The 115343-nt window shown below is 29.5% G+C and carries 102 protein-coding genes, 10 tRNA genes and 2 riboswitches (1 of these 114 running past the window's edge); of the genes, 91 read left to right on the top strand and 21 right to left on the bottom strand.

Annotation, left to right across the window (positions count from 1 at the left end):
* Together B2P65_RS17785 and B2P65_RS17780 are read right to left on the bottom strand one after the other, a co-directional pair.
* A protein-coding gene (locus tag B2P65_RS17785; RefSeq protein ID WP_150844052.1) for a DUF4363 family protein crosses the window boundary here: on the bottom strand, nt 1-143 show its 5' portion. It extends 238 nt beyond the left edge of the window; only the first 143 of its 381 coding nucleotides appear in the window; it begins with the start codon at nt 141-143; its stop codon lies off the left edge, out of view.
* Nucleotides 144-160: 17 nt separating this feature from the next.
* Entirely contained in the window at nt 161-871 is a 711-nt protein-coding gene (locus B2P65_RS17780) for a DUF421 domain-containing protein (protein WP_346848960.1), read from the bottom strand.
* A gap of 226 nt (nt 872-1097) precedes the next feature.
* Here B2P65_RS17780 and B2P65_RS17775 point away from each other — a divergent pair, with 226 nt between their 5' ends.
* The 4 genes from B2P65_RS17775 to cax all read left to right on the top strand — a co-directional run bounded on the left by B2P65_RS17775 (nt 1098) and on the right by cax (nt 5810).
* Nucleotides 1098-2753, top strand: a complete 1656-nt coding sequence (locus tag B2P65_RS17775; protein ID WP_346880646.1) for a nucleoside kinase — start codon at nt 1098-1100, stop codon at nt 2751-2753.
* A 288-nt stretch (nt 2754-3041) separates the two neighbouring features.
* Nucleotides 3042-3722 carry an L-serine ammonia-lyase, iron-sulfur-dependent subunit beta gene (gene sdaAB / locus B2P65_RS17770; RefSeq protein ID WP_346848962.1) on the top strand — a complete coding sequence of 227 codons (681 nt, stop codon included), beginning with the start codon at nt 3042-3044 and terminating at the stop codon, nt 3720-3722.
* Nucleotides 3723-3727: 5 nt separating this feature from the next.
* Nucleotides 3728-4606, top strand: coding sequence for an L-serine ammonia-lyase, iron-sulfur-dependent, subunit alpha (gene sdaAA / locus B2P65_RS17765; protein ID WP_346848963.1), 879 nt, complete (start codon nt 3728-3730; stop codon nt 4604-4606).
* 118 nt (nt 4607-4724) lie between these two features.
* Complete coding sequence (gene cax / locus B2P65_RS17760; RefSeq protein WP_346848964.1) at nt 4725-5810, top strand: calcium/proton exchanger; 1086 nt, start codon at nt 4725-4727, stop codon at nt 5808-5810.
* 59 nt (nt 5811-5869) lie between these two features.
* Here the strand turns inward: cax and pssA are convergent, their stop codons facing one another.
* Entirely contained in the window at nt 5870-6382 is a 513-nt protein-coding gene (gene pssA / locus B2P65_RS17755; RefSeq protein ID WP_035132430.1) for a CDP-diacylglycerol--serine O-phosphatidyltransferase, read from the bottom strand.
* A gap of 238 nt (nt 6383-6620) precedes the next feature.
* Between pssA and B2P65_RS17750 the strand changes: the two genes are divergently transcribed.
* Nucleotides 6621-7508 carry a YegS/Rv2252/BmrU family lipid kinase gene (locus B2P65_RS17750; protein ID WP_346848965.1) on the top strand — a complete coding sequence of 296 codons (888 nt, stop codon included), beginning with the start codon at nt 6621-6623 and terminating at the stop codon, nt 7506-7508.
* Between the two features lie 374 nt (nt 7509-7882).
* Complete coding sequence (locus B2P65_RS17745) at nt 7883-8236, top strand: hypothetical protein (protein ID WP_346878387.1); 354 nt, start codon at nt 7883-7885, stop codon at nt 8234-8236.
* A gap of 81 nt (nt 8237-8317) precedes the next feature.
* Here B2P65_RS17745 and B2P65_RS17740 read toward each other — a convergent pair whose 3' ends face one another.
* Nucleotides 8318-10249, bottom strand: coding sequence for a YgiQ family radical SAM protein (locus B2P65_RS17740; protein WP_346880645.1), 1932 nt, complete (start codon nt 10247-10249; stop codon nt 8318-8320).
* Between the two features lie 475 nt (nt 10250-10724).
* Between B2P65_RS17740 and B2P65_RS17735 the strand changes: the two genes are divergently transcribed.
* From B2P65_RS17735 to ligA, 30 genes are all read left to right on the top strand, one after another.
* Nucleotides 10725-11987, top strand: coding sequence for a magnesium transporter MgtE N-terminal domain-containing protein (locus B2P65_RS17735; protein ID WP_346848968.1), 1263 nt, complete (start codon nt 10725-10727; stop codon nt 11985-11987).
* Nucleotides 11988-12127: 140 nt separating this feature from the next.
* Nucleotides 12128-13477 (top strand): VanW family protein, encoded by a 1350-nt coding sequence (locus B2P65_RS17730; RefSeq protein WP_346877838.1) that lies wholly within the window; start codon nt 12128-12130, stop codon nt 13475-13477.
* Nucleotides 13478-13614: 137 nt separating this feature from the next.
* Complete coding sequence (locus tag B2P65_RS17725) at nt 13615-14571, top strand: AAA family ATPase (protein WP_035132421.1); 957 nt, start codon at nt 13615-13617, stop codon at nt 14569-14571.
* Nucleotides 14558-15727, top strand: a complete 1170-nt coding sequence (locus tag B2P65_RS17720) for a DUF58 domain-containing protein (protein ID WP_346880644.1) — start codon at nt 14558-14560, stop codon at nt 15725-15727. Before B2P65_RS17725 ends, B2P65_RS17720 begins: the two co-directional genes overlap by 14 nt.
* Before the next feature lie 4 nt (nt 15728-15731).
* Nucleotides 15732-18137, top strand: a complete 2406-nt coding sequence (locus B2P65_RS17715) for a transglutaminase-like domain-containing protein (protein WP_346880643.1) — start codon at nt 15732-15734, stop codon at nt 18135-18137.
* Nucleotides 18137-18958, top strand: a complete 822-nt coding sequence (locus B2P65_RS17710; protein WP_346848972.1) for a Cof-type HAD-IIB family hydrolase — start codon at nt 18137-18139, stop codon at nt 18956-18958. The genes B2P65_RS17715 and B2P65_RS17710 overlap by 1 nt, the downstream gene beginning before the upstream one ends.
* A gap of 105 nt (nt 18959-19063) precedes the next feature.
* The gene (locus B2P65_RS17705; protein ID WP_035132416.1) at nt 19064-19531 is read left to right on the top strand and encodes a tRNA (cytidine(34)-2'-O)-methyltransferase; all 468 of its coding nucleotides are present in this window, start codon (nt 19064-19066) and stop codon (nt 19529-19531) included.
* A 513-nt stretch (nt 19532-20044) separates the two neighbouring features.
* Nucleotides 20045-20150: riboswitch (glycine riboswitch) on the top strand.
* Between the two features lie 3 nt (nt 20151-20153).
* A riboswitch (glycine riboswitch) is annotated at nt 20154-20208 on the top strand.
* 68 nt (nt 20209-20276) lie between these two features.
* Nucleotides 20277-20654 carry a GrdX family protein gene (locus B2P65_RS17700; protein ID WP_035132414.1) on the top strand — a complete coding sequence of 126 codons (378 nt, stop codon included), beginning with the start codon at nt 20277-20279 and terminating at the stop codon, nt 20652-20654.
* A gap of 15 nt (nt 20655-20669) precedes the next feature.
* Nucleotides 20670-21593 (top strand): thioredoxin-disulfide reductase, encoded by a 924-nt coding sequence (trxB, locus tag B2P65_RS17695; protein ID WP_346848973.1) that lies wholly within the window; start codon nt 20670-20672, stop codon nt 21591-21593.
* Between the two features lie 72 nt (nt 21594-21665).
* Nucleotides 21666-21995, top strand: a complete 330-nt coding sequence (locus B2P65_RS17690; RefSeq protein WP_035132410.1) for a thioredoxin family protein — start codon at nt 21666-21668, stop codon at nt 21993-21995.
* A gap of 100 nt (nt 21996-22095) precedes the next feature.
* Entirely contained in the window at nt 22096-23382 is a 1287-nt protein-coding gene (locus tag B2P65_RS17685; RefSeq protein ID WP_346848974.1) for a glycine/sarcosine/betaine reductase component B subunit, read from the top strand.
* A 65-nt stretch (nt 23383-23447) separates the two neighbouring features.
* A complete protein-coding gene (grdA, locus tag B2P65_RS17680; RefSeq protein WP_343826952.1) occupies nt 23448-23915 on the top strand; it encodes a glycine/sarcosine/betaine reductase complex selenoprotein A in 468 nt (155 codons plus the stop codon).
* Between the two features lie 86 nt (nt 23916-24001).
* Nucleotides 24002-25306 carry a glycine reductase complex selenoprotein B gene (grdB, locus tag B2P65_RS17675; RefSeq protein WP_346880642.1) on the top strand — a complete coding sequence of 435 codons (1305 nt, stop codon included), beginning with the start codon at nt 24002-24004 and terminating at the stop codon, nt 25304-25306.
* A 175-nt stretch (nt 25307-25481) separates the two neighbouring features.
* Nucleotides 25482-27020 (top strand): glycine/sarcosine/betaine reductase complex component C subunit beta, encoded by a 1539-nt coding sequence (gene grdC / locus B2P65_RS17670; RefSeq protein WP_346877836.1) that lies wholly within the window; start codon nt 25482-25484, stop codon nt 27018-27020.
* 100 nt (nt 27021-27120) lie between these two features.
* Nucleotides 27121-28284: a glycine/sarcosine/betaine reductase complex component C subunit alpha gene (gene grdD / locus B2P65_RS17665; protein ID WP_346848977.1), complete on the top strand. Its 1164-nt coding sequence runs from the start codon at nt 27121-27123 to the stop codon at nt 28282-28284.
* Nucleotides 28285-28501: 217 nt separating this feature from the next.
* Nucleotides 28502-29602 carry a BMP family ABC transporter substrate-binding protein gene (locus B2P65_RS17660; protein ID WP_346848978.1) on the top strand — a complete coding sequence of 367 codons (1101 nt, stop codon included), beginning with the start codon at nt 28502-28504 and terminating at the stop codon, nt 29600-29602.
* A 231-nt stretch (nt 29603-29833) separates the two neighbouring features.
* Nucleotides 29834-31363: an ABC transporter ATP-binding protein gene (locus tag B2P65_RS17655; RefSeq protein ID WP_346848979.1), complete on the top strand. Its 1530-nt coding sequence runs from the start codon at nt 29834-29836 to the stop codon at nt 31361-31363.
* Nucleotide 31364: 1 nt separating this feature from the next.
* Complete coding sequence (locus tag B2P65_RS17650; protein WP_346848980.1) at nt 31365-32441, top strand: ABC transporter permease; 1077 nt, start codon at nt 31365-31367, stop codon at nt 32439-32441.
* Nucleotides 32434-33375 carry an ABC transporter permease gene (locus tag B2P65_RS17645; protein WP_346848981.1) on the top strand — a complete coding sequence of 314 codons (942 nt, stop codon included), beginning with the start codon at nt 32434-32436 and terminating at the stop codon, nt 33373-33375. The genes B2P65_RS17650 and B2P65_RS17645 overlap by 8 nt, the downstream gene beginning before the upstream one ends.
* A 164-nt stretch (nt 33376-33539) precedes the next feature.
* The gene (gene rpoN / locus B2P65_RS17640) at nt 33540-34925 is read left to right on the top strand and encodes an RNA polymerase factor sigma-54 (protein WP_346848982.1); all 1386 of its coding nucleotides are present in this window, start codon (nt 33540-33542) and stop codon (nt 34923-34925) included.
* Between the two features lie 223 nt (nt 34926-35148).
* Nucleotides 35149-36189: a sugar-binding transcriptional regulator gene (locus tag B2P65_RS17635; protein WP_346848983.1), complete on the top strand. Its 1041-nt coding sequence runs from the start codon at nt 35149-35151 to the stop codon at nt 36187-36189.
* Between the two features lie 219 nt (nt 36190-36408).
* The gene (gene gap, locus B2P65_RS17630; RefSeq protein WP_035132381.1) at nt 36409-37416 is read left to right on the top strand and encodes a type I glyceraldehyde-3-phosphate dehydrogenase; all 1008 of its coding nucleotides are present in this window, start codon (nt 36409-36411) and stop codon (nt 37414-37416) included.
* A gap of 103 nt (nt 37417-37519) precedes the next feature.
* Complete coding sequence (locus tag B2P65_RS17625; protein WP_346880641.1) at nt 37520-38716, top strand: phosphoglycerate kinase; 1197 nt, start codon at nt 37520-37522, stop codon at nt 38714-38716.
* Between the two features lie 182 nt (nt 38717-38898).
* A complete protein-coding gene (gene tpiA, locus B2P65_RS17620) occupies nt 38899-39645 on the top strand; it encodes a triose-phosphate isomerase (RefSeq protein WP_346880640.1) in 747 nt (248 codons plus the stop codon).
* Between the two features lie 20 nt (nt 39646-39665).
* A complete protein-coding gene (gpmI, locus tag B2P65_RS17615; protein ID WP_346880639.1) occupies nt 39666-41192 on the top strand; it encodes a 2,3-bisphosphoglycerate-independent phosphoglycerate mutase in 1527 nt (508 codons plus the stop codon).
* A 65-nt stretch (nt 41193-41257) separates the two neighbouring features.
* A complete protein-coding gene (gene eno / locus B2P65_RS17610; RefSeq protein WP_035132373.1) occupies nt 41258-42553 on the top strand; it encodes a phosphopyruvate hydratase in 1296 nt (431 codons plus the stop codon).
* A gap of 162 nt (nt 42554-42715) precedes the next feature.
* On the top strand, nt 42716-42949 hold the full coding sequence (gene secG, locus B2P65_RS17605) for a preprotein translocase subunit SecG (protein WP_035135246.1): 234 nt from the start codon (nt 42716-42718) through the stop codon (nt 42947-42949).
* 134 nt (nt 42950-43083) lie between these two features.
* A complete protein-coding gene (locus tag B2P65_RS17600; protein ID WP_346848987.1) occupies nt 43084-43398 on the top strand; it encodes a YerC/YecD family TrpR-related protein in 315 nt (104 codons plus the stop codon).
* 276 nt (nt 43399-43674) lie between these two features.
* Nucleotides 43675-45936 (top strand): DNA helicase PcrA, encoded by a 2262-nt coding sequence (gene pcrA / locus B2P65_RS17595; protein ID WP_346880638.1) that lies wholly within the window; start codon nt 43675-43677, stop codon nt 45934-45936.
* 136 nt (nt 45937-46072) lie between these two features.
* Nucleotides 46073-48070 carry an NAD-dependent DNA ligase LigA gene (gene ligA, locus B2P65_RS17590; protein WP_346880637.1) on the top strand — a complete coding sequence of 666 codons (1998 nt, stop codon included), beginning with the start codon at nt 46073-46075 and terminating at the stop codon, nt 48068-48070.
* A 140-nt stretch (nt 48071-48210) separates the two neighbouring features.
* Here the strand turns inward: ligA and B2P65_RS17585 are convergent, their stop codons facing one another.
* On the bottom strand, nt 48211-48480 hold the full coding sequence (locus B2P65_RS17585) for a hypothetical protein (RefSeq protein WP_346848990.1): 270 nt from the start codon (nt 48478-48480) through the stop codon (nt 48211-48213).
* Between the two features lie 145 nt (nt 48481-48625).
* On the opposite strand from B2P65_RS17585, the gene B2P65_RS17580 reads away from it, so the two are divergent.
* The gene (locus B2P65_RS17580; protein ID WP_346848991.1) at nt 48626-50215 is read left to right on the top strand and encodes an ABC transporter substrate-binding protein; all 1590 of its coding nucleotides are present in this window, start codon (nt 48626-48628) and stop codon (nt 50213-50215) included.
* Nucleotides 50216-50233: 18 nt separating this feature from the next.
* Here B2P65_RS17580 and B2P65_RS17575 read toward each other — a convergent pair whose 3' ends face one another.
* A complete protein-coding gene (locus tag B2P65_RS17575; protein WP_346848992.1) occupies nt 50234-51628 on the bottom strand; it encodes a hypothetical protein in 1395 nt (464 codons plus the stop codon).
* A 98-nt stretch (nt 51629-51726) separates the two neighbouring features.
* On the opposite strand from B2P65_RS17575, the gene B2P65_RS17570 reads away from it, so the two are divergent.
* The 12 genes from B2P65_RS17570 to B2P65_RS17515 all read left to right on the top strand — a co-directional run bounded on the left by B2P65_RS17570 (nt 51727) and on the right by B2P65_RS17515 (nt 54576).
* Complete coding sequence (locus B2P65_RS17570; RefSeq protein ID WP_346848993.1) at nt 51727-52701, top strand: AIR synthase family protein; 975 nt, start codon at nt 51727-51729, stop codon at nt 52699-52701.
* 26 nt (nt 52702-52727) lie between these two features.
* Nucleotides 52728-53324, top strand: a complete 597-nt coding sequence (locus tag B2P65_RS17565) for an XTP/dITP diphosphatase (protein ID WP_346848994.1) — start codon at nt 52728-52730, stop codon at nt 53322-53324.
* Between the two features lie 364 nt (nt 53325-53688).
* Nucleotides 53689-53764: transfer RNA gene (locus B2P65_RS17560), tRNA-Pro, on the top strand.
* 17 nt (nt 53765-53781) lie between these two features.
* Nucleotides 53782-53855, top strand: a tRNA-Gly gene (locus tag B2P65_RS17555).
* Nucleotides 53856-53861: 6 nt separating this feature from the next.
* Nucleotides 53862-53938, top strand: a tRNA-Arg gene (locus B2P65_RS17550).
* Between the two features lie 6 nt (nt 53939-53944).
* Nucleotides 53945-54020 (top strand) — tRNA-His (locus B2P65_RS17545).
* An 8-nt stretch (nt 54021-54028) separates the two neighbouring features.
* Nucleotides 54029-54103 (top strand) — tRNA-Gln (locus B2P65_RS17540).
* A 3-nt stretch (nt 54104-54106) separates the two neighbouring features.
* A tRNA-Lys gene (locus B2P65_RS17535) sits at nt 54107-54182 on the top strand.
* A gap of 12 nt (nt 54183-54194) precedes the next feature.
* Nucleotides 54195-54278 (top strand) — tRNA-Leu (locus B2P65_RS17530).
* A gap of 19 nt (nt 54279-54297) precedes the next feature.
* Nucleotides 54298-54372, top strand: a tRNA-Gly gene (locus B2P65_RS17525).
* 3 nt (nt 54373-54375) lie between these two features.
* Nucleotides 54376-54449, top strand: a tRNA-Gly gene (locus B2P65_RS17520).
* 50 nt (nt 54450-54499) lie between these two features.
* A tRNA-Arg gene (locus B2P65_RS17515) sits at nt 54500-54576 on the top strand.
* A gap of 184 nt (nt 54577-54760) precedes the next feature.
* Here B2P65_RS17515 and B2P65_RS17510 read toward each other — a convergent pair.
* The 4 genes from B2P65_RS17510 to pflB all read right to left on the bottom strand — a co-directional run bounded on the left by B2P65_RS17510 (nt 54761) and on the right by pflB (nt 59808).
* Complete coding sequence (locus B2P65_RS17510; protein ID WP_346849254.1) at nt 54761-55852, bottom strand: AI-2E family transporter; 1092 nt, start codon at nt 55850-55852, stop codon at nt 54761-54763.
* Nucleotides 55853-56003: 151 nt separating this feature from the next.
* A complete protein-coding gene (locus B2P65_RS17505) occupies nt 56004-56453 on the bottom strand; it encodes a YbjN domain-containing protein (RefSeq protein WP_035135659.1) in 450 nt (149 codons plus the stop codon).
* A gap of 205 nt (nt 56454-56658) precedes the next feature.
* Entirely contained in the window at nt 56659-57402 is a 744-nt protein-coding gene (pflA, locus tag B2P65_RS17500) for a pyruvate formate-lyase-activating protein (protein ID WP_346849253.1), read from the bottom strand.
* A gap of 174 nt (nt 57403-57576) precedes the next feature.
* Nucleotides 57577-59808 (bottom strand): formate C-acetyltransferase, encoded by a 2232-nt coding sequence (gene pflB / locus B2P65_RS17495; protein WP_346849252.1) that lies wholly within the window; start codon nt 59806-59808, stop codon nt 57577-57579.
* A 561-nt stretch (nt 59809-60369) separates the two neighbouring features.
* On the opposite strand from pflB, the gene B2P65_RS17490 reads away from it, so the two are divergent.
* From B2P65_RS17490 to B2P65_RS17435, 12 genes are all read left to right on the top strand, one after another.
* Nucleotides 60370-61161 (top strand): hypothetical protein, encoded by a 792-nt coding sequence (locus tag B2P65_RS17490; RefSeq protein WP_346849251.1) that lies wholly within the window; start codon nt 60370-60372, stop codon nt 61159-61161.
* A 201-nt stretch (nt 61162-61362) separates the two neighbouring features.
* Nucleotides 61363-62652, top strand: a complete 1290-nt coding sequence (gene tig, locus B2P65_RS17485; RefSeq protein WP_346849250.1) for a trigger factor — start codon at nt 61363-61365, stop codon at nt 62650-62652.
* A gap of 122 nt (nt 62653-62774) precedes the next feature.
* On the top strand, nt 62775-63359 hold the full coding sequence (clpP, locus tag B2P65_RS17480; RefSeq protein WP_035135664.1) for an ATP-dependent Clp endopeptidase proteolytic subunit ClpP: 585 nt from the start codon (nt 62775-62777) through the stop codon (nt 63357-63359).
* Between the two features lie 18 nt (nt 63360-63377).
* Complete coding sequence (gene clpX, locus B2P65_RS17475) at nt 63378-64670, top strand: ATP-dependent Clp protease ATP-binding subunit ClpX (protein ID WP_346849249.1); 1293 nt, start codon at nt 63378-63380, stop codon at nt 64668-64670.
* 139 nt (nt 64671-64809) lie between these two features.
* Nucleotides 64810-66501, top strand: a complete 1692-nt coding sequence (gene lonB, locus B2P65_RS17470) for an ATP-dependent protease LonB (protein WP_346877824.1) — start codon at nt 64810-64812, stop codon at nt 66499-66501.
* Between the two features lie 317 nt (nt 66502-66818).
* Nucleotides 66819-69152, top strand: a complete 2334-nt coding sequence (gene lon, locus B2P65_RS17465; protein ID WP_346880636.1) for an endopeptidase La — start codon at nt 66819-66821, stop codon at nt 69150-69152.
* Nucleotides 69142-69732 carry a ribosome biogenesis GTP-binding protein YihA/YsxC gene (gene yihA, locus B2P65_RS17460; protein WP_150844424.1) on the top strand — a complete coding sequence of 197 codons (591 nt, stop codon included), beginning with the start codon at nt 69142-69144 and terminating at the stop codon, nt 69730-69732. Before lon ends, yihA begins: the two co-directional genes overlap by 11 nt.
* Nucleotides 69733-69841: 109 nt before the next feature.
* Nucleotides 69842-70573, top strand: coding sequence for a CPBP family intramembrane glutamic endopeptidase (locus B2P65_RS17455; RefSeq protein WP_346849246.1), 732 nt, complete (start codon nt 69842-69844; stop codon nt 70571-70573).
* A 248-nt stretch (nt 70574-70821) separates the two neighbouring features.
* Nucleotides 70822-71373, top strand: a complete 552-nt coding sequence (locus B2P65_RS17450; protein WP_346880635.1) for a hypothetical protein — start codon at nt 70822-70824, stop codon at nt 71371-71373.
* A 64-nt stretch (nt 71374-71437) separates the two neighbouring features.
* Nucleotides 71438-71755, top strand: coding sequence for a hypothetical protein (locus tag B2P65_RS17445; protein ID WP_346849244.1), 318 nt, complete (start codon nt 71438-71440; stop codon nt 71753-71755).
* A 129-nt stretch (nt 71756-71884) separates the two neighbouring features.
* Entirely contained in the window at nt 71885-72160 is a 276-nt protein-coding gene (locus B2P65_RS17440) for a hypothetical protein (RefSeq protein ID WP_242844149.1), read from the top strand.
* Nucleotides 72161-72340: 180 nt separating this feature from the next.
* A complete protein-coding gene (locus tag B2P65_RS17435; protein WP_346849243.1) occupies nt 72341-73309 on the top strand; it encodes a hypothetical protein in 969 nt (322 codons plus the stop codon).
* Nucleotides 73310-73502: 193 nt separating this feature from the next.
* On the opposite strand, the gene B2P65_RS17430 is transcribed toward B2P65_RS17435, so the two are convergent.
* Both B2P65_RS17430 and B2P65_RS17425 read right to left on the bottom strand, forming a co-directional pair.
* Nucleotides 73503-74438 carry a hypothetical protein gene (locus B2P65_RS17430; protein WP_346849242.1) on the bottom strand — a complete coding sequence of 312 codons (936 nt, stop codon included), beginning with the start codon at nt 74436-74438 and terminating at the stop codon, nt 73503-73505.
* Nucleotides 74439-74530: 92 nt separating this feature from the next.
* Complete coding sequence (locus B2P65_RS17425; protein WP_035135687.1) at nt 74531-74950, bottom strand: Fur family transcriptional regulator; 420 nt, start codon at nt 74948-74950, stop codon at nt 74531-74533.
* Between the two features lie 213 nt (nt 74951-75163).
* Between B2P65_RS17425 and B2P65_RS17420 the strand changes: the two genes are divergently transcribed.
* From B2P65_RS17420 to B2P65_RS17400, 5 genes are all read left to right on the top strand, one after another.
* Nucleotides 75164-76540 carry a PhoH family protein gene (locus B2P65_RS17420; RefSeq protein WP_035135555.1) on the top strand — a complete coding sequence of 459 codons (1377 nt, stop codon included), beginning with the start codon at nt 75164-75166 and terminating at the stop codon, nt 76538-76540.
* A 443-nt stretch (nt 76541-76983) separates the two neighbouring features.
* Nucleotides 76984-77637 (top strand): site-2 protease family protein, encoded by a 654-nt coding sequence (locus B2P65_RS17415; protein ID WP_346849241.1) that lies wholly within the window; start codon nt 76984-76986, stop codon nt 77635-77637.
* 64 nt (nt 77638-77701) lie between these two features.
* Complete coding sequence (gene trmB, locus B2P65_RS17410) at nt 77702-78358, top strand: tRNA (guanosine(46)-N7)-methyltransferase TrmB (RefSeq protein ID WP_346849240.1); 657 nt, start codon at nt 77702-77704, stop codon at nt 78356-78358.
* 195 nt (nt 78359-78553) lie between these two features.
* Nucleotides 78554-79510 (top strand): sulfurtransferase, encoded by a 957-nt coding sequence (locus B2P65_RS17405; protein ID WP_346849239.1) that lies wholly within the window; start codon nt 78554-78556, stop codon nt 79508-79510.
* 199 nt (nt 79511-79709) lie between these two features.
* Nucleotides 79710-80423 (top strand): TVP38/TMEM64 family protein, encoded by a 714-nt coding sequence (locus tag B2P65_RS17400; protein WP_346849238.1) that lies wholly within the window; start codon nt 79710-79712, stop codon nt 80421-80423.
* Nucleotides 80424-80463: 40 nt separating this feature from the next.
* Here B2P65_RS17400 and B2P65_RS17395 read toward each other — a convergent pair whose 3' ends face one another.
* Entirely contained in the window at nt 80464-80919 is a 456-nt protein-coding gene (locus B2P65_RS17395; RefSeq protein WP_346849237.1) for a rhodanese-like domain-containing protein, read from the bottom strand.
* A gap of 252 nt (nt 80920-81171) precedes the next feature.
* Between B2P65_RS17395 and B2P65_RS17390 the strand changes: the two genes are divergently transcribed.
* The 6 genes from B2P65_RS17390 to B2P65_RS17365 all read left to right on the top strand — a co-directional run bounded on the left by B2P65_RS17390 (nt 81172) and on the right by B2P65_RS17365 (nt 86350).
* On the top strand, nt 81172-81948 hold the full coding sequence (locus B2P65_RS17390; RefSeq protein WP_346849236.1) for a (Fe-S)-binding protein: 777 nt from the start codon (nt 81172-81174) through the stop codon (nt 81946-81948).
* Nucleotides 81949-81956: 8 nt separating this feature from the next.
* A complete protein-coding gene (locus tag B2P65_RS17385; protein ID WP_346849235.1) occupies nt 81957-82556 on the top strand; it encodes a CDP-alcohol phosphatidyltransferase family protein in 600 nt (199 codons plus the stop codon).
* Nucleotides 82546-83754 (top strand): ABC transporter substrate-binding protein, encoded by a 1209-nt coding sequence (locus B2P65_RS17380; RefSeq protein WP_346849234.1) that lies wholly within the window; start codon nt 82546-82548, stop codon nt 83752-83754. Before B2P65_RS17385 ends, B2P65_RS17380 begins: the two co-directional genes overlap by 11 nt.
* Nucleotides 83744-84613: an ABC transporter permease subunit gene (locus B2P65_RS17375; protein ID WP_346849233.1), complete on the top strand. Its 870-nt coding sequence runs from the start codon at nt 83744-83746 to the stop codon at nt 84611-84613. The genes B2P65_RS17380 and B2P65_RS17375 overlap by 11 nt, the downstream gene beginning before the upstream one ends.
* Nucleotides 84610-85395 carry an ABC transporter permease gene (locus B2P65_RS17370; RefSeq protein ID WP_346849232.1) on the top strand — a complete coding sequence of 262 codons (786 nt, stop codon included), beginning with the start codon at nt 84610-84612 and terminating at the stop codon, nt 85393-85395. Before B2P65_RS17375 ends, B2P65_RS17370 begins: the two co-directional genes overlap by 4 nt.
* Before the next feature lie 169 nt (nt 85396-85564).
* Complete coding sequence (locus B2P65_RS17365) at nt 85565-86350, top strand: ABC transporter ATP-binding protein (protein WP_346849231.1); 786 nt, start codon at nt 85565-85567, stop codon at nt 86348-86350.
* Nucleotides 86351-86414: 64 nt separating this feature from the next.
* On the opposite strand, the gene B2P65_RS17360 is transcribed toward B2P65_RS17365, so the two are convergent.
* On the bottom strand, nt 86415-87068 hold the full coding sequence (locus B2P65_RS17360; protein ID WP_346849230.1) for a TVP38/TMEM64 family protein: 654 nt from the start codon (nt 87066-87068) through the stop codon (nt 86415-86417).
* A 220-nt stretch (nt 87069-87288) separates the two neighbouring features.
* Here B2P65_RS17360 and add point away from each other — a divergent pair, with 220 nt between their 5' ends.
* Nucleotides 87289-88281 carry an adenosine deaminase gene (gene add, locus B2P65_RS17355; RefSeq protein WP_346849229.1) on the top strand — a complete coding sequence of 331 codons (993 nt, stop codon included), beginning with the start codon at nt 87289-87291 and terminating at the stop codon, nt 88279-88281.
* 204 nt (nt 88282-88485) lie between these two features.
* On the opposite strand, the gene B2P65_RS17350 is transcribed toward add, so the two are convergent.
* Together B2P65_RS17350 and B2P65_RS17345 are read right to left on the bottom strand one after the other, a co-directional pair.
* Nucleotides 88486-89286: a metal ABC transporter permease gene (locus B2P65_RS17350; RefSeq protein ID WP_035135574.1), complete on the bottom strand. Its 801-nt coding sequence runs from the start codon at nt 89284-89286 to the stop codon at nt 88486-88488.
* Nucleotides 89273-89932: a metal ABC transporter ATP-binding protein gene (locus B2P65_RS17345; protein ID WP_346849228.1), complete on the bottom strand. Its 660-nt coding sequence runs from the start codon at nt 89930-89932 to the stop codon at nt 89273-89275. Before B2P65_RS17345 ends, B2P65_RS17350 begins: the two co-directional genes overlap by 14 nt.
* Nucleotides 89933-90188: 256 nt before the next feature.
* Here B2P65_RS17345 and B2P65_RS17340 point away from each other — a divergent pair, with 256 nt between their 5' ends.
* From B2P65_RS17340 to B2P65_RS17315, 6 genes are all read left to right on the top strand, one after another.
* Nucleotides 90189-91121 carry a metal ABC transporter solute-binding protein, Zn/Mn family gene (locus tag B2P65_RS17340; RefSeq protein WP_346880634.1) on the top strand — a complete coding sequence of 311 codons (933 nt, stop codon included), beginning with the start codon at nt 90189-90191 and terminating at the stop codon, nt 91119-91121.
* Between the two features lie 146 nt (nt 91122-91267).
* The gene (locus tag B2P65_RS17335) at nt 91268-91495 is read left to right on the top strand and encodes a DUF1450 domain-containing protein (RefSeq protein ID WP_346849226.1); all 228 of its coding nucleotides are present in this window, start codon (nt 91268-91270) and stop codon (nt 91493-91495) included.
* 140 nt (nt 91496-91635) lie between these two features.
* Nucleotides 91636-92484 (top strand): DegV family protein, encoded by an 849-nt coding sequence (locus tag B2P65_RS17330; RefSeq protein ID WP_346849225.1) that lies wholly within the window; start codon nt 91636-91638, stop codon nt 92482-92484.
* Nucleotides 92485-92490: 6 nt separating this feature from the next.
* A complete protein-coding gene (locus tag B2P65_RS17325; protein WP_346849224.1) occupies nt 92491-92946 on the top strand; it encodes a PadR family transcriptional regulator in 456 nt (151 codons plus the stop codon).
* Between the two features lie 193 nt (nt 92947-93139).
* The gene (locus B2P65_RS17320; protein WP_346849223.1) at nt 93140-94891 is read left to right on the top strand and encodes an ABC transporter ATP-binding protein; all 1752 of its coding nucleotides are present in this window, start codon (nt 93140-93142) and stop codon (nt 94889-94891) included.
* 2 nt (nt 94892-94893) lie between these two features.
* Complete coding sequence (locus tag B2P65_RS17315; RefSeq protein WP_346849222.1) at nt 94894-96924, top strand: ABC transporter ATP-binding protein; 2031 nt, start codon at nt 94894-94896, stop codon at nt 96922-96924.
* 110 nt (nt 96925-97034) lie between these two features.
* Here B2P65_RS17315 and B2P65_RS17310 read toward each other — a convergent pair whose 3' ends face one another.
* Both B2P65_RS17310 and B2P65_RS17305 read right to left on the bottom strand, forming a co-directional pair.
* On the bottom strand, nt 97035-97709 hold the full coding sequence (locus B2P65_RS17310; RefSeq protein WP_346849221.1) for a DUF4397 domain-containing protein: 675 nt from the start codon (nt 97707-97709) through the stop codon (nt 97035-97037).
* Between the two features lie 149 nt (nt 97710-97858).
* Nucleotides 97859-98797, bottom strand: a complete 939-nt coding sequence (locus tag B2P65_RS17305; RefSeq protein ID WP_035135590.1) for a magnesium transporter CorA family protein — start codon at nt 98795-98797, stop codon at nt 97859-97861.
* Nucleotides 98798-99013: 216 nt separating this feature from the next.
* Here B2P65_RS17305 and B2P65_RS17300 point away from each other — a divergent pair, with 216 nt between their 5' ends.
* Nucleotides 99014-99565, top strand: a complete 552-nt coding sequence (locus B2P65_RS17300) for a manganese efflux pump MntP family protein (protein ID WP_035135592.1) — start codon at nt 99014-99016, stop codon at nt 99563-99565.
* A gap of 19 nt (nt 99566-99584) precedes the next feature.
* Nucleotides 99585-101039 (top strand): aminoacyl-histidine dipeptidase, encoded by a 1455-nt coding sequence (locus B2P65_RS17295; protein ID WP_414632270.1) that lies wholly within the window; start codon nt 99585-99587, stop codon nt 101037-101039.
* Nucleotides 101040-101154: 115 nt separating this feature from the next.
* Here B2P65_RS17295 and B2P65_RS17290 read toward each other — a convergent pair whose 3' ends face one another.
* Nucleotides 101155-101496 (bottom strand): hypothetical protein, encoded by a 342-nt coding sequence (locus tag B2P65_RS17290; RefSeq protein ID WP_346849219.1) that lies wholly within the window; start codon nt 101494-101496, stop codon nt 101155-101157.
* An 87-nt stretch (nt 101497-101583) separates the two neighbouring features.
* Between B2P65_RS17290 and B2P65_RS17285 the strand changes: the two genes are divergently transcribed.
* The 7 genes from B2P65_RS17285 (at nt 101584) to B2P65_RS17255 (ending at nt 108388) form a co-directional block, all read left to right on the top strand.
* Complete coding sequence (locus tag B2P65_RS17285) at nt 101584-101982, top strand: DUF6762 family protein (protein WP_346849218.1); 399 nt, start codon at nt 101584-101586, stop codon at nt 101980-101982.
* A 20-nt stretch (nt 101983-102002) separates the two neighbouring features.
* Nucleotides 102003-103061, top strand: coding sequence for an HD-GYP domain-containing protein (locus tag B2P65_RS17280; protein WP_346849217.1), 1059 nt, complete (start codon nt 102003-102005; stop codon nt 103059-103061).
* 262 nt (nt 103062-103323) lie between these two features.
* Nucleotides 103324-104325 (top strand): YkvA family protein, encoded by a 1002-nt coding sequence (locus tag B2P65_RS17275; RefSeq protein WP_346849216.1) that lies wholly within the window; start codon nt 103324-103326, stop codon nt 104323-104325.
* 25 nt (nt 104326-104350) lie between these two features.
* Nucleotides 104351-105262 carry a viroplasmin family protein gene (locus B2P65_RS17270; RefSeq protein WP_346849215.1) on the top strand — a complete coding sequence of 304 codons (912 nt, stop codon included), beginning with the start codon at nt 104351-104353 and terminating at the stop codon, nt 105260-105262.
* Nucleotides 105263-105429: 167 nt separating this feature from the next.
* Entirely contained in the window at nt 105430-105600 is a 171-nt protein-coding gene (locus B2P65_RS17265; RefSeq protein WP_156964390.1) for a hypothetical protein, read from the top strand.
* A 199-nt stretch (nt 105601-105799) separates the two neighbouring features.
* Nucleotides 105800-107113, top strand: a complete 1314-nt coding sequence (locus tag B2P65_RS17260; protein ID WP_346849214.1) for a helix-turn-helix transcriptional regulator — start codon at nt 105800-105802, stop codon at nt 107111-107113.
* Between the two features lie 15 nt (nt 107114-107128).
* Entirely contained in the window at nt 107129-108388 is a 1260-nt protein-coding gene (locus B2P65_RS17255) for an XRE family transcriptional regulator (protein ID WP_346849213.1), read from the top strand.
* An 81-nt stretch (nt 108389-108469) separates the two neighbouring features.
* On the opposite strand, the gene B2P65_RS17250 is transcribed toward B2P65_RS17255, so the two are convergent.
* Together B2P65_RS17250 and B2P65_RS17245 are read right to left on the bottom strand one after the other, a co-directional pair.
* Nucleotides 108470-109192, bottom strand: a complete 723-nt coding sequence (locus B2P65_RS17250; protein ID WP_346849212.1) for a type 1 glutamine amidotransferase — start codon at nt 109190-109192, stop codon at nt 108470-108472.
* 15 nt (nt 109193-109207) lie between these two features.
* Nucleotides 109208-110557, bottom strand: coding sequence for a Mur ligase family protein (locus tag B2P65_RS17245; RefSeq protein WP_346849255.1), 1350 nt, complete (start codon nt 110555-110557; stop codon nt 109208-109210).
* A gap of 387 nt (nt 110558-110944) precedes the next feature.
* Here B2P65_RS17245 and pckA point away from each other — a divergent pair, with 387 nt between their 5' ends.
* The 3 genes from pckA (at nt 110945) to B2P65_RS17230 (ending at nt 114986) form a co-directional block, all read left to right on the top strand.
* Entirely contained in the window at nt 110945-112519 is a 1575-nt protein-coding gene (gene pckA / locus B2P65_RS17240; RefSeq protein ID WP_346849211.1) for a phosphoenolpyruvate carboxykinase (ATP), read from the top strand.
* A gap of 175 nt (nt 112520-112694) precedes the next feature.
* The gene (locus B2P65_RS17235; protein ID WP_346880633.1) at nt 112695-113792 is read left to right on the top strand and encodes a hypothetical protein; all 1098 of its coding nucleotides are present in this window, start codon (nt 112695-112697) and stop codon (nt 113790-113792) included.
* Between the two features lie 414 nt (nt 113793-114206).
* Nucleotides 114207-114986 (top strand): serine hydrolase, encoded by a 780-nt coding sequence (locus B2P65_RS17230; RefSeq protein WP_346849209.1) that lies wholly within the window; start codon nt 114207-114209, stop codon nt 114984-114986.
* Nucleotides 114987-115343 lie beyond the last annotated feature (357 nt).

The following is a 115343-nucleotide window of genomic DNA, read 5'->3' as shown; positions in this document are numbered from 1 at the left end:
CAATTATCATTTACTATGTTTTCTTCTATTTCTGATGAAACATCTAAAAGCTTATCACAAGTTAATACTATATATTTGCTGGCAAAAAAAAGAATGAATATCATTAGAAAGAAGATGATGCATGTTGCTATCATGTTTTTCATTGTATAGGAACTCCTCCTTAACTCTCTTTTTCATTAGCACTAGCATTAGTAGTTTGATTTTTAAGTTGAAAGTAGAACTTTTGGTTATTTGAATAAACTATTGCAATGAGCACATCTTTATAGCTTTTAATATTATTTTTAGCTAGTTTTTCTTCTAACCAATAATTATCTTTTTTAATAGACTTAAGATTGGCCTTGTTTATAACACCATCTAATATTACGGGAATGGGAAGAGGCTCATCTTCTATTTTTATATTAAAATCTTCCCTTGTAGGTGGTTCATAGTCTTTGTAAGGAACAATAGATAGAGAACCATCAGTTTCTAAAATTGCATAATGTATTTCTTGTAAATTAAAATAACCATTTTGTCTAAGCTCACCTAAAAGGTCATCAAGATTATATCTAACTTGCTTTAATTCCTTCACATTTACTAGTCCGTCTTTTATAAGTATACTAGGTTGACCGTTTAGAATAGAGCGAATGTGTTCACTTTTAAGTTCTAAAAAGGAAGTCATTACTTGAAGAAAAACTAAAGTAGTTATAGGAACTATAGCATATATTAGCGGAATTCGGTTATCACCCATAGGGAGAGTTGCAAGTTCAGAAATCATTAGTGCAACTACAAAATCTACAGGTTCTAACTGTCCAAGCTGTCTTTTACCCATAACTCGCATAATGAAAATTAAATAAACATATAGTATAACTGTTCTAATTATAAGTATAAACATAAATATCACCTATATTTCTAATATAATGCTAAATATAGTATGCACAGAATATAATAAATTATTTGTGGTTTGTTGGTTTCATATTTACAATTATGTAATATAATAAGTAATACAAATATATAATATAATTTAAGTTTAAATTTTATTAGGATTATGATTTTATTAGTTAATTAAGGGATTAGGAAATAATATATGATAACTAAATAATTATAATAGAGGTGAGGGTATGGATAAAATCAAGATAAGAATAGAAGAAAGAATCATAGAAGTTCATAGAGGAATAACGTGTTATAATTTGATAAAAAGATATGGCCATGACAATAAAGTACCTATAGTTTTGGTTAAAGTGGACGGTAAACTTAGGGAGTTATCAACTGTTCTTGAGAAGGATTGTGATATAGAGTTTGTTGATATTACAGATAAACAAGGAATTATGTGCTATATAAGAAGTTTACAATTTGTTTTAATAAAAGCTACCAAGGATTTATTTCCAGATAGTAAAATAACCATAGAACATTCTTTAAGTAAAGGATTATTTGGTGAAATATATAAAGACATACATCTAAGCATAGATGATGTATATGCCATAAAAAAGAGAATGCTTGAGATAGTAGATGCTAACATGGAAATTGAAAAGAAAAATTATAGTAAGGAAGATGCTATAGATTTATTTAGAGAAGCTGGCATGGATGATAAGGTTAGTGTTTTTAAAAATGTAAATGAGAGCAGTATAATAATTTATAAGTTGGGTGAAGAAATTGGTTATTTTTATGGACCAATGATACCTAATACAGATATACTAAAATGTTTTGATTTAATTTACTATGATCCAGGGTTTATTCTAAGATTTCCAACTCAAGAAGAGCCAACCCAAATTCCACGATTTGAAAAACATAGGAAGTTAGCAAAGATATTCTATGAAGCTGAGAAATGGGGAGATATACTAAATATAGCCCATGTAGGTGCTTTAAATGATGAGATAGAACATGGTGATATTGTGACTTTAGTACGAGTTGCAGAAGCTTTGCACGAAAAGAAAATAGCTAATATTGCTGATAAAATAAAGAAAAATCGTGATATAAAGTTAATATTAATAGCTGGGCCATCATCTTCAGGAAAAACCACATTTTGTAAGAGGTTGGGAATTCAAATGAGAGTTAATGGATTAATTCCAGTACCAATATCACTAGATGACTATTTTATAGATAGAGAGCTTACTCCAAAGGATGAATTTGGAGAATATGATTTTGAAAGTATAACTGCATTGGATTTAGAGTTATTTAATGAACAACTAAAAATGCTTTTAAATGGAGAAGAAGTTGAGCTTCCAACCTTTAATTTTATAACAGGTAAAAGAGAGTGGTTAGGAAATAAAGTGAAGCTTCCAGATAGGGGAGTAATAGTAATTGAGGGAATACATGGCTTAAATGAAGTCCTAACAGCTTCAATTCCTCATAATTATAAATTTAAAGTATATATTAGTCCATTAACTCAAATAAATATGGATGCTCACAATAGAATAGCAACAACGGATGTAAGGATGATTAGAAGAATAGTTAGAGATTATTTGTCAAGAGGATATGATGTAGAATATACACTGAAAATGTGGTCTTCTATAAGACGAGGAGAAGATAAGAATATATTTCCGTATCAAGAAGATGCAGATGTAATGTTTAATTCAGCACTTATATATGAGTTAGCAGTTTTAAAGAAATATGCATTAGAAGAGCTATATAAAGTGAAACCAGAAAGTTCAGTCTACAATGAAGCAAGAAGACTTATAGAATTTTTACATTTTTTTAAAGAAGTAGATAAGGATGTTGTTCCAACAAATTCTTTAATTACAGAATTTATAGGGGGAAGTTGTTTTTATCAATATTAAATTTAAAATGAATATTAATTAAATAGAGCTAGGTAATAATGGTGTACAAAAAAACACTATTACCGAGCTCTATTTATATCGAAAAAATATATATATTGTCAATAAGTTTTATGGTATAAATATTATAGATATATTTTTACATAATTCTTATTTAAAAGTTACATATTTTTAATCTTTAACTAATGGTATTATATAAAATGGATATACTAAGTAATAACTATTAATTCAGGAGTCAATGAAATAATAAATTTTAGTATATTCTATAGTGGTATTTTATAGGAGGAAATTATGAAAAGTTATAGCGTGTTTGACATTCTTGGTCCTATAATGATTGGACCTTCAAGCTCACATACAGCAGGAGCTGCAAGACTTGCAAAATTAGCTGCAAAGATTGCAGAAGATGATGTTAGGGAAGTTAAATTTTTACTTCATGGCTCCTTTGGAAAAACTTATAAAGGACATGGTACAGATAGGGCACTAGTAGCTGGAATTTTAGGAATGGATCCCTGGGATTATAGATTAAAAGAGTCTTTTACTATAGCAGAAGAAAGAGGAGTAAAATTTACCTTTGAAGAAACGGATCTAGGTGATGTACATCCTAATACAGTTAAATTTGTAATGAAGGATTCCAAAGGAATAGAAACCACTGTTACAGGTTCATCCATAGGCGGAGGAAATATTGTTATATTCGAATTAGATGGACAAAGCATCCATTTTACAGGAGAATATCCAACTATTATAATTACTCATCTCGATGTACCAGGAATGATATATAATGTTAGCAATCTTTTATTTAATGAAAATATAAATATAGCTTCAATGAATGTATATAGAAAAGCTAAGGGATTAGAAGCTTCAACGGTGGTTGAAACTGATGGGATAGTGAATCATCAAGTGGTAGATAAAATAAGAAAGATAGAAAATGTGAAAAATGTAGAGGAAATATTACCACCAATGAAAGGAGAGTAGCTTTAATGTTTTTATCAAAGGCAACAGAAATAATTGAATTATGTAATAAAGAGAACATAACCATTGCAGAATATACTATAAGAGAGGAACTGGAATCTTCAGAAACTTCTAGGGAAAAATTAATTGAAATGATGAGAGAAAATCTAAAAGTTATGAAGTCTGCAACTCAAGAAGCTATGGATAAAGAGATTATATCTATAAGCGGTCTTATAGGTGGTGATGCAACTAAGATTAGAAAGTACTTCCAAGAAAAAGAAACCTTATGTGGTGATTTTATAGTCAAAGCTATGGCAAGAGCATTATCTTGTTCTGAGGTTAATGCAGCCATGGGAAGAATAGTAGCAGCACCTACTGCAGGGAGCTGTGGTATTATACCTGCAGCTATTATTACAGCAGGGGAGAAATTAAATAAAACTGATGATGAAATGATAACTGCTTTATTTACAGCTTCGGGGGTTGGGATTTTAATTGCTAAAAATGCAACTCTAGCAGGTGCTGAAGGTGGATGTCAAGCAGAATGTGGTAGTGCAGCTGCTATGGCTGCAGCTGCCATTGTAGAAATGATGGGAGGAACTCCTAAAATGGCATTTGATGCAGGGGCTATGGTAATAAAAAATGTGGAAGGCTTAGTTTGTGATCCAATAGCGGGATTAGTTGAGATACCATGCGCTAAAAGAAATGTAGCAGGAGCGGTAAGTGCCCTTACCATGGCAGACGTGGCAATGGCAGGTGTTGAGAGTAAGATTCCTTTTGATGATACAGTCATATCTATGTACAAAATAGGAAGAGCCTTGCCTAGTGAATTAAGAGAAACTGCCTTAGGTGGTCTTGCAGTAACTCCATGTGGTCAAAAGTTAAAAGAAAAAGTATTTTCTAATAAATAAAAAACTAAAATAAAGTATTTCATTACAGTTACACCTTTAGTAAAAAATATAGGTGTAACTGTTTCTTTATGAAATGAATAGAGTAAATATATATCTATGTTATATTGTGGAGGAAAATATGAAAGACTTTAAGAAAAAAGATTTTATTGGAAAAGAAGAAGTAGTAACATTAACCATAGTATTAATCTCTATTGTACTGCTTTTTATAAATATAAATTCTAACATAATTAATGTTATAATGTATTCATTAGTAATGATCCCTTTAGCCATTTTATTAGGAAGAGGAACTTCAAAAATATCAGATTATATAGGTGAAAAAAGAGGCGGCCTTATTTCAGCTACAGCAGGTAATGTGCCAGAACTTATGATGGGACTTTGGTCTATAAAGTATGGTATGATTTCCATGGCAAAGGCAGGGCTCTTAGGTGCTGTTATTACAAATATGCTACTGGGGTTAGGAATTGCAGTGTTTTGTGGTGGTATAAAATATAGGGAACAAAAATTTAATAAAATAATTGCACGTACAAATTTAAATATGTTATTTTTAGTTATGTTTACTATAATAATTGTATCCGCTTTAAATAGATACTCTATTGTTGATAATGGTAGTTTTCAAAAAATAAGTTTAATCATAGGTGTTGTATTGATATGCGTATATATATTAGGGCTAATATTTTCCTTATATACCCATAGTAATTTATTTATATTAGATGAAAAAAAAATGTTACCTAAGAATGGTGATAAGAACGACACTAGAAAAGTATTTGGGTTAATTATTATTGTAACTATACTTTTATATTTTATAAGTGAAAGATTAGTTGGTGGTGTAAATGCCATTGTTGAAGAATATAAAGTTTCACAAGAATTTTTAGGAATAATATTGATTCCACTTTTAGGCTCCTTTGGTGAAAATGCATCAAGCATAGTATGTGCTTTAGAAAATAAAATAGATGCTAGTCTAGAAACTGCCATAGGTTCTAGTATACAAATTACTATGTTTGTGATTCCTATATTAGTTATTTGCTCTTCCTTTATGGGGTTCCAAGTAAACCTACTGTTTTCAACTTTTCAAATAGTAACCATGTCTATAGCTATGGGAATGTCTTATTTTGTGTTTCAAGATGGTAAGACCTATTGGTTTGAAGGGGCGTTACTTATAGCAGTATATTTAGTGGTTACTCTTTCATACTATTATGTGGTTTAGAATATATTCATGAGTAATATTAAAAGCGACTATNNATAGTCGCTTTTAATATTACTATTTTATTTTTTCTTAATTTGAAAATGACTAACCATAAGGTATGAAAGCAATGTCATAAATACCATTGGAATGATTGATGGGATGGGTCTTACCGTAGAAAAAATCTCAAGTACAGCTAGTAAACTACCAGCTATAGTTATAGGTATGCCAGTAAAAACATTATTAAAATCTGTACAATTATATCTAGCTAAACGAAAAGCTCCTGCCACAGGGAATAATACTAATAAAATTTTACCTAAAAGTCCAAAATTACTAAATCCATATAGGGAAAAGGCTAAAATTGATGGAGCTACGCCAAAGGAAACTAAGTCCGCTAGAGAATCAAGTTCTTTTCCCAGTTCACTATGAGTGTTTAAAAAACGTGCTACAGTACCATCGTATCTATCAAGGATTCCTCCTAATAAGATTAAAATTCCAGCTGTAGTAAAATCATTATTTATAGTAAATTGTATTGATAAAACTCCACAAATTAAGTTACCCAAAGTCATAGAATTTGGGATAATAGATTTATTCACACTATCACCTCTATTTTATTATATACATTTTGGTTACCATTGTAAAATATATATGCAGTGAAAGTAAAAATTAATTGTTAAATATAAAAAAGCATGAATAAATTTTAAAATTTGAAAAAAGGTTTTTAAAATGGTAATATGATATAGATTAAGGTAAATAAAGTATTATATATAATTATAAATAATATTCATGGGCATAATTAAGTTATATTGTTTATAAATAATATAGGAGGAAATTATGAAAAGAGTTAAATTTATTTATAATCCTTACTCGGGAGAAAATTCAATAATAAACAACATAGATAAGGTAATCAAAATTCATCAACAGTATGGATATACTATAGAACCTTTTAGAATTAGTCATGATTCTGATATTAGAGATGCGCTCATTGAAATAGATGAAAGCTATAAGTATATACTAATAGCAGGTGGAGATGGGACTATTGATTCAGTAATAAATAAGATGAAGCAAAATAACGTAGATATTCCTGTAGGCTTTTTACCAGTAGGTACAGCTAATGATTTTGCTAAATACTTAGGAGTGCCTAATGATATATCTGCTTCTTGTAAGCAAATTTTAGATGGGAAGGTCAAGCGTTTTGATCTTGGTAGAATAAATGATAAATACTTTGTAAATGTAGCTAGTGCAGGACTGTTTACAGATATATCTCAAAAAACTGATAATAGTCTTAAAAACACAATGGGAAAGCTGGCTTATTATGTAAAAGCTGCAGAAGAGGTTAAAAATCTAAAAAAAATAGATGTTAAGATTACTTCTCCAGTAGTAAATTTTGAAGGTAAAATATATACTATACTAGTATTTAATGGTCAAACAGCAGGAAATATTAAATTTGCAGATTACTCAGAAGCAGATGATGGATTATTAGATGTGGTTGTTATAAAAAAGGAAATTTTGAAAAATGCTTTTAATAATTTAATTATTATGATGAAAAAGGGTCAAGTTGCTGATATGGATGGAATACTTTATTTCAAATGTAAAGAGCTAACCATAGATTGTGATGAGAATATAGCTACAGATATTGATGGAGAAAAAGGCCCTGATTTTCCACTTAAAATCACCTGCGAACGTAGGTCTATTAAAATAATAGGATGCAAAGAGGAGTAATGTTTTCATAAAACATATAAAAAAGTAATATATATAAATATAATTATTATTTTGGAGTGTGGATATTGAATATTTATATATATTTGTTTTTAATTTTAGCCATGATATTTTTGAGTTATGAGTCTATAACCTCAAGCATAAGGTATTGCCCTGTTAAAATAAAAGAAGTACTTACCATATCTTTTATCCTAATTATATTAAGAATAGTTAGCTTACTAGTGCTTCTTCTAGCAGATAACATGAAAAGTGTATACTTAATGAAGAATTTAGTGTTTTTAAACATTATATATATTCCTATAATTATATATACTTGTTTATATGTTTTTTATAGAAATACAAGGATGGATATAAAATGGTTTTATGGAATTTTTATTATGGGCATAGTTATTTATTTGATATGTATGTTTAAAGTTCCTATGGAGTATTATATATCATTATCCTATGGATATAATGTTATTCTAAGTAATCTGTTACCATATAAAATATTATTGTGTATTAATGGATTATCGTTTTTTATGGGGATAAAAAGCTTTAGGTATAAGCATAGTGTAAAGTGGGGGGCAGCATTAATTGGTATAGCTTCTCTAGTATTTGTAGGAACCACTGCAGTAACATTACAAAGCAGTGAGAATATAGGTTATTTGTTGTTAGGTGATTTATCATGGATGATAGTACTTTATGGAAGCATTAGAACTTTTAAACAGAGAATAGTAAAAGGCATAAGATAGATATAAAATAAAAGGCTATTTGAGATTTATGTTTAATTAAAATCTTAAATAGCCTTTATCAGTTAGATGAATGATAATAAGTTATTTTCTATAAGAAGTTTTCTTAGCTCTTTTATTTGGGGTAGTATTTTTAGATGATTTTTTTAAATTAGTGTTCTTTACATTACTTTTTTCCTTATTATTAGGAGTTTGAGAAGACTTTCTTTTTATAATAGGATTAGTTGGAATTAGACAATTCTTACCGTTACCTATTAAATCTTCTCTATGACAACTAGTTAAAGCTGATTTAACTAGATTGTGATTTTCAGGGTTCCCAAATTGTAAAAGAGCTCTTTGCATATTTTTTTCCTTTTGACTTTTGGTTACATAAACTTTTTTATTAGTAAATGGATTTATACCAGTATAATATATGGTAGTTGATAAACTACCTGGTGTAGGATAAAAGTCTTGAACTTGTTCTGGCATATGTCCCATGGATTTTATATATTGTCCTAGCTCTATGGCAGCATTTAAATCACTACCAGGATGACTAGACATAAGATAGGGTACCACAAACTGTTTCTTTCCTAATTTTTTATTAATGGCATGATATTTTGTTATAAACCTTTCGTAAACATCTTTAGAAGGTTTACCCATTTCACAAAGTACCTTATCACTTATATGTTCAGGAGCTACTTTTAGCTGACCACTTATATGGTGTTCACATAGTTCATTAAAAAATTTTGGATTTTTATCGTATATTAGATAATCATATCTGATACCAGAACGAATAAAAACTTTTTTTACATTAGGTAAGGTTCTAACTTTTTTTAGAAGACTTAAATATTCAGTATGATCTACTATTAAGTTTTTACAAGGTGTAGGAAACATACACTGCCTATCCTTACAAACTCCATGTTCAATTTGTTTTTTACAAGCCCTCTGTCTAAAATTAGCTGTTGGACCACCAATATCATGTATATATCCTTTAAAATCTTTATCTTCAGTTAAAAGTTTAGCTTCCGATACTATAGAATCTTGACTCCTATTTTGAATAACTCTACCTTGATGGTAAGTTAGAGCACAAAAGGAACAACTTCCATAACAACCTCTATGACTAGTTATAGAAAACTTAACTTCTTTAAGAGCAGGTATACCACCAGCTTCTTCATAAATAGGATGATAAGTTCTAGTATAAGGTAAATTATAAACCCTATCCATTTCCCTAGTACTTAAAGGTTTTTGAGGTGGATTCTGAACTACAAATCTATCACCATAAGGCTCTACTAAGGGCTTACCCCATACGGAGTCTTGTTCTCTAGAAGAAAGAAAATAGCTGTTAGCATAAGCTTTTTTATCAGAAGTAATTTCGTCAAATGAAGGCAACAATATATAGTCTTTAATGTCATCTAATTTATTGGTCACGTAAGAAGTTCCTCTAACTGAAGTAATATGATTAATTGGTTTTCCATATCTTAATAAATTGGCAATTTCAACTATAGGTTTTTCACCCATACCATATATTAAAAGATCGGCCTTGGAATCAAGAATTATACTTTTTCTAATTTTATCATCCCAATAGTCATAGTGGGCAAATCTTCTAAGACTAGCTTCTATACCACCAATAATTATAGGTGTATTTTTATATGCTTCTCTAGCTCTGTTTGAATACACTATAACAGCTCTATTTGGTCTATAACGACCCTTACCACCAGGAGAATAAAGATCATCATGTCTTTTCTTTTTAGCAACAGTATAGTGGTTTACCATAGAATCTATATTTCCGGAGTTTATAAGAAATCCATATTTAGGTTCACCAAGTTTTTTAAAGTCTTCACAAGAGTCCCAACTAGGTTGAGCTATAATTCCCACAGAAAAACCTTCGCTTTCTAAAAGCCTTCCAATTATCGCAGTTCCAAAGGATGGATGATCTATATATGCATCTCCAGTTATTATTATAAAATCAAGTTGAGAAATATGATTTTTTTTCATATCTTCTCTAGAAATAGGTAAAAATTGTGTATTACTTTTCATAGGTTTTCTTATATAAACTTACTTCGAGTAATTAAATTCTTAAAGAGAATACTAATGACAATAATATCAGCAAGTTTATAATAAGATACCTCCTTTCTCGCACTAATTTGTACATTAAACTATATTATCATAATAAGAGACAAATATGAATAGGACTATCATAGGAAAATTTTATATAAAAGTTAGATTGACTTAGAATAAGATAGTAAATTGAATAAAAATAGAGAAAAGTCATGATATTAAATAAATATGAAGAAATTCAACCAAATTTGAATAATATAGTTACAAAATTAAAGATGTAGACTATAATAAGTAATATAAATATATTTAATTAGGTGGTGAGAAATTAATGGACGGTGGGCCTTTGTTGTGTAAGGACTGTGATGACATTTATAAATCGAATAGAAATAGAGGAGTACTGTTTATTAAGTTATAGACACTTATATACATATTCCTCTATTGAAGGAGGAATAACATGGATAGACTATCAGAATTTTATCTAAGTAGTATTTTAAACAGATGGGTTTATGATGAATTAAATTATTGTATAGGAAAGTTAGAAGATATTTATGTAACTACAGATTATGGATATCCAAGGGCTATTGGATACAAGATTAAAAATGGAAGAGAAATTGAAAACTTTGAATTTAGAAATATTGATGTGTATAAAGAAAATGGTAAATTCATTATAAAGGTTGTACAAGTTAAAGATATAATTCCAAGGAAATATTCATATCTTTTATCTCAACATTTATTAGATAAAGATATAGTAGATGTAAATGGTAAAAAAATAGTTAGAGTTGTTGATTTGAAAATGGTTAAAAGAAATGGCTATTTAACTGTGATTGGAGTAGAGTCGGGTACTTTAGCAATTGCTAGAAAAATGAAAATTGAGAATCCAATAAAGCATGTATATGCTCTATTTAATAAAGAGCCAAAAGAAAATTTAATAAGTTGGGAGAGCGTTCAATCTTTAGAGATGGTAGATTCTTCTTTAAAGCTAACAACTCCATACAATAAGTTAAGTAAGTTACATCCAGCAGATATTGCTAAAATTCTTGAAGATTTATCATTAGAAGACAGAGTTAAAGTAATAGATGGACTAGATATAGATTTAGCTTCAGATACCTTAGAAGAAGTTGACCATGATATGGTAAAGGATATTTTAAAAAATTTGAGTGAAGATAAGGCAAGGGAAATATTGGATATTATGCCCAATGATGAAATTGCTAATATGCTAGATGATATGGACGAAGAAACTACCAATCGTGTATTAGTGAATTTAGATGATGATGATGAAACTGAAATTAGAGATCTTATGAAATATGAGGATGAAGTAGTTGGTAATATAATGAATACTGATTTTATATCCTTTAATATAGATATAACTGTAAAAGAAACCATTAATATACTAAAAGAGCTTAGACCAGATGAAGAAATAGCTCATTATATATATATTGTTGACAAAGAAGAAAGGCTACAAGGAGCTGTTCCTCTAATTGATTTAGTGATATCTGATTCAGATGCTAAACTAAAGTCAATGATGAATACACAACCATTTAAAGTGGTGGACACAGATGAAATCGATGTTGCTATAGCTATAGCTGTAAAGTATGATTTATACTCTGTACCCGTTGTGGATGAAGAAGATAGGTTATGCGGGATTGCGGTTATGGGAGATATTATAGATGAAATTTTATCTCCAAGCTGGAAGCGAAGAATAAAAAGAATGTCATAGTACAATATAATATATCTTAAATAATTTTAATAGGCACTTGGATTAAGGATTTAATCTAAGTGCCTATTTTTGAAAATTTATAACTACATATTATAATGACTTACTTAGACTCATATATTTTATATATGGAGGTGAATGGTTTGAAAAAAAAGTTTATGGGAATAACTTTTCTATTACTAACAATATTGTTTATTGTTTGTTCTTTCATATTAATAAAGGTACAAATTATTATTAGAAATCATGAAAATTTTATATGTAAAGGAATTAGTATTAACAAAATAGATGTTTCATTATTAAGTAAAGAAGAAGCTATTTTTAAAGTAGATAAAGATATAACAGATATAAATTTAAATAGAAATGTAAAAGTTCAAATTGATGAAAAGAGTTATGAAATATCTTTTAGTGAACTAGGTGTTAGTGAGAATATAGAAGAGATTGTTGATATGGCATTACTTTGGGGAAAGGAAGGCAGTTTTATAGGTAAATATAAAAATATTAAGAAAGGTATAGACAGGGAGTTTTATACGGAAACAAGTCTAAAGGCTGATAGTTTTAACAAGTTTTTAAAGGTTATAGAAAAAGAACAAAATAAGTCACCGGTAAATGCAACAGTAGATCATGAATGGAGTGGATTTCTTATAACGCCTCACGAAATAGGTAGAAAGATAAATGGAGAAGCATTAAATAAAAGTATTATAGAAGCTATAAATAATAGTGTAGATGATGGTGATATTATCATAAATGCGGATTTTAATAAGGTGTTTCCTAAGATTATGGAAGATGACTTAAAAAGTATAAATACTAAGATAGCATCCTATACAACTAGTTTTATAAATTCTAGTTTTGGAAGGTGTAGGAATATTGAAATGGCAGCTAAGTATATAGATAATACTATAATTATGCCAGGAGATGAATTTAGTTTCAATAAGGTTGTAGGTGCAACCACCCCAGGAAAAGGTTTTGAATATGCAAAGGTAATTAAAAACGGAGCCTTTATAGATGAAATTGGAGGAGGGGTATGTCAAGTTTCTTCAACTTTATATAATGCCGTACTAAAAAGTAATTTATATATAACGGAAAGGAAAAATCATAGTAAGATAATATCATATGTGCCCATGGGACAGGATGCCATGATAGCTTATGGAGCTTCAGATTTTAAGTTTAAAAATAATTATAGCTATCCTATTTTACTTGAAGTTATTGTCAAAAACAAAGAAATAACTTTTAATATATTTTCTAATGAAGAAGAACGTGACCCCCATTATGAAATAAGAAGTGAAATTGCAAAGGAAATAAAGCCTAAAAAAGAAATTATTTATGATTATAGCTTAGAAGAGGGCAAAATAGTGATAGAAAAAAATGGTGTAAATGGATATATAGTAAATACCTATAGAATTAGATATGAAAATGGTGAAATAGTAGAAAAGATTTTAGTTGGTGAAAGTATATATGCTAGTAAAAATACTGTTGTTAGAATAGGAAAAGATTAAAATTATTACCCAGATATAGGCATAGAATGTCTATATCTGGGTAAAATTTTTAAAAAATTCAAAAAATTAAAAGGTTTTTTTGGTGATGTTACCGAAATAGTAAGAATAAAATAAGGGACAAAATTGGGAGGATTAAAATGAAAAACAATGTAGAACTTATTGAAAATATTGTTACTAATATAGAAAAAGTTATAGTTGGAAAACAAAAGGAGATTTATGATATCATGAAAGGTATGATTTCAGGAGGTCATATTTTAATAGAAGATGTACCAGGAGTTGGAAAGACAACTTTGATAAAAGCCATAAAAGAAAGTTTGAGCTTAACATATAGTAGAATTCAATTTACACCTGACTTACTTCCATCAGATATTACTGGTATCTCAATTTACAATGCTGGTACAGGGAAGTTTACTTTTAATAAGGGACCTATATTTTCAAATATAGTGTTAGCAGATGAGATTAATAGAACATCACCAAAAACACAGTCTGCACTATTAGAAGTCATGGAAGAAATGCAAGTTTCAGAAGGAGGCATAACCTATGAGGTAGAGAAGCCATTTTTTATAATGGCTACAGAAAATCCTATCGAATATGAGGGAACTTTTTCTTTACCTGAGGCTCAACTGGATAGATTTATGATAAAAGTACATCTTGGTTATCCAAGCAAAATGGATGAAGCTTATATTTTAAATTTGTATAGACAAGAAAATCCATTAGATAAATTAATGCCAGTGGCTTCAAAAGAAGATATAATAAATATTCAAAAACAGGTTAAGGAGATAAAGGTTAATGATGAGATTAACAAGTATATAGTAAATATTATTGATGCCACAAGAAACCATAAAGAGATAGTATTAGGTGGAAGTACAAGAGCTTCATTAGCATTACTTAGGGTTGCACAGGCTACAGCCTTAATAAAGAATAGAAATTATGTAATACCAGAAGATGTTAAAGAAAATGTTAAGTTAGTTCTTTCTCATAGGATAATATTAACCAATGGCTCCATTGCAAGGGGAATAAAGGCTGAAAATGTTTTAGAAGAAATTTTAAATGTGGTAATAGCTCCAAAGGTGAGAGTATATGTTGAAGATTAAAAAGTCCTATTTTATATTAACTATTCTGTCTTATATATTTGCTCTGTTTTCAGGAGGGAATTTACCCTATTCTATTTTTTATTGCCTTCTCTTAGTGTTGATCATTACAAGTATATATATTTATTTTGTAAGTAAAAATTTAAATATTGATGTAGTTAGTGATAAAAAGGAAATAATTGCAGGTGAAAATAATAATATAATTATAAAGGTATACAATGATTCAATATTTCCAATATCATATATGGAAATTGAAAATTCTCTTTTAAAAAGAATTATGAATAAATATAGAGGAGATATTATTTCTATAAAAATAAATGGTAATAAATTTATAAAGAAAGATATAAAAATACCAATTAGAGGTGACTATAGGTTAGGTAGCACAACGAGTATAGTTAGTGATATATTTGGAGTTTTTACTTGGAAATGTTCCTATAGCCATAAAGAAACTATAAAGGTATATCCTAGCATATACACTTTGAAGAGCATTAAAATTAAAGGAGCTAATTTAAGAGAGTTTAATACTAAAACAATAATGCAGGAGCTAAACAAAGGACCAGAAAGCTTAGAAACTATCAAAAATATTAGAGAATATAGAATTGGAGATAGTTATAGAAGGGTAAACTGGAAGGTTACTGCAAAACATGGAAAATTATTTGTAAAGGAATATGAAAGTAGTGAAAGTCCTCGTATACATGTGTTTTTAGACTTAAGAAAAGATCCTCTTAGTATGGATAAAGATGGAGTAAGAGAGGAAGAACTTGTAGAGTTTTTCTTATCTCTAATAAAATATATGCAGGAGAAAAGCGCTAATTCACAAGCTATAATTATAGGAGAAAATACTGAAGTTTTTAATATTAGCAATAAAGAGCATTTAGAAGGATTAAAAACTCATATGGTAAGTAAGTACAGTGAGGGAAGAGGTAAGTTGCCTCTTTTTATGAAGAAGTTTATGTATAATGTGAATAAGAAAAGTGCTGTTGTCATAGTAACCTATGATATGAGTAAAGAAAATATAGATTACTTTATAAATTTATCTACAGAGGGATATGAGGTTACATTATTTTATTTAGATAAAATACCGAAGGTTAGTGATGATGCTATTTCACATATGTTAAATAAAGGTATAAATTGTTATAGCATAGAAGAAATAAGGTGATGCCATGAGAGTGATTGAAGAAAAAATATTAAAATCTTTTTTAGTTATTATAAATTTTACATTAGTAATAAAGCTTATAGTAGATTGTTTTAAGATAGAGGAACTAAATTTTGTATTTTTACTTCTACTATTTGCCATGGGTATACTAATTTACCTGTTTTTTTCTAAAGTACTTAATAGTATAAGGAAAAAAATAATCTTTTTTATTATTGTTTTTATTTTAATAGGGATAATTAGCTATAAAACTTCTGGAATATTTGTATTGAAGGAAATTGAAGTAATATCACTTAATTTAAAAAATATAAATAATGCAGCCCTCAAGGCTAAAAATATTAACTTTGAGGAGTTTATTCATATATTTTCAATAGGAATTCCTTTACTTATAGCTGTGCTTATATCTATAACTCAGAAATTCATATATACTCCTTTGTTTTTTTCAATAGGTGTTTTTGTGATTTTCTGGTACCAAATATTCTATAAAAATGTTATTCCTAACATTCCTTATTTTTTAGCAGCTGTTATTATAACATTAGGAACAGGAGAATATATTAAAAAATGCAGAGAATATAGAGGAAGAGAAGTTAAAATAGATATTAATATAACATATATGATTACGTTAATACTAATACTTGCTTTACTAATTCCTGGATTAGTATTTATGTTACCACAGGAATACAAAGGGAAAACTGTAGACAGTGTTACTACTTTTTTTAGAAATGAATTTGCAAGAAAAAAAGAAAAGGAAAAAAATCCTTCTTTAGAAGCTTTGAAGGGAAGCTTTTCAATGAAGCAAAGTGGGTATAGTGATTCATCTACAATTTTAGGAGGATCAATAGCATTAAATCATAGAGAGGTGTTTAAAGTAATATCAGATAAGCCTTTTTATTTAAGAGGAAAGGCTATGGATTATTATACAGGAAGATCATGGATAAAATCTGAAGATAAAGTAATGAGAAAGGTTGAGATTAATGAAGCTTCCAATATGCCCATGCATAAACTTATGCAACCAACAAAAGATGAAAGTTTTCAGACTGAAGAAAAAACATTAACTATAATTCCAGGAAAAAACTTTAAAACTACTTCTTATTTTACTCCTAATAATAGTAATAATATTATTAATGATAGTAAGGATTTGTTTGTAGATTTAATTCCTATATTTATGAGTGATGTAGAGATAAAAGAACCTTACAAGGTTAGTTATATATCTTATGGTGATTTTGATAATTATCTTGAAGGAATTCAAAATTCTATGTATAAAAAAACTCCATTGAATGAAATTTATATAATGCCTCAAAGGGAGTTTGGAGTTGATGATTATTCTTATAGAGAAAATTTAATGTCATCAATAGATACATCTAAAGGTATGGAGTATGTAAACAAAGAAAGTTCCTTTTTAAATAACTTTATGCTACATTACATGAATTATCTTCAGCTTGATGCTCCGATTAATGATGAAGTATATAAAATAGTTGATGATATATTAATTGGTGAAGCACAAGCAAAAGAAAAGACTGTGGAGGAACTAACCACTCACGAAAAAGCCTTAGCTATAAGAAGTTATTTGATGAAAAATTATAAGTATGTTACTAATGTTGGAGATAATGATGAATATAACGATTTTGTAAGTAATTTTATACTGTTAGATAAGAAAGGATATTGTACTTATTTTGCGTCTGCAACAGTAATGATGTGTAGAATTGCAGGTGTTCCAGCTAGATATGTAGAAGGATTTAAGATGTCAGATGATAAAGGAGAGGATGGTAGCTATAAGGTAACTAATGCTGACGCTCATGCATGGGCAGAAATACTTATAAACCCTTATAGAAATCAATGGGCCATAGTAGATTCGGCACCAACTCCCACAGAATACGAAGAATCTCAAGAAGAAATTGAATTAGAAAATACAGCAACAGAAAGTAATTCCAATAATGAATCTAATAATAATAAAATTAATAAAAATAAGCCAGGATTTAATGAAGAGGAAAGTGAAATAGGAGAAGATGATAAATTAAATAGATATATAGGAATATATGTAACTACAGGAGCATTAGCTGTAATGATAGCTATATTTGCTGGACTGTATGAGATTAATAAGATGAGAATAGTTAATAATAAAAGCATGATACCTTTATATAATTATTATTTAAAAAGACTAAGAACTCAAGGTATAGTAAAAAGTAAAAGTAGTGGAGATTTAGAATTTGTAGAGTCTATAAGGGATAGAGAACTACAAAATAGATTAAGAGATATTGTAAATTTGGTCTATGATGAATTTTATGGAGAAATATTATCAAGTACATTTGAAAAAAAAGAATATTTCATGTATATTGAGAATTATATTAAGGAAAGAGAAAAATGGTATAAATACATTATTAATAAGTATTTTGTATTTAATCTATGGAGGGACTAATGAAATATAAATTAATTTGTGTTGATATGGATGGCACATTATTAAATAGTAAAAAGAAAATATCTGAAAGAAATTTAAATGCAATCAATGAAGCTCATAATAAAGGAGTTAAATTTGTAGTTGCCACAGGAAGAATATTTGTGTCAGCCAATTATTATGGGGATATAATAGGGGTGAAAACTCCTATTATAGCTTCAAATGGAGCTTATATTAGAGAAAAAGATTTAGATAAAGCTATATATGAAGAGTATCTAAATAAAGAAGAATGTAGAGTCATTTTAAAATTATTAAAAAAGTATGATATTATGCCTCAATTTTATAGTACTGACACAATATATACAGAAGAGATAAAGCATTCAGCATTAATATATAGTAAAGCAAATGCAACCTTACCTAAAAATAGACAGGTAGCCATAAGAATTATAAATGAATGGGAAAAGTTATTTGAAGAAAATGGAAATCTGATTAAGGTTATGGTAGTACATGAGGATAAAGAGAGAGTTATAGCTGCAAAGGAAGAATTTTTAAATCTAAAAAGCTTTGAAGTAGTAAGTTCTATGGAGAGTAGCTTTGAGATTATGAAAAAGGGGACATCCAAGGGAGAAGCAGTAAAGAAAATATGCGAGTATTATGGAATTCATAGAGAGGAAGTAATTTGTATGGGAGACAACGAAAACGACATTTCTATGATTAAATTTGCTGGGGTAGGTGTAGCTATGGGAAATGCTGAAGAATTTGTAAAAAAACAAGCAGATTATGTGGCTCTTAGTAATGAAGATGATGGAGTTGCTCATGTCATTGAAGAGTTTATATTAAAATAGAATGTTAAACAAAGTTTTTAAAGTTATAAACTTTACATAGAAATAGAAATGAAGTATTATATCTTTATCAAGCCTGAATAGGCTTATTTTTAGGAGGACGTAATAGTGAACTTAAACATAGTATTATTTCAACCAGAAATTCCTCAAAATACTGGGAATATAGGTAGAACTTGTGTACTTACTAACTGTAAGCTGCATTTAATAAAACCTTTAGGATTTAGCTTGGATGAAAAAGCAGTAAGAAGGGCTGGACTTGACTATTGGCCACAGTTAGAGTTAGAAATTCATGAAAGTTATGAAGCTTTAAGGGAAAAATATAAGAATGGAACATTTTATTTTTGTACTACTAAAGGAACTAAATATTATAATGAACCCAATTTTAAAGAAGGTGATTTTTTAGTATTTGGTAGAGAATCTAAAGGATTACCTGATTATATAAGAGAAGAAAATAAAGATAATCTTATAAAGGTGCCTATGGTAGATACTACAACTAGATCTCTTAACCTTTCCAACACAGTTGCTATAATTGCTTATGAGGGATTGAGACAAATCGGATTTAAAAATATGAAGTAGTGTATTAAAAAGGATATGATTTAAGGTTATATCCTTCCATATTATTATAAACAGAATAAAAATTTATAATTTAAATTATAATATACAAATAAATTTATTGTACATTGGGCGGTTCAAATATATTTTAATAACAATAAAGTACAGAAATTGATTTATAGAAAAAATAATAACCATATTTAAAAAGTTAAAAAAATATCAATGTATTTTTATGTTTATACGCATAGGCATTTGAATATATCATAAGTAAATTTATTTTAAAATTTTTTTGAAAATGAAAAAAATAGGTATATGAGTATGCTCTAGGGGTTGGTATGCAACGAATTTCTCCATATTAGTAGGGGATATATATGTAGGATATAATGATATATACAATTGACAGAATATTTTCATTAAAAAAACTTTATAGAAACTATAGAAAAATCAAATAACAAAACAATAAAAATATGTAGAATATTAGACAAATATATTATATACTGGTATTAAAGATAGCAAGTAAAGAAAATAATAATTTGGATGATATTTTCGGGAGAGGATCTATTAAATTAGGTAGCCGAAGAAGCAAGTATTTATTTTGCCAAATAAATATGAAACTCTCAGGCAAAAGGACCGAAAATGGACAAAACTCTGGAAAGCGTATATGCACCGAAGGAGCAAAACTCTCAGGTTAAAATACAGAGGCATAGGGCAAAATATATTAATATTTTGCGCTATGCTTTTTTATATGCACCTAATAGGAGGAATTTAAATGATAGAACCATTATTTATTGTAACTAACAATCCTATGTCAAAAGAAAAATTTGAAGAAAAGTTTAAAGTTGAGTTTATAGATGTGCCCCAGTTGGATATACTAAAAAAAGTAAGAAATTATATTCATAAAGGCAATAGAATACTTACTCATCCATTGATGGGAAGTGTAAAGCCCAATGAAACTCCTTACAGAACTGTTTGTGTTTCAACGGAGGTTGTCAATGGAGTTGATTTGCAGTCTTTAGAAATTATAGAAAATGCTATAGGTACAACAGAAAAATTTTTAAGAGATTTTAACACTCCAAAATGGAGTGAAAAAATATTAACAGATTTTCAAGTAATAGATTCAGACTTAATAGATCATGCTATTAACTAAGGGAGGTATATTGATATGTCACAAATTTATGACACTATAATAATTGGAGGAGGACCTGCAGGATTATCAGCAGGACTATATGCTTCAAGATCACGAATGAAAACGTTAATCATTGAGAGGGCGAAATATGGTGGTCAGGCAACAACAACTGACGAACTAGAGAATTATCCAGGTTCAATTGAAGAGTGTACTGGAACAACATTAAGTCAAAGAATGAGACAACAAGCAGAAGATTTTGGTACTGAGTTTGTTAAAGACGAAGTAGTTGAAACTGTTTTAGAAGGTGATATTAAAGTTATTAAATGTAGAAAAGGTGAATATCAAGCTAAAACAATAATAATTGCAACTGGAGCGACTCCAAGACTTGGTGGATTTAAAAATGAGATAGAGTTAAGAGGTAGAGGAGTTTCTTATTGTGCTACATGTGATGCAGATTTCTTTACTGATCTTGATATTGCTGTAATTGGCGGTGGTGACTCAGCTATTACTGAAGCTATATATCTTGCTAAATTTGGTGAAACTGTTACTGTAATTCATAGAAGAGATTCATTAAGAGCAGCTAAATCACTACAAGAAAAAGCTTTTGCAAATCCTAAAATCAAATTTATTTGGGACTCTGTTGTAGAAGAAGCTAACGGAGATGAAATTCTAGAAAGCTTAACTATAAAAAATAGAAAAACTGGTGAAGTTAGTACTTTAGAAGTTAATGGTTGCTTTGTATTTGTTGGATATTTACCAATTTCAGAACTGTTTAAAGGTAAAGTAAACATGACTGAAAGAGGAGATATAATAACTGATGAAGAAATGAGAACTAACATACCAGGAGTATTTGCAGCTGGAGATGTTAGAGAAAAATCATTAAGACAAGTTATTACAGCGGCAGCAGATGGAGCTATTGCGGCTACTAATGCAGAGCATTATATAGAAAATTTACATTAGAATATAATTTATTTACTTTAGGTAAATTATATATTAATAAATATTTATAATATGAAAGGTAGGTAAAATAAAATGATAGAATTAAACAAAGATAATTTTGAGTCAGAAGTTTTAAACAGTGATAAACCAGTTTTCGTAGATTTTTGGGGAGATAAATGTGAAATATGTATAGCTTTAATGCCAGGTGTTCACGATTTAGAACCTAAGTATGAAGATAAAATAAAATTTGCTAGCTTAAACATAGGTGGAGCAAGAAGAGTTGCTATAGGACAAAAAGTTCTAGGACTTCCAACTATGAAAATTTACAATGGTGGAGCTTGTGTAGCTACAATAACTCCAGATAAAATTGCTACACTAGATGATATCGAAGGATTCATTAAAGAATACTACGAAACATTATAATTTCAATTTTCAAGGTTTAAAAGGTTATTAGATGAGGAGGATTACCTCCCATCTTCTAATAAATAAAAAGTGACCTATATATTTTTAGGAGGTGAAGGTTTTGCGTCTAGAGATTGGAAAGATATTTATTAAGGATCTTCAATTTGGACCAGAAACAAAAGTTGAGAACGGAGTTCTTTATGTAAACAAAGAGGAGTTATTAAACGAGGTATCTGGTGACGAAAGAATTGCAAGTATCGATTTTGATATTGCAAGACCAGGTGAGGAAGTTAGAATAATACCTGTAAAAGACGTAGTTGAACCAAGAGTTAAAGTAGAAGGAAATGGTGGAATATTTCCAGGTTTTATTAGTAAGGTAGATACAGTAGGTTCTGGAAGAACACATGTTTTAAAAGGAGCTGCAGTTGTAACTACTGGTAAAATAGTTGGGTTCCAAGAAGGTATAGTTGATATGAGTGGAGAAGGTGCTAAATATACACCGTTCTCAAAAACAAATAACCTTGTGATTATATGTGAACCAAAAGAAGGAATTTTACAACATGATCATGAAGAAGCAGTAAGAACTATAGGATTTAAAGCAGCTACATACCTTGGAAAAGCAGGTAAGAATGTGGAACCTGATGAAGTGAAAACTTATGAGACACTACCACTTCTACAACAAGTTCAACAATATCCAGAGTTACCTAAGGTAGTATATGTATATATGCTTCAAACACAAGGATTATTACATGATACTTATGTATATGGTGTAGATGCTAAGAAAATAATTCCTACATTTATTTATCCAACAGAAGTATTTGACGGAGCTATCGTAAGTGGAAACTGTGTATCTGCTTGTGATAAGAACCCTTCTTATGTTCATATGAATCATCCAATAATAGAAGATTTATATGAGAGACATGGCAAGGACTTTAACTTCTTAGGTTGCGTTATAACAAATGAAAACGTATATCTAGCTGATAAAGAGAGATCATCAAATATGGTTGCTAAGTTAGTAGAATTCTTAGGAGCAGATGCTGCTATAATTTCTGAAGAAGGATTTGGAAATCCAGATGCGGACTTAGTTATGAACTGTAATAAGGTTACAGCTAAAGGCGTTAAAACTGTTCTAGTTACAGATGAGTATGCTGGTCAAGATGGTATGTCTCAATCATTAGCAGACTCAACTCCAAAGGGTGATGCTGTAGTAACTGGAGGTAATGCTAACGAAGTTGTTATTTTACCACCTATGAAAAGAGTAATTGGTCATGTAGATGCTGCAAATACTATTGCTGGTGGACACATGGGAAGCTTAAGAGAAGATGGATCAATTGAAGCTGAAATCCAAGTTATTACTGGAGCAACTAGCGAAGTAGGATTTAACTACTTAACAGCAAAAGGATATTAATTTTAAAATATAACTAAAAAGTTTAGTTTAATGATTATGAGTACATTGAAAAGGAGATAGATACTATGTTACAAGGAAAAAAAGCTATCTGTATAGGAGATAGAGACGGAATACCAGGACCAGCTATAGAGGCTTGTGTTAAATCAGCAGGAGCAGAAGTTGTTTTTGCATCAACAGAGTGCTTTGTCTGAACAGCTGCAGGTGCAATGGATCTGGAGATCCAACAAAGAGTTAAAGATTTAACTGAAAAATATGGTGCAGAGAACATGGTGGTAGTAATCGGAGGAGCAGAAGCGGAAGCATCTGGATTATCTGCTGAAACAGTTGCTGCTGGAGACCCAACATTTGCAGGTCCTTTAGCAGGAGTTGATCTTGGATTATCTGTTTTCCACGTTGTAGAGCCAGAAATGAAAGCAGAATGTGATGAAGCTATTTATGACGAACAATGCGGAATGATGGAAATGGTTCTTGATGTTGATGCTATTATAGAAGAAGTTAAAAATGTAAGAGACCAATTCTGTAAATATCTTTAATAAATAATTTTAATAGAAAATGTTAAATTAATTGACCTAAGAAATAGAATTTCTAGAGGGCAAGTCCCATGAAAGGGGGAACACCTATGTTAAAAGTTGTTCATTATATAAACCAATTCTACGCAGGAATAGGCGGAGAAGAAAAAGCTGATATTAAACCTGAGGTTCGTGAAGGGTTTGTAGGACCTGGACTTGGATTAAATGGGTTATTAAAGAAAGAAGACGTTGAGATAGTTGCTACAGTTATTTGTGGAGATTCTTATTATGCTGAGAATACAAAAGAAGCACAAGCTGAAATTATCGAAATGGTAAAAAAATATAATCCAGATTTATTTATAGCTGGACCTGCATTTAACGCTGGAAGATATGGTGTTGCATGTGGAGATGTATGTAAGGCAGTTAAAGAAGAGTTGAATATACCTGTATTATCTGGAATGTACATTGAAAATCCAGGTGCAGACATGTATAAAAAAGATTTATATCTTATCTCTACAAGAAATAGTGCTGTAGGTATGAGAGATGCATTACCTAAAATGGCTAAATTAGCTATTAAATTAGCTAAGGGAGAAGAAGTAGGTTCTCCAGTAGAAGAGAACTACATTGAAAGAGGAATAAGAAAGAACTATTTTGCAACTGAAAGAGGATCTAAGAGAGCAGTTGACATGCTTGTTAAAAAATTAAAAGGTGAAGAATTCATTACAGAATTTAAAATGCCTGACTTTGATAGAGTTGATCCAATGCCAGCAATAAAAGATATAACTAAAGCTAAAATTGCTATAGTTACATCTGGTGGTATAGTTCCAAAAGGAAACCCAGATCACATAGAGTCATCTTCAGCTTCTAAAATTGGTAAATATGATATAGAAGGAATTAATGATTTAACTGGAGAAACTTTTGAAACAGCACACGGTGGTCATGATCCAGTGTATGCTAATGAAGATCCAGATAGAGTTATCCCAGTAGATGTTCTAAGAGATCTTGAAAAAGAAGGGAAAATAGGAGCATTACACAGATACTTCTATTCTACAGTTGGAAATGGTACAGCTGTTGCATCTTCTAAAAAATATGGTGAGTTTGCAGCTAAAGAATTAATAGCTGACGGCGTAGATGCAGTTGTATTAACTTCTACGTGAGGAACTTGTACACGTTGCGGTGCAACGCTTGTTAAAGAAATAGAAAGAGCTGGACTTCCAGTAGTTCACATGTGTACTATTACTCCAGTATCTTTAACTGTTGGAGCTAATAGAATAATTCCTACAGTAGCTATTCCTCATCCACTTGGAAATCCAAACTTAACAAAAGAGGATGAATATACATTAAGAAGAAAACTTGTTGAAAAGGCTTTAAAAGCTCTTGAAACAGAAGTTGATGGACAAAAAATATTTGAATAATTAAAATTAATGATTTAGTAATTAGGGGATTACCCCTAATTACTAAATATATTAATAAGAAGATGTCTAGTTTGCACAATGTACAATGAATAGTTTGTACCTATTTATTATAGATTGTGCAAATTACAAAATAAATTATTATAAACGCACATTATTAAGGGAGGTTGAATTAAAAATGAATTTTCCAGTTATAAAGAAAGCATCTTATATTTTAGTGAATACTCCAGATATGGTAATACATAATGGAACTACACAAACATTAGAAAAACAAACAAATCCAGATTCAGAATATTTAAAGGCTATAAAAAATAATTTAAGAAGTTTTGAGGATGTTGTAGCTTATGCACCAAATCAAACTTATATAGGAAACATTACACCAGAAGAGTTAGGCGAAATGCCAAGACCATGGGTTGGAAAGAATGTAGAAAATGCTAATAGATTTGGTAAATACGGCGAAATAATGCCACAAGATGAATTCTATGGATTAATGAAGATATCTGATGTATTTGACTTAGTTTTATTAGAAGAGTCTTTTGTTGAGACTATAAAAGAAAAATTAGCTAATCATCCATTACTAAAAGAAAAAGCAGGAAAAATTACTGGGGATGAAATGGCTAAAATTGAAGAGTTAGTTAATAATGCTGGAGCAGAAGGATTATATGTAGATGGAAACCTTGTTGGTTGTGTAAGAAGAGCACATGAGTTTGATCCAAACCTTTCAGCTCACTATATGCTTGAAAATTTAGCAGTTAAATCATCAGGAGTACTTGCTGGAATGCATCTAGTTGACAATTTAGATATTCCTGTAGAAGAAATAGGTTATATAATAGAATGTTCAGAAGAAGCAATAGGAGATATGAACCAAAGAGGCGGCGGAAACGTAGCTAAATCTATAGGTGAAGTTGTAGGTCTTTCTGGAGCTACTGGTTCAGATATGAGAGGATTCTGTGCAGGACCTACTCATGCATTAATAAATGCAGCGTCACTTGTTAAGAGTGGAATATTTAAAAATGTATTAGTAATTGCAGGTGGAGCTACTGCGAAGCTTGGAATGAATGGTAAGGATCACATAAAAAAAGAATTACCAGTACTTGAAGATTGTTTAGGAGGATTTGCTATTCTTGTTTCAGAAAATGATGGAGTAAGTCCAATTTTAAGAACTGACATAATTGGAAAACATACAATTGGCCATGGTGCTTCTCCACAAGCTGTACTTGAAGCATTAGTACTTGATCCATTAACAGCAGCTGGATTAAAAGTAACAGATGTAGATAAGTATGCACCAGAAATGCAAACTCCAGATATAACTGAACCTGCAGGAGCTGGAGATGTTCCAACTCAAAACTATAAAATGATTGGTGCTTTAGCTGTTAAGAAGGGTCAATTAGATAGAAAAGAATTACCAGGATTTATAAAAGAACATGGATATCAAGGTTACGCTCCAACTCAAGGACATATACCATCTGGAGTGCCAATAGTGGGACATGGAATAGATCACATAAAAGATGGCATTTTAAATAACTTTATGATCGTAGGAAAAGGAAGTTTATTCTTAGGAAGAATGACTAACTTATTTGATGGAGTTTCTATACTAGTTGAAAAGAATACTGGAAAACTAGACAATGAGTCAGGTGTTAGTAAAGAAGAAGTTAAATCAATGGTAGCAGATGCCATGAAGGATTTTGCAAGCTTTTTAATGAACTCTGATAAATAGAGCCTTAAAACTCAGAAGGATAATTGCTCCTACTGAAGCTTAACAATTACTAATTTATCTCTTTAAATATAAGAGGTTATTAAAGAAACGGGGTGTAGAAATGAGTCAAAATGCTACTAAAGCAATGATTGCTGAAGTATTTAATGATATAGCAACAGGAATAAAAAGCGGACAATTCAAGAAAAAAGTTAGAATAGGTTTAACTATACTAGGTTCTGAACATGGAGTCGAAGAGATGGTTAAAGCTGCTGAACTTGCAAAAGTAAAATATGGCGATTTTGATATAGTTTTAATTGGACCTAAAGTAGATGCTGATTTTGAAGTAATAGAAGTAGAATCAGCTGAGGAAGGTCATAAAAAAATGACATCTATGTTAGAGTGTGGAGAATTAGATGGTTGTGTTACACAACACTTTGATTTTCCAATAGGAGTTTCTACAGTAGGTAAAGTAATGACTCCTGGAAAAGGAAAAGAAATGATAATTGCTACAACTACAGGAACTACTTCTACAAATAGAGTTGAGGGTATGGTTAAAAATGCTATATCTGGGATATCTGTAGCTAAAGCTAGTGGTATTAAAAATCCAAAAGTTGGAATACTAAATCTTGATGGTGCTAGACAAGTAGAAAGAATTCTAAGAGAAACTCAAGAAGGAGGATATGACATATCCTTTACTGAATCATTAAGAGCTGATGGTGGAGCTGTAATGAGAGGAAATGACCTTTTAGCAGGAACACCGGACGTTATGGTTTGTGATTCATTAACAGGAAATCTTTTAATTAAGATATTCTCTTCATTTACTACAGGTGGGAATTATGAAACTGTAGGAGCTGGATATGGTCCTGGAATTGGAGAAAACTATGATAAGTTAGTTAATATAGTTTCTAGAGCTTCAGGAGCACCGCTTATTGCAGAAGCATTAAGATTCTGCGCAACTTGTGCAGAAAACAAGGTTTTGGATATAGCTAGGGATGAGTTTAAGTCAGCTAATGTAGCTGGATTAAAAGAATTTATAGATAAGACTACAAAAAAAGCTAACAAATCTCAAGAAGAGGAAGAGGTAAAAATGCCACCTAAAAAGGTAGTAACTTTCTCTATAGCAGGTATAGATATACTAGAGCTTGAAAATGCATGTAAAGCGCTTTGGAAAGAGGGTATATACTCAGAGAGTGGAATGGGTTGTACTGGGCCAATAGTACTTGTAGCTGATGAAGACGGTGAAAAAGCTCAACAGGTATTAAAGAATGCAGAGTTTGTATCTTAAAATATAGATAATAAAAATAAAATTGACTGTAGTCTTACAGTCAATTTTATTTGATTTTTACGGATAATTATGGTATATTCAGCATATAAATATATGAAATTAAATAATACTGAATATATTTATTTACATGATAAAAATTTTTTATTAGGTTATAATACATACTATAATAAAAATTTTTATATATTTATATTACTTATTTATTTCAGGAGGGTTTAAGATGAAAATGAAAAAAATAGTTGCTCTTATGGCAACGGTTGCTATGACTGCATCCCTACTTGTAGGTTGCGCTGGTAACGGAAACGATGACAAAGGCACAGCAAGTGAAGGCAAAGATACTCCTAAATCAGAAGTATCAGTAGGTCTTTCAACAGATGAAGGTGGATTAAATGACAAATCATTTAACCAATCAGCTGATGAAGGAGTTAAAAAAGCAGTAGAAGAGTTTGGAGTTAAATACACTTCAGTTGAAGCTCAAAAGAAAGAAGATTATGAACCAAACCTACAAGCATTAATAGATGGTGGTTCTGATCTAACTTTTGCAATTGGATATCAATTATATGATGCAGTTGCTAATGTAGCTAAAAACAACCAAGATTCAAAACTTTGTATCATAGACTCTGTAGTTGAAGCTGATAACGTAATGTCAGTAACATTTAAAGAAGAAGAGGGTTCTTTTTTAATGGGAGTTATAGCTGGTTTAACTACTAAAACTAACAAAGTTGGATTTATAGGTGGAAAAGATACTGAAACAATACAAAAGTTTGAAACAGGATTTGCAGCTGGAGTTAAAGCTGTTAATCCAGAAGCGGCTGCTGGACTTATAAGTGCAGATGGCAAGAACCCAGGAATAACAGTTAAATACGCAGATTCTTTTGCTGATGGAAACAAAGGTAAAGAGTTAGCTATATCACTATACGGAGCTGGATGTGATGTAATATATCATGCAGCTGGAGGAGCTGGTACAGGGATGTTCCAAGCTGCTAAAGAATTAAGAGATTCGGGTAAAGAAGTTTGGGCTATTGGTGTTGATAAAGATCAAGCAGTTTCTCTTCCAGAATTTAAAGATGTTATTCTTTCTTCGATGATGAAAAGAGTTGATAATGCTACTTATGATGTAACAAAATCAATTGTTGAAGGAACATTCAAAGCCAAGCATATTGAATTAGGAATTGCTGAAGGTGGAGTAGGAATGTCTGCAACAACTAAAGACAATACTGCTGCTGATGTAATTAAGAAAGCAGAAGAGTTTGAAACTCAAATTAAAGAAGGTAAAATTAAAGTGCCTGCTACAAGACAAGATGTTATTGATTTTAAATAATCAATGAAAAAGAGATAAAAAGCTAGATTTTACATCTAGCTTTTTTTTATACCTTTTGATAGTATATTTTTATGAAAGTAAAATAGTATGAAAAATAAAAATAATATTCAATGAAATATTTTTATGGTATAATGGGAGATGGATTCTATAAAGTGCATATCGTATTTTAACTAATGTTAAGTATTTTAATGTAATATGTAAACGTAGGTAATATTATAAGGAGGAAGGGAAATGGAAAAAGTAATTGAAATGAAAGGTATAACTAAAGTTTTCCCTGGTACCATTGCAAACGACAGTGTAGACTTTGATTTATTACAAGGAGAAACTCACGTATTGCTAGGTGAAAATGGTGCAGGAAAAACTACCTTAATGAATATACTTTATGGCTTGTATCAGCAAGAAAAAGGTGATATTTATGTTAATGGAAATTTGGTTAAAATTAACAATCCTAGTGAAGCGATAAAGCTTGGAATAGGGATGGTTCACCAACACTTTATGTTAGTTCACAACTTTACAGTAGCTGAAAATATTGTACTTGGATGTGAACCCAATAAAGGATTATGTATGGATAGAAAAAAATCATATAAAGATGTAAAGGAATTATCAGATAAATATGGATTTTCTATAGATCCTAATGCTATTATTGAAGATATATCTGTAGGACAACAGCAAAAGGTGGAAATTCTTAAGGCTCTTTATAGAGGAGCAAAGATTCTAATTCTTGATGAACCAACAGCGGTTCTAACACCACAAGAAATTAAGGAACTAGGCAAAATATTAGATAATTTAAAAAATGAAGGAAAATCTGTCATTCTTATAACTCATAAATTAAAAGAAGTTATGAGTATGAGTGATAGAGTTACTATAATTAGAAGAGGTAAGGTTACCGGTATTGTTAATACTACTGATACTAGTATTGATGAATTAGCAGAGTTAATGGTTGGAAGAAAGGTAAACTTAGTGGTAGAAAAAAGAGAATCTGAATTAACAGGAGAAATTCTTAAGGTTGAAAATCTATATGCCAATGATCAAAGAGGTATTCCTGCTGTGAAAAATGTTTCCTTTACTGTTAATGGGGGCGAAATTTTAGGAATTGCAGGAGTAGATGGGAATGGACAAACAGAACTATTAGAAGTACTTACAGGTCTTAGAAAAGGTCACAATGGAAAAGTATTATTAAATGGAAAAGATTTATATGGAAAATCTCCTAGAGAAATTATTGACTCAGGTATTGGACATATTCCTGAAGATAGACATAAAAGAGGACTTATACTAAAATATTCATTATTTGAAAACTCTATTCTTGGAATTCATAAAAACAAAGAATTTAATAAAGGTATTATGATGGACTATAAGGCTATCAAAAAACATTGTGACACACTTATAGAAGAGTTTGATGTAAGAACACCTAGTAATGAAGTAAATGCATCTGCTTTATCTGGAGGTAACCAACAAAAGTTAATTGCAGCTAGAGAAATTTCTAAAGACCCAACATTATTAATTGCTGCTCAGCCTACAAGAGGTATAGATGTAGGTGCTATTGAATATATTCATAGTAGACTTGTAGATGAGAGAGATAAAGGGAAAGCGGTACTTTTGGTATCTTTAGAATTAGACGAAATTTTAGCTCTTTCAGATAGAATTGCTGTTATGTATGACGGTGAAATAGTAGATATTTTAGATAGAAAAGATGCAGATGAGCAAAAGCTAGGAATATTAATGGCTGGTGGAAGCTTAGATAAGAAAGGGGAAGAGAAATAAAATGAGTAGTAAAGTTAAGGATACAATTAAAGCTATACTCTTTCCTGTAGTAGCAGTTATACTTTCTTTGTTTATATCAGTATTTTTTGTTATGTGGGCAAAAGGATATTCAATAACTCAGTACTTTACAGCATTAACTGATTTAGTTTCGGTTATATGGAAGGGGAGCTTTGGAACATCAAGAAATGCAATGACTACATTAGCAGAAGTGACACCTTTGATTTTTACAGGTGTAGCTAATGCTGTAGCTTTTAGATGTGGACTATTTAATATTGGTGTAGGTGGGCAATTTGTATTAGGTATGGTTGCAGCTGCTATAGTAGGAACCATACCAGGATTAAGTCCTATAGTACACATTCCATTAATAATTGTAAGTGGTATAGTTGCAGGAGGAATTTGGGGAGGAATACCGGGATTTCTTAAGGCTAAGTTTGGAACTAATGAAGTTATAAATACAATTATGATGAACTATATTTCTATAGCTTTAGCTAACTATATTATACTTAGAACCTCTTTCGGAGTTTATGGAAAATCAGCAACTCCAATGATAGAAGACAGTGCAAAACTTGCAAGATTTGTTCAAGGAAGTTCAGCTAATATAAGTTTATTTATAGGTATTATAACAGCTATTATTATGGCGTTTATATTATGGAAAACTACCATTGGATATGAGATAAGAGCCGTTGGTATAAATCCTCATGGTGCAGAATATGGTGGAGTAAATGTTGCTAAGAATGCAGTTTTAGCTATGGTTTTATCAGGAGCTATAGCTGGACTTGGTGGAGCTACACATGTAGCTGGTGTGAAACATTTAATTCAAGATTTTATGGTGGTTCCTAGCTATGGGTTTGATGGTATAGCAGTAGCACTGTTAGCTAAGAAAAATCCAGTAGCATGTATTTTATCAGCCATATTGTTCGGAGCTTTAAATAGTAGTTCAAGAGCTCTTCAAATTAGTGGAATACCAAAAGAAATAGTATTTTTAATTCAATCAGTAATTATTATATTTGTAGCAACAGATTACATTGTGACTTACTTTGGAAATAAGAAAAAGAAAGGGGAGATAATGAATGGATAATATAATTGTTGTTAGTATCATTTCATTAATAACAGCTACTTTAAGAATAGCTACACCTCTTATTTTCACATCCTTAGGAGGAGTGTTTTCTGAGCGTTCAGGAGTAGTAAATATAGGTCTTGAAGGTATGATGACCATAGGAGCATTTTTTGCTGTATATGGAACATATATAACAGGTAGTCCTGTAGTAGGAATAGTGTTTGCTTTAGTATCGGGTGGATTACTTGCATTAATTCATGCAGTTCTTAGTATCCACTTAAAATCAGACCAGGTTATTTCTGGTACAGCTATTAACTTGTTTGCTACAGCTCTAGCTAGTTTCTTGATATATATATTATTCAATGGAAAGGGAGGTCAAACAGACTTGGTAACCCTTCTTCCTTACAACTTACCAGAATTCATTGTGAATATTCCTATTATTGGTGATATTTTATCTGGGTTAAACTGGTTTGTAATAATGGCAATAGTATTGGTATTTGTAGCCCATTTTGTACTTTACAAAACTTCTATTGGACTTAGAATTAGATCTGTAGGAGAACATCCAAAAGCTGCAGATACACTAGGAATAAATGTATACCTAGTAAGATACATTTGTGTAATATTATCAGGAATGTTAGCTGGTCTTGGTGGAGCTGCTTTATCAATTGGTGTTACACCGATATATAGAGAAGGAATGATAGCAGGTAGAGGATTCATTGCTTTAGCAGCTGTAATCTTTGGTAACTGGACACCTATCGGTTCCTTTGGAGCATGTTTGTTGTTTGCCTTTGGTGAATCATTCCAGATATTTGCCCAAGGGCTTGGATGGTCATTACCATCTGAAGTGTTTACAATTATACCATATCTATTAACTATGTTAGCACTTGCTGGCTTTGTAGGAAAAACAAATGCTCCAGCTGCTTCAGGAGAAGCATATGAAAAGAATGGTAGATAATATTTAAATTAATTTAAATTGTAATATAGTTTAGAGAGTTAGTTTGTTATAGGCTAACTCTCTTTTTATAAATTATTGTCGGGGAAATATGGATTGTCTCTATTTAGTTAGAAATATCATATAATTTATGATATGATTAGTTAATATGAGTAGGAGGGATATTTATGAATTTAGGCTTTGATTTAAGGCTATCACAGGAACAAAAATTGATTATGACAATGGAGATGCAACAATCAATAAAGTTATTACAAATGTCATCCTATGAACTTTTACAACATATTGATAAGGAATTACAAGAAAATGTAGTTTTGGAAGTAGAAAACAATTTAGAAACAACTAAAGAAGAAATAGTTGATAATGAGTTGAGAGAGTATAGAGAATTAATTAGAGACATGGCCATGGATAATTATAATGATAGATCATACTACAAACATGAAGAAGATGATTTGGTATCACCTTTTAATTTTATAAGTAGCAAGCCTACTATTAAGGATTATTTAAGAGAACAAGTTATGCATAGTAATTTAGATAGACAAGATGAGTGTATTTGTAGATATATTGTAGATAATATTGATCATAGAGGATATTTAGATGAAAAGATTATAGATAATTTAATGGAAGAACTGAGTATTTCAAAGGATTCTGCGATGAGATGTGTAGATATAGTTCAGGGACTTGAACCGCCTGGAATATGTGCTAGGTCACTGAGTGAATGTTTAATACTTCAACTGCATAGGAAAAATATAATGAATAATTATGTTGAGGAAGTAATAAATAATTATTTATATGAGTTATCAAAAGGAAAATATCAATTAATAGGTAAAAAACTTGGAGTTTCGGCTAAAATAGTTCAAGAATGTGAAGATATAATAAAAAAATTGGAACCTAAACCTACCAGGGGGTTTTTTACTGGTGAAGAGATTGGATATTTGATTCCAGATGTTTATGTAAAAAAAATAAGTGATGAATATGTAGTTTTGATGAATGATAATTTATTACCTAAATTAATAATTAATAATACATATAAAGATGTAATTAATAGCAGTAATGATTCGGAAGCTATAGATTATGTAAAAGACAAAATAAGTAGTGCTATGTTTTTGATTAAAAGTATACAAAATAGAAAAAATACTTTGTGTAAAGTCATGGAGGAAATAGTTAAAAATCAAGAGGAGTATCTAGATAAGGGGAATAATTATATAAAACCTATGACTATTAAATATATAGCTAATAGTCTAAATATGCATGAATCTACGGTTGGTAGAGCTATTAGAGATAAATATGTAGCTCTTCATACAGGGGAAATTAAGAGAATAAAGGATTTATTTACTAATAGTGTAAACATTTTAAGTCAAGATATATCATCTGTTAGTGTAAAAGATATGATAAAGAATATAATAGAATCTGAAGACAAGTCAAAACCACTATCTGATTCAGTTATATGTAAACTAGTTAATGAAAAAGGCATAGATATATCTAGACGTACTATAGCCAAATATCGAGAGGAGTTAGGAATAAAATCCTCATCTCAACGAAAAAGATTAATATAGATTTTGATATTCCATATGAAACATTAATTTATTATTATGATTTATATGGAATTATTTTTTTGTATAAATTGTAGATGAATGTAGAAATATAACTTATATAAAACTAAAATTAACATAAGTACTTCACAAACAATGAATATTGGCATATAATATAAATAGAGGTTTAGAATGTTGATGGGACAAATAGTGTCCATAGGGACATATTTTGTCAATGAGGTGAAAGATGGAGAAGTTATTGAAATTACAACAGAAAGTAGTGCCGGAATTGCTAGAAGTTTTAGATATGCGATATACCATATTAAAAAATATAAAGTATAGAGAACCCATAGGCAGAAGGCTGCTGTCAACCATAGTGAATTTAAGTGAAAGGGTTGTAAGAAGCGAAACAAATCTATTGAAAACTCAAGGATTAATTGATATTAAGTCCTCTGGTATGTATATTACTGAAGAAGGTGATGAAGTTTTTATTGGACTTAAGGCTTTTATGAAGGAATTAAGTGGGTTAAATCACTTAGAAGAGGAATTGAAGAAAATTCTTAAAGTTAGAGAAGTAATAGTTATTAACGGAAATGTAACAGAAGATAATTCATTATATACTGAACTTGGTAGGGTAGCGGGTAATTATTTAAAAAGTATTATTAAAGATGATATTACAATATCCCTTACAGGAGGACGAACAATTAAGGAGGTAGTTTACAATTTCCTTCCAATGACTAAATATAAAAATATAAAAGTTTTACCTGGAAGAGGTGGTATAGGAAAGGAAACAGAAATACAATCTAATACCTTAGTAGAGATTTTAGCAAATAAGTTAGATGCTACTTATGAATTGTTACATATTCCAGATAACATAAGTAGTGATTCTTTTAAAGCGTTGATTAAGGAATCAGATATTAAGGAAACTTTTGAACATATAGAGAAATCAAATATTCTTATCCATGGTATAGGACTGGCTAAAGATATGTGTGATAAGAGAAGTCTAGGTAAGGACATAAAGGAAAGAATATTAGAATTAGGAGCTATAGGAGAAGCTTATGGACATTATTTTAATAGCAAAGGTGAGGTTGTATATTCTATGCCTTCAATTGGAATAACTAAAGATAGAATTAAAAATATCCCTAATGTAATAGCTGTAGCAGCTGGTGTTGAAAAGGCAGAAGCTATCATGGTTATACAAATGGATAAATTAAATTCAACATTAGTTACTGATGAAGCTACGGCAAAAGAAATTTTAAAACTATTTTTAAATAAAGTTGGTTGTTAATACTTAATGATTTTATCCTAGAGTTACTTATTAAAGTACTTATATGTTTTTAAAATTAATATATTATGATTTTTAGGATTCTATGTTTTAAAATCAATATGTATATAAGGAAATGTATCTCTAGATAAGGATTTTTAGGATTAAATCTCCTAAAAATCTGTTTATATCAATTAAGTTTAATATAAAAATTATTAAATTAAATGTTGGAGGTATTTTATAATGGTTAAAGTTGGAATTAATGGATTCGGTAGAATTGGAAGAAATGTATTTAAGGTTTTGGTAGATAAATATGGAAATGACATAGAAGTTGTAGCAATTAATGATTTAACAGATCCTGAGACACTAGCACATCTTTTGAAGTATGATACCCTTTATGGAAAATTCAATGGAACAGTTGAAGCTACTGAGAATTCAATTATAGTTAATGAAAAGGAAATAAGAATATTTGCAGAAAGAGATCCTAAAAATATACCATGGGGACTTCAAGGTGCAGATATTGTAATAGAATCTACAGGATTATTTACAGATGCTACAAAAGCAAAGACTCATATAGAAGCTGGAGCTAAAAAGGTGTTAATTTCCGCACCAGCAAAAAATGAAGATATAACAATTGTACTGGGAGTAAATGAAGATAAATATGATGCTAAAAATCATAATATTATTTCAAATGCTTCATGTACAACTAACTGTTTAGCTCCTTTTGCAAAAGTTTTAGATGAAAAGTTTGGTATAGTACAAGGGCTTATGACTACAATACACTCATATACTAATGATCAAAAAATATTGGATGCTCCACATAAAGATTTAAGAAGAGCTAGAGCTGCAGGAGAATCAATGATTCCAACAACTACAGGAGCGGCAAAAGCGGTCGCATTAGTTTTACCACAGCTTAAAGGAAAATTAAATGGTATGGCAGTAAGGGTTCCAACACCAACAGTTTCAATGACTGATTTAGTATGTGAACTTGGTAAGTCTGTGAGCGTAGAGGAGGTTAACGGGGCTTTAAGAGAAGCGGCAGAAGGAAAACTTAATGGGATTTTAGGCTTCTCTGAGGAACCATTAATTTCAATGGACTTTAGAGGTGATGAGAGATCTTCAATTGTAGATGCATTATCAACTATGGTTATGGGAGATAATCTAGTTAAAGTAGTAGCTTGGTATGATAATGAGTGGGGTTACTCAAATAGGCTAGCAGATTTAACAAAATATGTTGCAGATAGATTATAATCTTCAAAATGTGTTAAAATAGGTATGTAATAAAAATCTAGTTCTATGATTTATGATTGAACTAGATTTTTATTACAATAAGTTTAAAAAAGGAGATTTTAATATGTCATTTAACAAGAAATCATTAGAAGACATCAATGTGAAAGGTAAAAAGGTTTTAGTAAGGTGTGATTTTAATGTACCTATAGTAGAGGGTAAAATTACTGATGAAAATAGACTTCTAGGAGCAATACCTACTATAGAGTACTTAGTTAACAATAATGCAAAGGTTATATTATGTTCACATTTAGGAAAACCAAAGGGGGAGCCTAAACCAGAGCTTTCGCTATCACCAGTAGCAGCAAGATTAAGTGAACTATTAAATAAGAAGATAATTTTTGCAGCGGATTATAATGTAGTGGGAGATAAAGCAAAGTCAGCTATTTTAGATATGAATGATGGAGATATAGTACTATTACAAAATACTAGATTTAGAAAAGAAGAAACTAAAAATGAAGAAAATTATTCTAAGGAATTAGCTTCTCTTTGTGATTTATTCGTAAATGATGCTTTTGGAACAGCACATAGAGCACATTGTTCTACAGTAGGAGTAACTGGATTTGTAAAAGAGTCAGTTTGCGGATATTTAATTCAGAAAGAGCTTAAGTTTTTAGGAGAAGCTATAGAAAATGCTGAGAAACCATTTACTGCTATTTTAGGAGGCTCTAAAGTATCAGATAAAATTAATGTAATAAATAATCTTTTAGAGAAAGTAGACAATCTTCTTATAGGAGGAGCCATGGCATATACTTTCCTGAAAGCTAAAGATTATAAAATGGGTATATCAAGGGTAGAAGAAGATAAAATTGATTATGCACTAGAGATGATGGATAAGGCTAAAGAAAAAGGAGTAAAATTATATTTACCGATAGACCACGTAGTAGCTACGGAATTCGATAAAAATGCAAATCCAGTAATAACAGAAGATGAAAATATTCAAGATGGATATATGGCTTTAGATATAGGACCCAAAACAAGAGAATTATATGCAGAAGTGATAGCAAAATCTAAAACTATTATTTGGAATGGTCCAATGGGAGTTTTTGAATTTGAAAACTTTAATAAGGGAACAATAGCAGTAGGAGAAGCTATGGCTAATTGTGATGGAATCACAATAATTGGTGGAGGGGATAGTGCTGCGGCTGTTAATATATTTGGTCTAGGAGATAAAATGACACATATTTCAACAGGTGGCGGAGCTTCCTTAGAATTTTTAGAAGGAAAAGAACTTCCAGGAATTGTTGCTTTAAATGATAAATAAATGTAAAATCTATAAAGAAAGTAATAAACAAGATAAAATCTTGTTTATTTACTTTCCTTTTCGAGAGTAATATATTATATTTGATTTAGAGAAAAAAATGTAATATGTCTCTTAAGGAAAAAACTTGGATATATTAGCATCATTAAAGATGTGTTGCAAAGTTATTAATAGGAGGATTAATCATGAGAAAAGCAATAATAGCAGGAAACTGGAAGATGAATAATACAATAGAAGAAGCAGTAAATTTAGTTAAGGAATTAAAGCCTTTAGTAAATGATGCTAGCTGTGATGTAGTAGTTTGTCCCACTTTTTTAAGTTTACCAGCAATAGTTGAGGAATGTAAGGGAAGCAATATTATGGTTGGGGCTCAAAACATGCATTTTGAAGAGTCAGGTGCTTTTACAGGAGAAGTTTCTCCATTAATGCTTAAAGAACTAGGAGTAAAATTTGTTATAATTGGACATAGTGAAAGAAGACAGTATTTTAATGAAACTGATGAAGCTATTAATAAAAAATTAAAGACTGCTTTTCATCACAAGATTACACCTATATTATGTATAGGTGAAAGTTTACAGCAAAGAGAATTAGGAATAACTGAAGAAGTATTAGGTGCTCAAATAAAGCAAGATTTAATAGGAATAAAAAAAGAGCAAGTTGAAAATATGGTTATAGCCTATGAACCTATTTGGGCAATAGGGACAGGGAAAACTGCAACTGCAGATGATGCTAATAATACAATAGGATTTATTAGAGGAGTTATATGCAAGTTATACGGAGAAGAAGTTGCATATAAAATTAGAATTCAATATGGCGGATCAGTTAAGCCATCAACTATAAAAGAGCAAATGTCAAAGGAACACATAGATGGAGGATTAATAGGTGGAGCTAGTCTTAAAGCTTCAGATTTCGCAGCTATTGTAAATTACTAATAAAAGGATGGTCAAATATTATGAATAAAAAACCAGTAATGCTAATGATATTGGATGGTTTTGGAATAAGCGATAATGTGGATGGAAATGCAGTTAGAGAGTCTAATAAGCCTAACTACGATGGATTAAAGGCTAAATATCCTCACACCGCATTATCAGCTTCTGGTCTAGATGTAGGGCTTCCTGAGGGGCAGATGGGTAACTCAGAAGTTGGACACTTAAATATAGGTGCGGGAAGAATAATATATCAAGAATTGACTAGAATAACAAAATCAATTAAAGATGGCGATTTCTTTGAAAATAAAGCTTTTAATACTGCTATTGATGATGCGTTAAAAAATAACTCAGCTGTTCACTTAATAGGATTATTATCAGATGGAGGAGTTCATTCTCATATAAATCATGTAAAAGCTCTTATAACTCTTTGTAAGAGAAGGGCTGTAAAAAAAGTTTTTGTTCATTGCTTTTTAGATGGAAGAGATGTATCACCAACATCTTCAAAAATATTTATAGAAGAGTTACAAAACCATATGGATAGTGAGGGAATAGGAGAAATTGCAACTATTTCTGGTAGATATTATGCTATGGATAGAGATAATAGATGGGAAAGAGTACAATTGGCCTATAATGCAATGGTAAAAGGTGAAGGAAATACTAGTACTTCTCCATTTGCAGTTATAGACGATGCTTATCATGATAATAAAACAGATGAGTTTGTAATTCCTAGTGTAATTGTGAAGGATGGTAAACCGGTAGCTACTATAAAAAATAAAGATTCCATAATATTTTTTAACTTTAGACCAGATAGGGCAAGAGAGATAACTAGAGCTTTAAAAGATAAGGATTTTAAAGGTTTTGAAAGAGAAAGTTTAGATGTAACCTATGTATGTATGACTCAATATGATAAAACTATTGAGGATGTACAAATAGCTTATAAACCTGAGAGTTATGAGAATACATTAGGTGAATATGTTAGTAGCAAAGGATTAAAGCAGCTTAGAATTGCGGAAACAGAAAAATATGCTCATGTAACTTTCTTCTTTAATGGTGGAGTAGAGGAACCTAATAAGGGTGAAGATAGGGTATTGATTCCATCACCTAAAGTAGCAACCTATGACTTAAAACCAGAAATGAGTGCCTATGAAGTTACTGATGCAGTATTAAAAAGTATTGAAAAGGATGAATATGATTTAATTATATTAAATTATGCTAACCCAGACATGGTTGGACACACTGGAGTTATTGAAGCAGCAGTAAAGGCTATTGAAGTTGTAGATTATTGCTTAGGCAAGGTTGTAAATAAAGTACTAGACCATAATGGTACAGTGTTTATTACAGCAGACCATGGTAATGCTGAGTCTATGATTGATTACTCTACAGGCAAACCAATGACTGCACATACTACTAATCTGGTTCCATTTACATACGTAAGTAAAGAAATAGGAACACTTAGAAGTGGAGGAATACTTGCAGATATTGCTCCAACTATCTTAACAAAGATGGAATTAGATATTCCAAGTGAAATGAGTGGAAAATCATTAATTTAAGTTGTTAAGTTAAAATATTTAGCCATGCTAAATTTATTATAAACATAATATGAAGGAGGAAAAAAATGAAACAATATGTTGAAATTATTGATGTCTATGCAAGACAAATATTAGATTCAAGAGCGTTCCCAACAGTAGAGGTTGAAGTTGTTCTAGAAGATGGTACAGTAGGGGTAGCGGCAGTACCTTCAGGAGCATCAACAGGTCAATTTGAAGCTGTTGAATTAAGAGATGGAGATAAATCTCTATACAATGGAAAAGGTGTATTAAAAGCTGTTGATAATGTAAACAACATAATAGCAGAAGAATTAATTGGAATGAATATATTCGATCAAGTTGCTATAGATAAGACTATGATAGAATTAGATGGAACTCATAATAAAGAAAAATTAGGTGCTAATGCTACTTTAGGAGTGTCCCTTGCTTGTGCAAAAGCTGCAGCTAATTACTTAGGACTTGGTTTATACCAATATATTGGTGGAGTTAATGCTAAAGTTTTACCAGTACCTATGATGAATATCTTAAATGGTGGAAAACATGCTGATAATAATGTGGACTTACAAGAGTTTATGGTTATGCCAGCAGGAGCTACATCTTTTAGCGAAGCTTTACGAATGGGAGCAGAAGTTTATCATGCATTAAAAGGAATCTTAAAAGCTAAAGGACTTGGAACAGGTGTAGGTGATGAAGGTGGATTTGCTCCAGATTTATCATCAAATGAAGAAGCAATAAAAGTTATAATCGAAGCAATAGAAAAAGCTGGATATGTTCCAGGAAAAGATGCTTTCATAGCACTTGACCCAGCATCTTCTGAATTCTTTGAAGATGGAAAATATAATCTTGCTGGAGAAGGAAGAATGTTAACTCCTCATGAGATGGCAGATTACTATGTAGAATTATGTGAAAAATATCCAATAATATCTATTGAAGATGGTATGGCTGAAGAAGATTGGGAAGGATGGAAGTACTTAACTGATAAAATAGGTAAAAAAATTCAATTAGTTGGAGATGACTTATTTGTAACTAATACTTCTAGACTTGGAATGGGAATTGAAAGAGAAACTGCAAACTCAATTCTTATAAAATTAAACCAAATAGGAACTTTAACTGAAACTTTAAATGCTATAGAAATGGCTGCAAGAGCTGGTTATACTGCAGTGGTTTCTCACAGATCTGGAGAAACAGAAGATACTACAATAGCTGACTTAGTAGTAGCTACAAATGCAGGTCAAATTAAAACTGGAGCTCCTGCAAGAAGTGAGAGAGTTGCTAAATACAACCAGTTATTAAGAATCGAAGAAGAACTTGGTGACATGGCTGAATTTAGAGGATTAAAATCTTTCTTTAACATAAAAAGATAACTAATTTCTATAATAAAAACANNTGTTTTTATTATAGAAATTAGAAGTATATATTAATTTAATATATATATTTACATTTATTACTCTTTCCATTGTAAAAATATTTTTACTGTGATAAAATATATTACATGTATAAGGATAAAGAATTAAGGGGGCATAATAATGATAACAGCATTAAAGGTTGTAATAATTATTTCCGCATTAACAGTTATATTGGCAATATCTCTTCAAGAAAGTAAATCATCAGGCTTAGGTGGATTAGTAGCTGGAAGTTCAGAAACTTTTTATAGCAAAAATAAAACTAAAACAAAGGAATCATTCTTAACTAAACTTACTATAGTATCAGCAGTTGTTTTTGCAGGGTCAATTATAGGAATAAACATATTTATACTTTAACTAAAAGCTATCCAGGGGGATAGCTTTTGTATTTAATGTCTGATAAAATTATATTAAAGATTAAATGTTTACACTTTAATATGATAACTTTATAATGTATATAGATGAATTTTTTAGTGATAGGGGAGAAAATAATGAGTGGATATGTTTCAAAACTTGAAACTTCAGAAATGGATTATCTTGTTGATGCAATTAGATCTCTTAAAACCAGAGAGGAAGTATATAGGTTCCTTGAAGATGTTTGTACAATAAATGAAATAAAAGCTATGGAGCAAAGACTTCAAGTTGCAAGAATGCTTAAAGAAAGAAGAACTTATTTAGATATCGCTAGTAGTACTGGAGCTAGCACTGCTACCATAAGTAGAGTTAATCGTTCTTTAAATTATGGAAATAATGGATATAAGGTAGTATTTGAAAGAGTTGATTGGAATGAATATGAAGATAAATAGAAAGTTGTAAGTAATCATAGATTAATTATAAGAAAAAGCTTTACTTTGAAGAGAGTAAGGCTTTTTCTATTTAATCAATTTATTAGAAATTAAAATAATTACAATATAAGGTTATGGTGTATTAACCATATTGAGTAATTATTTATATGTCGTTTATAAATTCATAGTATATGGTATAATAAAGAATAGGTTAAATATTCATAGTATAGTATTATATTATAGGATAAATAAGATTAATAAATTACATTAGATAACTATAAATTTAGGAGTGATTAGATGGATTTAAAAAAGCTATTAAACAAGGAGCAATACGAAGCAGCTGTTACCGTAGAAGGCCCCTTGTTAATTTTAGCAGGTGCAGGATCAGGAAAGACTAGGGTTCTTACTTATAGAATGGCACATATGATAAATGATTTAAATATATATCCCTCACAGATTTTAGCTTTGACTTTTACAAATAAAGCAGCAGGAGAGATGAAGGAAAGAGTTAAATCATTAGTAGGAGATATAGTTGATACAATGTGGGTTTCAACTTTTCACTCTAGCTGTGTAAGAATTTTAAGAAGAGAAATTGATAAGTTAGGATACAATAAAAATTTTACTATATATGATAGTTACGATGCTAAATCACTAGTAAAGCAGTGCATGAAAGAACTTAATATCAATGATAAAGACATAACTGATGGAGAAATTATCTCAAAAATTTCCGATGCTAAAAATAAATTAATATCTGCTAAGAAGTTTAAAAAAGAAAATGAAGGAAACTTTCGAATGAATAAGATAGCAGATGTTTATCTAACCTATGAAAAGAAATTAAAGACTACAAATTCTTTGGATTTTGATGATCTAATTTATTTAGTTGTTAAACTGCTTAAAGAAAATGATGAGGTTAGAGAGTTTTATAGAAGAAAATTTAAATATATTCTTGTAGATGAGTATCAAGATACTAATAAATGTCAATATGAATTGATAAAGCTTTTAGTTAATGAAAATGAAAATATATGTGTAGTTGGAGATGACGATCAATGTATTTATGCATGGAGAGGTGCAGATATAAATAATATATTGGACTTTGAAAAGGATTTTCCAAGAGCAAAGGTTATTAAGTTGGAGCAAAACTATAGGTCGAAATCAAACATATTAGAGGCTGCTAATAAGGTTATAAGAAATAATGCACAAAGAAAAGATAAAGTGTTAAGAACTGAAAGTGAATCTGGAGAAAAGCTAAAAGTATACAGAGCCTATAGCGACATAGATGAAGGAAACTTTGTAGCAACTCAAATTAAAAGGATGATAAGAGAAGAAAATAGAAGCTTAAAGGATTTTGCTATACTTTATAGAATGAACTCCCAATCGCGTATATTTGAGGAAGCCTTTAGAAGGAATGAGATAACCTATAAAATAGTAGGGGGACTCAGATTCTATGAAAGAAAAGAAATTAAGGATGTCATGGCTTACTTGAAAGTGATAAATAATCCTCTTGATGATATAAGTTTAAAAAGAATTATAAATGAGCCTAAAAGAAGTATTGGAGACACAACCATAGCTAAGGTACAGGAATTTGCAGCAGAAAATAATATATGCATGTATGATGCACTTTTAGATGCAGAATTTATACCAAATCTTTCTGCAAGAGCTATAACATCTATAAATAAATTTGTGAGCTTAATGAATACTCTTATAGTGGATGCAGAGAATATAAGTGTACCTGAACTAATTGAGGATATTTTAGATAGAAGTGGATACATGAAAATGCTTAAGGGGTCTAGTAGTGCCGAGGATGAAAGTAGAATAGAAAACTTAAAGGAACTTGTATCTGATGCTGTAGTCTTTGAAAATTCTTCAGAAGATAAATCCTTAAGTGCCTTTTTAGAAAAGGTAACTTTAGTTTCTGATATAGATAATTTAGATGAAGAGAATAATGCAGTAGTAATGATGACTGTTCATAGTTCAAAAGGACTTGAATTTCCAGTAGTTTTCTTAGTTGGAATGGAAAATGGAATATTTCCAGGAATGGCTTCTTTGAATAATTTTAATGAGATGGAAGAATCAAGAAGACTTTGCTATGTTGCTATTACAAGAGCTGAAGAGATGCTATATATATCATCGGCAGAACAGAGAATGGTATTTGGTAGAACTGTGGGATATCCTATATCAGACTTCATAAGTGAAATACCTAAGGAATTAAAATATGATTTGAATGATGATGGAGGAACTCAATCCAAAGGAAGTTTTGATAATATTAACAATAAGGTAAATAATAAGGTTAATAATAATCCTCACTCCTTTAGAAGTGGTTTTTATAATTCAAAGAAACCTATGGCTTCAAGTGAAATTAGTGGCATTGAATGTGGAGTTGACAAATGTGCAGTTAAAGAAGAACTTACTATAGGGGTAAAAGTAAGACATGGTAAATTTGGAGTGGGAACTGTAGTATCTATATCCTCAGACAATGGAGAAACTATAGTTACTATAGCTTTTAACAATATGGGAATCAAAAAGCTTATGCTTAATAAGGCAGGTCTGGAACTAGCTTAATATAGTGTAAGAAAGTCACGAAGACAGCAGAATAAGTTTATTATAGGCTATGTTTTAGATGTTAATAAAACATAGCCTATAATTAAATTTTAAATATATAAGAGCTATTTTTAAGTTAATAGGAGGAAGCGTTATAATGAGTGATGATAAGCGTAGTAAAATGCTGAAGTTAGTAGAGGAGTTAAATAAATACTCCTATGAATACTATGTACTAGATAATCCTATCATATCTGATAAGGAATATGATAAAAAATATGATGAACTTAAAGTATTAGAAAGTGAACTTGAAGAGGTTTTACCTTATTCACCAACGTTAAGAGTAGGAGATATAGTTTTAGATGAATTTAGAAAATATAAACATAGAGCTCCTCTTTGGAGTTTAGATAAGGCTCAATCCATAGAACAAATTAAGAATTGGCATAATAGAAATATTAAAGCTATAAACGAGTATAATAATAATAATGAAGAAAAACTGCCAAGTGTTAAATATATTGTTACTAAAAAGTTTGATGGACTTTCTATAAATTTGACCTATAACCAGGAGGGGATTTTAATAGTTGGATCCTCTAGAGGGACTGGAGAAATTGGAGAAGACATTACTAGTCAAGTAAAGACTATAAAATCTATTCCACTCATAATAGATAATCACAGTATAATCGAAGTTCATGGTGAAGCTATTATGACAAAGGAAGCTTTTGAAAACTATAATAAAAATGCTTCTATCCCATTAAAGAACTTAAGGAATGGAGCAGCTGGAGCTCTTAGAAATTTAAATGTAAAGGAGACTGCCAGAAGAAATTTATCTGCTTTTTTCTATGATGTTGGATATAATGAAGGAAATCCATTTAATACATATACTGAAATGATGAATTTTATAAAAAAAATGGGACTCCCTATGGATAATTATATGGAAACATGCACTAATATTGATGAGATAGAAAAACAAGTTGAATATATTAATAGTATTAGAAACAACTTGAATTATGACATAGATGGGGTAGTTATAGCAATTGATGATATAAAAACTAGAGAGGTATTAGGATATACAATTAAGTTTCCTAAGTGGGCAATAGCTTATAAGTTTGAAGCAGAAGAAACAACTACTAAGCTTTTGGATGTAGAATGGAATGTAGGTAGAAGTGGAAGAGTTAGTCCTACTGCAATTCTTGAGCCAGTAGAGTTAGGTGGTGTAACAGTTAAAAGAGCTACTTTGAATAACTTAGATGATATTCAGCGTAAGGGAGTGAAAATTGGAGCTACAGTATTTGTTAGAAGATCTAATGATGTAATTCCAGAAATAATGGGAGTAGTAGAGGAGTCATTAGAAAGAAGTATTTCTATTGAAGAGCCTAAGGTATGTCCTAGTTGTGGGGAAGAATTATTTAGAGATGGAGTGCATTTGTTTTGTGAAAACACCTTGGCATGTAAGCCTCAAATGGTAAAAACTATAGTTCACTACGCTGGCAGAGAAGCTATGAATATAGCTGGATTTAGTGAAAAAACTGCTGAACAGTTATTTGAAAAACTTGGAATAAAGTCCATAGCAGATTTATATAGAATAAAAAAAGATGAATTAGTTGGATTAGAAAAGTTTGGAGATAAGAAAGCTATAAATCTTTTAACAGCATTAGAGAATAGTAAAGAATGTGAATTATCTTCATTTATATATGGACTAGGTATTCCTAATGTGGGTAAAAAGACAGCTAAGGATCTATCAAAGAAATTTAAAACTTTAAAAAATATTGAGAAAGCATCCTTTGAAGAATTAATATCAGTTCCTGATATAGGAGATATAGTTGCAAAAACTATAGTTGAATTCTTCTCATTAGATAAATCTAGAGAAACCATAAATGAGCTATTAAATTTGGGTGTAACTCCAAGGGAGGAACAAGTTCAGCAAATAGATGAAAATCCTTTTAAAGATAAAACTATTGTAGTTACAGGAAGTTTAAAAGAATTTTCAAGAAATGAAATTAAAGATAAATTAGAAAGTTTCGGTGCAAAGGTAGCAGGTTCTGTAAGTAAAAAAACAGACTTTGTTATAGTTGGAGAAGACCCAGGTTCTAAGTATAATAAAGCTATAGAATTAGGAATTAGAGTAATTTCTGAAGAAGAGTTTAAGGGAATGATTTAAAGTAGAAAGCATTAGCCCCATGGAGTTTTTATCCATGGGGCTAATTGCTATAGTAAATAATCTGTATTGTACTATACATCTAATCAATATAAATTTTTCTGTTGATTAGGAGTATCATCCATAACTAAATAATTATTATTCTAGATAGTAGAGTCAGAAGTGCTATCTAAAAGCTCTGAATTAGAGTTTTCATCAATTATTTCAGATTTTTTTTGTTGTTCCTTTTCCTTAGCTTGCATATCTATACATGAAATATTTAATATATGTGAGATTTTTTCAAGTATATAATTACTATATCTCAGCTGGCTATATATAGAATTGAAAACAACAAATCCCCAAATGATTATTATCATAAAAGTTATTAAAGATAAGATTCCTAATATTTTCAATATAATATCTAAGTAAACCATAAGATACCTCCAATTTATTTACACATTATTATAAATATTATATCACATGTTTACAATTGGAAAAGAAGAATTTTGTGTTAACTTGCTCAGAATTGTTTATTTTGAAATAAATGAGTAAATAATTTTAAATATAGGAGGTGTTGTGGTGAAGAAAATAATATTTACAGTACTTTGCATTATAATAATTTTAGCAGGAATATCTATTGAGAAAGATAAATTAAATTCTGTAAAATATAGTAAAGTGAATTATATAACTTACAATATGAATGTAAATCCTGAAGATTTACAGTTAACAAGAGAAAATACTGTAAGAGATAAAGATTTGCTAATAACACTTTTTGAAGGTTTAGTAAAAGAAGATAACAATGGAGAAATAGTACCAGCACTTGCAAAGGAGATAATAACTTCAGAAGATGGCTTAGAATACACTTTTATATTAAGAGAGGATATATATTATAGTACAGGAGAAAAAATTACTGCAGAGGCAATTAAGAGTTTTTTTAAAGGATTTTTAAGTGATAGAAATAATGTATATGCTAGTAGTTTAGATTGTATATATGGAGCTAAGGAGTTTAGAGAAGGAATTGGTGATTTTTCAAATGTGGCAATAAACGTAAAAGATGATAGTACCATAGCTATTAGACTAAATTATAAAAATCCTTATTTTATTAATATCATAGCTAACCCAGTATTTAACATTAGAGATTACGGAACCCTGGATAAGTATAAGGAAAATTTTACTTCAATAAGGTATACAGGTCCCTTTGTAATTAAAGATGTAAAGAATGATGGGATCTACATAGAAAAAAATCAAAAGCATTATGAAAGAATTAAAATTACTGATGAAACTATTAGAATTACATTTTTAAACAGCGAAGAAAATACTTTAGCTATTTTTGAAAAGTCGACGGATACCAATACAGATTATTTTTCAGGTGGTATTGATATAATGATGGATGCTCCAATAAATGAACTTTTAAGATTATCTCAAAATTCAATGGTGAAAAGTTTTAATGGTTCAGCTGTATATTATTTAAGTTTTAACCCGGATAAAGAAACTGTTGGTGGAGATGTAAATTTTAGAATAGCTATAAACTCACTTTTATCAAAGGAATACTACTCTCAACTTATATGCAAAGAATTACTTACTCCAGCTACATCCTATGTGATGGAAACAGATGAAACAGAACAAGTATTCTCGATTTTTGGAGATACTGAAAAAGCTAAAGAATTCTTTAACAAGGTCAATATCAATGAAAATCCTGAAATAAGAGTAATTTTTGAAAAAAATAACTTGAATAGGAGAATTGTTGAAGATTTAAGTATTGATATTAAAGAGTGTACTGATTCAGAAATAGTTTTAAAAGAATATTCTAAAGAAGAGTTGAAAAATGCTGTTGATAAAGGAGATTATGATATAGTATTGCAGAGGTTTGATTTCAGCTATAGAAATCCTGGAGAGTATTTTGAGAGTTTCCATAAGATTTCTAATAATAATCTTATTTCATATGAAAATGAAGAATATTACAATCTTATTAATTCTGCAAAATATGAAATGAATGACGAAAAAAGAAAAATTATTTATGAGGAATGTGAAAAAATACTAAGAAATCAGTTAATATCTATACCTATATATAATATTAACAATGTTATTTGCGTTAAAGAAGGTATAAACCAAGTGTATGTAACTACCACTGGAAATATAAGATTAGAAAAAGTTAAAGAAGTACCTTAAATTTAAGGTACTTCTTTATTAGAAATCTAAAATTGTATTTAAATAAATAATTGTAAAAAAGTTAAACATGTTTTTACAAGAATCAAAACTATGTTTATAATGTTTATAACTTTCTTTCTTTCTATTTAAAGAAATATTTTTAACAAAAATAGGTGCTAAATCATTAGTATCATTATTTACATAAGAAGAAAATCTAAAATAATTATCATCTAATAGGTCTTCTGCCTTACATGAAAAATTCCTATATCTTTCAGGGTTATCAAGACTAGGAGCTTCCGGCCACCTAAGTATAATTCCAGAGCTTACTACCTGTTTTTTATAAAGACCATGAATTTTAGAAGCTAGCTCGGTTTTTTCATTGTCACTTAATAAAGACTCTTGAATCATAAATACATAAAGATATAGAATTATTTCATCTGAAGAAAATTTGTTTTCTTTTTCAGAAATGTCTTTTATAAAAATACCATCATCATTATTATATAATTTTTCTAGGTTATTAAAGATTTTAAAGGCTGCATCTTTAAAATGAGATAAATTGGTATTTTTATAAGTTAATATAGAGTTTATATAGCATAAACAAGAAATATCTATATTATCTCTAATTACAGAAGGTGGCATATGATTGATGTTTTCAATCATTAATTCAGAAAAATCTACTAGTAATTCCTTAGCTTTCTCCAGTTTTGAACATTCATAAAGAATATTGAAGGCTAAACATATTTTAACTAACTCATCGTGAGAAGTATTATATATTTCTTGTTTTAGACTTGAGAATAGATTCATTATATCTAGAGCAAAGGATTGAAAGTTTTCATTATTGTCTTCTGAAAGTGTAGCACATTTATAATATGCTGCCATAAGAAGAGCTTGTGTTGAAAATTTAAACTTCATATTCTTGTCTGTAAGAAAATATTCTTTTTGAAGAGGATCAGTAGAATCATATTTATCAACAAATACCCCCTCACTATTACGGCAATAAAGAGCAAAAAATTCTAATTGCTCAATGGATAGGTCAACATAGTATTTGCTAAGTTTATATTTATCCTCATCAATATCTTTAAATTTTCTATAATAGTCAGATAAGTACAGCAAACCAAGGGTCATATACCCATTAGCACATATGTTTATTTCTCTTTTAAACTTGCGATGATTCCAAAGTAATTTATCTTTTTCTTTCAAAAGTTTTCCGTCAGCTTTTCTATATACACATAATAGTGGAGAAATAACGCTATTTGTGATATCATCATCATTAGGTAAAGGTTTAATTTTTAAGTTTGCATTTCTAGATATAATTCCACATCCAGAGTGTAGAACTATATGTCTAAGGGACTCTTTAGAAAAATGAAACAATTGACTTTTTATATTGTCATTGTTTAGTATGTTAATTCTTAAAAAAGGTCCTATATATCTCAAAATAACACCACCAGAATATTAGTTATATTTAATAATATGATATGAGAAGTGAAAATGTGCTAAAAACACAATAGTTTTTTTAGGTTAGGAGAATTTATATGAGGGTAGGAAAATTAAATTGGAATGAACTAAAGTACATAATAGATAACCATAAAGGGAAAGAGCGGAAGGAAGTAGAAGTATCTAACGGCATAGGAGAAGATTGTGCCATTATAAATTTTGGCAGTAATCAATGCGTAATTTCTACAGACCCTGTAACTGGTGCAGAGGAAAATATAGGTAAAATTGCAGTTAACATTAACTGTAATGATATAGCTTCCTGTGGAGTCGAGCCATTAGGAATCTTGGTTACCATATTAGCACCACCAAAGACTACTATACAAGAATTACATGATCTTATGAAAGAAATTCATGAAGAAGCATGTAAAGTAAATGTTCAAATTATAGGTGGCCATACTGAAATAACAGAAGCTGTTAATAAGATAGTGGTTTCGTGTACGGCTATTGGAAAAAGTAATGTTAATAGTGCTATTAGCACATCAGGAGCAAAAGTAGGGGATAGCATAATAGTTACTAAACAACTATGCCTTGAAGGAACTTCAATATTGGTTAATGATTATGAAGAGAGATGCAGGAGTATATTAACAGATGAAGAGATTGAAGAAGCAAGAGGCTATGTGGAGAGCATAAGTGTAGTGAAAGAAGGAAAAATAGGTGGAATAGCTAAAGCAACATCTATGCATGATATAACAGAGGGTGGAGTTTTAGGAGCATTATGGGAAGTTGCTAATGCAAGTAATGTAGGATTTAAGGTTAATAAATCTAAAATGCCAATTACAGAAATTACAAGGAAAGTATGTAAAGAATTTAATATAGATCCATTAAGACTAATATCATCAGGTAGTATGCTTATAACTACTGATAATCCAGAAAAGTTGTTAAAATCTTTTGATGATAATGGAATTAAGGCTACTGAAATAGGAGAAATAACTAAGAGTAAAGGTATAGTAATAGATGATAAAGAAATCAATGAAGTGACTCCGCCAGAAGCAGATGAGTTATTTAACATATAGTAGACATTTAAGAAGGAGAATTTGTAATGAAAAGAGTAATAGTTGCTAGTAATAATCATCATAAAATTGTAGAAATAAAGGAGATTCTTAAAGAGTTTGATTTAGAGGTAGTATCTTTAAAAGAAGCTGATATAGATATAGATGTAGAAGAAACAGGCACTACATTTATGGAAAATGCATACATAAAGGCTAAGGCAATTCATGAAATTTGTAAAGATGTACTTGTTTTATCTGATGATTCAGGATTATCAGTAGAAGTATTAAATGGAGCTCCGGGAATATATTCTGCTAGATATAGTGGTGAACATGGAAATTCAGTGGAAAATAATAAAAAGTTAATAAGAGAGTTAGAAGGTGTGCCTTTTAATGAACGAAAAGCAAAATTTATATGTGCTATGGTTTTAATAGTTAATGATAAAGATATTATCAAAGTTCAAGGTGAAGTAGAAGGTTTAATATTAGAGAAATACAAAGAGTGTGAAGGATTTGGATATGATCCTTTATTCTACGTGCCAGAACTAAAGGCTACATTTAATGATGTACCTTCTAAAGTGAAAAATGCTATAAGTCATAGAGGAAATGCATTATCTAAGTTAACAGAAGAGATGAAAAAATATTTATAGTCTACATGTAATAATTTTACTTGTTATATATTTAAATAGTTCCATGTATAAATATATTTATTTTTACATAGTGAACTATTTAAATTTATTCCGTGTGTTGAGTATTAAATTACATAATTTGTTAATTGCATTTAAGTTTATTTTGATATAGACAGAGAATTTAGTAGTAACAATATAAGTCATTAGTATTTATAAGGTATATAAGAGAAAAGAAGGTAAAATAAGGACTTGAAGAGAATTTACAATAAAAACTGTCAAAATTTAATTAAAAACTTCAAAAAAGGTGTTGACTAATTAAAGGGAAGTCTGTATAATAAATTTTGTCGTTAAGGTTATTAATCAAACGGCACTGATTAAGATATATCGGGGTGTGGCGCAGATGGGAGCGCGCGTGGTTTGGGACCATGAGGTCGCAGGTTCAATCCCTGTCACCCCGACCATTTTAAATTAAATATATGCGGGTGTAACTCAATGGTAGAGTGCTAGCCTTCCAAGCTAGTTACGAGGGTTCGATTCCCTTCACCCGCTCCAAAATATGCGTTTTTAGCTCAGCTGGATAGAGCAACGCCCTTCTAAGGCGTGGGCCAGGGGTTCGAATCCCTTAAGACGCACCATATATGGTGAACGTAGTTCAGTTGGTAGAGCGCCAGATTGTGGTTCTGGTTGTCGTGGGTTCGAGTCCCATCGTTCACCCCATTAAATTTTGGGATATCGCCAAGCGGTAAGGCACCAGACTTTGACTCTGGCATTCGTAGGTTCAAATCCTGCTATCCCAGCCAGATGGTTCACTAGCTCAGTCGGTAGAGCACATGACTTTTAATCATGGTGTCCGGGGTTCGATCCCCCGGTGAGCCACCAAAAATGAAACATGCAGGTGTGGCGGAATTGGCAGACGCACTAGACTTAGGATCTAGCGCCTTAGGCGTGGGGGTTCGACTCCCTTCACCTGCACCAATCATAAAAATAAAAAAATGCGGGAGTGGCTCAGTGGTAGAGCGTCACCTTGCCAAGGTGAACGTCGCGAGTTCGAATCTCGTCTTCCGCTCCAAATGCGGGTGTAACTCAATGGTAGAGTGCTAGCCTTCCAAGCTAGTTACGAGGGTTCGATTCCCTTCACCCGCTCCATTTTTTATTTTTTGAGAAGGTGTTTTATAAGGAATTCATATTTTATTTTTGCACCCATAGCTCAGCTGGATAGAGCGCTGGACTTCGAATCCATCGGTGGCAGGTTCAAATCCTGTTGGGTGTACCATGAATGTAGTGATATCGACGATTTCAGTAGATGAAATCGTTGGTATTTTTTTATTTTATTATTAATTTATGATTAATGATGAAATTTACTCAGGAACAACAATATTATAGGAAATGATAGAGTAAAAAAGTAAAAAATAAGCACTAATGAGTTAAATCAATAGTGCTTATTTTAATATTGAAAGTTATTTTTCAACTGTAATTTCCGTATTATGTTTATTTATCAAATAACAATATAAATTCTTAACAAGAATTTTAACAATGTTATATATAGGAACTGCAAGGAAGGCTGCGAAGAAACCTCCAAAGTATACACTTATGGTAACTACTAAAATAGTTGTCAGTGGATGCATATTCAGTTGGTTACCAGTGATATTAGGGGTTATAACATTGCCTTCTAACTGCTGAACAATAACTGTAAGAATTATTATTTTAAGTACCATACCAAAGCCCATACTTAAGGATATAAGGATAGCTGGAATAATTCCCAGTATTACACCTAAGAAAGGAATAAAGGCAGTTATAAGAGAAAATAGAGATAGAACAAGAGCATTAGGCATTCCGATGATTACATAACCTATAAACATAAGAACTCCGATGACACAAGCAACCATAATCTGTGAAGTAATGTATTGTTTTAATACTGTATCAATTTCATGGAGTATTTTCAATATAATACTTTTAAATTTTCTTGGAAGAAAGGAAGTGAAAGTATTATATATTTTTTTGTCATCTTTAAGTATATAAAACATTATTATTGGTATTAAAATCATCTGAGCTACAAAATTACCTATAGAACTAGCAAATACATATATGTTTTTACTTATGTCTGTAAAAGAATTTACTAAATAGTTAGCGGCTTTTTGAAGTAATTCACCAATATTTAAAAATTCATTAATTTGTGGAAATAAGTAGCTATATTTATCTGCTAAGTTCTGTACGGATTCAATAATAGCTATGGTTAAACTTTCACCTTGAGTAGCTATTATCGATGAAGAATATATAAGCATATATACAATTAATACAATTATCAATAGTATTGAAAGGGCTGTAGCTATTCCACTTGATAATTTCCTGTTTTGAAGAAACCTTTTCACGGGTCTCACTAGATAGTAAAGAAAAATTGCTAAAACTATAGGTATAAACATAGCATTAAGAATTGTAGTTATAGGAGATAGTACAAAATTCATTTTACTGAAGAGTCCTATAGCCAATAGAATTAAATTTATTATTAAAAGAATTTGTATTATTTTAGTAAAATTTTTATTTTTATTCATTTTTTCCTCCTCTAATTTAAAATTTAGAATAATGAAGACTTTGAGATTTATTTAACTATAATTAAGCTAATGTCATTATATACCATAACATAAATGATTAAAAAAATACATGCTAGAAAATTAAAACTAGCATGTTAGTTTTCTAGATTATTTAGTTGTGCAAGGTAGAAAGAATTTTAGGGTATTCTTCATCTACAGCTCTAAATATTATAGAAAGCATTTGGAAAACTAAATCTGCATCAAAGTTATCATTAAATGGTAGGGATACTTTTGCACTTATAATTTCATTATCCTCATAAAAGGATACATATTTATATGTAGAGTTTAATTCATTGAATAAAGCATATAACTTATATTTATCTTGAGCTTTAGATATAGAGGCTATATTAAAGCAGAAGATGTCAGCTAATGTATCATCATCTCTTAATGATATAACAGCTCTTCTATCTTGGCCACCTCCCAGAACTGGTTTAGTAACTCCGTTTATAGTGATCTTTTCAGGAAATGAAAAGATGGTAAATTCATCTACATTGAGTCCTTTGTTTAATGGAAGTCTATGTTCTTCTATATATTTTTCAAATTCTATAGCATTATTTCTCATACTATTTCCCCCTTGAATAAAATTTATATAAATATATTTTTTGAATATTATACATATTATAATGTATTAGTAATTATCTCATAAAAGAGATGGTTAGTAAATAGAATTGTATAACTTATAAGTATATGATTTAAATTATAATTTATTACTAACCTGTGGATAAACTTGGGGATTATGTGGAAAAAAATGTAAAAGCATTAACAGGTTAAGAAATTTTACTCCTTTTAATCTGTTGAACTTTAGATATTAAATAATCTTGAAGTTGACTACAAGTTTCTTTATCCATTTGATTTACACCATCTAGCCTATAGTCTATACTTAAACTCTCATACTTATTTACACCTAAAAGATGATAAGGTAATAATTCTATTTTATCTACATTAGGAATTTCTTCATTTATTATACTAGCTATTTTATCCATATGCTCTAAAGTATCTGTATAACCAGGAACTACCACATGCCTAACCCATACACGAGCTTTAGATTTTCTAAGAGCTGACAAGAATAAGTTAACATCTCGTGTATCCCTACCAGTAAGAGTTACATATCCATCACTATTAATATGTTTTACATCTAATAAAACTAGATCAGTATACTTTAATATTTCATCATAGTCACCATGTCCATAGCCAGCGGTATCAATAGCTGTATGAATACCTAATTCTTTGCATTTTTTTAATAATTCTAATAAAAATTCAGGTTGAACAAGAGGGTCTCCACCAGAGAATGTTATACCACCTCCAGAAGGTTGAAAATATGGTTTAAATCTTATGATTTTATTTATAATTTCTTCAGAAGTGACTTCCTTACCATCTTTTAAGTTCCAAGTATCTGGATTGTGGCAATAAGCACACCTTAATTTGCATCCTTGAAAAAATACTACAGTTCTTATACCAGGACCATCAACTAGGCCCATGCTTTCTATTGAGTGAATTCTACCAGTTTTCATTATAAAGCCTCCTTGCAATTTAAACTAAATAACATAATTAACTTTATACAAAAAATAAATTCTATAATTTCTCTATAAAATTAATTTAAGTTTCTTTAAAAATACTAAATATAGTAGAGATATCTAACTAAGACATCTCTACTATGTTGTTATAATCAATTCTTTTTATTCAGATTACATTGATGCGTGGAAAGTTCTGTTAACAACATCTAATTGTTGTTCTCTTGTTAGTTTAATAAAGTTAACAGCATATCCAGAAACTCTTACAGTCAACTGAGGATATTTTTCTGGATGATCCATAGCATCTAATAAAGTTTCTCTATTAAATACATTTACATTTAAGTGATGAGCATTTTGTCCGAAGTATCCATCTAATAAGTTACTTAAGTTTGATATTCTGTTTTCAGAGCATTTTCCTAAAGCATCTGGAATAATTGAGAAAGTATTAGAAATACCATCTTGAGAATATTCATATGGTAATTTAGCTACAGAGTTTAGAGATGCTAAAGAACCGCTACTATCTCTTCCGTGCATAGGATTAGCACCAGGAGCAAATGGCTCACCAGCTTTTCGTCCGCAAGGTGTTGAACCAGTTTTTTTACCATAAACTACGTTTGAAGTTATAGTAAGCACTGATTGAGTGTGATATGCATTTCTGTATGTTTTGTTCTTTTTAACCTTATTCATCATAGTTTCAACTAAGTATACTGCGATATCATCAACTCTATCATCATCATTTCCGTATTTAGGGAAGTCACCTTGGATTTCGAAGTCTACTGCTATTCCTTGTTCATTTCTAATAGGCTTAACTTTAGCATATTTAATTGCAGATAAAGAGTCTGCACATACTGAAAGTCCAGCTATACCACATGCCATTGTTCTAAATACATCTCTATCATGTAAAGCCATTTGTAAAGATTCATAAGAGTATTTATCATGCATATAGTGAATAACATTCAATGTGTTAACATAAAGTTTAGCTAACCATTCTACCATAACATCGAATTTTTCTATAACTTCATCATAGCTTAAGTATTCAGAAGTGATTTTTTCCATCTTAGGAGCAACTTGTACTCCAGATTTTTCATCTACACCACCATTTATAGTGTATAATAAAGTCTTAGCTAAGTTTACTCTAGCTCCAAAGAATTGCATTTGTTTACCAACTTTCATAGCTGATACACAACAAGCTATAGCGTAGTCATCACCCCAATAAGTTGTCATTAAATCGTCATTTTCATACTGAACAGAGCTTGTATCAATAGATACTTTTGAACAGAAATCTTTAAATCCTTGAGGTAATCTTGTTGACCATAGTACAGTTAAGTTTGGCTCAGGTGATGCTCCTAATGTATATAATGTATTAAGCATTCTGAAAGAGTTTTTAGTTACTAATGTTCTTCCATCTAATCCCATACCACCTATTACTTCAGTAACCCAAGTTGGATCTCCGGAGAATAGGTTGTTATAATCAGAAGTTCTTAAAAACTTTACTAATCTTAACTTCATTACAAAGTGATCTACCATTTCTTGAGCATCTTCTTCAGTAAGAATGCCATTATCGATATCTCTTTGAATATATATATCAATGAAAGTAGAAGTTCTACCAAGAGACATAGCAGCACCATTTTGTTGTTTTATTGCACCAAGATACCCAAAATATAACCATTGAATAGCTTCTTGAGCATTTTTAGCAGGAACTGATATATCAAATCCATAACTAGCTGCCATTGCTTTTAACTCGTTAAGAGCCACTATCTGATCAGATAATTCTTCTCTTAATTGAATAACATCAGCATCTATAGTGCTAACTTCTAAACTTTTCTTTTGTTGAATTTTATCTTCTATTAATCTATCTATACCATATAAAGCAACTCTTCTATAGTCACCTATGATTCTACCTCTTCCATAAGCATCTGGTAAACCTGTTACTATACCATACTTTCTAGCTAATTTCATTTCATCTGTATAAGCATCAAAAACTCCTTGATTATGAGTTTTACGATGTTTTGAGAATATTTCAGAAATCAAAGGGTCAATTTCGTATCCATAAGATTTAGCTGCGGTTTCAGCCATTCTTATTCCACCTTGAGGCATAACAGCTCTTTTAAGTGGAGCGTCAGTTTGAACACCAACAATTTTTTCAAGATTCTTATCTATATACCCTGGGTTATATGCATCTATCTTAGATATGGTTTTAGTATCAACATCTAAAACGCCACCGTTTTCTATTTCTTTTTTAAATAATTCGCTTACTTCATTCCACAATTTGTTTGTAGCTTCTGTAGCATCTGTTAAAAATGATGCATCACCTTCATATGGAGTATAGTTAGTTTGAATGAAGTCTCTTACATTAACTTCCTTTTTCCAAGTTTTGCCCTTAAAGCCATTCCATTGAGTAAACATATATAATCCTCCTAAAAAATAATTTTTAATAAAATTAAAGTATAAAACATTTGTTTTATGTACTAAAATTATTAAATAATAATTTAAATTTAAATTTAATTTTATCTCCATCTGTTATAATTGTACAACTATAACAGATGAAAAACAACAGTTTTTTTAATAGGGATAAAAGATTAAAAATTCAGAAAATTCAAACAAGTAAAGGATTAAATTTGCGAAATTTAGTGAAAAAAATAATTGCAAGAAGACATTTAACAATTTTCATTAAAGGTTAATTTGAAGATGAATATAACAGTTTAAATGAAATTTTGAAACAGAGAGAAGTTAATTTGTTGTAAAATGCAATTTCATATATTAAAGTAATAAAGCAATAATAAATGGAAACATAAAACAAAAAATAAAGTTGGTTAATATAATTAAATAAATTAATTGTAAATTTAAATTGATTTGGTATAAAAAAATGTTAATTTATAATAAGTTGAGTTATAATAAGTTATGAGAATATAATTATTAATCAAAATGTATAGTGAAATAATAAAGTTAACTATGGAGGTAAAAGCTGTGAGGAAAAAGCCAAGTATGTTTAGTAAGGATTATCGCAGACAGTTAAAGCTGAGGCGTATAAAATATATGATTATATTTTTAATTATAATAATGGTTATTGGGATAACTGGATTAGTTTTTACTAATAGAGAAGGAATAGTGGCTATAAAAAATTTTTTTATTAAAGAAAGTACAGAGGAAAATAACTATAAATCAGAAGAAAATAAGAATAAAACTGAAGAAAATTCTGAAGAGGAAAGTGTTGTAGAGGAAAAGTCTACTAAAACCTATTCAGATGTAGTTCTTAAATCAGGAAAAAAAGTTACTATTAATTATGAAGAAAAAGATCAAGTTAAGAAAATCAACACAATTGATTCAGATTCACAAGTTAAATGTAGTATAGCCCCATCACAAGAAATGATTTTAATTTTAGACAAAGAAGCTCAAGATATGTATATTTTAAATAGTAACGAGAAACTAATAAATATTACCAATGAACAGTACGTATCAACTACTAATGAAGTATTTAACAAGGAAAACGTATTAAAATATAATCCTTCTTATAAATGGGTTGAAAGTGCACAATTTATTGACAATACACATATTGCATATTCTAGTAGCTTGCCTTGGATAAATAACAGTGATGATAAGTATTTGTGGATATATAATATGGAGAGTAATACCCATAGAGGATTTTATAATGTAAAAGGAAAAACTTTTGAAGTGGGACAAATAACAGATAAGGGTCTTACTATATCTTTAGACAATAAGGAAATAGTTGTGGATAAAGATGGTAAAATAGTTGAATAAATATATCATGGGAAAAAGTATTGTACATAATAATAGTATTATTGTATAATTTATTAGGTAATATTTAATTTATTATCATAAATTTAGAGAATGATGATGTATCTGACTAACAGTTAAATAATTAAATGTACTATTTACTTTACTAAATTTATGTTATAATTTTAAGAAATACAGAGTTGGGAATATTAGGAGGAAGAAATAATGAACGTTAAAATGGAGAAGCTAGAAAAAAACGTTGTTAAATTTGAAGTAACAATAGGAGCAGATAAATTTGCAGAAGCTGTTAAAAAATCTTATGCAAAAAATGCGAAAAAATTCAATGTGCCTGGATTTAGAAAAGGTAAGGCTCCAATGAATATAATTAAACAATACTATGGTGAAGGTGCATTATATGAGGATGCTATAAACTACATATATGAAACTACTTATCCAGAAGTATTAGCAGAAAATAATATAAATCCAGTAGATTATCCATCAATTGATATTGTTCAAATTGGTGAAGGTAAGGAATTTATATATACTGCGTCAGTACCAGTAGTACCAGAAGTTGAATTAGGTGCTTATAAAGGAATAGAAGCAAAGAAAGAAGTAGTAGAAGTTACAGATGAGGATGTAGAAAATAAATTAAAAGAATTACAAGCTCAAAATACAAGAGTAGAAGTTAAAGAGGGAGCTGTTGAAAAAGGTGATATAGCTGTTATAGACTTCAAAGGTTATGTAGATGAAGTTGCTTTTGAAGGCGGAGAAGCTAAAGATTACGAATTAGAAATTGGTTCAGGTAGCTTTATTGATAACTTTGAAGATCAATTAATTGGATTAACAGCTGGAGAGTCTAAAGACGTAAAGGTTAATTTCCCAGAACAATATGGAAAAGAAGATTTAAATGGAAAACCAGCTAAATTTGAGGTAACAGTTAAATCAGTTAAGAAAAAAGAATTACCAGAAATAACTGATGAATTTGCTAGTGAGGTTTCAGAATTTGAAACTTTAGAGGAACTTAGAAACAATATAAGAGAAGAATTAGTAAAAGCTAACGAGTTGAAAGCAATAAATGAATATGAAATGGCTGTTATAGAAACTGTAGTAGCTAATGCTAATGTGGAAATTCCAGATGCTATGGTAAATAGAGAATTAGATGGAATGCTACAAGATTTAGAAAATAGATTAAAGTATCAAGGTTTAGATATAGAAAGTTACTTCAAGTTTACAAATACTTCAGAAGCTGACTTTAGAGAACAAATGAAAGATATAGCAACTAAAAATGTTAAAAATGAATTAGTATTAGGTGAAATTGCTAAAGCTGAGAAAATTGAAGCATCAGAAGATGAGATAAGAGAAAAAGCTACAGAGATTGCTAGTAAGTATGGTGAAGCTGAGAAAATGGAAGAAACTGTTGATAGATTAGTTCAAGTTCAAAGAGAATACCTTGGAACTCAAATAGTAAATGAAAAAATTAAGAACATGATAATGGAAAATAGCAAAACTATTTAAGTTAATTAATAATTGCCAGTATATACTGGCAATTATTTTAAATAAAATAGGTTAAAATAATTTTAATGAGGATATAATAGTAAATATTCTAATATATTTACAATAGTAAGGAGGTTGTAATTATGAGTTATATACCAATGGTTGTAGAGCAAACTGGTAAGGGCGAGCGATCTTATGATATATATTCTAGATTATTAAAAGAAAGAATTATTTTTTTATCTGATGAAGTAAATGATGTTACTGCTAGTTTAATTGTAGCACAACTTTTATTTTTAGAGTCAGAGGATCCAGATAAGGATATATATCTATATATAAATAGCCCTGGTGGTTCAATAACTTCTGGAATGGCAATTTATGATACGATGAACTATATAAAGCCAGAGGTTTCTACAATTTGTGTAGGAATGGCTGCATCTATGGGAGCTTTTCTACTTGCAGCAGGACAAAAGGGAAAAAGATATGCGCTTCCTAACAGTGAGATAATGATACATCAGCCGTTAGGTGGATTTAAAGGTCAAGCAACTGACATTGATATTCATGCTAAAAGAATATTAAAGATAAAAGAAACTCTTAATGAAATATTAAGTGAAAGAACAGGCAAGCCTTTAGATAAAATAAAACAAGATGTTGAAAGAGATTATTTTATGTCCGCGGATGAAGCTAAGGAATATGGATTAGTAGATGAAGTAATTGTTAAAAAGAAATAGCTTTAAAGGGGTGTCAACATGCCAAGAAATGAAGAAAAGAAAAAATTTAAATGTTCTTTTTGTGGAAAAAGTGAAGAGCAAGTAAGAAGACTTATTGCAGGTCCAGGTGTATATATTTGTGATGAATGCATCGAGCTTTGTTCTGAAATCATAGTAGACGAAAGAGAAGAGGATGTCCAAATTGACATGGGCACATTACCTAAACCTAAAGAAATTAGAAAGTATTTAGATCAATATGTGGTAGGGCAAGATGATGCTAAAAAGGCTTTGTCTGTAGCAGTGTATAATCATTATAAAAGAATAAATTCTAATGTTATGGATAATGATATAGAACTACAAAAAAGTAATATACTTATTTTAGGACCAACTGGTTCAGGTAAAACTTTATTAGCTCAAACACTAGCAAAAATGTTAAATGTACCTTTTGCAATAGCAGATGCTACAACACTTACAGAAGCTGGATATGTAGGTGAGGACGTAGAAAATATATTATTAAAATTAATTCAAAACTCTGATTATGATATAGAAAGAGCTGAAAGAGGCATTATATATATCGACGAAATTGATAAGATTGCACGTAAGTCCGAAAATCCATCTATAACTAGAGATGTTTCTGGTGAAGGGGTTCAGCAAGCTTTACTTAAAATTCTTGAGGGAACTGTATCTTCAGTACCACCACAAGGAGGAAGAAAACATCCACATCAAGAGTTTATCCAAATAAATACATCTAATATATTATTTATTTGTGGTGGAGCTTTTGATGGGTTAGAAAAAATTATAACAAAGAGAACTCAAAAATCAGCCATGGGATTTGGTGCAGAAGTGGTTTCTAAGGAAAAACAAGACTTAGGAGAATTATTTAAGCAAATAATGCCTGGTGATTTACTGAAGTTTGGATTAATTCCAGAGTTTGTAGGAAGAATTCCTGTAATAGTAACTTTAGATAATTTAGATGAAGATGCTCTTGTAAAAATATTAAGTGAACCTAAAAATGCATTAGTGAAGCAGTATCAAAAGTTATTAGAAATTGATGATGTTAGACTTGAATTCGATGAAAATGCTCTTATAGCTATAGCTAAAGAAGCAATAAAGAGAAGCACAGGAGCAAGGGGATTAAGAGCAATAATAGAAGATATAATGCAGGAAATAATGTATGAGATTCCTTCACGTGAAGAAATAGAAAAAGTTATAATTCATGAAGAAACTTTAAATACAAAGATTCCTGAATATATCATTGCAGACAATGGAAAGAGAGAACCTTTAAAAATAGATAGTAAAAAGGGTGTAAAGAGAACACCTGAACTTGCATAATATAAAAACTGCTGAAATTCAGCAGTTTTTTCTTGTTATAGAATATTAATCCAATATATTGTGAATAATACTATTGTGACTTAAATAATTAGTAAAGGGAGGGAAGATTAGTTTGCTTATAAAGTAGGCTAATATTGATATGGAACCAGTAGCGATTTTGATTATGCTAATACAACTATTAGTTACAATAGTAATGGGAATTTACTTCTTTAATGCATTAAAGGGACAAAAATCATCTAAGATTACAATTAATAAAGAGAACACTAAAGAAATTGAAAAGCTGAGAAAGTTAAAAAGTATATGTTTGACTGAGCCTTTAACAGAAAAGAGTAGACCTAGAAATTTTGAAAATATAATTGGTCAAGAAAAGGGTATTAAGGCTTTAAAAGCAGCCATATGTGGTCCAAATCCTCAACATGTTATAATATATGGACCTCCAGGAATAGGAAAAACAGCAGCAGCAAGACTTGTATTAGAAGAGGCAAAACTAATTCCAGCTTCACCATTTAAGGCAGCTTCTTCTTTTGTAGAAATTGATGCTACAACTATAAGATTTGATGAAAGAGGAATAGCGGATCCATTAATAGGATCAGTTCATGATCCAATATATCAGGGGGCGGGTCCATTAGGTGTTATAGGAGTACCACAACCAAAACCTGGAGCAGTTACAAAAGCACATGGAGGAGTCCTATTTATTGATGAGATAGGTGAATTACATCCTATAGAAATGAATAAGTTATTGAAAGTTTTAGAAGATAGAAAAGTATTTTTAGATAGTGCATATTATAATAGTGAAGATCCTAATATGCCATCTTATATTAAAGAGATATTTGAAGAAGGATTGCCTGCTGACTTTAGATTAATAGGTGCAACAACTAGAAGTCCAGAAGAAATTGTTCCAGCTATTAGGTCTAGATGTGTAGAAATATTTTTTAGAGCTCTAGATGGAGATGAAATAGAAATAATTGCAAAGAATGCAGCAGAAAAAATTGGAATATCAATAGACGAAGAAGCAGCAAAACTGGTTGGGATATTTGCTAATAATGGCCGTGATGCTGTAAATTTGGTTCAATTAGCTTGTGGAATTGTAATTAATGAAAATAGAAATACTGTTAGTATAAATGAAATACAATGGGTTATTGAGAACGGACAATACTCACCAAAGCCTAATAAAAAGATATGTGCGAAACCAAAGGTTGGTTATGTAAATGGCCTTGCGGTATATGGTTCAAATGTTGGATCTGTAATGGAAATAGAGGCGACAGCAACAAAGGCAAGAGATAGAGAAGGAATAGTAAAAATAACAGGTATTGTTGAGGAAGAGGAATTAGGAGATAAGGGTAGAAAATTAAAACGAAAAAGCACAGCAAGAAATTCTATTGATAATGTAATTACAGTGTTGGAGAGAATGTACAACATAGATACAAAAAAATACGATATACATGTTAATTTTCCTGGGGGAATACCTGTAGATGGTCCTTCTGCTGGAATAAGTATGACTACTGCAATTTATAGTGCAATAACAGGTAGGAGTGTAGATAATAATATAGCTATGACAGGAGAAATATCTATTCATGGTGAAGTAAAGCCAGTTGGTGGTGTTACAGCTAAGATTACTGGTGCTATAAAAGCTGGTGCAAAAAAGGTTTTAATTCCAAAAGAAAATTGGCAAGAGGTATATAAAGATTATAAAGATATAAAAGTAATACCGGTAAATACTATAAAGGAAGTAATAGATGAAGCAATAATAAAAGAACAAATTCTTCATATAAGCGTAGAAAAAAAAGATCAAGGGTTTGAATTGAATATGTTACCACAATTAGATGCTTAAAGCTAATCCCTATAGAAGTTCAATGGATAAAACTTTTATAGGGATTATTTAATTGAAAAATTATATTTTTATAGGTATAATATACTAGTCTAATTATAATTAATACAATAAACACATATCATTTAGATGTTTTATTAAAGTAGGATTTTCTTTTAAACGTTATACTTTACAATAAAAAAGAAAATACTGCTCTGCCCTGAAAGATTCCTGTATAAATACTTTAGGTTGAATTATTAGTTTGAGTAAACTAGATAAGATTTTATAATATGAAATTAAGTAAGATTAAATAATAGATTAGATAGAAATGAGGAGATGTTATGGAGAATCAAATAATGAAACTTCCATTAATTCCCCTTAGGGGATTAAGTATCTTTCCACATATGGCTTTAAACTTTGATATAGGTAGAAAGAAATCTATAGAAGCAATTAATAGAGCCATGGATGAAGATCAGAAGATATTTATAATAAGTCAAAGAGAAGCAACTACTGAAAATCCAACTGAAAAAGATATATATAATGTTGGATGTGTATGTACAATAAAGCAATTTATGAAGTTGCCGGGGAATCACTTGCGAGTATTAGTAGAGGGAGAATATAGGGCTAAGCTTGTAAAATATTTAGATGAAGATGATTGTATAAGTGCAGAGGTTGAAGCTGTTGAAGAGTTGGATATAGAAGATAAAACAGAATCTGAAGGATATAAAAACTCACTAAATGATATGTTTATTAATTACTTAGAATTAGCAGGTGAAGAATTTAAAGATTTAATAGTGGAATTAGAAGCAGAAGAAGATAATAGTGTATACTGCGATGTAATAAGTGCATTTCTACCGGTAAAGGCTGATGTAAAGCAGGAGTTATTAGAAATTATTTCAATAAAAGAAAGAATGGAAAAATTATTAGTTATTCTTAAAAAAGAGATTGAAGTTGTAAAAGTAGAGAAGCTTATAAGTAATAAGGTTAAAGCTAGAGTAAGTGCATCTCAAAAGGAGTATTATCTTAGAGAACAACTTAAGGTAATTCAAGAAGAGCTAGGAGAAGAAGATGAGTTTGGAAGAGAAATAGCTAATTATGAAAAAAAATTAGGGCAAATTAAATTACCTAAAGATGTTAAAACTAAGATAGAATTTGAAATTAATAGACTTAAAAATATTGGGCCTTCATCCCAAGAGGGATCAGTTATAAAAACTTATTTAGACACTATTTTAGGTATGCCATGGAATAAGCTAACAAAAGATAATTTAGACTTAACTAATGCTAGAAAAGTTTTAGATGAGGAACATTACGGACTAGAAGACGTAAAAGAAAGAATTATAGAATATTTAGCAGTTAGAAAAATGAGTAAATCATTAAAGTCACCTATAGTATGCTTAGTTGGACCTCCAGGGGTTGGTAAAACATCTATTGCAAAATCAGTGGCTAATTCACTAGGACGAAAATTTGTAAGAATGAGTTTAGGTGGAGTAAAAGATGAGGCTGAAATTCGAGGCCACAGAAAAACGTATGTAGGAGCAATTCCAGGACGAATTGTATCTGCATTAAAGGAAGTTGGTTACAAAAATCCAGTATGCCTTTTAGATGAAATAGATAAAGTATCAAAGGATTATAAAGGAAATGTAGAAGATGCTCTTCTTGAGGTGCTAGATTCAGAACAGAATAAGACCTTTAGGGATCATTATATAGATGTAGAGTTTGATTTGTCAAAGGTATTATTTATAACTACAGCAAATACTTTAGATACTATATCTAGACCACTATTAGATAGAATGGAAGTAATAGAGGTTTCAGGCTATACTACAGAGGAAAAATATGAAATAGCAAAGAAATATTTAGTACCTAAAGTTATGAAGGAATATTCTGTGGAAGATGATCAGATTATAGTTAATGAAAGTGCTTTAAGAACTATAATAGATAGATATACAAGAGAATCAGGAGTTAGAAATCTAGAAAGAAAGATAGCTTCAGTAATAAGAAAATCTATAACAGAAATAATGGAAAGTAATAAGAAAAAAATAACTATAAATTCTTTAACTGTTAAGAAGTATCTAGGTTCTGAATTATATAGCTATGATGATTTAGATAAAGAAGATAAAATTGGAGTAGTCACAGGTCTTGCATGGACTGGATATGGTGGTGATACGCTTCCCGTTGAAGTAGCAGTAATGGATGGTGATGGTAAGCTTCAACTTACAGGTCAACTAGGAGATGTAATGAAGGAATCAGCTAAGGCAGGGTACAGTTATGTAAGGGCTCATTGTGACATGCATGTTATAGATAAAGAATTTTATAAAAATAAAGATATACACATTCATATACCAGAAGGAGCTATTCCAAAGGATGGTCCATCCGCTGGAGTTACTATGGTTACAGCTATGGTTTCTGCTTTAAGTAACAGAAAAATAAAATATTCAGTAGCTATGACAGGAGAAGTTACTTTAACTGGTAGAGTATTACCTATAGGGGGACTAAAAGAAAAAAGTCTAGCTGCTTACAGAATGGGAATAAAAACTATAATTATTCCTAAAGCTAATGAAAAAGACTTAAAGGATATACCAAAAGTTATAAAAAATAAAATAAAGTTTATACCAGTAGAAAAAATTGAAGATGTATTGAAGAATGCACTAGTTGGAGAAGATAAAAATGGAAATTAAACAAGCGGAATTTAAAACTTCGGCTGTAAAGCCCACCCAATATCCAGAAGATGGAATGTGTGAAATTGCCTTTGTTGGTAGATCTAATGTAGGAAAGTCTTCACTTATTAATACTTTAACAAACAGAAGAAAGTTAGTAAAGGTAAGTGGTACACCTGGCAAAACAAGACTTATAAATTTCTTTACTATAAATAATAAGCTATACTTTGTGGATTTACCTGGATATGGATATGCTAAAGTGTCAAAAAGCGAGAAGGCTACTTGGGGAAAAATGATGGAACAATATTTAATAAATAGGCCAGAATTGAAAAAAGTAGTTATTTTAGTGGACTGTAGGCATAAACCAACTGGTGATGATATAATGATGTATGAGTGGATTAAGCATTATGGTTATGAAGTTATAGTTGTAGCAACTAAAAAAGATAAGTTAACTAAAAGTGAATTACAGAGGAGTGCTAAGGTAATAAAAGAAACCTTAAAGCTTGGAAAAGAAGATAAATTATTGTTCTTCTCTTCTTTAAAAAAGGAAGGAAAAGAAGAATTACTTGAGGAAATATTTAAAGACTTAGGACTTGAATAAAATAAAGGGTTATTGATTAGAGAAATCAATGACCCTTTATTTATGATATAATAATATTGATTTACTTTTAAACATATAAGTATATATGTGATTAAAGAGGGGTGTTTATTTGAAGATATTAGGAAATTTATTTATTATATTTATGCTTTATATTTTACCACTAGTATTTTATCTAAGAACAGTGAAAATAAAAAGAAATTCTAAGTTAATTAAAACTATGGTGAGTATAGGATATATATCATTGTATTTCTTATTACCAGAACTTTATAATAATATATTACCTTTTGTTTTAATAATTTTTATTTTAGTTAATTGGGTTAGTTCAAAATGTAAGAATGATGATTATATAAAATACAGGTTTTCTTTAGGGGATTTTAAAATAGGTAAAGCATTGATATATGTGTTATTAGTTTATGGATTTATAATAATGTGTGGTTTATTTTGGCTTTTATTACTTTTTTTGTTCAAAATACCTATTGAACAACAACAAGTTATAACTATGTTAAGTAATTATGATTTAGTTTCTTTTATAATAACTATTCCTTTTACAGTTATTTTTGCACCAGTGGTTGAAGAATTCGTTTTTAGGTACTTATTTTATGGTAAGTTTTTAAGAAGTAGACTTAAGGGTGAGTTTGGATTTATAATATCTGCATCTATTGTTAGTATATTATTTGCATCTATTCATTTTAGTATTAGTGCTTTTGCTTCGTTATTTGTAGTAAGTTTTTTCAACTGCTATCTAATTGAAAAGGAAGGATTTTGGTATTCAGTATTTACCCACTTATTTGTTAATGGAGTTTCTACTGTTATATTACTTCTAAGCAAGATAATTTTATAGTAATAACATAATAAAAAGTCATCTCATAATTTTNNAAAATTATGAGATGACTTTTTTATCACCGATTTTATGGAAAAACATATATTGTAGTAAAGAGGCTTAGGAAAAACACACTAAAAATACTATAGATTAAATATATAAAAAAACTTCAAAAATATAATTATCAGTGTCAAAACTTAAGCAAAATCATATAGTGTATTATACAAATGATGATATAAAAATGTAAATATAATAGGAGGATAAAAACTATGAGTGACTATTCAAATCTATATCAGATGTTTGGCGGAGCATGTACAGATGGAAACCCTTCTCAAAACTTTGGATTTGGAAGTGGAAAAATACTAATTTGGATAATAATAATACTAATTTTCTGTAGAGGTGGATTCGGCGGAAACCGTGGATGCGGAGGATTCGGAGAAAACTGTGGATGTGGTGGATTCGGAGGAAACTGTGGATGCGGTGGAAATAATTGCTGTTGCGATCCATGTGATTGCTCATGCTGTTGCTGTGAGCCGTGCTGTTGCAAATGCAAAGAATATTGCTGCTGCTGTGGTGGAGTAAGAAAAGATCGTAAAAAACAAAAGCATTATATTATAGAAACTGCTTCATGCAACCCATGCCAATGTTGTAACCCATGTTGTGACCCATGTTGCAATCAAAATCAATGTAGTGGCAATACTGGTTGTTTTGGAAATAGTGGTTTTGGTGGCTTTGGCGGATGTAATATATGCCAAATAATTCTTATAATAGCAATTTTTCTTATAAGAAGAACACCTCAACAAGTATGTAAACCATGCTAAAGAATAAAGAGTAGATAAGCCTATAGATAAGAAAACGATAAATAAAGATTGGAGGAATGAATAAATGTGTGGAAATTCAAATAATAGATGTAACTCACAAGCATGTACAATTCTTTTAATAATAGTTATTCTTGCAAATCAAGGATTACTAGATGGCTCATCAAAGTCTAAAAATGCATTAACATTACTTTTCTTATATTGGTTATGTGGATTCAATGGTGGATGTGGAAGTAATAATATGTTAGGAAACTGCAACTTTGGATCAATGTGTGGAAACCAATGTTCATGTAGATGTGGATGTCAATGCAAGTGTAAATGCTGTAAATGTAAATGCAAAGAAAGAAAATGTAAATGTAAAAGAATAAAAGTTTGTTGTGCATAATACAATAAATATCAAACTAACTAATGGATTATTAATTATCAAGAGAAAAAGTTAATAAGTATCAACAAATGGTTTTAAGTGATTAATCTATGATAATTAGAAAGTACACTTCACAAGAAGGAGGAATTTATGATGTGTGGATGCGGAAATATAGGAAATTCAGGTTGTGGCTTTCAACCATGTACAATTCTACTATTAATCGTAATTCTAAAAAATCAGTGCTTGCTAGACACAGAATGTAATTCAAGTGCTAGAAATGCATTAACTTTAATATTCTTATATTGGTTATGTTGCTCTGGTGGATTTGGTGGATTTGGATTTAATAGAGGAAATGCTGGATTTGGTCATAATAATTTTAATAATGGATGTTGCTGCAGAAAACAATGCTGCTGTAAATGTTGCTAAACTATAAGATGTTTAAACAAAAGTAAGGACTGCTTATAAAAGTAGAAATAACAATGGATAAAGAATGATGTAAACCATGGCCCAGTATAGGGGGGTTTCTAGAAAAGTAAGAAAATTAGCAGTCCATGTTATTCATGGATTGCTTTTTTAAAATTTTATAATAAGTAAAGAGGTGAGTAGATGGGAAAGCATAAGCATAGAAAAAGAGATAGAGAAGAAAACTATGTGCAAGAGCAAAATAATAATGGATACTTTGGAGGATATAATGGTAATAATCCAATGAATAATAATATGGGCATGAATGCAATGAATATGGCTGCTAACTTAGGTGCAATGGGAATGAATAATCCAGCTGGAATGAACAATCCAATGGGAATGAATAATCCTATGGAAATGAATCCTATGGGCATGATGAATCCAATGGGAATGAATAATCCTATGAATAATATGGGAGGAAATAATCCGTTGGCTAGCATGTTAGGAGGTATGGGCGGAAACTTTAACGGTATTCTGGACTTGCTTAGCAATTTAGGCATAGGCGGGGGAGGTAACACAGGAGATAGTGGTGATTTAATTAGCATGATATCTTCTTTATTAGGGGGAGGAAATACACAAGCACCTTCTAATAATGTAAACAATGGTAATAATTCAGTAAATAATCATAGTTCTATAGAACAAATTTTATCTCAGATTAAACCAGAGGATATAGAACAATTAAAAACATTGCTACAGAATATGAATTCTAATAATTATAGTGATGGTAATAATGTCAATAATGAAAATGTTGAAGAGTATACAGAGATAAAAAAAAAAGATAAAGAATCAGTAGATGAAATATTAGCTAATCTTGACTTTAATGCCATATTGAATAACATGAATAACTTGGAGTTTTCACGAATAGATTTTTCCAATGTAGATTTAAATAATTTAGACATAAATGACATTATAAAAAGTGATGAGTTTTCAGAAGAAAATATTACTACAGTAGATGAAGCAGATATAATTGAAGAGAACATATTTAGAGATGAAAAAGGGTTAACGGAGGAAGAGTATAATAAGATTATAAATATATTGATTAGACTCATTGATCCAAATAAGATTAAATTATTACAAAAAATTTTTGAATATAATAATTTAGAAAAAGATTAAAATATTTAAAAAAGATGTATATAAAATATAATTTAGTCAATAATAAAAATGTAATGGAAGTTAAAATCTCCATAAACCTCTAGAAGTAATTTTAGAGGCCCCCCCATCCCCCTGGGACCATTAGGTCCCATTTTTATTTTTTGAATATAATAATTCTAATAATGGGAGGCGAAGATTAAAAAGGTAAAATAACTTAATATATATTAACAGAGGTAATTTTAAATGGAAAATCATTATCATTATATTTATTTATCATTAAATTTATAGTTAAATTACTTACTTTTTTACTATCAGATGTGCTTATTACTCTAAAGTTTAATATCCAATTTTCACAGGTTATATTTCCTGTATTATCCCAAGCTAAATCTGTAAAATAACCATCTTGAAATTTATAATAATTTGATCCATTAGCAAGTCTAAAAATACTCTCTAAATCTGAACCGCTTATTTGAGAGTAAAAATAGTTGGGAACAGACAAGTAAGGGTCAGGCAAACTTTCTATTAGGCATATAAAGTTAGTTATAGTATCCTTGCCTGGTAAAGATGTAGTCAGATTATCATTAAATTCTTTAAGGGAGCCTTTATTATATAAATATCCCTTTAAATTAATATTATTATCTTGAAAATTACCTGATATAATTTTAGGAGTTCTACTATTAGCACTATCTATAAATCCTAATAAATTATTAGTAGAACAAAATATGTCATCATAGCCATTTCCATTCCAAGAAAAAATATGTTGAACAGCTTTATTATGAAAAGAGCTTTGAATAAATATTTCTTTAGAATTATCTCTAGAAATATCTAAGGTAGAAACCCTTACAGGCCAATATGTGCAATATTCTCCAAGGGTCTGCAAGTTTTTATCATAGTTTAAACTATAGGTTTCATTACTATTTAAATTTACCTGAGCTAATAAGTCAGAGTCAGATTTTTTAATAAATATGGAGTCTTTTTTATTATCATTATTTAAATCTTCATTAATTACAATGTTTTCTTCAGATAAGTTGAAAACATTTTTTCCTTTTAAGTTATCTTCTTCAAAAAATAGTTTAAAAAAACATAAAGTAGCTAATACAAATAAGAATATATTAAATAATTTAGTATGCAAATTATTTTTCTTATACACTATAATCACCCCTCCATAAATTATATGTGTAAAGAGAGATAATAATTATTAAAAATTAGACAAATAAAAAAGAGATTAGATGATCTAATCTCTTATTTTGATTTCTTGCACATAGGGCATAGTCCATAAAAATATACTTTATTAGAAATAATCTCATAATCTGTATTATCTTTTACACTAGAATTTAGAAAATCAAAGTTAACACCTTCTAAATCATCTACCCTAGAGCATTTTATACAATGTATATGAGGATGTGGATCAGCAAAACCATCATATCTAAAGTTGCCTTCTCCAACATTAATCTCTTGAATTAAATTAACGTCTACTAAAACCTTTAGCGTTTTATAAACTGTTGCTAAACTCATAGTTGGGTACGCTTCTTTTAAAGCTTTATGAATTGTTTCAGCTGATGGATGTTCTTTTGTTGATTTCAAGTAATTGTATACGGCTATACGCTGAGGTGTAAGTTTCAGTTTTTTTTCTTTGAAAACTTGGGTAAAATTAATATCCATTGAATCACCTCTATAGTTATTTATTATAGATATTATATAATAAATATTATCCATTGTCAAAGGGAAAGAATGGATAATGATTATTATATAATATAGCTATATTATATAATATATTATAGCAATTACAATAAAATATTTATATAAATTTAAAAAATTAATTCAATTAATAAGAAGTCACTCATATATTATAGTATAAGAGAGGAGGAGAATGACTTGAAAAAAACATATGTGTTAGATACTAACGTTATATTATATTCATCAGGAGCATTATTATCTTTTGGTAATAATGATGTAGTAATACCAGAGGTGGTATTAGAGGAGCTGGATGATTTTAAAAAAAATAAAACTGACCTTGGATTAAATGCTAGACAGGCATCGAGAATTATAGATGGATTAAGAAAGTTAGGAAATTTGAATGAAGGAGTACCTCTTCCTGGTGGTGGTAAATTAAGAATAGAGACTAATTGCTTAAATGCAGAAGTTCCAAAGTTTTGGGATAGAAATAAAGCTGATAACAGGATACTCCAAGTATGTAAAGCGTTAAAAGATGCTGGGGAAGATGTTATATTAATTACAAAGGATACCTTTGAAAGAATAAAAGCAGATATTGTCAATGTAAAAAGTGAAGATTTTTATGAGAAGGTAGTTCCAGCTGGAGATGAGCAGTATACTGGTAGAATGGAAGTCTATGTTTCACAAGATAAGCTTTCAGAATTCTATTCTAAAAAGGTTATATCTAAAAATGACGTAGTATGTTATCAAGAAGAAAATGATGAGTATTATACTCCTACCCTTTATACAAATCAATTTTTAGTTATGCATTCCTTAGAAAATAAAAAACAAAGTGCATTAGGCAGATTTGATGGAGAAAATATAGTACATTTGCATTATAAGGATAGCAAACCCCTTGGATTAAGTGCTAGAAATGTAGGACAAAGATTCATGTTAGAGTGTCTATTTACGTCATCTAATATGGCTCCTTTAAGTATAGTAAAAGGTCCAGCAGGAACAGCCAAAACATTATTTTCTTTAGCAGTAGGATTACAGAAAATTATAGAAGAAGAAACTGGTGAATATAGAAAGATATTAGTATGTAGACCTAATGTAACTATGGATGAAGAAATAGGTTTTTTACCAGGTACTGAAGAACAAAAAATATCTCCATTTATGAGACCTATTTTTGATAATTTAGAAGTTCTAGTAGATTCAGATGAAAAAGAAAGATATAAAAATGAAAAAGAGTTACAAGATAAGGTAAATGAATTATTTGATAGAAGGATTATAACCACTGAAGCCATAGCATATTTAAGAGGTAGATCAATAATAAGACAGTGGGTAATTATTGATGAGGCTCAAAATCTCTCTCCAAAGCAAGTAAAGGCAATTACCACTAGGGTAGGTATTGGAACAAAACTTATACTTATTGGAGATCCAGACCAAATAGATCACCCATTTATGGATTCTAGGTCTAATGGGTTATGTTATGCATCTGAAAGAATGAAAGGTAGTAAATTGTGTTACCAAGTAACTTTGAAATATGATGAATGTGAAAGATCACCACTATCCTTTGAAGCTGCTCAACGTTTGTAGTATAAATCATAAATTTATTAGGATATAATAATTTTTATAGTATTTATATAATAGTAAAGAATCGATAAATATTTTATAATATTTATCGGTTCTTTTTTGGCTCTGTAGTTAATTAAAGTGATAAATGTTACAAATACTCCAATATTATATTTAAGAAAAGTTATTAATACATGGAGTGAGTATAGCTAAAATTGCACCTATTTAAAATGTTACATATGGAACCAGTTAAATATATAAATAGTTAACTAGTTGTTTTATCCGTGCGGGTTTCAGTTGCTTTTGTATTTTAATAGTGTAATTAACTCTATAGTAAAGACATAATATAAGTACTATTTATTAAATTAAGTAGTTGAAAAAATAATAAAAATTTTATATTAATAAAAGAATTAAAAAGAGTGATAAAAATATGATATACTAGGAGTATTGCAGAAGGAGTGAAAAGGATGAACAATAATTATTTATTGGGAAGAATCTTAGTGATACCAGCAATTTTAGTTGCATTTACATTTAAGGGATATATTCAATCTAAAATTGCTATAAAACTTGGTGATGATACCCCAAAAGAGTATGGAAGAAATACTTTAAATCCTTTGAAGCACATCAGTGTATTTGGGTTTATATTTATGCTTATAATAGGTTTTGGATGGATAAAACCTGTAGAAATTAATAAATCAAATTTTAAAAATCTTTATAAAGATGATTTTAAAATAAGACTTGGAGGACTTCTAACTACTTTGACTATAGGATTTATAGCTACAATAGCTCTAGCTTTATATGTCAAGTTTATACCAGGAAATAGTGATATTAAATATATAATATATTTAATTATCCAACAAACAGCTATCGTAAATTGTTCTTGGTTTATATTAAATTTATTACCTATACCAGGTTTTGATGGATTTAGCATAATAGTAGATATATTAGGAGATAAATCTGAAAGATTTCAAACTATAATGTATAAAAATAATATGTTAATATTTATTATATTAGTTCTACCTATTATAGGTGGATTTTCAATTTTAGATTTTGTAGTTGGAGTACCAGGACAGTATATATATAATATTTTTGCAGCTATGGCTACATATTTATTTTTATAAAATTTATATAGACAAAATAAATATATGATATAATTTAACAAACTAATATCGAGGAGAGTAATATATGAGACTTAGAAAAAAGCATTGGGCAAGACCAGAATTAGAAGCTAGTGATATTGTAATATATGATAAATATGGTCATTGCGGAAAATGGAGAGAAGAATTTGAAAATAATAATCCTATTCATTTAGAGTTAGGTTGTGGTATGGGAGGACATATTAGTCAACGTGCAATTAAAGATAGAAATGTAAACTTTATAGGAATAGATTTAAAAGATGAAGTTGTAGTATATGCATTAAGGAAAGTTATGGCATCATTTGAAGTAATAGAAAGAGCAAAGGATATAAATGCAAGACTTATAGTCCTTAATATAATGCTTATAGACAATGTATTTGGGAAAGATGAGATAGATAGAATATATATAAACTTCTGTAATCCTTGGCCGAAAAAAAGTCATAACAAGAGAAGACTTACATATACGAAATTTTTACAATCATATAAAAAGTTTTTAAAATCAAATGGAGAGATATGGTTTAAAACCGATGATGTAGATTTATTCAATGATTCTCAAGAATACTTTAAAGAAGCAGGATTTTCTTTAGAATTTATAACCTATGATTTACATAATAGTGGATTTGAAGATAATGTAGTTACAGAGTATGAAAGCAAGTTTACAGCTATGGGAATGAAAACTATGTTCTTGGTGGCAAGAATAAAATAAAAGTAAGGACAAGATTTAGCTTTATATTGATGTTGAATCTTGTTTTTTTATTTTTATAATGTATTTAATCTATAGATATTTCAAATAGAAAATAAGAAAACTATAAGTATATTTAATAAGTTTTGACTATAAATAGTGCCTTTGCTATATTTATGTAGGTATATAAAATAGTAAAACCATATGGGGGGAATTAATATGAGAAAAAAGGCATTATTATTAGCTATGAGCTTAATGTTAACTACTACTATTTCCTTGGTCGGTTGTGGTAAAAAAGAAGAAGTAAAACCAGAAGCAAATTCTTCAAAAGGAGCTCAAGTTGAAGAAAAGGTTAGTTTTAAAGGTAAGTACATAGTAGATGTTTCATATGTAAAAGAAAGTTTAGAAAAAGAAAATCTACTTCTCATTGATGCAAGGGGTGAAGAAACTGCAAAAAAAGGAACTATTCAAGGAGCAATGGCTATGGCATGGCAGTCTATTGCTAAAGTTGAAGATAGCAAAGCTGGAGATGAGATGTGGGGTACTATTCTAGAACCAGAAGAGTTAAGTAAAAAGCTAAGTAACCTTGGTATTGATAAAGATAAAGAGATTATTATTTTTGCAGCGGCTAAAAATGGATGGGGCGATGACGGAAGAATTTTATGGGAGCTTGTAGCAGCAGGCTATGATAATGTTAAAATGGTTGATGGTGGATACGATGCTATGGTATCAGCAGGGTTACCAGTAGTAAAGGAGATTGCTACACCAGAGCTAGCAGATGTAAAAATTGAGGCTATTGATGATACTCATTTAATTAACACTGATGCTTTAAAAAAAGAATATGAAAATGTAAAGGTAGTAGATGTTCGTGCTGATGAAGAGTATGAAGGAAAGACCTTGTATGGTGAGGCAAAAGGTGGTCATTTACCAGGGGCAATACACATTAAATACACAGATTTATTTAATGAAGAAGGAAATTTAAAGTCAAATGATGATTTAACAAAAATATTTGAAACATCAGGATTATCAAAAAGTGATAAGATAGTAACCTATTGCACAGCAGGTATTCGTTCTGCATATATGCAGTTAATTCTTGAAATGTGTGGATTTGAAAATTCTCTAAATTATGATGAATCATACTATAGATGGTGTGCGGTAGAGGAAGTTGAAAAATAATATCATAAAGTTAATATTATAAAATAAAGTATTCTTTGATATCAAAGAATACTTTATTACAATAGAAAAACATTATATCTAATACAAGAAATAATACAAATTACTGAATAGCTTGGATATTATATATGATACAAAAAAGATAATAAGTAAATATGATTTTCTATGGATAAATATACATAGTTAAAGTAAGGAGTATGTTATGGAAAAGAAATTGACACACAAAAAAAGAAATTTAGGAAAAATCTTAATATTAATTATTATAGTATCACTAAGTTTAGCATATTTTTTCATACCAACTTTCAATTCAAAAGTAAATGGCATCTTTATGTTATTCAGCTCTATGAGTATTGAGTCTGTGGCTGGATATATAAGATCCTTTGGAATATATGCAGTATTAGTTTCATTTTTACTAATGGTGTTTCAATCAGTGGCAGCACCCTTGCCAGCATTTCTAATAACCTTTGCCAATGCTGCTATTTTTGGATGGTGGAAGGGTGCTCTATTATCATGGATTAGTTCTATGACAGGAGCAGCTTTGTGTTTTTATATTGGAAGAATTCTTGGACGAGATGCTGTTGAAAAACTTACTAGTAAATATGCAATGGCAAGTGTGGATGGGTTCTTTGAAAAGTATGGTAAACATACAATTTTAGTATGTAGATTATTGCCTTTTGTATCCTTTGACTTTATATCCTATGCAGCAGGATTAACATCTATGGGATTTTTAGAATTTATAGTGGCTACAGGGATTGGACAATTACCAGCAACTGTTGTTTATTCCTATATAGGTGGTATGTTAACTGGTGGAGCTCAAATGATTGTTACGGCGTTATTAATACTTTTTGCAATAACTGTATTAGTATTTATGTTTAAACAGATATATAATGAGAGACAAAAGAAAAGTAAAAAATAAAATGCAGAGTTAAAATTCACTCTGCATTTTATAATAAAAATTATTTTTCTAATAATTCATCATATGGCCAACCTTTTTGGCCTTTTTCTAATATAAACATTCTCTTTGCATCCACACCTTTAGTTGTTAAGTAATCAATAGTGTTTTTAGCACCACCGCCACCACCTGGGCAAACAACTATTATTGGTTTATCTGTTTTATTAATTTCATCTAAGGTAACATCTATTTTAGATCTTAAATCATCAGTATCTGCTGGATAAGCATAAGTTGGAACAGTACCAACAATATGATGTGCATCGTAATCTTCTTTTGGCTGTATATCTATTAAATAAGTATCATCTTTATTTTCAATAGCAGTTTTTAATTGTTCAGCTGTATAATATTGATATTGTTTTTCTTCGCCTTCTTTTGAAGTATCCTTTGATTTACTACATCCCATAAGCATAGTTGAGATAATTAAGCAAAGAGCAAGTAGAAGAGTAAGTTTCTTTTTCATTTTATATCCCTCCGTAAGTAAATTAATATATTTATTATATTGGTTTCTATTACCAAAGTTATTATATATAAAGGATACATTAAAATCAAATAGAGAAATTAAATTGAAAGTAATAGGTGTATTAGAGATAGCTATACTTATTGACAATAATTATTATTAAAGCTATACTTTTTTTGTTGAAATAAAAGGATATGAAATAGGGGTCAATAGTACCTCTTATTTTTATGCATAGAAAGGTAGTGTTATAAGAGGATGGTTAAGGGGAAAATAAGCATAAAAACTCATCAACTTCTTAGTTTTAGTTCACTATTTATTGAGCTTTCACCAGGAGAAAATGTATTTTGGCCAGGGTGTGCTATTTTATCTATGGGAGAAGAAATAGTGATGAAAACCTATGAACTTTTAAAAACACAGCTACCTGATTTAAAATTAAGTACTATGTGCTGTGGAAAACCATCACTTCATATAGATGGGGGACAACCTTATGAGAAAAGAAAACAGTTTTTAAATAAGGCTTTTGAGAAAAATGGAGTAAAGAAAATTTATACTTTATGTCCTAATTGCCAAAATACTTTGGTTGAAAATAGCAATTGTGAAATAATATCAGCATGGACAGTTTTAGATGAGATAATCCCAAAAAATAAATATAATATATATAAAGGAAGAAAATTATCCTTACATGATCCTTGTCCAATAAGAGGTTATTTGGAGAATGCTGTTGCTGCAAGAAATATATTAAATAAACTAGGAGTAGATATATTAGAGTTCCCTAATAATAGGGATAGAACAATTTGTTGTGGGAAAAAAGATATGATTATGACTTTATATCCAGAAAAGGGTCAAAAGCTATTTGAAATTCGTGCAAAACAAGCACCATCCAAAGAAATAGTGACATACTGCAGTTCTTGTGTAGATACTTTTAGAAAAAATAGTTTTGAAGCATATCATATTTTAGAATTATTATGGGAAACAAAGGCTAATGGGTCTTGGAAGAATAGGTATAATTCTGTAAGGAAGAGTAAGAGGTAAGATTGATAATGTTAGATACAAGGGGAAGAAAATATTTTGATAGAATATTTGATAAAATCGGAAGAAGTTTTCTTAAAATCGGTTTCATGCCAACACATATAACTATTATTGCTGCTATTGTTGGAATTGTAGGAGCTGTTTCATTTTCCTTTGGTAAGTTTATTTTATCAATAATTTTATTATGGATTTCTGGATTTTTAGATGCTGTAGATGGTTCTATGGCAAGACAAAGCGGTAAGGTTTCAGAGATAGGTACATTATTAGATATATGGCTTGATAGATTAGTTGAAATTTCATATATAATATCCTTTGCTATAGTATGTAATGAGGCAACCTTTACCTTAATGATATTAGCTTGCACTATAATTTTATCTATGACGGTATTTTTGACTAGTGGAATGCTCTTAGAAAATACAGGTATTAAAAGTTTTCATTATCAAGCTGGATTAATGGAAAGAACTGAAGGGTTTATAATGTTTACCTTTATGATAATCTTTTATTCTTATATGAAAATATTAGCATTTATTTATGCCGTGTTAATTTTATATACAGCAGTACAAAGACTATATATGGCAATTAAAGTATTAGGAGGTAACAATGAAAAATAAGAAATTAAAATCAAAACTTTTGATAATTCTTTCCATAATACTTGTTTTTGGACTTGTAGCCTGTGGTAAGAAAAATGATAAAGCTGAAGTGGTAAACTTATATGGATGGGGTGGAGATGAAAGAGTTAACACTTGGATTGATAAGGAATTGGCAGTTTATGTAAAAGAGAACTACAATATTATTTTAAATCGTATTCCTATGAATATTGATGAAATTTTACTGAAACTTACTAATGAAAAAAGTTCTACAGAAAAAGGGGTTATTGATATTATATGGATAAATGGTGAAAATTTTCATTATGCTAAGGAAAATGAGCTTTTGTATGGACCTTTTTTAGATAAATTAGAAAATACACAAAGGTATATAGACTTAGAAGGTGATGCTGCAAATAAGGATTTTGGGTATCCTACAGAAGGATATGAAGTGCCTTGGGGAACAGCTCAATTTGTATTAAATTATGATAGCGATAAGATAAATATACCACCAACTAATATAGAAAAGTTAAAAGAGTATGTAACAAAGAATCCTGGTAGATTTACATATCCTCAGGCTAGTGATTTTACTGGCTCAGCCTTTGTTAGAACAGTACTTTATGATATTATTGGATATGATAAATTAAAGGACTTACCAGCAGATTATGATGAAGTTAAAGAAGCTATGGCACCTGCATTAGAATACCTTAAAGGGATTGAGCCTTATCTATGGAAAAAAGGGGAGGTTTACCCTACAGATTCTGCTCAACTAGATGGTTTATATCAAGATGGTGAAGTTGATATTGCCATGGATTACAATGCTAATAAAGCTTTAAGTAAAGTAATGGATAAAAGTTGGCCTGTGTCTACTAAATCCTTTGTATGGGATAAGGGAACTCCATTTAATACACATTATTTAGCCATTGCAGCTAATGCATCTAATGTAGATGGAGCATTAAAGGTAATTAATGCTGCCCTATCAGCTGAAATGCAGATGTCTAAAGCAGACTTAAGAGGATGGGCGGATTTACCATCTATTGAATACAATAAGTTAAGTGAGGAACAACAGAAGGAACTTGATGAGAAGCTTACTCCAGATAAAGAGTATGAGCATACAATTCTAAGCTATGAAGAACTTTCAAAGCATCAACAAGCAGAATTAAGATCAGACTTAGTAGTAATTATAGAAAAGGTATGGGAGGATGTGATTCTTTTTGATAAATAATAAGCAGAGACAAAAGGTTATTGGTGGATTAATGATTATTCCATCTTTATCTGTGATAGTTGTAATTACTATGTTTGTTATTATCAATACCTTTATGGAAAGCTTAGGATATATTCCTGAGCTTTCCTTTAATAATTTTACATTTAAATATTATAAAGAGTTATTTTCAGATCCTGTTTTTTTAAATAGTTTATACTATAGTTTTAAAATATCCTTAGTATCTTCAGTAATTGCTACAGTTTTAGGTAGTTATCTAGGATATTACATATCAAAATCAAGGAATAAATTTATAAATGTTTTATATAGATTGCCAATTCTACTCTCCTATGTGGCAGCGGCAGTTCTTATATATACAACTTATAGTGATAAGGGCTTACTATTTCACATAATATCATTATTAGGATTTTCTAATATAAATATAAATTTAATTTTTAACTCCAAGGGAATAGCAGTAATACTTTTAAATATTTTTAAAGGTATGCCTTTCATAGCATTTAGTGTTGCTCCTATTTTTATGAAAGCAAATAAAAATTATAGGTTTATAGCACAGAACTTAGGATGTACAAGATTTCAGTATATAATAAAAATTCTTTTACCTTTAGCTAAGAGAGCTATATTTACTTCATTTTTAGTAATATTTAATTTTAATATGTTTACTTATGAAGGTTTTTACTATCTAGGACCATCAAACCCAATTTCTATAGGGGTTTATGCTTATAAAACCTACCTAAATGCAGATTTATCCAATAGAATATATGGAATGGCTATAAATATGATAATGATCATAATATCTTTAATATTATGTGTGCTTTATTATAAAATGATAAAGGATAATGGACAAGAGGAGGTAAGAGAGTGAGAAGGTGGATTAAAAGTGTATTGATATTTTCTATACTTATATTTTTAGTACTTCCTATAATATCTATGATGGTTTGGGCCTTTTTTAAAAATTGGAAAGCAACGGATATTTTACCTAATACTTTTACACTAGATGGTTTTAAATACTTTTTTACATCAGGAGATTGGTTTATTGGAATAAAGTCTATTTTCTTTTCTATAGAAGTAGCATTAATATCTTTAGTTTTAAGTATCATGGCTGCAAGATTTTTTATAACTACCCATATAAAGTATAAAGTCACATTCGAAAGCATTTTTTATTTACCTATGTTATTACCAGTAATAAGTATATGTTTAGGAAGTCATAAATTATTTCTAAACTATTTTACTTCTTGTAGTATTGCTGTTTTAGTGTTACATATTTATTTTTCCTTACCCTATGCATTTAAATTAATATATTCCTATTATACTGTTTGGGGTATAGGAGATGAGCTTACAGCTCGAGGATTGGGTGCATCTTTTTGGCAAGCGTTTAAATATGTGAATATACCACTATATGCTCAAGGGTATGCATCAAGTTTTTTTATGGCATTTATTATATCTTACTCTCAGTATTTCATAAACATGTTTATTGGAGATAATAGCCATGTTAACTTTTCTATGATTATGACACCGTATATAGGAAATTCTAACAGAAATATAGCTTCGGTATATACATTAATGTATATACTACATGGAGTAATAGTAATGATAATGAGTTCATATATAACAAAGAAGTGCAGTAAGGCATCTGAAAATAAATAACAAGTCAAAGATGGGAAGTATATTTTGAGTTAGACAAGGAAACAGGTTCCGCAGATAGTAGCACTATCTAAGGGTTCTGTTGACGCAGTATAACACAAAATAAACGAGCATTCTGACTTATTTATTTTTTGAAGATGCCTAATGATAAATATAGGGAGATGGGTTAAATATGAGTAAGATAGAGCTTAAAAACATATATTTTTCTATTGGTAATAAGGAAATTCTAAAAAATATTAATTTAACTATTGAAGATGGAGAGTTTTTCTCTATATTAGGTCCTAGTGGGGCAGGAAAGTCTACAATTTTTAAGACTATTACAGGGGCTATATTACCTAATGAGGGAGAGCTTAGATTAGATGGTGAGATTATTAACTATTTACCTATGGAAAAAAGAAATGTAGTAATGGTACACCAAGGAAATCAACTTTTTCCACATATGACGGTAAGAGAAAATGTAGAGTTTGGATTAAAAATGAGAAAGTTTCCAAGGAAATATATTGATGATAAGGTCAAATTTCTTGTTGAGTTTTTTAACATGAGTGAACATATGAAAAAGTACCCCCATCAACTTTCTGGGGGACAACAACAGTTAATATCATTAATGAGAGCTTTAGCTATAGAGCCTAAGGTGCTTTTGCTTGATGAGCCCTTTACAGGGTTAGATAATAATTTAAAGCATTATATAAAAGACTATATAATGAAGATACAAAGACAGTTTAGAATTACTACCATTATGATCACTCATGAAAAGGAAGATGCTTTTTCTATGAGTAGTAGTATAGCTTTTTTATTTAAAGGAAGTATAGCTTTAGTAGATAAAACAGAAAACCTAAATAGATTAACTAATATACCTTGTATTGATGAATACTTAGGTGAAATTACTACTTTAGGGGATGGAAGGATTATTTTTTCTGATAGAATTATAAAGATAAAAAATAAGGAGTCAATTATTTAATTGATATCCTTATTTTTTATATTATATAGTTAAATGTTATGGGGAATTTCATATGAGGTTTATTTTAAGAATTGGTTTTTCCTATCCTTTTTCCAAGGATTAAAGAGAAAATCGTCAGCAATATTAGAAGTATAATTGATACCATAAATGCTGGGTTATGGATATTCAAAGCTTGATTTCCAATGTTCAAAAATACTAAGGTACCTGGAAGAATTCCAAGGATAGTAGCTAACATATAGGAACTGAACTTTATTGATGTTAATCCAGCACCATAATTAATTAAATTGTACGGCATGGCTGGTATTAATCTTAGAATAAATATAATTCCAAAGCCTTTTTTTTCATCTAAATTAAATAAGAAGCTGCTCCAGTTTTCAGGAAGCTTTCTTTGGAGTAAATTAGTAACAGCATCCTTTGCTAGGACTTTAGCCATTAAAAACATTATGGCACTATTTAAAACTGCTCCAATTAAGGTATATATGGTGCCAGGAAGAAATCCAAATAGAAGTCCTGCAGCAAGGGCTAAGATAGGTACAGGGAAAAAAGCGATTGGAAGTATAGTAAAACATAATATATAAATAAATGGTGCTAAGTAGCCAAAACCACCTATGTAATTTCTTAAAATCTCTGGAGTTAATCCTCTGAAAAATGCAAGATAGGTGATAACAAGTATTAAAAGGGTTATCATTGAAATTGTAAGTTTTTTATTTTTTTTCACAGTGTTGCCTCCTTATAGTGACTATATCTCCATAACATATAGTATATAAATTAACAGTGTAAGTCAATATATTGAAATTAGTATAGAGAATTTCTATAAGTAAAATGTAATGATTACTAAATGTAGTAATTTAACTTTAATTTTAGTATAATTTAACTAACTGGTTGATATTTAAAGAAGAATATGATAATATACAACAAAATAGAAAGGGGTATGAGTTATGGACTTTAAAGCATTGCCAAAAATAGAATTACATTGTCACTTAGATGGAAGTGTTAGACCCAAAACTATATTAGATATAGCTACAAAAGAAAATATAGAAATACCAACTTATGATTTAGAACAATTGAGAGAATTATTAGAAGCTCCATTAGAATGTAAATCACTAGTGGAATATTTAGATAGATTTAATATTCCAATAAAGATAATGCAAAGTAAGGAAAGTTTAAGAAGGATTACCTATGAACTTTTAGAAGATGCAGCTGAAGAAAATGTAAAGTATTTAGAAATTAGGTATGCACCGACTTTACATACAGAAAAGGGATTAACATTAGAAGAAGTTATTGAAAGTGTATTAGAGGGAATTAGACAAGGTGAAAAAGACTTTAATATAAAGGCTAATTTAATCTTATCTTGCTTAAGACATAATGGTGCAAATAGTGCATCTACAGTGGTGGAAGCTGGAAAGAAATTCTTAGGTGAAGGGGTAGTTGCTGTAGATCTTGCCGGAGCTGAAAATGAAGGTTTTGCTAAGGAATTTGTAGATGTAATAAAGGTAGCTAGAGAATATGGCTACAGAGTTACTATACATGCAGGAGAAACCGGTATAGGAGTAAATGTGGTAGATGCAATCAAATTACTTCATGCAGAGAGAATAGGTCATGGAGTAGCAATAAGAGATCTTAAGGAAGCCTATGACTTAGTTAAAGAAAATAATGTAACCTTAGAAATGTGTCCAACTAGTAATATGCAGACAAAAGCTGTAAAAAGTTATGAAGAGCACCCATTGTTTAAATTTTATAAAGAGGGCATAAGAGTTTCTTTTAATACTGACAATAGAACTGTTTCTGCTACTAATGTAACTGGTGAGTGTGAAAGTATAGGTAAGGTTGTAAATATGAGCTATGAAGACTATAAAAAGATATACATGGATTCTGTAGATGCTGCATTTACTACAGAAGAAATTAAAGGATATTTAAAAACATTAATATAAACAGATTTCTAACCTTCAGAGGGAGTTTTTACTCCCTCTGAAGGTTAGAAATCGTTATCCAGGGACATAGTAGCTCTTTACACCCCACTTTGAAGAAGATGGGAGTATTAGAGCAGGTAGTCATCGGATAAAATGGTTAGATATATAATTATTACATTAAATAGCTATAATCTTAATTTTTTTAAGATTATAGCTATTTATATTTTAATTTCTAGATTTAAAAGTAGATTTAAATATAATAATTACTATTAATATAACAACAGAGGTTAGGGCTATAGTACCTCCAGGAGCACAATTTAGTATATATGAAAAAATAAGACCTAATATTATATCTATAAACCCAAAAAGGATAGACAGTAATAGAGTGGGTTTAAAGCCTTTATCTAGTTGAAGAGCTGTAGCTACAGGTAATGCAATCATTGACGACATTACAAGGATACCCATTATACGTATAGAGACAGAAATGGTAGCTCCAACAAGTAAAGAAAATATATAGTTTACTGCTTTTACATTTATACCAGAAATCTTAGCACCTTCTTCATCAAAGGTAGTATAAAGAAGCTTATCATATAAAAAGTATATAACTACAATAGATATACAGCTAAGAATAACCATAATAATTAAGTCTGCTTTAGTAACGGTTAATATGCTTCCAAATAAATAGCTATTAACGTTCCCAGAAGCTTTTCCAGTGCTTATAAGGGTAATTCCTATACCAACACTAAAGGTCAGAACTATAGAAAGAATAAGTTCTGCGTATTTTTTGTAGTAGTCTCTAAGAAATTCTATGGATAAACCACATATAGTTGTAAATATAAATGCACATATTATTGGATTAAATCCCATTACTAGTCCTATAGCAACACCAGCAAAGGCTGAGTGAGCCAAGGTGTCACCCATCATAGAATGTCGTTTAAGCACTAAAAATACTCCTACCATAGGACATAGTATGGATATGAATATGGCTGCTAAAAAGGCATTTTGCATAAACTCATATTGAAACATTAGAAATCCTCCTTATGTACTCTTCAGATGTATATAGAGTTCCAAAGCCATTCTCCATGGTAAGGATATGGGTTGAATTTTGAAGAGCTGTTTCTAAGTTATGCTCTACAGATATAACGGTAACTCCATTCTTTTTATTTAAAGAGGCTATAAGCCCATAAATCTCTTTCATGCTTTTGCTATCAACTCCAGTGGAAGGTTCATCTAGAATTAATATATCTTCATTAGCTAATATAGCCCTTGCAATAAAAATCTTTTGTTTTTGACCTCCAGATAAGTTTCCAATAAGAGAATTTTTATACTCAAGCATATCCACTTTCTTTAGAGCTTCAGTGATTGACTCTTTATCTTTAATTTTAAGAACATTTCTATGGGCATTAAGCATTTCCCAAACAGTTATAGGAAAAGAACTATTAAAATTTTCGACTATTTGAGGAACATATCCAATTTTTTTAGAAGTTAAATTAATACTTCCCTTTTGAGGAGTAAGTAGATTTAAAATCAACTTTATTAAGGTACTTTTACAACTACCATTAGCACCAATTATGGATACATAACTTTCTTTAGCTATGTTTAGTGAAAGATTATCAATAATGTAGGGCTTAGAATTATTATATGAAAAACATAGGTCTTTAATTTTGATCATTAGTGTTGCTCCTTTCTACAATTATAAGTCTAGCCATAATTTTACATATTATAGCTATAATTTAAACAAATTAAAATAAAGATTATCTATAAGTGAATGATTTTTCATTAATATGACAATATTTAAAAGTGTAACATATGTAAATTATTAACACTGACCTAGTACATAATAGTGTAGGTCAGTGTTGATAATAAAATCTAATATGATATAATTATACTACTTATGAAAATCATTTTCAATTGAAGGAGAGAAAATTATGAAGAAATTAAAGGTTTTAGGAGCATTAACTTTGATAGTAGTTATGTTAACAGCATGTTCTAATATAGAGTCAAAGAATAGTGAAGAAAAGGTTAATACAATTAATATTGTTACGTCCTTTTATGGTATGAAGGCTTTAACTGAGGAGATAGGGGGAGATAAGGTTAGCATAGAAAGTGTTATACCAGAAGGTAGTGAACCCCATGACTTTGACATTAAGGCTAAGGATATGAAGGCTATAGAAGAGGCTGATATATTCATTTATAATGGAGCTGGCATGGAATCGTGGATTGAGGATGTAGAAGCAGCTATCGGTGGTAAAGAACTAATAGTTGTAGAAGCTAGCAAGGACGTTGAACTTATAAATGCTGATGAAGAACATGAAGAAGATGAAGAAGATGAAGAGCATAATCATTCAGGAAAGGATCCTCATACTTGGCTTGGGTTAAGTGAAGCAAAGATTCAAGGTGAAAATATTAAAAATGCTTTGGTAGAAAAGGATGCTAAAAATAAAGAGTATTATGAAGAAAACCTTAAGGAATTTAATGAAAAAATAGATAATATAATTAAGGAGTATAATCCAAAGTTCAAAGAACTGGCTAATAAGAATTTTGTTACAGGTCATGCAACCTTTGGTTATTTATGTAGAGATTTTGGTCTTACACAAAAGAGCATAGAGGGGGTTTTTGCAGAAGGAGAACCATCACCAAAGGAATTACAAAATCTTATGGAATATTGTAAAGGGAATAATATAAAAACTATTTTTGTTGAAGAATTAATTAGTCCTCAGCTTTCAGATACTTTAGCTAAAGAAGTGGGAGCACAAACTAAACAAATATACACTCTACATAGTAGCGAGAACGGAAAATCTTTTTCTGATGTTATAAAATACAATGTAGAAACTATATACAGTGCTATGAATAATAAATAATTATATAATGTAAAATAAGGCGTGTACTTTATGGTATACGCCTATAATTTTCTGTGAAAAAAACTGTGATGATGGTTGTAAATAAAGGACTATAGTATATAATAATTATATAATTTACGAATAAAGGTTGAAAGGATTAAAAAAACATGGGAAAGAAGATTAGTACATGTAAATGTAATGAGGGACAAGAAAAATTAGTAGAGGAATTAAAAAAAGTTATTGGTGATGAGAATAAAATAACAGAAAATATGTGTATAGGTGCATGCAATTTATGCAGTCACAAATACATTGCCAGGGTAGATGGAGTACTTGTGGAGAATGAGAGTTTAGATGAGGTTTTAAATTCTATTAAGGAAGAAGTCCATAGAATTTAAATTTAAAAATAAATTATCAATAAAAAATAATTAAATTTAATAAAATTGCATATAATATTATCACTTCTGATATATCACTATTGATAATGTACTCATTACTGATATATAATAATAATAGAACAGATATAGGAGTGATAAATATGGAAAAAATAGCTTTAATTACTGACAGTGCTAGTGACATTACTAAGGATATAGTTGATAAGTATAATGTAAAGGTATTACCTTTTAAAATAATATATAGGGATAAGGAGTATAGTGATGGAGTAGATATTACATCTAAATATGTATATGATACTTTAGAAACTAATGCACCAACCACTTCATTACCATCCATGAGAGATATGGAGGAAATGTATGATGAATTAAAAAAAGAAGGATATACTCATGCAATAGTAGTAACAATTTCTTCAAAACTATCAGGGTTTAATAATGCAATTAAACTAATATCAGAAGATCATCCTGAGATTAAGACCTATGTTCATGATTCTAAGTCTATATCTAAGGGTGAAACTATACTTATTGAAGAGTCAGCCGAAATGATTAAACAAGGAAAAGGTTTTGATGAAATAGTATCAGAACTTCCTAAAATTACTGATAGAATAAATATATACTTTGTTATAGGAACCTTAGAATATCTTATAAGAGGGGGAAGAATTGGAAAGGTAGCTGGAACTATAGCTCAATTTTTAAATCTTAAACCAATTGTAAGTGTAGATAAGGAAGGTGAGTATTATACTTATGCAAAGGTTAGAGGAAGAAAACAATCTTTAAATAAAATTTATGATATTGTAGTATCAAAATTAAATGATAAAAAATATGATATTCATATAATGCATGGTGAAGCAGAGGCAGAGGCTATGACATTGCTAGATAAATTTAAAGTTCATAAAAATGCTAACTTCGTAAATTTCGGAGGTTATCTAAGTCCAGTATCAGGTGTTCATTCAGGACCAGGATTCATAGGAGTACTTATCTATGAAAAGGAGTAGGTTGATATGGTGGAGGATGAATTAGGGAGAGATATAAATGATATAAAAGCTGAAGAAAAGAAACTTTATGAAGAATATAAAAGAAAACTACAAGAGCTTAGAAAGGTAAAAACAGAAAATGAAGCAGTAGGTCAAGTGTTTACTAAAGGATTATTGCCAATATACACATTATATATATTGGTTCAGGGGCCTACTAATGGAAATGATATATCTCATCAAATAGGAAAGCGTACTAATGGATTTTGGATACCTAGTACAGGTGGAATATATCCATTGCTTAAAAAACTGGAGAAACAAGGATTTATTGAAGGTAGTTGGGATGAAGAAAAGAAGTCCCAGAAGATATATAGGATTACCAATAAAGGAATTGAAGAGTTTGAACATAAAAAAGAGTTATTAAAATCAAAGATAGAAGAGGCATTAGAAGTATTTAAGATAATAAAAAAAGATTTATATGATTAAAAAGTCCCATAAGCTTATTAGCTTATGGGACTTTTTCATTAGTATCACAGTGAAGCTATTTCAACATACAAAAGTTTCGTATTTCGAATTAAATATATTGAAATAAAAGGTAATTTCTTGTATTATATATGTGTAGTAGAAAATTAATTATTTCTAAAATTATAGGGGAGATTTATAATTTAGGGGGGGAAATATGGATAAAATTAAAGAACTATTAAAGTATGCAAAGAAATATAAGAAACGATATTTTATAGGGATATTTTTTCTTATACTAGTAGACTTTTTACAACTTGTTCCACCAAAAATTCTAGGTTTTTTAACAGATAGTTTTGCCTTAGGAAGTGCTAATAAAATTACTTTAGTTAAATCTATAGTATATATATTAGTTATAGCATCTGTTATAGCTATTGGAAGATTTATGTGGAGAATATATGTAAATGGTACTTCACGAAAAATAGAGTACGATATAAGAAGTAAATTTTTTAAGCATCTACAAGGGTTATCTTCTAATTTTTACAATGAAAGAAAAACTGGAGATTTAATGGCTTTAGCAACAAATGACTTGAATGCTGTAAGAATGGCACTAGGTCCCGGCGTTATTATGTTTTTTGATGCAGTAGTGTTGACTATTGCCACTATTGTTATTATGCTAACTATTAATGTACCACTTACCTTGTTATCATTAATCCCACTTCCTTTTGTAGCATTTGTATCTCAGAAATTTGGAAAAAGAATACACAGAAAATTCACAAAAGTACAAAGATGCTTTTCAAAACTTACAGATATAGTTCAAGAAAATTTTTCAGGGATTAGAATAGTTAAATCTTTTGTTCAAGAGGAAAGGGAATATGAAAAGTTCATAGAAGAGAATGATAAAAATTTTCAAGTAAATATGGAATTTATAAGAATTTGGGGAGTATTCTTTCCTTTGATAGAATTTATTTCATCCTTAAGCTTTGCATTACTAATAGTAGTGGGGGGAACTTTTGTAGTTTTGGGAAAAATATCTCTTGGGGACTTTGTGGCCTTTAACATGTATCTTGGAAACTTAGTTTGGCCAATGATGGCTATAGGACAAGTAATTAATAATTTACAAAGAGGATTTGCATCCCTTGAAAGAATAGAAGAAGTCTTAAATACAAAACCTGATATAGTAGATTGTTGTACATCATATGTGGATAAATTACAAGGTGATATAGTTATAAAGGATTTAACTTTTAGCTATAATAATACAACAACACCAGCTCTTAAGAATATAAATTTAAGAGTAAAGCAAGGAGAAACTCTTGGGATTGTGGGTAAGACTGGAAGCAGTAAAAGTACTCTTATAAGTTTATTGCTTAAACTCTATAATGTGGAAGACGGAAAGATTTTTATAGGGGATAAAGATATAAATAGAATATCTTTAAATAGTCTTAGAACTAATATTGGGTTTGTATCACAGGATCCTTTTTTGTTTTCCACTAGCTTAGCTGAAAATATAGGACTTGCATTTCATGAAGTAGGCATTGAAAAAATACATGATGCAACTAAAAAGGCAGATATTTATGATAATATAATAGACTTTCCAAAGCAGTTTGAAACTATGGTAGGAGAAAGAGGAACAACTCTTTCAGGAGGTCAAAAACAAAGATGTTCTATAGCTAGAGCTCTTATTAAAGATCCTGATATCCTAATTTTAGATGATTGTTTATCAGCAGTAGATGCAAAAACTGAGGCTATAATTCTTGAAAATTTAAAAGATGTAATGAAGAAGAAAACTTCTATTATAGTATCTCATAGAATTTCAGCAATTAAAGATGCTCATAATATCATAGTTCTAGAACAAGGAGAAATTGTTCAAGAAGGAACACATGAAGAGCTTAAAAATATGCCAGGAATTTATAAAGATATATATGAAAAACAACAGATTGAGCAAGAAATTATGGAAGAGGAGGAGATATAATTATGGAAAACTTTAATCAGGAAGATGAAGTATTAGATAAGCAATATGACTCCCTTTTGATGAAAAGGCTCTTAAAATTTGCATTGCCATACAAAGGCTTAATGGGAATAGTAGTAATTATAATGTTTTTAGTGGTGTGCTTAGATTTGTCTGTTCCCTTCATAATAAAAAATGTTATAGATAATAATATTAATCCTTTAAGTGGAAAATATTCTATTATAGAAGAAGCTGAAAATAGTTCCATAGCCATAGGAGATAAATATGTAGTAAGGGGAGAAAGAGACGGAGCAATAAGCGCTTCAATAGTATATGATGAGAATAATGAACCCTATGTTATAGAGGGTGAACCAAGGAAAAACACAGCCTATGAAATATCAGGTGAAAAATTTTTTCAAGATAACAATGAATTTAAAGCTCATGAAATAACTATAAAAGATATAAAAGTATTAAGAACTAATGATTTAGATTTGATAAAGTGGAGTGCTATTATAATATTGCTAATTTATATAGTAATATTTATACTAAACTATATTCAAATTTATTTGTTACAGTATACTGGTCAAAAGATTATATATAATATAAGAGCTGCAATATTTAAGCATGTAGAGAGTTTATCATTATCTTTCTTTGATAAAAGTCCAGTTGGAAGATTAGTAACTAGAATTACAAATGATGTAGAAACCTTAAATGAAATGTACACATCTGTTTTAGTATATTTAATCAAAGATTTATTTCTTGTTAGTGGCATTGTAATTGCTATGTTTCTATTAGATATAAAATTAGGAATAGTATCAATTATAACCCTTCCATTAGTAGTTGCTTTAACCTTTATATTTAGAAAATATGATAGAGAAGCTTATAGGAAAGTAAGAACTAGATTATCTAGAATTAACTCTAATTTATCTGAAAATATAAGTGGTATGAAGACTGTGCAGATATTTGGAGTTGAAAGTAAGAAGTATAGTGAATTTGATGAAATTAATACATCATATTCCATAGCTGCAATGGAACAAATTAAAGTATTTGCTATATTTAGACCACTTATGGATATGACTTATCAATTAGCTCTATGCATATTAATTTGGGTTGGTGGTACAGCAGTTCTAAATTTAACAATAGAATTTGGAGTGTTATATGCATTTGTAATATATATACAAAAACTATTTCAACCAATATTTGATTTATCTGAGAAATTTGATATACTTCAGTCTTCTATGGCTTCCTCAGAGCGTATATTTATGTTATTAGATAATGATTCTATAATTAAAAACCCAAAGGAGCCTAAACATATAGGACGTGCTCAAGGAGATATTGAATTTAAAAATGTTTGGTTTGCCTACAATGATGAAGATTGGGTATTAAAAGATGTAAGCTTTAGAATTAGAAAAGGTGAAACGGTAGCCTTTGTTGGAGCAACGGGAGCAGGAAAAACCTCAATAATAAGTCTCATAACTAGACTTTATGATATTCAAAAGGGCGAAATCCTGATAGATGGAGTTAGTATTAAAGAAATGTCTAAGGACGAACTTAGAAAAAATGTAGCTACAGTGCTTCAAGATGTATTTTTATTTGCTGGTGATATAAAAGGAAATGTAAGATTAAATAATGAGAATATAACAGATGAAGAGATTGTAAAAGCATGTAAATATGTAAATGCAAATATATTTATTGAAAAGTTACCAGATAAGTATAATGCTGAGGTTAATGAGAGAGGAACAACCTTTTCTCAAGGTGAGAGACAACTGATTGCATTTGCTAGAGCATTAGCTTTTAATCCGCCAATTTTAGTTTTAGATGAAGCTACAGCTAACATAGATACTGAAACAGAAAGTTTAATTCAAGATGCTCTAAATAAATTAACTAAAGGACGAACTACTATAGTAGTAGCACATAGATTGTCAACTATTAAAAATGCAGATAAAATTATTGTAATGCACAGGGGTAGGATACGTGAAATTGGAAGTCATTCAGAACTATTAGAGAAAAAAGGGCTTTATAGCAATTTGTATAAATTACAATATGCAGGACAATAATTAAAGTAGGTAAATAAAAATTAAACGTAAAGGCTAGCTTGTGTGGGCTAGCTTTTACGTTAATGTGTAAAGATTAATTAATAAAGATTTAGGGACTAAAGAAACAAAATTTATATATTTAAATAACTTATTCCATCTAAAGGAATTAACATCTGTGGTGTTGGGAAATTAGTAACTAAACCAATCAAATAAAGAGTATAGTATTTATCTGATTTTAGATTTATATTGGGAACATATAACATATCAATATCTGTATTAGCTAATTTTAATAGCATAGTATATCTACCAATAGGTAGTTCAATATAATTTCTTATGTCCTTAAAGTTTACATTTTTATAAAGTACAGTACCATTAGAAAGAACTACATCTACAGGTGGAATGTTTTCAATAAACTGAGCAATTCTAATTTTAGCTTTACCATCAGTTGTAGAGGTTAACGGAGTTTCATCCACAGGGTATAAGCTTAACATTCTTCTTTGCATGTAAGCTACAATAGTAGTTACACTTTTGGGTGCTATAAAAATATCAACATCTGCCAAGGGAAAATCAGTATTATTAGCTCTATACACCTTTATGTTATAAGTTCCAGAAGGGAGTTTAATATAGGTTGTAAAATCTCTATACTCAAGATCAGGTATTGTTAGTTTATCATTTACATAAATATCTATATCAGGGGCTCTAGCTGCAATGTGAGCAACCCTAACATAGGCTGACATATTATCTTCAGAATTCATCATGTCATCTACTCTTGTAGGAATATTAAAGGGAACATTAATATATTGCATTATATACCTCATATAAAAATATTATCAAATATAGTATATGAAATATAATTAGGGAATGTTACAAAAGGGGATTCAATATAAAATCTAGTATATAATTATCCATAAATACCTTCATAATTACATACTAGATTTCTATTGGTTTTTATTATTTAAAACATATCTTTTTTTCTAAGATAGTAGGTAACGGCTAAAGTTATTAATCCTACAATTATACACATATACAGAAATCCATCAGAGGCGTTGAAAAAAGGTATTCCACCTACATTCATACCTAAAAGACCTGATATTAAAGTTGGAATAGAAATAACTATAGTTACAGATGTTAAGTATTTCATAACTTGGTTTTGATTATTAGAAATTATAGAAGCAAATACATCCATAGTACCAGTGAGGACATCACTATATATACTACACATTTCTATAGCTTGACGATTTTCTATCATAACATCATCTAAAATATCTCTATCCTCATCATATTTTGTAAGGATTTCCTGCTTTAAAAGTTTTTCTAAGGTTAAATCATTAGATTTCAAAGATGTAGAGAAATATACTAAGGACTTTTGAAGAGCAAATAATTGAATTAATTCTCTGTTTTTTAAAGATTTATAAAGGGTTTTTTCAACCAAAAGACTCTTTCTATTTATTTGTCTTAGGTATAATAAATAGTAATTTGATGCTCTATATAATATTTGAAGCATAAATCTGACCTTCTTAAAAGTATAAAATGAAGAGATTTTTTCAATGGTAAAATCTGATAATACAGGACTATTTTTAAGACATACAGTTATAATTACGCTTTCGGTATATATTATTGCTAGTGGATATGTATCGTAAGTTAATGAATTATCATCCATTTCAGTGAATGGAATATCTATAATTACAAGAGTAGCATTATTCTCAAATTCTATTCTTGAACCTTCTTCTTCATCTAATGCAGCTCTTATAAAATCTTGAGGAATATTAAGTTTTTGTGTAATTAAAAGAACTTCTTCATCGGATGGATTAATCATACTAATCCAAGAGCCATGTTCTATAGAATCGATTTCTGTGAGACGGCCCGAGGTATCACTTTTAAATATTGTAATCAATGTTATCACCTCATATAATAAAACTCATGAATATATTTTAACACTATATTTCTAATTGACAACTGTATATTTAAAAGTAATAATTATTATAGTACAAATAATTTAATTTATAATCATAATTTTGAAAAGTTAGAATTATAATATTAATATTAATGTTGTTATTGAAAATATAAATTTATGATAATATTAAATTATTGTATTTGTAGGAGGTCTTTTATGGCAATAGAAGAATTGCTATTCATAGCCTTAGCAGTTTCATTAGATGCTTTTGGTATTGCAATAGCTATTGGCTTAAATAGAGGGGCTAAGGCAAGACAAAAGTTTTCTTTTGCAATTTCTTTTGGATTTTTCCAATTTTTGTTTTCTATTTTAGGAGGATTTGGTGGTAAAATATTTACAGAGAATATTGCTTCCGTCCCTGCAGTTATGGGGGGAATAGTTATTGCAATAGTTGGTATACTTATGATAAAGGAAGGTATGATAGAAAAAGAAGAAAGTATTGTCATAACCTTTAAAATGTACTTCATTTTAGGGATATCTGTGAGCATTGATGCAATAGTAATTGGATTTATTGCTTTCTCAAGGATAGAAAGTATGGTAACCTTAACACTCTTTACTGCTATTGTTGGTATGATAACATTTTTTATGAGCATATTAGCATTTATAATAGCAAAGTATCTAAGAAAAATCCATATATTAAGAAAATATGCTGATTATATAGGAGGCATAATTTTGATATTATTTGGATTAAAGATGATTTTCTTTTAAGGAAAGGATGATTAAAATGATAGAAACATTAAAAAACTTAAAAAGCTTTGAGGCAATCAAATTTTTTAAAGAGATGAATGAAATACCAAGAGGTTCAGGAAATGAAAAGGCTGTTAGCGATTGGTTAGTTAAGTTTGCCAAGGACAGAAATTTAGAAGTTATACAAGATGAAGCACTAAATGTTATTATTAAGAAGCCAGCTACTAGTGGTTATGAAAATGCTCCAACAGTGATTTTACAAGGGCATATGGATATGGTTTGTGAAAAAAATCAAGGAACTGAACATGACTTTGAAAAAGATCCAATAGAATTTATTATAGACGGTGATTTTATAAAGGCTAATGGAACTACATTAGGAGCGGATAATGGTATTGCAGTAGCTTATGCTCTTGCAATTCTTGATAATAAAACAACAGCTCACCCTCCTATAGAAGTATTGATTACTACTGAAGAAGAAACAGGAATGGGTGGAGCTACAAATTTAAATCCAGAACATTTAAATGGAAGAATACTAATAAATATAGACTCTGAAGAAGAAGGAGTACTATTAGTAAGTTGTGCAGGAGGAGTTAGACTTAAGTTCTCTGTGCCAACAAATTATGAAAATATAGAAGGAAACTATAGTTCATTAGCTATTAAAATAAGAGGACTTAAAGGCGGACACTCTGGTATGGAAATTAAGAAAGAAAGAGGAAATGCCAATAAAATGATGGGTAGATTCTTAATGGATCTTAATTCAGTTGTAGACTTTAAACTAGCATCTTTAAATGGAGGAGCTAAAATGAATGCTATTCCAAGAGAAGCAGATGCTATTATAGCTGTAAGACCAGAAGATATAGTTAAAGTTGAAGGAAAAGTAAAAGAATGGTCATCTATATTTATAAATGAATTACAAGGTATAGATGATGATTTGAAATTAACCTATGAAATTACTAAGTCTGTAGATAAAGTATTCTGCGATGATACTAGACAGAAAGTAATAAGAACATTATTCTTATTACCAAATGGAGTTCAAACTATGAGTATGGCAATACCAGGGTTAGTACAGAGTTCTACCAATGTAGGTGTGGTAACTACTACTAGTGAAGCTGTAGAATTTGACAATGCAGTTAGAAGTTCAGTAGCTTCTTTAAAAAAATCAATTGTAGATCGAATGACAGTACTTGCAGAAATAATGAATTGTGTTATAGAACTTGAATCAGATTATCCTGAGTGGCAGTATAATCCAGATTCTAAAGTTAGAACTGTATTTGAACAAGTTTACGAAAATAAATTTGGTAATAAAGCAGAGATATCTGCAATTCATGCAGGACTTGAATGTGGATTAATTGGAGATAAATTTAATGGGAATATAGATCAGATTTCCTTTGGGCCAAATATTTTTGATGTTCACACACCGGATGAGCATGTAAGTATTTCTTCACTAGATAGAATGTATGATTACTTATTAAGTGTATTAGCAGAAATAAGATAGGAAGAACAAATGCTCCCCTTAAGGTAACGATAAATATTATCTTAAGGGGAGTTGTTTATTGTTGTATATTTATGGTTACTAAGGTATACTAAAATAGTTGTGTTTATGGGAAAAATCAATTGTTATTAGGAGAAATTTCAGATAGTTTCCATTTGCCAGACTTATGTTTTACCAAGTGAAGATTATAAGTCGTGGTTTTATATGGGCTTTTTCCTTCTATACCATTTACTTCTGCAATACATATATTACCATCTGAAAACTTAATGTTAAAGTCTTCTAAGGAATATAATTTATATTTATTAAAAATACCAGAAGTGGAATATTTTTTTATAGCATAATCTAAATTTTTACATTTAAAGTTAGTGTAACTAAAAATAATTATATAAATAGTAATTATAATAATTAAAGATATGAGGGAAAGAGTTTTGAATTTTTTAAGATTTTTTACAAGATTCATAATTCACACTCCTTTAAGGATATAATCAATTATAGCATTTAAAGTAATTTATGTAAATAAATTACAGAATATTAGGAGGGTATGATAATGGAATTTTCTGCTATTGTATTAATGGAAAAGGATAAAGAGACAAAATTTTTTACAAGAGAGCTTGGAAGCTATGAGGTTAATGAAGGTGCAGAATATATTACTAAACTATTTTATGATGGCGAAAAGGTAAATTTATATTTTGATACCAATAAAGATGTAGAGGAGTGGGAATTTTCAGCCATATATGATTTGTTCGATGATGAAAGTTTAACTGATTTGGTTGACTCTATAGAAATTTATGATGAGGAATTTAATCCCACATGGATTGTTACCTTTGATTATGATGAAGATCATAATGTGCTAAATAATAGATTAAACAATGTATGTACAAGAATTAAGGAAGCTTTAGAAAAAGTTTTTATTGATATAGAAGGAAAATGTGAGGAATATCAATAGTACATAATTGGGGGAGAATCATGAGATTAGAACATATATGTAGAGTTAATGAATCAGATATACTTGGTAAACATGTATATGGTGATGATGGAAGAATATTGTTAAAAGCTGGTATGAGTCTTAACAGTGTATACATAAAAAGACTTGAAGAGCTAGGAGTATATTATGTTTATCTTGAGGATGAACGATTAGAAGATATCGACGTAGTAGATGAGAAGCTAATAATACTAAAACAAGCCACTATTAAAAGTTTAAAGAACATATCAAGGGGTATAGGAAGTATAGTCGGTTCATGTGGAGATGAATATTTAGAAAATATGGATCAGTTATTGAATTATATAATGGAAATTGAAGATGTGAATAAGTGTTTAAATGATGTAAAAACTCATGATAACTACACATTTTTGCATAGTATAAATACTGGAATCATGTCAGTGTTTTTAGGAATGAGCCTTGGAATGAAAAAGTGGGCAGTGCGAGATTTGGGTATATGTGGAATGTTGCATGATGTAGGAAAAATAAAAGTGCCTGCAGGTATAATTAATAAAAATGGGAAGCTTTCTGATGAGGAGTTTGAAATCATGAAGAAACACCCAATTTATGGTGGAGAAATATTGAGTAAAAATTATAAAATTCCAGCTAGTGCAATTGAAGGAGTGGAGCAGCATCATGAAAAAATTAATGGAAAAGGATATCCCTATGGATTGCAAGGGGATCAAATTTCAAGATTTGGTAAGATCGTAGGAATATGCGATGTATATGATGCGGTAACTAGTAATAGAAGCTATAGAAAAAAATTTGAGCCTAATCAAGCTTATGAGCTTATACTTTCTGGATCAGGAAGTCAGTTTGATGAAAAATTAGTACGCACATTTAAAGAAACATTTTCAGTATATCCATTAGGATGTTGTGTTAAACTTTCTAATGGAGTAGAAGGGTATGTTATAAGTCAGAACAAAGGGTTCCCCGATAGGCCTATAATAAGAGTACTATATGATCATGAAACTAGAAAACCAGTAAAATTTTATGAAATTAATTTGTTGGAAAAAATTAATTTAATTATCCAATGTGTAATTTAATAAATATATAGATTGAGGGATGTACTGTTTTTAATTATGCTGTATAATTGAGGTATGTCCTTTTGGTTTTGATATAGAAATTTGGCGTATATATATTTTACCCGATGACTACCAGCTCTAATACTTTCATCTTCTTCAAGGTGGGGGTAAGGAGTTGCTACGTCCTTGGATAAGGATGTCTATTCAGAGGGAGTAAAAACCCCATCTGAAACAAGAAACTCTGTTTCTATTATGATTAAAGTACAGTTGGAGGTAAAGTAAAATGAAGATATCTAATATAAAGATTTCAATAACAGAAAAAGATTTATACAGTATTGTTGTAGATGTATTAAGAGACTATGTACCCGTTGAAGGACTTAAAATTGACAAAATATTAGTAGATAAAAATATTAATGTAGTTGGAAGTTATAAGCATAAAGTATCTATTCCTTTTTCTGTTGATATATCTATAAACAAAGTTGAGAATAATAAACTATATTTAAGTATAGATAAAATTAATGTAAAAAGTCTTAAAATATTTAAAGGCATTGTAAATGTGGCATTAAAAGTAATTAGCTCAAAAGTAGCTAATTTTGGCATAGAGTTTACTGATGATACGATAATTATAGATTTATACAAGTTATGTAAAGTTATACCGATGGTTGATTTTAAATTAGAAGATTTATCTATAATCCCATATGGTCTTGAAGCAGAGGTTAGTAATTTTAATTTTAAAAATGAAAATGATAAATCTAATGATAAAAATGAAGAAAAAAAAGAAGAAGTGCCAATTTCCAGTGTAGAATCTAATAAAAAAAATTTAGATAATCATAAAGAGTATACTTATAGAAGGTTTAGAAAAGAATTTAAAGAAAGATTTTCTGCAAAATATGAAAAGATGTATCCCTATGTAGTGATGATACCAGATATAATTGCTTTATTTATGAGGTTATATAAGGACAAAAGAGTAGTAAAAGAGGTAAAGTTTAATATATCTATTGCTTTAGGATATCTTTTGTTTCCTTTAGATATATTACCAGATACATTACCTATTATAGGTAAGATTGATGATTTAGCAGTTACATTCTTTATACTTCAAAAGGTGCTTTGTGATATTCCAGAAGAAATAATTCTTGATAATTGGGAAGGCCAGAGCAATATTATAGAGGTTTCTAGAGAAGCTATGACTTTACTAAATGACAAGTTTGGAGCAAAAGAAATAAGAAAAATGGTAGATGTAGTAAGAATATCTATAAAAAAGTCTATAGTATTTTTTACTAAATAAATCTACGTTTAAGGTAGGGGTTATTATGGCAACTAAATATTATGCGATAAAAAAAGGAAGAGATTTTAATAATAATGTAGACGTTAATAATATTATTGTTAAAAGTTGGAGTGAGTGTCTTTCCTATGTAAAAGGAGCGAAAGGTGCTATATATAAGAGTTTTTTAACAGAAAAAGAGGCAAAAGATTATTTAGATAATAGTTCAGAATTAAAGAAAGGTGTGGACAACTATCCTTTAGATGTGCCTCATATATATGTTGATGGAAGCTATAACATATCTACAGAAGAGTTTGGATATGGGGTACTTGTAGTTGAAAAGGATATAATTACATATGTCAACTATGGTGGAGGCAAGAATAATCAGTGCAATCAAAGGCAAGTAAATGGAGAGCTGAAGGCTGCTATAAATGGTGTAAAATATGCATTAGATAATAACTATAGAGAAATAGTATTATTTTATGATTATGCTGGAGTCTGTCAACATGCAACAGGCGCATGGGAGAGAAATACAGTTTTATCAAAGGAATACTATGAAGTTATTAACAAGTTAAAAAAAGAAGGTAATATAAACATTATATTTGTTAAGGTAGATAGTCATACTAATGATTTATATAATGATATTGCAGATGAGTTGGCAAAAAGTGGTGCTGGGGTAGAATTTGATTCTGTAGTAGATAAAGCTGTTGAAAATAATACTTTAAGGGTTGCTACTAGTGACGTTAAAAATAAACTTTCTAAAATTATTAAGAAAAATATTAGTAACGTTATGTCTCTAGATGTTCATAGTAATATAGGAATTGAAGATAAATATCACATTACCAGAATAATAGAACACTTAAATAGTATAGATATAAATGAGAGAGAAAAATATTTAAAATGTGTACCTATAGAGGTTAAGGATAAAATTATATTAGAATTAATTCAAAACTTAAAATAAATTAATTATAGGCATATAAATTAGAAATATGTGCATCCTATAAACATACTTAAGATCTACTAATTATGAATAAGTAAATATTATTGTAACCTAAAATATTTATTTATATGGAAAATTCTATGGAATTCCAGGTGGATAAGTATACAATGAGAAGGGATGTGTATTTTATGAAAATGTTATTAAAGATTATGGTGTTGATAGCAAGTTTAGCCTTAGCTGTTAATTACGTAATGCCTTCAATGGATGGAAGAACTAAAAGAAAATTAAGGAAAAAGGCTAAGAGATTTCAACATAGAGCTGAAGATATGTTTAATAAAGCAATGGTTCCTTTAAGATAGCTAGAGCAGATTTTCTGCTCTAGTTATCTTTATTTTAAATAAAGTTTAATATAATACAATAAAACTGATTAAATTAACGCACATTTAATAAAAATTTAAGACATTTATTTTTGTGTATTTTGTTTGTTTATGATACAATATAGGGGTATAATTATCTGAAGTAATTAGGAAGCATTTGCTAAGAGAAGAGGATGAATTTATGGAAATTTTATCTTTAGGAGAAAAAATAAAAAAAAGGAGAAAGGAGCTTGATTTAACTCTAAAAAATCTGGCTGGAGATAGAATAACTGCTGGTCAAATAAGTTTAATTGAATCAGGTAAATCTAATCCTAGCATGGACTTGTTAGAATATTTAGCAGGTGCATTAAAAGTTTCGGTAGAACACCTTATGGAGACTGAAGAAACGCAAGCAGGCAAGATTTGTATATACTATCAAAATATCGCGGAATCTAATATATTAAATAATAATTTGGAGATAGCTTGGAAGGCATTAGAAGATTCATTTTTATATATTGAAAAATATGATCTTGAATTAAATATGGCAACTAATTTGTATTTAAAAGCCTTAATACATGAAAAGAAAAAAGAATATGATGAAGCTCAGGAGTTACTACTTTCAGCTAATAATATATATATTAAATATAATTGTAGTGACGAAATTATTAAAGTATTTATGCTTCTAGGCAAAATTACTCTTGAACTTGATGCATATCATTCTGCATATAGCTATTTTCAACAAGCAGAGAAGGTGTTTGAAGAAAGTGATGTATATAATGAAGTTGCTATGGGTAAGGTTTATTATTACATAAGCAAAACTCTTAATAAAATGGGAATTGATAAAGAAGCAATAGAGTATATGAAATATGCTGAAGAAAAACTTTTAAAACTAAAGGATTCGAGGAACTATGGAGAATCATTTATGAAGATTGGACAAGTAAGGTTTAAAGAGGGTAACTTAAACCAGGCTATTGCATACACTGAAAAAAGTTTGAATCTCTTTAGAACTAGACAACAAAGTATTTTAATTACAGATTTAATGTCAGGGTTAGGAGAAATGTTTTCAGAATATGGATATGTAGACAGGTCCTTTGAATATCTTTTAGATGCTAAAGCTATTAAAGAAAGGCTTTCTGAGGAATCTACTGTTAATACTTTAATGTTGATTTGTAATAACTATATAAAATTAAAAGATGAAATAAATGCAAAAAAGGTACTAGAACAGATAGTATCTAATATGCAAAATTTAAGTGTAACAGATTGTACTTTAATGTACAAGTACCATATTCTTAAATATAAAATTGAGTTACTAGAGAAGAAGTATGAAGAAGCAGAAAGAACTTTAATAGATGCTTTAAACTATACAGAAAAAATGAATTATCATAAGGAAAGTGCTGAAATTGCTATTGCCTTAGGAAAATTCTACATGGACTTAGGAAGAGAAGAAGAAGCTGGAAAATATTTAGATGAAGGGGTTAAGATTCTTGAAGAAACAAAATGCTTAACGGATTTTTAAAAATGGGGGATAACTATGGAAATATTATCGGCTGGAGAAAAAATAAAGAGGACCAGAATATATAAAGGTCTAACTTTAAAAGATATATGTGAAGATAAAATTTCCGTTTCTAAAATGAGTTGTATAGAAAACAATAAGGTTGATCCAGAAGATTGGATTCTAGAAATTATTGTAGATAAGCTTGGATTAGATATGGAGTATTTAAAACATGGTGTAAGAGAACAGATAGAAGCAAATATTGAAAAATTTAATTCTATGACGCCATTAATTTCTTTAGAAGATGTACTATACAATGTAGATTATGCAGAAAAGTATCACTATTACGATTTGAGTTGTAAACTATTTCAAATACTATTTGAATACTATTTGAATCACGGTATGTCAGCAGAATTAAGTACTACTATACCTAGATATTATAATTCTTGTCAAAAGTCTAAAGATGAAATTTTACATATTAATTATTATATGTATATAGCAAAATATTTATATACTAATGGTGAATGCTCTCAAGCGGGTAGTTATATATCAACAGTAAGGAAGAAACTTATTGAATTAGATAAAAAAGACTCAGTAGAATATATAAAGGCAACTTATAATCAAGTAGTAATTTATATAATGTGTAATAATATAATTAAAGCAAAAAAAGTTAGTGAAGATTTAAAGGAAATACTTTCATTTAATAAAAATGAGTATGTAAATGCAGAAATATATAAAGTGCTAGCTATTATAGAAATTTATTTAGGTGGCGATGAAGTTAAATACTATGAAGAGCAAGCTTTAAAAAGATATGATAACTTGCTAGATAAAAAAGCAAGAGCGTATTATGATCTTGCAAAAGCTATGTTTGAAAATGGAATTAAAGACGAGGCTTTAGACTATGTAGAAAGGGCATTGAGTGAATATCCAAGAAGTGATAAAGAGCAGTTATGTGAATTTTTAATTGATGGGGTTAAAAGTTTGATAGAGTATGGTTACTACGATTTAGTGTTAAACTATATAGAAGAAGTCCTAGATTTATCTATTGAACTAGAGCTTGTTCCCATAATGGAAAAAGCATACTACTATAAAGCCATGATATTCGAAAGGAAGAAGAATTATATAATGGCTGAAACGTATATGATGCTTTCTTTAGATGCTCTGATGAAATATGGAACTAAGAGTGAAATATGTAAAAGGTATATGAAGATAGGTACCATGTATCATGATATGGGAAATGTTAATGATTCAATAAAATATTTTAGTTTGGCCTTTAAGATGGATAAAAGTTTTTATTAGTTAGTAATTTTATTTATCAGGATTTAATATGAAAATAGGTTGTTGCAAAATGATTTTTAATCACTTTGAAACAACCTATTTTTATTTTATAAATCTTTTTATAATATGATCTTTAGCTTTAATTTCGAAGGAATCATTTAAAGGGGAAAGTTCAACTTCATCATACTTATTTTTTATGGCTAAAGATAAAAGTCTATCTGTAAGCTCGGGGTTTTTAGATAGTAGGCTTCCATGAAAATAAGTGCAGAAAGTATTTTTATAAACACAACCTTCTTTTTTATCTTCACCATTGTTACCGAATCCGTATTTCACTATACCAAGAGGTTTTAAATCACCAATGTAAGTTTTACCTGAATGATTTTCAAATCCTACGTAGGTTTCATTAAAGAATTCATTATATATAATTGAATTGCCTATTAATCTTTCATTAGAAGCTTTGGTATAAATATCTAATATACCCAATCCTTCTAAAATCTCACCTGTAGAAGTTTCGTAGGTTTTTCCTAAAAGTTGATATCCTCCACATATGCATATAAATACTTTTCCAGATTCTATATAATCGGTAATCCCTTGTTTCTTAGTTTCTACTAAGTCTTTAGAAACTATGGACTGTTCATAATCTTGACCACCTCCGAAGAACACTATATCAAAATCTTCAGGGTTAAATGCATCACCTATTGATACGTTTCTTATTATAACATTTATTCCTCTTTTCTCAGCCCTATGTTTAAGAATTAGAATATTTCCAATATCACCATAAACATTCAATAAATCAGGATATAAATGACATATATTAATTTCCATAAACTCACCTTAACCTTACCAAATTTTATTTATATAGCCTTTACTGTGCAATAACTTTCTAAGATGTAACATAGCAGTATATGTAACAAGTACATATGTGGTTTCTGCTTCAGCACTTATTATATTATTTATAAGCTCATCATCGGATTCGCAGATTTTAAAGTTTTCTTCTTTAAGATTAGCAATCTTTAGTCTTACAGCCATATCATAAAGACGTATACCAGAGATTATAATATCATTTATTTCTAGTGAATTTAATTTTTCAAAATCTACATCCCATATCCATGAAACATCTGTACCATCGGCATAATTATCATTTAACATCAATACTAAATTTATAGGTTTATTATTAAGAAGCAAAGTGTTTATAGCTTGGTTATAACCAGCAGGATTTTTTACAAGAATTATTTTTACTTCTTTTCCATTTATATTTAGACTCTCTTGCCTTCCAAAAGTGCTCTTTTGGTTTTGTAAAGATGCTTTAATTGAAGTTGATTCTATACCCAATTCTAGTGTTACAGATAATGCGCAAATAGCATTATATATGTTATATTCTCCAGATTGATTTATAAAGTAACTTTCTTCATTAACAACAACTTCTGAGCCTTCGGTAGTTAAAGCTGCTACTTCATCAATATGATATTTAAGTTCAGGTCTTTCATACCCACAATTTGCACAAAAGTATTTTCCTAGATGATTGTAAGTAATAAATTCGTAACTATAAGGAGTCTTACAGAATTTACAGAACTTGCTGTCTGCATTTACATTTAAAACTGTATTTTCTTTAATAGGAACATTAAAGCCATAGTAAACTACAGGATTATTGGCATCAATTTTACCTAGTAGAGATTCATCGCCATTTAGAACAAGTAGAGATTGAGGAGATTTATGTATTCCTTCTAAAATTTTATTATAAGTAGTATGTACCTCTCCATATCTATCTAACTGATCTCTAAATAGATTAGTTACAGTAATTATTTCAGGTTTTATATATTCTGTTATGAATTTAAGGTAAGCCTCATCTACTTCGATAACTGCGTACATATCTTTATTCTTATTAGAAAATTTGAAATTAGAAATGAAAGACGCAACTATTCCAGTATTCATATTAGCTCCAGTATTATTTGTTATAGCATTTTTACCGGCTTTATTAAGAATATTATAAATCATGCTAGTGGTTGTAGTTTTACCGTTAGTACCTGTGATTAAAATTACTTTATAACCTTTAGCAACTGTTGATAATATACTTCTGTCTAAGGCTAAAGCGACTTTGCCAGGAAAGTTTGAACCCCCTTTGAATAATTTGGTACTTAATTTTAATATAATTTTTGAAGTGACTATAGCTATAAATGAATTTATCTTAATTTTTCACACATCCTTTAAATATTTCTCAGAGTTATTTTAATAAATTAATTTAAGTATTTATAAGTATATCAATTTTATATTATAACATATATCTACATTAATGACATCATTCTAAATTGAAAATGAAAGGATGATTTTAAATATTAATTTAGATTTAAAAAAATATTAAAAGTTAGCAAAATTCGATAAAAGTGATGTACTATATACCGTTACAATATTTAAAATGCAGTATAATGAAGTTCGACTTGCAATAATTCTGAATAAAATATGATTTAATAAAGAAAAATAAAATATTTGTTGCATTTTTATAAAAAAGTAGTATTATAATATTAGGAAATTAAAAAAATGTGTTACATTAATTCCTAGAAGATATTTGGGGGTAGTAAAATGGATTTTAACTTAAATAATTTAAAAATTAATACTGATAAGGAAATTTATAGAAATTTAAGCTATGCTGAGTTAGTTTCTCATGCTATTAAAAATGAAGAAGGAATTCTTGCTAATAGTGGAGCTTTTGTTGTAAAAACAGGAAAGTATACAGGAAGATCTCCTAAAGATAGATTTATCGTAAGACAAGAAAGTGTAAATGATTTAATTAACTGGGGAGAGGTTAACTTACCCATAGAAGAAGAAATTTTCAATAATTTATATTCACAAGTTATAGATTATTTATCTACTAAGAATTTATATGTATTTGATGGTTATGTTGGAGCAATGAAAGAGTATAGCATGAATATAAGAGTTGTCAATGAATTGGCATCACAAGCTCTAATGTCTAATCAATTATTTAGAAGATATGAAAAAGAACAATTAGAAAGTTTTAAACCTGAGTTTAATGTAATTGTAGCACCAGGTTTTAAAGCTAAAGGAAAAGAGGATGGAGTAAACTCTGAAGCCTTTATAATAATTAATTTTGAAAAGAAGATTGTTTTAATAGGTGGAAGTCAATATTCTGGAGAGATTAAGAAATCAATATTCTCTATAATGAACTTCTTATTACCTAAAAAGGGTGTATTCCCTATGCACTGTTCAGCTAATATCGGAGAAGATGGCGATACTGCTGTATTCTTTGGACTTTCTGGAACTGGAAAGACGACTTTATCTGCAGATCCGGATAGAAAATTAATTGGTGATGATGAACATGGTTGGTGTAATGAAGGTGTATTTAACTTTGAGGGTGGGTGCTATGCAAAAACTATCAAGTTAGATAAAGAAAAGGAAAGAGAAATTTATAACGCTTTAAAATTTGGTGCATTACTAGAAAATGTAGTTTTAGATGAGAGTAATAGACCAATGTTTGATGATGATTCATTAACTGAAAATACAAGAGGAGCATATCCTATAGATTTTATCGAAAATGTTGAAATAAGTGGAGTTGGTGGAAATCCTAATACAGTAGTATTCTTAACTGCAGATGCTTTTGGTGTAATACCACCAATATCTAAATTATCTAAAGAAGCTGCTATGTATCACTTTATGTCTGGATATACTAGTAAGCTAGCTGGTACAGAAAGAGGAATAACTAAACCAAAAGCTACATTCTCTGCTTGTTTTGGTGAACCTTTTATGCTTATGAAACCAGAAGTATATGCTAAACTATTAGGAGAAAGAATTATAAAAAATAATACAGAAGTATATCTTGTTAACACTGGATGGTCTGGTGGAGAATATGGTGTAGGTAAAAGAATGAATTTATCTTATACTAGAGCTATGGTTAAGGCTGCTATAGAAGGCAATTTAAGAAATGCTGAATTCGAAAAGGATGAAAACTTTAATGTTCTTATACCTAAAGAGGTTCCAAATGTACCATCTGAAATATTAAAACCTAAAAATACTTGGGAAGACAAAAAAGAGTATGATAAGAAAGTGTACGAGCTTGTTAAACAATTCCGTGAAAACTTTAAAAAATTTGATAGCGTAAGTGAAGATATATTGAAGGCAGCACCTGGATGTAATAAATAGTGATTATAAAGAAGAGAAACTCAGATTAAAATGAGTTTCTTTTCTTTATATAGAGATAGAATAATTTAAAGAATGAAAATTTGTCATGAAGTATAGAAAACTTTTATTTTATTGGAAAAAAGTTTATAATAGAATATAAATATAACAATATGCAGATGTAAAGGGGAGTAATGGGTTGAAAGCTAGAAAAAGAAAAAATATAGGATTAGGTGTTTTAGTTATAATATTAAGTGTTGTAGGATTTTGGATGTTTAGTCAAAGAGACAAAGAACATGATTATACTGCTAAAGTAGAAAAATGGGATAATTTATATTCAGGAAATAATATAAAGTTTTATTACATTGATAGTACTGTAGCGGAAATAGCTACCCTAAAAAGTAAATATAAAGTAGAGACTTTAGTTAGTGAAAATACTAGTGAAATTATGAAATGTGTAGATATAAACAAATGGTTAGATGAAAAAGGGGAAATAACCCTTTCAGATATGGATACTAACAAAGATGGAGAAGAGCTTTTAAAAATTCTAATGTCGGGTAAAAAAGTTTCACAAAAGGATTATAATACAGTGCTTCAAGAATTGTTATCTTCAATAGGTATAAAGGTTAGAGTTGGAGAATATAGATTAAATGGAAACTACTCTGTATTAGAAGTATGGGATTCTAATTTTAATAAGTGGATAATGTTTGATGTGGTTACAGGTGGATATTTTAAAGAGGGTGATGAACCTTTAAGTGCCATTGAGGTTTTAAAGAAAGATTTATCCCAGCTTAAGGTTAGCGGTAGTGAAGATGGAGTTTTAGATAAAAAGTCTATAAAGCTATTAAATAACCATCTAGGTACTTATAGTATAAGAATTGATAACAGTAAATATGAGGGATCTATAATAAACTCATATATAACATATGTAAAAGATGTTATGGATGCTCAATTAGAAACTTCTAAAGGTTATATTCCACCAACTATATTTGTAGATAATGAATCTTTATTTAATATTAATCCTTATGAAGAAAAAGTGAATAATGAGTTAGATAAAATTCCTACTATTATATTTGCGAAAACTAGTGTAAAGGAAGATGATGATAACTATATAAAATTTACCTTAGGAGCATTTATGAATAGTTTAATGGTTGAGGAGTTTTATGTTAGAGTAAATAATGGAGATTTTATTAAGGTTGACACCTATTATAATTTATCTATAGAAAAAGGTGTTACAACTATAGAAATTTCATTAGACGGTACTAATCCCTTACGACAGGTGGTTATAAAGAAATAGAAGAAAGGGGAAAAGAGAAAACTAGGGACGTAGATTACATTACCTTTCCACAAGCTTTGTGTGCAGGAATATAATTGTTGATTTTTACAATTTTGAGGTAATAGTTACTTAGCTTATATATAATATAAAAATAAAATAAATAAGTTAAGTATTTGTAAATATAAGACGTTTAAATGAATAATATAGGGATTATATAAATGTGTAATAAGCATTTATGTATTACAATTAAAATACTACACCATAAAAGTGCTGTATATTAACTTATTTGGTATGAATAATAAAGTGATATAATCTAAAAAGTATATCACTTTATTGATTTTTTACAATAGTCAGAAATTTGACATAATATATAAAGAAAATTATAATATAGCTAGTTATAAATTGATATTACCATTTGGCATGTGGAGGGTATGTATGAAAGAAATCAAACGTTATTTAGAGACAAGAGAAGGGGAATATAGTTTTTATTTTGCAGATTTAAAAAGCGATTATACTTATGGGTTTAATGAAGATCTTAAAATGGTAGCTGCTGGTTGTATTAAACTTCCTATTGCTATGGCAGTAATGAAAGAAGTGGAATCTACTAATATATTTTTAGATCAATTAGTAACAATAACAAATGATGATAAGGTTTCGGGATCTTTTGGTATTATACATGAATTAGAAGGTAGACAATATAGTATTAAAGAGTTAATAGTTGCAATGCTTATCCAAAGTGATAATACAGCAGCGTGTAAACTTATAAACACTATAGGCAAAGATAGGATAAACAGTATCATTCATGATATGGGGTTAACATCTACATTTATAAAAAAATATCCATCAGGTGAAAAAGAAGACTTCGATAATGAAAATATAACTACAAGCTATGATCTATGTAAAGGTTTAGCACTATTAAGCAAGGGGAAAGTGTTAAATGGAGAACATAGTAAATTTATCTTAGAAGTTATTAGGAGGAATCAATTAACCACAGGGATATCATTTTATTGGCCTAAAGATTTTAAGGTTAAAACGGCACATAAAGCAGGAAGTTTAGAAAAAATAGAAAATGATATTGTGTTATTAAATTTAGAAAAAGGTGATTTTGTATTTGTTGTTATGTCAAGAAATTTACCATCTAATGTTTATGGAGTTAGTTCTTTAGCAAGAGTTGGGAAAATGATGTTTGATATTATTGATAAGGATTGGAATTAATATAATATCTCTAAGTTGAAGAGCGTGGATTTTGTCCACGCTCTTCAACTTGATATTAAATTATTAAAATTTCGCAATGTAATTTTAAAGAAAAAGGCAAAGTTAAGTTTGATTTTTAAACTTATAATCATTAGAAATCAAGGAACACTGAAATCGTTGGTAACAATATTGCCTGGTGTATCAGTAATAGAATTATATAGCTATTATAAGGAAATAAAAGAAATATGTATTTCTTTTAACATAATGCGGTTATTATAAAAAAACAAGCTATCATATCATGATAAGATAAGTCTTGTCGCTGAGAGATGCGGCAGAAAACAACAAGAAATTAAGAGGAAAACTTCTTAAAAAAATGTT

It is taken from the genome of Clostridium sp. UBA3061 (assembly GCF_002367465.1).
Classification (GTDB): Bacteria; Bacillota; Clostridia; order Clostridiales; family Clostridiaceae; genus Clostridium_J; species Clostridium_J sulfidigenes.
The sequence above is the reverse complement of the archived record's forward strand: the minus strand, read 5'-3'. Positions and strand labels throughout refer to the sequence as shown.

Coding starts and splice junctions, on each gene's coding strand:
- B2P65_RS17255 (WP_346849213.1), top strand. CDS start 107,129: ATGGAAATATTATCGGCTGGAGAAAAAATAAAGAGGACCAGAATATAT.
- B2P65_RS17450 (WP_346880635.1), top strand. CDS start 70,822: ATGAGTGACTATTCAAATCTATATCAGATGTTTGGCGGAGCATGTACA.
- B2P65_RS17260 (WP_346849214.1), top strand. CDS start 105,800: ATGGAAATTTTATCTTTAGGAGAAAAAATAAAAAAAAGGAGAAAGGAG.
- B2P65_RS17275 (WP_346849216.1), top strand. CDS start 103,324: ATGAAGATATCTAATATAAAGATTTCAATAACAGAAAAAGATTTATAC.
- lon (WP_346880636.1), top strand. CDS start 66,819: ATGGAGAATCAAATAATGAAACTTCCATTAATTCCCCTTAGGGGATTA.
- B2P65_RS17505 (WP_035135659.1), bottom strand. CDS start 56,453: ATGAGAAATAATGCTATAGAATTTGAAAAATATATAGAAGAACATAGA.
- B2P65_RS17400 (WP_346849238.1), top strand. CDS start 79,710: ATGGAAAAGAAATTGACACACAAAAAAAGAAATTTAGGAAAAATCTTA.
- B2P65_RS17290 (WP_346849219.1), bottom strand. CDS start 101,496: ATGAATCTTGTAAAAAATCTTAAAAAATTCAAAACTCTTTCCCTCATA.
- sdaAA (WP_346848963.1), top strand. CDS start 3,728: ATGTTTTTATCAAAGGCAACAGAAATAATTGAATTATGTAATAAAGAG.
- B2P65_RS17625 (WP_346880641.1), top strand. CDS start 37,520: ATGTCATTTAACAAGAAATCATTAGAAGACATCAATGTGAAAGGTAAA.
- B2P65_RS17385 (WP_346849235.1), top strand. CDS start 81,957: ATGTTAGATACAAGGGGAAGAAAATATTTTGATAGAATATTTGATAAA.
- B2P65_RS17325 (WP_346849224.1), top strand. CDS start 92,491: ATGGTGGAGGATGAATTAGGGAGAGATATAAATGATATAAAAGCTGAA.
- B2P65_RS17285 (WP_346849218.1), top strand. CDS start 101,584: ATGGAATTTTCTGCTATTGTATTAATGGAAAAGGATAAAGAGACAAAA.
- yihA (WP_150844424.1), top strand. CDS start 69,142: ATGGAAATTAAACAAGCGGAATTTAAAACTTCGGCTGTAAAGCCCACC.
- B2P65_RS17310 (WP_346849221.1), bottom strand. CDS start 97,709: ATGCAATATATTAATGTTCCCTTTAATATTCCTACAAGAGTAGATGAC.
- add (WP_346849229.1), top strand. CDS start 87,289: ATGGACTTTAAAGCATTGCCAAAAATAGAATTACATTGTCACTTAGAT.
- B2P65_RS17735 (WP_346848968.1), top strand. CDS start 10,725: ATGGATAGACTATCAGAATTTTATCTAAGTAGTATTTTAAACAGATGG.
- B2P65_RS17655 (WP_346848979.1), top strand. CDS start 29,834: ATGGAAAAAGTAATTGAAATGAAAGGTATAACTAAAGTTTTCCCTGGT.
- clpP (WP_035135664.1), top strand. CDS start 62,775: ATGAGTTATATACCAATGGTTGTAGAGCAAACTGGTAAGGGCGAGCGA.
- B2P65_RS17390 (WP_346849236.1), top strand. CDS start 81,172: ATGGTTAAGGGGAAAATAAGCATAAAAACTCATCAACTTCTTAGTTTT.
- grdC (WP_346877836.1), top strand. CDS start 25,482: ATGAATTTTCCAGTTATAAAGAAAGCATCTTATATTTTAGTGAATACT.
- grdD (WP_346848977.1), top strand. CDS start 27,121: ATGAGTCAAAATGCTACTAAAGCAATGATTGCTGAAGTATTTAATGAT.
- B2P65_RS17570 (WP_346848993.1), top strand. CDS start 51,727: ATGAGGGTAGGAAAATTAAATTGGAATGAACTAAAGTACATAATAGAT.
- B2P65_RS17710 (WP_346848972.1), top strand. CDS start 18,137: ATGAAATATAAATTAATTTGTGTTGATATGGATGGCACATTATTAAAT.
- pckA (WP_346849211.1), top strand. CDS start 110,945: ATGGATTTTAACTTAAATAATTTAAAAATTAATACTGATAAGGAAATT.
- pflB (WP_346849252.1), bottom strand. CDS start 59,808: ATGTTTACTCAATGGAATGGCTTTAAGGGCAAAACTTGGAAAAAGGAA.
- B2P65_RS17350 (WP_035135574.1), bottom strand. CDS start 89,286: ATGTTTCAATATGAGTTTATGCAAAATGCCTTTTTAGCAGCCATATTC.
- B2P65_RS17415 (WP_346849241.1), top strand. CDS start 76,984: ATGAACAATAATTATTTATTGGGAAGAATCTTAGTGATACCAGCAATT.
- B2P65_RS17510 (WP_346849254.1), bottom strand. CDS start 55,852: ATGAATAAAAATAAAAATTTTACTAAAATAATACAAATTCTTTTAATA.
- ligA (WP_346880637.1), top strand. CDS start 46,073: ATGAGTGATGATAAGCGTAGTAAAATGCTGAAGTTAGTAGAGGAGTTA.
- B2P65_RS17715 (WP_346880643.1), top strand. CDS start 15,732: ATGAGAGTGATTGAAGAAAAAATATTAAAATCTTTTTTAGTTATTATA.
- gap (WP_035132381.1), top strand. CDS start 36,409: ATGGTTAAAGTTGGAATTAATGGATTCGGTAGAATTGGAAGAAATGTA.
- cax (WP_346848964.1), top strand. CDS start 4,725: ATGAAAGACTTTAAGAAAAAAGATTTTATTGGAAAAGAAGAAGTAGTA.
- B2P65_RS17660 (WP_346848978.1), top strand. CDS start 28,502: ATGAAAATGAAAAAAATAGTTGCTCTTATGGCAACGGTTGCTATGACT.
- B2P65_RS17300 (WP_035135592.1), top strand. CDS start 99,014: ATGGCAATAGAAGAATTGCTATTCATAGCCTTAGCAGTTTCATTAGAT.
- tpiA (WP_346880640.1), top strand. CDS start 38,899: ATGAGAAAAGCAATAATAGCAGGAAACTGGAAGATGAATAATACAATA.
- B2P65_RS17425 (WP_035135687.1), bottom strand. CDS start 74,950: ATGGATATTAATTTTACCCAAGTTTTCAAAGAAAAAAAACTGAAACTT.
- B2P65_RS17650 (WP_346848980.1), top strand. CDS start 31,365: ATGAGTAGTAAAGTTAAGGATACAATTAAAGCTATACTCTTTCCTGTA.
- B2P65_RS17740 (WP_346880645.1), bottom strand. CDS start 10,249: ATGAAAAGTAATACACAATTTTTACCTATTTCTAGAGAAGATATGAAA.
- trxB (WP_346848973.1), top strand. CDS start 20,670: ATGTCACAAATTTATGACACTATAATAATTGGAGGAGGACCTGCAGGA.
- rpoN (WP_346848982.1), top strand. CDS start 33,540: ATGAATTTAGGCTTTGATTTAAGGCTATCACAGGAACAAAAATTGATT.
- B2P65_RS17340 (WP_346880634.1), top strand. CDS start 90,189: ATGAAGAAATTAAAGGTTTTAGGAGCATTAACTTTGATAGTAGTTATG.
- B2P65_RS17775 (WP_346880646.1), top strand. CDS start 1,098: ATGGATAAAATCAAGATAAGAATAGAAGAAAGAATCATAGAAGTTCAT.
- B2P65_RS17265 (WP_156964390.1), top strand. CDS start 105,430: ATGAAAATGTTATTAAAGATTATGGTGTTGATAGCAAGTTTAGCCTTA.
- B2P65_RS17335 (WP_346849226.1), top strand. CDS start 91,268: ATGGGAAAGAAGATTAGTACATGTAAATGTAATGAGGGACAAGAAAAA.
- B2P65_RS17700 (WP_035132414.1), top strand. CDS start 20,277: ATGATAGAACCATTATTTATTGTAACTAACAATCCTATGTCAAAAGAA.
- eno (WP_035132373.1), top strand. CDS start 41,258: ATGAAACAATATGTTGAAATTATTGATGTCTATGCAAGACAAATATTA.
- B2P65_RS17440 (WP_242844149.1), top strand. CDS start 71,885: ATGATGTGTGGATGCGGAAATATAGGAAATTCAGGTTGTGGCTTTCAA.
- B2P65_RS17250 (WP_346849212.1), bottom strand. CDS start 109,192: ATGGAAATTAATATATGTCATTTATATCCTGATTTATTGAATGTTTAT.
- B2P65_RS17780 (WP_346848960.1), bottom strand. CDS start 871: ATGTTTATACTTATAATTAGAACAGTTATACTATATGTTTATTTAATT.
- pflA (WP_346849253.1), bottom strand. CDS start 57,402: ATGAAAACTGGTAGAATTCACTCAATAGAAAGCATGGGCCTAGTTGAT.
- B2P65_RS17635 (WP_346848983.1), top strand. CDS start 35,149: ATGGAGAAGTTATTGAAATTACAACAGAAAGTAGTGCCGGAATTGCTA.
- sdaAB (WP_346848962.1), top strand. CDS start 3,042: ATGAAAAGTTATAGCGTGTTTGACATTCTTGGTCCTATAATGATTGGA.
- B2P65_RS17365 (WP_346849231.1), top strand. CDS start 85,565: ATGAGTAAGATAGAGCTTAAAAACATATATTTTTCTATTGGTAATAAG.
- B2P65_RS17725 (WP_035132421.1), top strand. CDS start 13,615: ATGAAAAACAATGTAGAACTTATTGAAAATATTGTTACTAATATAGAA.
- gpmI (WP_346880639.1), top strand. CDS start 39,666: ATGAATAAAAAACCAGTAATGCTAATGATATTGGATGGTTTTGGAATA.
- B2P65_RS17405 (WP_346849239.1), top strand. CDS start 78,554: ATGAGAAAAAAGGCATTATTATTAGCTATGAGCTTAATGTTAACTACT.
- B2P65_RS17345 (WP_346849228.1), bottom strand. CDS start 89,932: ATGATCAAAATTAAAGACCTATGTTTTTCATATAATAATTCTAAGCCC.
- B2P65_RS17230 (WP_346849209.1), top strand. CDS start 114,207: ATGAAAGAAATCAAACGTTATTTAGAGACAAGAGAAGGGGAATATAGT.
- B2P65_RS17315 (WP_346849222.1), top strand. CDS start 94,894: ATGGAAAACTTTAATCAGGAAGATGAAGTATTAGATAAGCAATATGAC.
- B2P65_RS17330 (WP_346849225.1), top strand. CDS start 91,636: ATGGAAAAAATAGCTTTAATTACTGACAGTGCTAGTGACATTACTAAG.
- pcrA (WP_346880638.1), top strand. CDS start 43,675: ATGGATTTAAAAAAGCTATTAAACAAGGAGCAATACGAAGCAGCTGTT.
- B2P65_RS17720 (WP_346880644.1), top strand. CDS start 14,558: ATGTTGAAGATTAAAAAGTCCTATTTTATATTAACTATTCTGTCTTAT.
- B2P65_RS17395 (WP_346849237.1), bottom strand. CDS start 80,919: ATGAAAAAGAAACTTACTCTTCTACTTGCTCTTTGCTTAATTATCTCA.
- B2P65_RS17320 (WP_346849223.1), top strand. CDS start 93,140: ATGGATAAAATTAAAGAACTATTAAAGTATGCAAAGAAATATAAGAAA.
- B2P65_RS17745 (WP_346878387.1), top strand. CDS start 7,883: ATGGGCATAGTTATTTATTTGATATGTATGTTTAAAGTTCCTATGGAG.
- B2P65_RS17380 (WP_346849234.1), top strand. CDS start 82,546: ATGAAAAATAAGAAATTAAAATCAAAACTTTTGATAATTCTTTCCATA.
- B2P65_RS17445 (WP_346849244.1), top strand. CDS start 71,438: ATGTGTGGAAATTCAAATAATAGATGTAACTCACAAGCATGTACAATT.
- tig (WP_346849250.1), top strand. CDS start 61,363: ATGAACGTTAAAATGGAGAAGCTAGAAAAAAACGTTGTTAAATTTGAA.
- B2P65_RS17690 (WP_035132410.1), top strand. CDS start 21,666: ATGATAGAATTAAACAAAGATAATTTTGAGTCAGAAGTTTTAAACAGT.
- B2P65_RS17600 (WP_346848987.1), top strand. CDS start 43,084: ATGAGTGGATATGTTTCAAAACTTGAAACTTCAGAAATGGATTATCTT.
- B2P65_RS17645 (WP_346848981.1), top strand. CDS start 32,434: ATGGATAATATAATTGTTGTTAGTATCATTTCATTAATAACAGCTACT.
- trmB (WP_346849240.1), top strand. CDS start 77,702: ATGAGACTTAGAAAAAAGCATTGGGCAAGACCAGAATTAGAAGCTAGT.
- B2P65_RS17750 (WP_346848965.1), top strand. CDS start 6,621: ATGAAAAGAGTTAAATTTATTTATAATCCTTACTCGGGAGAAAATTCA.
- secG (WP_035135246.1), top strand. CDS start 42,716: ATGATAACAGCATTAAAGGTTGTAATAATTATTTCCGCATTAACAGTT.
- B2P65_RS17585 (WP_346848990.1), bottom strand. CDS start 48,480: ATGGTTTACTTAGATATTATATTGAAAATATTAGGAATCTTATCTTTA.
- B2P65_RS17280 (WP_346849217.1), top strand. CDS start 102,003: ATGAGATTAGAACATATATGTAGAGTTAATGAATCAGATATACTTGGT.
- clpX (WP_346849249.1), top strand. CDS start 63,378: ATGCCAAGAAATGAAGAAAAGAAAAAATTTAAATGTTCTTTTTGTGGA.
- B2P65_RS17270 (WP_346849215.1), top strand. CDS start 104,351: ATGGCAACTAAATATTATGCGATAAAAAAAGGAAGAGATTTTAATAAT.
- B2P65_RS17565 (WP_346848994.1), top strand. CDS start 52,728: ATGAAAAGAGTAATAGTTGCTAGTAATAATCATCATAAAATTGTAGAA.
- lonB (WP_346877824.1), top strand. CDS start 64,810: ATGGAACCAGTAGCGATTTTGATTATGCTAATACAACTATTAGTTACA.
- B2P65_RS17435 (WP_346849243.1), top strand. CDS start 72,341: ATGGGAAAGCATAAGCATAGAAAAAGAGATAGAGAAGAAAACTATGTG.